Annotated in this window: 110 protein-coding genes, 4 tRNA genes, 1 other RNA gene and 1 pseudogene (1 of these 116 running past the window's edge); 72 read left to right on the top strand and 44 right to left on the bottom strand. The window is 70.2% G+C overall.

The window, feature by feature from the left end:
- Positions 1-32 precede the first annotated feature (32 nt).
- A complete protein-coding gene (locus BH708_RS04175) occupies positions 33-800 on the top strand; it encodes a methyltransferase domain-containing protein (protein ID WP_076806864.1) in 768 nt (255 codons plus the stop codon).
- A gap of 48 nt (positions 801-848) precedes the next feature.
- Here BH708_RS04175 and BH708_RS04170 read toward each other — a convergent pair whose 3' ends face one another.
- Positions 849-1,571: an EcsC family protein gene (locus BH708_RS04170; protein WP_076806863.1), complete on the bottom strand. Its 723-nt coding sequence runs from the start codon at positions 1,569-1,571 to the stop codon at positions 849-851.
- Between the two features lie 270 nt (positions 1,572-1,841).
- On the opposite strand from BH708_RS04170, the gene recO reads away from it, so the two are divergent.
- Together recO and BH708_RS04160 are read left to right on the top strand one after the other, a co-directional pair.
- The gene (gene recO / locus BH708_RS04165) at positions 1,842-2,576 is read left to right on the top strand and encodes a DNA repair protein RecO (protein WP_076806861.1); all 735 of its coding nucleotides are present in this window, start codon (positions 1,842-1,844) and stop codon (positions 2,574-2,576) included.
- Positions 2,577-2,641: 65 nt separating this feature from the next.
- Positions 2,642-3,451: an isoprenyl transferase gene (locus BH708_RS04160; protein WP_076806860.1), complete on the top strand. Its 810-nt coding sequence runs from the start codon at positions 2,642-2,644 to the stop codon at positions 3,449-3,451.
- A gap of 353 nt (positions 3,452-3,804) precedes the next feature.
- Here BH708_RS04160 and BH708_RS04155 read toward each other — a convergent pair whose 3' ends face one another.
- The 5 genes from BH708_RS04155 to BH708_RS04135 all read right to left on the bottom strand — a co-directional run bounded on the left by BH708_RS04155 (position 3,805) and on the right by BH708_RS04135 (position 7,610).
- Positions 3,805-4,380, bottom strand: a complete 576-nt coding sequence (locus tag BH708_RS04155; protein ID WP_083713261.1) for a DedA family protein — start codon at positions 4,378-4,380, stop codon at positions 3,805-3,807.
- Entirely contained in the window at positions 4,377-4,799 is a 423-nt protein-coding gene (locus tag BH708_RS04150) for a Fur family transcriptional regulator (RefSeq protein WP_083713857.1), read from the bottom strand. The genes BH708_RS04155 and BH708_RS04150 overlap by 4 nt, the downstream gene beginning before the upstream one ends.
- Positions 4,800-4,951: 152 nt before the next feature.
- The gene (locus tag BH708_RS04145) at positions 4,952-5,863 is read right to left on the bottom strand and encodes a metal ABC transporter permease (RefSeq protein WP_076806856.1); all 912 of its coding nucleotides are present in this window, start codon (positions 5,861-5,863) and stop codon (positions 4,952-4,954) included.
- On the bottom strand, positions 5,860-6,633 hold the full coding sequence (locus BH708_RS04140; protein WP_076806855.1) for a metal ABC transporter ATP-binding protein: 774 nt from the start codon (positions 6,631-6,633) through the stop codon (positions 5,860-5,862). Before BH708_RS04140 ends, BH708_RS04145 begins: the two co-directional genes overlap by 4 nt.
- Positions 6,630-7,610 carry a metal ABC transporter substrate-binding protein gene (locus BH708_RS04135; protein ID WP_076806853.1) on the bottom strand — a complete coding sequence of 327 codons (981 nt, stop codon included), beginning with the start codon at positions 7,608-7,610 and terminating at the stop codon, positions 6,630-6,632. The genes BH708_RS04140 and BH708_RS04135 overlap by 4 nt, the downstream gene beginning before the upstream one ends.
- A gap of 136 nt (positions 7,611-7,746) precedes the next feature.
- Between BH708_RS04135 and BH708_RS04130 the strand changes: the two genes are divergently transcribed.
- The 4 genes from BH708_RS04130 to BH708_RS04115 all read left to right on the top strand — a co-directional run bounded on the left by BH708_RS04130 (position 7,747) and on the right by BH708_RS04115 (position 11,710).
- Positions 7,747-9,138, top strand: coding sequence for a glycine--tRNA ligase (locus BH708_RS04130; protein WP_076806852.1), 1,392 nt, complete (start codon positions 7,747-7,749; stop codon positions 9,136-9,138).
- Between the two features lie 50 nt (positions 9,139-9,188).
- Entirely contained in the window at positions 9,189-10,307 is a 1,119-nt protein-coding gene (locus BH708_RS04125; RefSeq protein ID WP_076806850.1) for a DUF4037 domain-containing protein, read from the top strand.
- A gap of 81 nt (positions 10,308-10,388) precedes the next feature.
- Positions 10,389-11,111 carry a ClpP family protease gene (locus tag BH708_RS04120; RefSeq protein ID WP_083713260.1) on the top strand — a complete coding sequence of 241 codons (723 nt, stop codon included), beginning with the start codon at positions 10,389-10,391 and terminating at the stop codon, positions 11,109-11,111.
- Complete coding sequence (locus tag BH708_RS04115; protein WP_076806847.1) at positions 11,108-11,710, top strand: ClpP family protease; 603 nt, start codon at positions 11,108-11,110, stop codon at positions 11,708-11,710. Before BH708_RS04120 ends, BH708_RS04115 begins: the two co-directional genes overlap by 4 nt.
- On the opposite strand, the gene BH708_RS19955 is transcribed toward BH708_RS04115, so the two are convergent.
- Complete coding sequence (locus tag BH708_RS19955) at positions 11,688-12,095, bottom strand: helix-turn-helix domain-containing protein (protein ID WP_083713258.1); 408 nt, start codon at positions 12,093-12,095, stop codon at positions 11,688-11,690. The genes BH708_RS04115 and BH708_RS19955 overlap by 23 nt on opposite strands.
- A gap of 80 nt (positions 12,096-12,175) precedes the next feature.
- The gene (locus BH708_RS04105) at positions 12,176-14,242 is read right to left on the bottom strand and encodes a beta-galactosidase (RefSeq protein ID WP_076806845.1); all 2,067 of its coding nucleotides are present in this window, start codon (positions 14,240-14,242) and stop codon (positions 12,176-12,178) included.
- A gap of 170 nt (positions 14,243-14,412) precedes the next feature.
- On the opposite strand from BH708_RS04105, the gene dusB reads away from it, so the two are divergent.
- From dusB to dnaG, 3 genes are read left to right on the top strand one after another with little or no spacing between them, the layout of a single operon-like run.
- Positions 14,413-15,624: a tRNA dihydrouridine synthase DusB gene (gene dusB, locus BH708_RS04100; RefSeq protein WP_076806843.1), complete on the top strand. Its 1,212-nt coding sequence runs from the start codon at positions 14,413-14,415 to the stop codon at positions 15,622-15,624.
- Positions 15,625-15,628: 4 nt separating this feature from the next.
- Positions 15,629-16,981: a deoxyguanosinetriphosphate triphosphohydrolase gene (locus BH708_RS04095; RefSeq protein ID WP_076806841.1), complete on the top strand. Its 1,353-nt coding sequence runs from the start codon at positions 15,629-15,631 to the stop codon at positions 16,979-16,981.
- A 4-nt stretch (positions 16,982-16,985) separates the two neighbouring features.
- Complete coding sequence (dnaG, locus tag BH708_RS04090) at positions 16,986-18,956, top strand: DNA primase (RefSeq protein WP_076806840.1); 1,971 nt, start codon at positions 16,986-16,988, stop codon at positions 18,954-18,956.
- Here dnaG and BH708_RS04085 read toward each other — a convergent pair.
- Positions 18,898-19,554: a DedA family protein gene (locus BH708_RS04085; RefSeq protein WP_076806838.1), complete on the bottom strand. Its 657-nt coding sequence runs from the start codon at positions 19,552-19,554 to the stop codon at positions 18,898-18,900. The two genes, dnaG and BH708_RS04085, sit on opposite strands and share 59 nt — an antisense overlap.
- 201 nt (positions 19,555-19,755) lie before the next feature.
- On the opposite strand from BH708_RS04085, the gene BH708_RS04080 reads away from it, so the two are divergent.
- From BH708_RS04080 to BH708_RS04070, 3 genes are all read left to right on the top strand, one after another.
- Positions 19,756-20,928, top strand: a complete 1,173-nt coding sequence (locus BH708_RS04080; protein WP_076806836.1) for a sensor histidine kinase — start codon at positions 19,756-19,758, stop codon at positions 20,926-20,928.
- A 22-nt stretch (positions 20,929-20,950) separates the two neighbouring features.
- Complete coding sequence (locus BH708_RS04075) at positions 20,951-21,664, top strand: response regulator (RefSeq protein WP_371329961.1); 714 nt, start codon at positions 20,951-20,953, stop codon at positions 21,662-21,664.
- 151 nt (positions 21,665-21,815) lie between these two features.
- Complete coding sequence (locus tag BH708_RS04070; RefSeq protein WP_076806834.1) at positions 21,816-23,705, top strand: glycoside hydrolase family 76 protein; 1,890 nt, start codon at positions 21,816-21,818, stop codon at positions 23,703-23,705.
- A 45-nt stretch (positions 23,706-23,750) separates the two neighbouring features.
- Here BH708_RS04070 and BH708_RS04065 read toward each other — a convergent pair whose 3' ends face one another.
- Positions 23,751-25,010 (bottom strand): phospholipase D-like domain-containing protein, encoded by a 1,260-nt coding sequence (locus BH708_RS04065; protein ID WP_172805786.1) that lies wholly within the window; start codon positions 25,008-25,010, stop codon positions 23,751-23,753.
- A 432-nt stretch (positions 25,011-25,442) separates the two neighbouring features.
- Here BH708_RS04065 and BH708_RS04060 point away from each other — a divergent pair.
- Together BH708_RS04060 and BH708_RS04055 are read left to right on the top strand one after the other, a co-directional pair.
- Positions 25,443-26,066: pseudogene (locus BH708_RS04060) on the top strand (IS1595 family transposase); the annotation flags it as partial.
- Positions 26,063-27,049, top strand: a complete 987-nt coding sequence (locus BH708_RS04055) for an NAD-dependent epimerase/dehydratase family protein (protein ID WP_371330005.1) — start codon at positions 26,063-26,065, stop codon at positions 27,047-27,049. The pseudogene BH708_RS04060 and the gene BH708_RS04055, both read left to right, overlap by 4 nt.
- Before the next feature lie 76 nt (positions 27,050-27,125).
- On the opposite strand, the gene BH708_RS04050 is transcribed toward BH708_RS04055, so the two are convergent.
- The gene (locus tag BH708_RS04050; RefSeq protein ID WP_076806828.1) at positions 27,126-27,914 is read right to left on the bottom strand and encodes a DUF6796 family protein; all 789 of its coding nucleotides are present in this window, start codon (positions 27,912-27,914) and stop codon (positions 27,126-27,128) included.
- Positions 27,915-27,996: 82 nt separating this feature from the next.
- Positions 27,997-28,845, bottom strand: coding sequence for a DMT family transporter (locus BH708_RS04045; RefSeq protein WP_076806826.1), 849 nt, complete (start codon positions 28,843-28,845; stop codon positions 27,997-27,999).
- A 68-nt stretch (positions 28,846-28,913) separates the two neighbouring features.
- Here BH708_RS04045 and BH708_RS20095 point away from each other — a divergent pair, with 68 nt between their 5' ends.
- On the top strand, positions 28,914-29,168 hold the full coding sequence (locus tag BH708_RS20095) for a hypothetical protein (RefSeq protein ID WP_216639499.1): 255 nt from the start codon (positions 28,914-28,916) through the stop codon (positions 29,166-29,168).
- Between the two features lie 9 nt (positions 29,169-29,177).
- On the opposite strand, the gene BH708_RS04035 is transcribed toward BH708_RS20095, so the two are convergent.
- The 3 genes from BH708_RS04035 to BH708_RS04025 all read right to left on the bottom strand — a co-directional run bounded on the left by BH708_RS04035 (position 29,178) and on the right by BH708_RS04025 (position 31,340).
- Positions 29,178-29,495 carry an antibiotic biosynthesis monooxygenase gene (locus tag BH708_RS04035; protein WP_076806823.1) on the bottom strand — a complete coding sequence of 106 codons (318 nt, stop codon included), beginning with the start codon at positions 29,493-29,495 and terminating at the stop codon, positions 29,178-29,180.
- A gap of 273 nt (positions 29,496-29,768) precedes the next feature.
- Complete coding sequence (locus tag BH708_RS04030; RefSeq protein ID WP_216639498.1) at positions 29,769-30,743, bottom strand: NADP-dependent oxidoreductase; 975 nt, start codon at positions 30,741-30,743, stop codon at positions 29,769-29,771.
- A gap of 6 nt (positions 30,744-30,749) precedes the next feature.
- Positions 30,750-31,340 (bottom strand): NADPH-dependent FMN reductase, encoded by a 591-nt coding sequence (locus BH708_RS04025; protein WP_076806822.1) that lies wholly within the window; start codon positions 31,338-31,340, stop codon positions 30,750-30,752.
- A gap of 107 nt (positions 31,341-31,447) precedes the next feature.
- Between BH708_RS04025 and BH708_RS04020 the strand changes: the two genes are divergently transcribed.
- Together BH708_RS04020 and BH708_RS04015 are read left to right on the top strand one after the other, a co-directional pair.
- The gene (locus tag BH708_RS04020) at positions 31,448-31,939 is read left to right on the top strand and encodes a MarR family winged helix-turn-helix transcriptional regulator (protein ID WP_076806820.1); all 492 of its coding nucleotides are present in this window, start codon (positions 31,448-31,450) and stop codon (positions 31,937-31,939) included.
- 697 nt (positions 31,940-32,636) lie between these two features.
- Positions 32,637-33,461: a metalloregulator ArsR/SmtB family transcription factor gene (locus BH708_RS04015; RefSeq protein ID WP_076806818.1), complete on the top strand. Its 825-nt coding sequence runs from the start codon at positions 32,637-32,639 to the stop codon at positions 33,459-33,461.
- 304 nt (positions 33,462-33,765) lie between these two features.
- On the opposite strand, the gene BH708_RS04005 is transcribed toward BH708_RS04015, so the two are convergent.
- The 3 genes from BH708_RS04005 to BH708_RS03995 form a co-directional block, all read right to left on the bottom strand.
- Positions 33,766-34,050, bottom strand: coding sequence for an EthD family reductase (locus BH708_RS04005; protein ID WP_076806815.1), 285 nt, complete (start codon positions 34,048-34,050; stop codon positions 33,766-33,768).
- Positions 34,051-34,487: 437 nt separating this feature from the next.
- Positions 34,488-35,288 carry an SDR family oxidoreductase gene (locus BH708_RS04000; RefSeq protein WP_076806813.1) on the bottom strand — a complete coding sequence of 267 codons (801 nt, stop codon included), beginning with the start codon at positions 35,286-35,288 and terminating at the stop codon, positions 34,488-34,490.
- Entirely contained in the window at positions 35,285-36,883 is a 1,599-nt protein-coding gene (locus BH708_RS03995; protein ID WP_172805735.1) for an NAD(P)/FAD-dependent oxidoreductase, read from the bottom strand. The genes BH708_RS04000 and BH708_RS03995 overlap by 4 nt, the downstream gene beginning before the upstream one ends.
- A gap of 105 nt (positions 36,884-36,988) precedes the next feature.
- Here BH708_RS03995 and BH708_RS19735 point away from each other — a divergent pair, with 105 nt between their 5' ends.
- Together BH708_RS19735 and BH708_RS03985 are read left to right on the top strand one after the other, a co-directional pair.
- Complete coding sequence (locus tag BH708_RS19735; protein ID WP_076806810.1) at positions 36,989-37,564, top strand: TetR/AcrR family transcriptional regulator; 576 nt, start codon at positions 36,989-36,991, stop codon at positions 37,562-37,564.
- A gap of 19 nt (positions 37,565-37,583) precedes the next feature.
- Positions 37,584-38,387 carry an alpha/beta fold hydrolase gene (locus tag BH708_RS03985; protein ID WP_076806808.1) on the top strand — a complete coding sequence of 268 codons (804 nt, stop codon included), beginning with the start codon at positions 37,584-37,586 and terminating at the stop codon, positions 38,385-38,387.
- Between the two features lie 123 nt (positions 38,388-38,510).
- Here the strand turns inward: BH708_RS03985 and BH708_RS03980 are convergent, their stop codons facing one another.
- On the bottom strand, positions 38,511-38,810 hold the full coding sequence (locus tag BH708_RS03980) for an Lsr2 family protein (protein ID WP_076806806.1): 300 nt from the start codon (positions 38,808-38,810) through the stop codon (positions 38,511-38,513).
- Between the two features lie 25 nt (positions 38,811-38,835).
- Positions 38,836-39,483, bottom strand: a complete 648-nt coding sequence (locus tag BH708_RS20245; protein ID WP_076806804.1) for a hypothetical protein — start codon at positions 39,481-39,483, stop codon at positions 38,836-38,838.
- Positions 39,484-39,750: 267 nt separating this feature from the next.
- On the opposite strand from BH708_RS20245, the gene BH708_RS03970 reads away from it, so the two are divergent.
- The 12 genes from BH708_RS03970 to xerC all read left to right on the top strand — a co-directional run bounded on the left by BH708_RS03970 (position 39,751) and on the right by xerC (position 49,323).
- On the top strand, positions 39,751-40,203 hold the full coding sequence (locus BH708_RS03970) for a tyrosine-type recombinase/integrase (protein ID WP_076806803.1): 453 nt from the start codon (positions 39,751-39,753) through the stop codon (positions 40,201-40,203).
- A gap of 437 nt (positions 40,204-40,640) precedes the next feature.
- Positions 40,641-41,045: a hypothetical protein gene (locus tag BH708_RS03965; protein WP_157235730.1), complete on the top strand. Its 405-nt coding sequence runs from the start codon at positions 40,641-40,643 to the stop codon at positions 41,043-41,045.
- A gap of 291 nt (positions 41,046-41,336) precedes the next feature.
- Positions 41,337-41,567, top strand: coding sequence for an AlpA family transcriptional regulator (locus BH708_RS03960; RefSeq protein WP_076806799.1), 231 nt, complete (start codon positions 41,337-41,339; stop codon positions 41,565-41,567).
- Between the two features lie 776 nt (positions 41,568-42,343).
- Positions 42,344-42,646: a hypothetical protein gene (locus tag BH708_RS03950; protein ID WP_076806796.1), complete on the top strand. Its 303-nt coding sequence runs from the start codon at positions 42,344-42,346 to the stop codon at positions 42,644-42,646.
- Complete coding sequence (locus BH708_RS03945; protein WP_076806794.1) at positions 42,643-42,864, top strand: hypothetical protein; 222 nt, start codon at positions 42,643-42,645, stop codon at positions 42,862-42,864. The genes BH708_RS03950 and BH708_RS03945 overlap by 4 nt, the downstream gene beginning before the upstream one ends.
- Positions 42,861-43,241, top strand: coding sequence for a hypothetical protein (locus BH708_RS03940; protein WP_076806793.1), 381 nt, complete (start codon positions 42,861-42,863; stop codon positions 43,239-43,241). The genes BH708_RS03945 and BH708_RS03940 overlap by 4 nt, the downstream gene beginning before the upstream one ends.
- Positions 43,238-43,654, top strand: a complete 417-nt coding sequence (locus tag BH708_RS03935; protein ID WP_076806791.1) for a hypothetical protein — start codon at positions 43,238-43,240, stop codon at positions 43,652-43,654. The genes BH708_RS03940 and BH708_RS03935 overlap by 4 nt, the downstream gene beginning before the upstream one ends.
- A 503-nt stretch (positions 43,655-44,157) precedes the next feature.
- Positions 44,158-44,835 (top strand): hypothetical protein, encoded by a 678-nt coding sequence (locus BH708_RS03930; protein ID WP_076806789.1) that lies wholly within the window; start codon positions 44,158-44,160, stop codon positions 44,833-44,835.
- 3 nt (positions 44,836-44,838) lie between these two features.
- Positions 44,839-45,495, top strand: a complete 657-nt coding sequence (locus BH708_RS03925; RefSeq protein ID WP_076806787.1) for a hypothetical protein — start codon at positions 44,839-44,841, stop codon at positions 45,493-45,495.
- Between the two features lie 528 nt (positions 45,496-46,023).
- A protein-coding gene (locus tag BH708_RS03915; RefSeq protein ID WP_253705390.1) for an IS3 family transposase occupies positions 46,024-47,249 on the top strand; the annotation gives its coding sequence in 2 pieces (ribosomal slippage) (positions 46,024-46,309 and positions 46,309-47,249; 1,227 coding nt in all).
- A 73-nt stretch (positions 47,250-47,322) separates the two neighbouring features.
- On the top strand, positions 47,323-47,607 hold the full coding sequence (locus BH708_RS03910; RefSeq protein ID WP_076806784.1) for a hypothetical protein: 285 nt from the start codon (positions 47,323-47,325) through the stop codon (positions 47,605-47,607).
- 408 nt (positions 47,608-48,015) lie between these two features.
- On the top strand, positions 48,016-49,323 hold the full coding sequence (gene xerC / locus BH708_RS03905; RefSeq protein WP_076806782.1) for a tyrosine recombinase XerC: 1,308 nt from the start codon (positions 48,016-48,018) through the stop codon (positions 49,321-49,323).
- An 87-nt stretch (positions 49,324-49,410) separates the two neighbouring features.
- Here xerC and BH708_RS03900 read toward each other — a convergent pair.
- Both BH708_RS03900 and BH708_RS03895 read right to left on the bottom strand, forming a co-directional pair.
- Positions 49,411-49,487: transfer RNA gene (locus BH708_RS03900), tRNA-Ile, on the bottom strand.
- An 87-nt stretch (positions 49,488-49,574) separates the two neighbouring features.
- On the bottom strand, positions 49,575-50,831 hold the full coding sequence (locus tag BH708_RS03895) for a glycosyl hydrolase (RefSeq protein WP_076806780.1): 1,257 nt from the start codon (positions 50,829-50,831) through the stop codon (positions 49,575-49,577).
- A gap of 170 nt (positions 50,832-51,001) precedes the next feature.
- On the opposite strand from BH708_RS03895, the gene BH708_RS03890 reads away from it, so the two are divergent.
- The 5 genes from BH708_RS03890 (at position 51,002) to BH708_RS03870 (ending at position 53,974) form a co-directional block, all read left to right on the top strand.
- Entirely contained in the window at positions 51,002-52,111 is a 1,110-nt protein-coding gene (locus BH708_RS03890) for a LacI family DNA-binding transcriptional regulator (protein WP_253705466.1), read from the top strand.
- A 116-nt stretch (positions 52,112-52,227) separates the two neighbouring features.
- Positions 52,228-52,302, top strand: a tRNA-Asn gene (locus tag BH708_RS03885).
- Positions 52,303-52,392: 90 nt separating this feature from the next.
- On the top strand, positions 52,393-52,902 hold the full coding sequence (locus BH708_RS03880; RefSeq protein WP_076806779.1) for an OsmC family protein: 510 nt from the start codon (positions 52,393-52,395) through the stop codon (positions 52,900-52,902).
- Positions 52,899-53,387 carry a peptide deformylase gene (locus BH708_RS03875; RefSeq protein ID WP_076806777.1) on the top strand — a complete coding sequence of 163 codons (489 nt, stop codon included), beginning with the start codon at positions 52,899-52,901 and terminating at the stop codon, positions 53,385-53,387. The genes BH708_RS03880 and BH708_RS03875 overlap by 4 nt, the downstream gene beginning before the upstream one ends.
- 95 nt (positions 53,388-53,482) lie before the next feature.
- The gene (locus BH708_RS03870; RefSeq protein ID WP_076806775.1) at positions 53,483-53,974 is read left to right on the top strand and encodes a DUF3145 domain-containing protein; all 492 of its coding nucleotides are present in this window, start codon (positions 53,483-53,485) and stop codon (positions 53,972-53,974) included.
- A gap of 184 nt (positions 53,975-54,158) precedes the next feature.
- On the opposite strand, the gene BH708_RS03865 is transcribed toward BH708_RS03870, so the two are convergent.
- The 5 genes from BH708_RS03865 to aceE form a co-directional block, all read right to left on the bottom strand.
- Complete coding sequence (locus BH708_RS03865; RefSeq protein WP_076806774.1) at positions 54,159-55,400, bottom strand: beta-ketoacyl synthase; 1,242 nt, start codon at positions 55,398-55,400, stop codon at positions 54,159-54,161.
- 74 nt (positions 55,401-55,474) lie between these two features.
- Positions 55,475-55,723: an acyl carrier protein gene (locus BH708_RS03860; protein WP_076806772.1), complete on the bottom strand. Its 249-nt coding sequence runs from the start codon at positions 55,721-55,723 to the stop codon at positions 55,475-55,477.
- Positions 55,724-55,858: 135 nt separating this feature from the next.
- On the bottom strand, positions 55,859-56,866 hold the full coding sequence (locus BH708_RS03855; protein WP_076806770.1) for a beta-ketoacyl-ACP synthase III: 1,008 nt from the start codon (positions 56,864-56,866) through the stop codon (positions 55,859-55,861).
- A gap of 2 nt (positions 56,867-56,868) precedes the next feature.
- Positions 56,869-57,819 carry an ACP S-malonyltransferase gene (locus BH708_RS03850; protein ID WP_076806768.1) on the bottom strand — a complete coding sequence of 317 codons (951 nt, stop codon included), beginning with the start codon at positions 57,817-57,819 and terminating at the stop codon, positions 56,869-56,871.
- A gap of 113 nt (positions 57,820-57,932) precedes the next feature.
- Positions 57,933-60,677, bottom strand: a complete 2,745-nt coding sequence (gene aceE, locus BH708_RS03845; protein WP_076806766.1) for a pyruvate dehydrogenase (acetyl-transferring), homodimeric type — start codon at positions 60,675-60,677, stop codon at positions 57,933-57,935.
- Positions 60,678-61,005: 328 nt separating this feature from the next.
- On the opposite strand from aceE, the gene BH708_RS03840 reads away from it, so the two are divergent.
- From BH708_RS03840 to BH708_RS20090, 3 genes are all read left to right on the top strand, one after another.
- Complete coding sequence (locus tag BH708_RS03840; protein ID WP_076806764.1) at positions 61,006-61,425, top strand: DUF3052 domain-containing protein; 420 nt, start codon at positions 61,006-61,008, stop codon at positions 61,423-61,425.
- A 79-nt stretch (positions 61,426-61,504) separates the two neighbouring features.
- Positions 61,505-61,578: transfer RNA gene (locus BH708_RS03835), tRNA-Val, on the top strand.
- A gap of 70 nt (positions 61,579-61,648) precedes the next feature.
- Positions 61,649-61,753 (top strand): ester cyclase, encoded by a 105-nt coding sequence (locus BH708_RS20090; protein WP_216639497.1) that lies wholly within the window; start codon positions 61,649-61,651, stop codon positions 61,751-61,753.
- A gap of 71 nt (positions 61,754-61,824) precedes the next feature.
- Here BH708_RS20090 and BH708_RS03830 read toward each other — a convergent pair whose 3' ends face one another.
- Complete coding sequence (locus BH708_RS03830; protein ID WP_157235727.1) at positions 61,825-62,118, bottom strand: hypothetical protein; 294 nt, start codon at positions 62,116-62,118, stop codon at positions 61,825-61,827.
- A 158-nt stretch (positions 62,119-62,276) separates the two neighbouring features.
- On the opposite strand from BH708_RS03830, the gene BH708_RS03825 reads away from it, so the two are divergent.
- The 3 genes from BH708_RS03825 to BH708_RS03815 are packed head-to-tail and all read left to right on the top strand — an operon-like array spanning position 62,277 to position 64,860.
- The gene (locus BH708_RS03825; RefSeq protein WP_076806762.1) at positions 62,277-63,554 is read left to right on the top strand and encodes an aminotransferase class V-fold PLP-dependent enzyme; all 1,278 of its coding nucleotides are present in this window, start codon (positions 62,277-62,279) and stop codon (positions 63,552-63,554) included.
- The gene (gene sufU, locus BH708_RS03820) at positions 63,551-64,015 is read left to right on the top strand and encodes a Fe-S cluster assembly sulfur transfer protein SufU (protein WP_076806760.1); all 465 of its coding nucleotides are present in this window, start codon (positions 63,551-63,553) and stop codon (positions 64,013-64,015) included. Before BH708_RS03825 ends, sufU begins: the two co-directional genes overlap by 4 nt.
- Positions 64,012-64,860, top strand: a complete 849-nt coding sequence (locus BH708_RS03815) for a Nif3-like dinuclear metal center hexameric protein (protein WP_076806759.1) — start codon at positions 64,012-64,014, stop codon at positions 64,858-64,860. Before sufU ends, BH708_RS03815 begins: the two co-directional genes overlap by 4 nt.
- A gap of 4 nt (positions 64,861-64,864) precedes the next feature.
- Here BH708_RS03815 and BH708_RS03810 read toward each other — a convergent pair whose 3' ends face one another.
- The gene (locus BH708_RS03810) at positions 64,865-65,641 is read right to left on the bottom strand and encodes a YaaA family protein (RefSeq protein ID WP_076806757.1); all 777 of its coding nucleotides are present in this window, start codon (positions 65,639-65,641) and stop codon (positions 64,865-64,867) included.
- Positions 65,642-65,771: 130 nt separating this feature from the next.
- Here BH708_RS03810 and rnpB point away from each other — a divergent pair.
- Positions 65,772-66,136: RNase P RNA component class A (gene rnpB, locus BH708_RS03805), an RNA gene on the top strand.
- Between the two features lie 75 nt (positions 66,137-66,211).
- Here rnpB and ppgK read toward each other — a convergent pair.
- Both ppgK and map read right to left on the bottom strand, forming a co-directional pair.
- Entirely contained in the window at positions 66,212-67,033 is an 822-nt protein-coding gene (ppgK, locus tag BH708_RS03800; protein WP_076806756.1) for a polyphosphate--glucose phosphotransferase, read from the bottom strand.
- Positions 67,034-67,183: 150 nt separating this feature from the next.
- Positions 67,184-68,071, bottom strand: coding sequence for a type I methionyl aminopeptidase (gene map / locus BH708_RS03795; protein WP_076806754.1), 888 nt, complete (start codon positions 68,069-68,071; stop codon positions 67,184-67,186).
- A gap of 38 nt (positions 68,072-68,109) precedes the next feature.
- Between map and BH708_RS03790 the strand changes: the two genes are divergently transcribed.
- Positions 68,110-68,313 (top strand): hypothetical protein, encoded by a 204-nt coding sequence (locus BH708_RS03790; RefSeq protein ID WP_076806752.1) that lies wholly within the window; start codon positions 68,110-68,112, stop codon positions 68,311-68,313.
- A gap of 140 nt (positions 68,314-68,453) precedes the next feature.
- Here the strand turns inward: BH708_RS03790 and panB are convergent, their stop codons facing one another.
- Positions 68,454-69,266, bottom strand: coding sequence for a 3-methyl-2-oxobutanoate hydroxymethyltransferase (panB, locus tag BH708_RS03785; protein ID WP_083713853.1), 813 nt, complete (start codon positions 69,264-69,266; stop codon positions 68,454-68,456).
- Between the two features lie 299 nt (positions 69,267-69,565).
- On the opposite strand from panB, the gene BH708_RS03780 reads away from it, so the two are divergent.
- The 4 genes from BH708_RS03780 to BH708_RS03765 all read left to right on the top strand — a co-directional run bounded on the left by BH708_RS03780 (position 69,566) and on the right by BH708_RS03765 (position 75,926).
- Entirely contained in the window at positions 69,566-70,201 is a 636-nt protein-coding gene (locus BH708_RS03780) for a hypothetical protein (protein ID WP_076806751.1), read from the top strand.
- Positions 70,202-70,351: 150 nt separating this feature from the next.
- Positions 70,352-71,689 (top strand): glutamine synthetase family protein, encoded by a 1,338-nt coding sequence (locus tag BH708_RS03775; protein WP_076806749.1) that lies wholly within the window; start codon positions 70,352-70,354, stop codon positions 71,687-71,689.
- A 41-nt stretch (positions 71,690-71,730) separates the two neighbouring features.
- On the top strand, positions 71,731-74,850 hold the full coding sequence (locus BH708_RS03770; protein ID WP_076806747.1) for a bifunctional [glutamine synthetase] adenylyltransferase/[glutamine synthetase]-adenylyl-L-tyrosine phosphorylase: 3,120 nt from the start codon (positions 71,731-71,733) through the stop codon (positions 74,848-74,850).
- Between the two features lie 158 nt (positions 74,851-75,008).
- A complete protein-coding gene (locus BH708_RS03765) occupies positions 75,009-75,926 on the top strand; it encodes a PD-(D/E)XK nuclease family protein (protein ID WP_076806746.1) in 918 nt (305 codons plus the stop codon).
- 52 nt (positions 75,927-75,978) lie between these two features.
- Here the strand turns inward: BH708_RS03765 and BH708_RS03760 are convergent, their stop codons facing one another.
- Positions 75,979-76,602: a response regulator transcription factor gene (locus BH708_RS03760; protein WP_076806744.1), complete on the bottom strand. Its 624-nt coding sequence runs from the start codon at positions 76,600-76,602 to the stop codon at positions 75,979-75,981.
- A complete protein-coding gene (locus BH708_RS03755) occupies positions 76,599-77,939 on the bottom strand; it encodes a sensor histidine kinase (RefSeq protein ID WP_076806742.1) in 1,341 nt (446 codons plus the stop codon). Before BH708_RS03755 ends, BH708_RS03760 begins: the two co-directional genes overlap by 4 nt.
- Before the next feature lie 197 nt (positions 77,940-78,136).
- On the opposite strand from BH708_RS03755, the gene BH708_RS03750 reads away from it, so the two are divergent.
- From BH708_RS03750 to BH708_RS03735, 4 genes are all read left to right on the top strand, one after another.
- A complete protein-coding gene (locus BH708_RS03750) occupies positions 78,137-78,799 on the top strand; it encodes a TetR/AcrR family transcriptional regulator (RefSeq protein WP_076806740.1) in 663 nt (220 codons plus the stop codon).
- Positions 78,796-79,785 (top strand): ABC transporter ATP-binding protein, encoded by a 990-nt coding sequence (locus tag BH708_RS03745; protein WP_083713247.1) that lies wholly within the window; start codon positions 78,796-78,798, stop codon positions 79,783-79,785. Before BH708_RS03750 ends, BH708_RS03745 begins: the two co-directional genes overlap by 4 nt.
- Positions 79,782-81,440, top strand: a complete 1,659-nt coding sequence (locus tag BH708_RS03740) for an ABC transporter permease (RefSeq protein ID WP_076806738.1) — start codon at positions 79,782-79,784, stop codon at positions 81,438-81,440. The genes BH708_RS03745 and BH708_RS03740 overlap by 4 nt, the downstream gene beginning before the upstream one ends.
- A 276-nt stretch (positions 81,441-81,716) precedes the next feature.
- Positions 81,717-82,199, top strand: coding sequence for a DUF4383 domain-containing protein (locus BH708_RS03735; RefSeq protein WP_076806737.1), 483 nt, complete (start codon positions 81,717-81,719; stop codon positions 82,197-82,199).
- Between the two features lie 290 nt (positions 82,200-82,489).
- Here the strand turns inward: BH708_RS03735 and glnA are convergent, their stop codons facing one another.
- Positions 82,490-83,920: a type I glutamate--ammonia ligase gene (gene glnA / locus BH708_RS03730; RefSeq protein ID WP_076806735.1), complete on the bottom strand. Its 1,431-nt coding sequence runs from the start codon at positions 83,918-83,920 to the stop codon at positions 82,490-82,492.
- Between the two features lie 179 nt (positions 83,921-84,099).
- Here glnA and BH708_RS03725 point away from each other — a divergent pair, with 179 nt between their 5' ends.
- Positions 84,100-84,534 carry an RDD family protein gene (locus tag BH708_RS03725; protein WP_076806733.1) on the top strand — a complete coding sequence of 145 codons (435 nt, stop codon included), beginning with the start codon at positions 84,100-84,102 and terminating at the stop codon, positions 84,532-84,534.
- A gap of 387 nt (positions 84,535-84,921) precedes the next feature.
- Here the strand turns inward: BH708_RS03725 and BH708_RS03720 are convergent, their stop codons facing one another.
- The 3 genes from BH708_RS03720 to lipB all read right to left on the bottom strand — a co-directional run bounded on the left by BH708_RS03720 (position 84,922) and on the right by lipB (position 87,473).
- On the bottom strand, positions 84,922-85,659 hold the full coding sequence (locus BH708_RS03720) for a DUF4191 domain-containing protein (protein WP_076806731.1): 738 nt from the start codon (positions 85,657-85,659) through the stop codon (positions 84,922-84,924).
- Positions 85,660-85,692: 33 nt separating this feature from the next.
- Positions 85,693-86,715, bottom strand: a complete 1,023-nt coding sequence (lipA, locus tag BH708_RS03715) for a lipoyl synthase (protein WP_076810745.1) — start codon at positions 86,713-86,715, stop codon at positions 85,693-85,695.
- Between the two features lie 62 nt (positions 86,716-86,777).
- Positions 86,778-87,473 carry a lipoyl(octanoyl) transferase LipB gene (lipB, locus tag BH708_RS03710; RefSeq protein WP_076806730.1) on the bottom strand — a complete coding sequence of 232 codons (696 nt, stop codon included), beginning with the start codon at positions 87,471-87,473 and terminating at the stop codon, positions 86,778-86,780.
- 81 nt (positions 87,474-87,554) lie between these two features.
- Here lipB and BH708_RS03705 point away from each other — a divergent pair, with 81 nt between their 5' ends.
- Positions 87,555-89,015, top strand: coding sequence for a hypothetical protein (locus BH708_RS03705; RefSeq protein WP_076806728.1), 1,461 nt, complete (start codon positions 87,555-87,557; stop codon positions 89,013-89,015).
- 108 nt (positions 89,016-89,123) lie between these two features.
- On the opposite strand, the gene sucB is transcribed toward BH708_RS03705, so the two are convergent.
- From sucB to BH708_RS03690, 3 genes are all read right to left on the bottom strand, one after another.
- Positions 89,124-90,935: a 2-oxoglutarate dehydrogenase, E2 component, dihydrolipoamide succinyltransferase gene (sucB, locus tag BH708_RS03700; RefSeq protein WP_076806727.1), complete on the bottom strand. Its 1,812-nt coding sequence runs from the start codon at positions 90,933-90,935 to the stop codon at positions 89,124-89,126.
- 24 nt (positions 90,936-90,959) lie between these two features.
- Entirely contained in the window at positions 90,960-92,363 is a 1,404-nt protein-coding gene (gene lpdA, locus BH708_RS03695) for a dihydrolipoyl dehydrogenase (protein ID WP_076806725.1), read from the bottom strand.
- A 145-nt stretch (positions 92,364-92,508) separates the two neighbouring features.
- Complete coding sequence (locus tag BH708_RS03690) at positions 92,509-93,993, bottom strand: leucyl aminopeptidase (protein ID WP_076806723.1); 1,485 nt, start codon at positions 93,991-93,993, stop codon at positions 92,509-92,511.
- Between the two features lie 79 nt (positions 93,994-94,072).
- Here BH708_RS03690 and BH708_RS03685 point away from each other — a divergent pair, with 79 nt between their 5' ends.
- The 13 genes from BH708_RS03685 (at position 94,073) to BH708_RS03625 (ending at position 105,731) form a co-directional block, all read left to right on the top strand.
- Positions 94,073-94,435: a hypothetical protein gene (locus BH708_RS03685; protein WP_076806722.1), complete on the top strand. Its 363-nt coding sequence runs from the start codon at positions 94,073-94,075 to the stop codon at positions 94,433-94,435.
- Positions 94,432-94,854 (top strand): hypothetical protein, encoded by a 423-nt coding sequence (locus tag BH708_RS03680; protein ID WP_076806720.1) that lies wholly within the window; start codon positions 94,432-94,434, stop codon positions 94,852-94,854. The genes BH708_RS03685 and BH708_RS03680 overlap by 4 nt, the downstream gene beginning before the upstream one ends.
- Before the next feature lie 56 nt (positions 94,855-94,910).
- The gene (locus tag BH708_RS03675) at positions 94,911-95,978 is read left to right on the top strand and encodes a quinone-dependent dihydroorotate dehydrogenase (protein ID WP_076810743.1); all 1,068 of its coding nucleotides are present in this window, start codon (positions 94,911-94,913) and stop codon (positions 95,976-95,978) included.
- 59 nt (positions 95,979-96,037) lie between these two features.
- Complete coding sequence (locus BH708_RS03670) at positions 96,038-97,411, top strand: replication-associated recombination protein A (RefSeq protein WP_076806718.1); 1,374 nt, start codon at positions 96,038-96,040, stop codon at positions 97,409-97,411.
- 144 nt (positions 97,412-97,555) lie between these two features.
- Complete coding sequence (gene rpsD / locus BH708_RS03665; protein ID WP_076806717.1) at positions 97,556-98,182, top strand: 30S ribosomal protein S4; 627 nt, start codon at positions 97,556-97,558, stop codon at positions 98,180-98,182.
- Between the two features lie 131 nt (positions 98,183-98,313).
- On the top strand, positions 98,314-101,022 hold the full coding sequence (alaS, locus tag BH708_RS03660) for an alanine--tRNA ligase (RefSeq protein ID WP_076806715.1): 2,709 nt from the start codon (positions 98,314-98,316) through the stop codon (positions 101,020-101,022).
- Positions 101,019-101,558, top strand: coding sequence for a Holliday junction resolvase RuvX (gene ruvX, locus BH708_RS03655; protein WP_076806713.1), 540 nt, complete (start codon positions 101,019-101,021; stop codon positions 101,556-101,558). The genes alaS and ruvX overlap by 4 nt, the downstream gene beginning before the upstream one ends.
- Positions 101,555-102,721 (top strand): endolytic transglycosylase MltG, encoded by a 1,167-nt coding sequence (gene mltG / locus BH708_RS03650; RefSeq protein WP_076806712.1) that lies wholly within the window; start codon positions 101,555-101,557, stop codon positions 102,719-102,721. Before ruvX ends, mltG begins: the two co-directional genes overlap by 4 nt.
- Positions 102,722-102,723: 2 nt before the next feature.
- Positions 102,724-103,605, top strand: a complete 882-nt coding sequence (locus BH708_RS03645; RefSeq protein ID WP_076806710.1) for a shikimate dehydrogenase — start codon at positions 102,724-102,726, stop codon at positions 103,603-103,605.
- Positions 103,606-103,721: 116 nt separating this feature from the next.
- Entirely contained in the window at positions 103,722-104,132 is a 411-nt protein-coding gene (locus tag BH708_RS03640) for a hypothetical protein (protein WP_076806708.1), read from the top strand.
- 92 nt (positions 104,133-104,224) lie between these two features.
- Positions 104,225-104,310: transfer RNA gene (locus tag BH708_RS03635), tRNA-Leu, on the top strand.
- 102 nt (positions 104,311-104,412) lie between these two features.
- Entirely contained in the window at positions 104,413-104,880 is a 468-nt protein-coding gene (locus tag BH708_RS03630; protein ID WP_083713852.1) for a tRNA (cytidine(34)-2'-O)-methyltransferase, read from the top strand.
- The gene (locus BH708_RS03625; RefSeq protein WP_076806706.1) at positions 104,877-105,731 is read left to right on the top strand and encodes a TrmH family RNA methyltransferase; all 855 of its coding nucleotides are present in this window, start codon (positions 104,877-104,879) and stop codon (positions 105,729-105,731) included. The genes BH708_RS03630 and BH708_RS03625 overlap by 4 nt, the downstream gene beginning before the upstream one ends.
- A 10-nt stretch (positions 105,732-105,741) precedes the next feature.
- On the opposite strand, the gene BH708_RS03620 is transcribed toward BH708_RS03625, so the two are convergent.
- Both BH708_RS03620 and BH708_RS03615 read right to left on the bottom strand, forming a co-directional pair.
- The gene (locus BH708_RS03620) at positions 105,742-106,254 is read right to left on the bottom strand and encodes a hypothetical protein (RefSeq protein WP_253705464.1); all 513 of its coding nucleotides are present in this window, start codon (positions 106,252-106,254) and stop codon (positions 105,742-105,744) included.
- 123 nt (positions 106,255-106,377) lie between these two features.
- Positions 106,378-106,674 (bottom strand): DUF5703 family protein, encoded by a 297-nt coding sequence (locus tag BH708_RS03615; protein ID WP_076806703.1) that lies wholly within the window; start codon positions 106,672-106,674, stop codon positions 106,378-106,380.
- Between the two features lie 98 nt (positions 106,675-106,772).
- Between BH708_RS03615 and BH708_RS03610 the strand changes: the two genes are divergently transcribed.
- The 3 genes from BH708_RS03610 (at position 106,773) to mshC (ending at position 109,418) form a co-directional block, all read left to right on the top strand.
- The gene (locus BH708_RS03610) at positions 106,773-107,096 is read left to right on the top strand and encodes a DNA primase (RefSeq protein ID WP_076806701.1); all 324 of its coding nucleotides are present in this window, start codon (positions 106,773-106,775) and stop codon (positions 107,094-107,096) included.
- A gap of 140 nt (positions 107,097-107,236) precedes the next feature.
- The gene (locus BH708_RS03605) at positions 107,237-108,109 is read left to right on the top strand and encodes an undecaprenyl-diphosphate phosphatase (RefSeq protein ID WP_076806699.1); all 873 of its coding nucleotides are present in this window, start codon (positions 107,237-107,239) and stop codon (positions 108,107-108,109) included.
- A gap of 52 nt (positions 108,110-108,161) precedes the next feature.
- Positions 108,162-109,418, top strand: coding sequence for a cysteine--1-D-myo-inosityl 2-amino-2-deoxy-alpha-D-glucopyranoside ligase (gene mshC / locus BH708_RS03600; RefSeq protein ID WP_076806697.1), 1,257 nt, complete (start codon positions 108,162-108,164; stop codon positions 109,416-109,418).
- A 7-nt stretch (positions 109,419-109,425) separates the two neighbouring features.
- On the opposite strand, the gene BH708_RS03595 is transcribed toward mshC, so the two are convergent.
- The gene (locus BH708_RS03595; protein ID WP_076806696.1) at positions 109,426-110,235 is read right to left on the bottom strand and encodes a PAC2 family protein; all 810 of its coding nucleotides are present in this window, start codon (positions 110,233-110,235) and stop codon (positions 109,426-109,428) included.
- A gap of 106 nt (positions 110,236-110,341) precedes the next feature.
- Between BH708_RS03595 and BH708_RS03590 the strand changes: the two genes are divergently transcribed.
- Positions 110,342-111,001, top strand: the 5' portion of a protein-coding gene (locus tag BH708_RS03590) for a site-2 protease family protein (protein ID WP_076806694.1). 456 nt of this gene lie beyond the right edge of the window; the window shows 660 of its 1,116 coding nt (coding positions 1-660); it begins with the start codon at positions 110,342-110,344; the stop codon falls past the right edge of the window.

Below are 111,001 nucleotides of genomic sequence, written 5' to 3'. Positions count from 1 at the left end.
AGATAAACGGAGCTCGACCGAGAGGAGCGCCCATGGCGCACGCCTGGAGCCCGGAGCAGTACCTGCGCTTCGGCGACGAGCGCGGCAGGCCCTTCATCGACCTGCTCGCCCGTGTCGACGCCGCCTCGCCCGAGCTGGTGGTCGATCTCGGTGCCGGACCCGGCACCCTGACCGCGCTGCTGGCCGCCCGGTGGCCCGGGGCCCGGGTCCACGCGGTGGACTCGAGCCCGCAGATGGTCGAACGGGCCTCGTCGGTCGACGGGATCTGCGCCGAGCTCGGCGATCTGCGCACCTGGCGGCCGCCCGCGCCGGTCGACGTCCTGATCACCAACGCAGCCCTGCAATGGGTCCCGGACCACCTCCACCTGCTGCCCCGGCTGGCCGCCCAGCTCGCGCCGGGGGGCTGGCTGGCGCTGCAGGTGCCCGGCAACTTCGCCGAGCCCAGCCACACGATCCGCCGGGACCTCGCCGCCGAGGAGCCCTACGCCGAGCATGTCGCCGGCGTCGAGCACCCCGCCTCGTACGAGGCGAGCACCTATCTGCGCGCGCTGCAGGACCTCGGTCTGGAGGCCGAGGCCTGGGAGACCACCTATCTGCACGTGCTGCACGGTCCCGACCCGGTCTACGAGTGGGTCTCCGGCACCGGGGCCCGGCCCACCCTGCAGGCCCTGCCCCGGCGGCTGCGCGGCGCCTTCGAGACCGAGTTCCGGCACCGATTGCGCGCGGCCTACCCGGACCACGGCCACGGGGTGGTGCTGCCGTTCCGCCGCCGGTTCGCCGTGGCCCGTCGACCGGACTGAGCATGCGCCCCCGGACCCCGGATCAGCGCAGCGAGTCAGGTCACCAGGTCATCGCACCGCCGGGAAGCCGGCCTTCGCAGCCTTCGCGATCCTCGCCAGCTGGCGGCGGTCCGAGATCGCCCCGAGCACACCGCCCAGGCCCGGGATCGCCTTGCCGAACAGTCGCACCGAGCGCAGTCCGAACCTCCGCAGCATCCGCCCGCCGATCGCACTGGCGACCGCCGACTCGGTGCTCGCGGGCAGGCGCCGGGCCACGGTGCGCGTCGCGACGCCCGCCACCGGTCCGAGACCGATGTTCTTCAGCACGTCCCCGGACTCCTCGCCGAGCAGGGCGGCCAGCACCCGCACCCGGATCTCCTCGTCGTCCAGGTCGTAGCCCCGCACCACGGCGATCGCGCCGACCATCCGGGTGGACTGCACGTAGAACTCGACCACGTTCGTGGGCAGCAGCATCGGCAGTGTGACGAAGCCGCCGAGGCCGGTGAGGAAACCCGCCACCGTCACGCCGCGACGATGTCTGCCCACCAGGCGACGGATCGCCTTCTCGGGCCGTTTGCGGGCCCGCCCCCGCCGGGCCCGCCGCGCGACCTCCTCGGCCGAGGAATAGGTCAGCTTCCCGTCGAGACCGAGGTCGCGGAAGGTCTCGACCAGGCGCTGCAGGGCTCCGCCGTCGGGCGTCCCGGAGCCCTTCGTGCGGCGGATCTCCTCCAGCGCCTCGCGGGCGGAGTTCGTGGACGTCTCCTCGCGGCGCAGCATCCCGAGGATCCCCATGGCGCCTCCCTCCGGATCGGTAGCCGTCGACCGCGACGGCCGACGGGTGATGACCCCATCATGCACGGGACGGGCCCTGCCGCCCCCGATGCCGACCATTCGGTGCGGCGCCGATCGGGGACCCCCGGCCCGATGCGACGGCCGACGGCCCGGGGGAGGCGGGGAACGATGAGGTCGAGGAGCTCGTCCCGTCGGCGTGAGGGACCTCGCGGCCGACACCGCCCCCGCGTCCGTCGGCGGGAGCGGGTACGGCCGTAGGCTCGAGGGACCATGATGCAGAAGCTCTACCGGGACGATGCGGTCGTCCTGCGCACCCACCCGCTGGGCGAGGCCGACCGCATCATCACGCTGCTGACCCGCCGCCACGGCAAGGTCCGAGCGGTGGCCAAGGGTGTGCGGCGCACCGGCAGCCGCTACGGCGCCCGCCTGGAACCCTTCGGCCTGGTCGACGTCCAGCTCCATGCCGGCCGTAACCTGCACACCATCACGCAGGTCGTCGCCATCGAGGCCTTCGCCGTCGGCATCTGCGCCGACTACGGCCGCTACACCGCCGCCAGCGCGATGCTCGAGACCACCGACCGGCTCACCGACGAGGTCGTCGACCCCCATCAGGGCGGATTCCTCATGCTGGTGGGTGCCCTGCGCGCCATGGCCGAGGGCCGCATCGCCCCGCCCCTGGTGCTGGACTCCTTCCTGCTGCGCACCCTCGCCGTCTCTGGCTGGGCCCCCGAGCTGCAGGTCTGCGCCACCTGTGGCGCGCCCGGACCCCACCACGCCCTGGACATCCGCGCCGGCGGGCTGGTGTGCACCTCCTGCCGACGCCCCGGCGCGACCGCCGTGCGCCAGGGGACGATCGAGCACATGATCTTCCTGCTGGCCGGGGACTGGGAGAATGTGGTCGATGCCGACGAGACCGTCATGCAGGAGGCGGGTCGTCTCATCGCCGATACCGTGACCTGGCACCTCGAGCGCTCCGTGCGCTCGCTGAGCTACGTCGAACGCTGAGCTACGTCGAACGCTGAGCCACGTCGACCCCGAGAGCGCCTCGCGCCCGACCCAGGAGGACACGCATGAGCGGAGGATCCGCGCACGGCTACGAGGAGCCCTTCGACCACCCCAGCGGTGCCCGGCCGCCGACGCTGCCCGCCCCCACGATCCCCGGCCATGTCGCCGTGGTGATGGACGGCAACGGCCGCTGGGCGAACCGCCGCGGGCTGCCCCGCACCGCCGGTCATGAGGCAGGGGAGGCCGCGCTGCTGGACGTCGTCGCCGGCGCGCTGCAGATCGGCGTCACCCACCTGTCCGCCTACGCCTTCTCCACCGAGAACTGGAAGCGCTCCCCGGAGGAGGTGCGGTTCCTGATGGGCTTCTCCCGGCGTGTGCTGCGCCGCCAGCGCGACACCCTGAACGCCTGGGGGGTGCGGATCGTGTGGATCGGCCGCGAGCAGCGCCTGTGGAGCTCGGTGATCAAGGAGCTGAAGGAGGCCGAGCAGCTCACACGGACCAACACGGCCATGACCCTGTACATGTGCGTGAACCACGGCGGTCGGGCCGAGATCGTCGATGCGGTCCGCGAGATCGCGGAGGAGGCCCGAACGGGTCGGCTCAGCGGCCGCGGCATCACCGAGAAGAGCCTCGCGAAGCATCTGAGCGACCCCGACATGCCGGATGTCGACCTTTTCCTGCGCACCAGCGGTGAGCAGCGCACCTCGAACTTCCTGCTGTGGCACGCGGCCTACGCGGAGCTGGTGTTCGTGCCCGAGCTGTGGCCGGACGTGGACCGCGTGGTGCTCTGGCGGGCCGTCACGGAGTATGCGCGCCGCGATCGTCGGTACGGGGGCGCGATCGATGCCCCGGACCAGGACGGACGCACCAGCTGACGGGAGTCGTCCCCAGGATCCTGGTCCGGTGGGGTGGGCACGGTTTCGGTCGGGCGATGGTCGAGCAGTGGCGGCACAGCGTGCGCGCTGCCTATATCGCCATCGCACACGCTATTGCGCCGGTACCCGACGAGGGGCCGCTGCCTCGGTAGCGCACCGCCGCCGGACGGCATGATGAGGGGGATGCCGCAGGGGCCCCGGGAGGCTGCGCCGGGAGGCTGCGCCGGGAGGCTGCGCCGTGAGAATGCGCCGTGAGAATGCGCCGTGAGAACGCGCCGTGAGGATGCGCGGCTCACTCCTGCGTCTCGTGCAGGTCGACGTCGGTCGGGGAGGGCGACCCGTCGCGCCCCGCTTCACCGTCGGTCATCGCGCGGGACCCCTTGCCCGTCCCTTCTCCGCCGGCCCTCGCCGCGCCGGGGGGCCGCCTCCTCGTCCTCCTCGTCCTCGTCCCGCGCGGCCAGCACTCCGCCGCCGCGGCGCCTGTGACGCAGCAGCACGGCGATCAGCACCACGACCAGGGCGAGCACGGCGACGGCGGCCCAGGGGGAGCGCAGGAAGAGCTCGAACCAGGCGGCGACGGCGACCAGCCCGATCGTCGCGTAGATGACGGCCCAGGCCAGTCCGCCGAGCGCGAGGGCGGGGAGGTACCGCTTCAGCGGCATCCCGGTGAGGCCGGCCGCGGCGTTGGCGGCGGTCTGGAACCCGACGGTCAGGAAGCTGAGGGCCACCACGGGCGCGCCCCAGCGATGGACGATCTCCGTCGCCCGCTGGACGCGCGGGGATTCCAGGAACGCCGCGACCCGGCCGCGCCGGGCGGCCCGGCGGGCCGCGCGCCCGACCGCGTAGGTGGCGCCGGCGCGCATCCAGATCACCACGTACAGGAAACCGACGGCCGGCAGCAGCGGCAGCGACCGCACCCACTCCATCATCGCGACGCGGAGCCCTCCTCGGCGTCAGGGTTCGCGGTCCCGGAGTGCTCGCGGCACAGGCCGAAGACCTCGAGCGTGTGGTCGACGTCGGTGAAACCGTGCTCCTGTGCGATCGAGGTCATGGCGCTCTCGAGCCCGGGGGCGAGGAACTCGACCGTGCGGCCGCACTCGCGGCACACCAGGTGGTGATGATGGCCCGTGTCCTCGCACTGGCGGTACAGGGATTCGCCGTCGCCGGCGACCAGCACGTCCAGTCGCCCCGAGGTGCTCAGCGCCTGGAGGTTGCGATACACCGTGGCCAGGCCGACGGTCTCGCCATCGGCCTTCATCTGCTCGTGGATCTGCTGGGCGCTGCGGAAGTCGTCCTGCCGCGCCAGCGTCTCGAGGATCGCGGCGCGCTGGCGGGTGTTCCGTTGCATGAGGCCATTGTCCTGCATGGCGGCCGGGACCTCCATCCCTCGTGAGCTGATCGACGCGGGGTGCGAGGGAGCGTGCTCAGCAGCTTCCGCGTCCCGCTCGGCAGAGCCCCGCCTCCCGCTCAGCGGATGCGTCCCGCCTCCCGCTCAGCGGATCAGCGGATGCGCGCCGCCTCCCGTTCCGCGACGGGACCGGGCCCGCCCTCGCCCGCCGGGTCCGAGCCGCGGCTCGACAGCACCGCTCGGGCCAGCAGCGCCAGGACGTACACGGCGATCGACAGCAGCACGATCACGCCACCGGGAGGCAGGTCCACGTAGACGGTGACCAGCAGTCCGCCGAGCGCGCAGACCACGGCGATCGCCATCGCCGTGCGCATGGTGCGGATGAAACCGACCACGAGCTGCTGGGCGGCGGCGACCGGCACGATCATCAGCGCCGAGACCATGAGCGCGCCCACGATCCGCATCGAGAGGGTCACCGTCAGCGCCGCCATCACGGCGATCAGCACATTGACCGTGCGGACGGGCAGACCCGAGGCGCGAGCGAACTCCTCGTCCCCGGTGACGGCGGCCAGCAGGCTGCTCAGACCGATCCCGATCCCGAGCACCACCACCGCCAGGACCAGGGCGATCACCAGATCGGGGGCGGTCACCGTGGAGAGCGAGCCGAAGAGATAGCCCATGAGGTTCTGGGAGGTGCCACCGGCGAGCTGGATGATCACCACGCCGCCGGCGATGCCGCCGTAGAACATGATCGCGAGCGCCACGTCGCGGCTGGTGTGGCTGACCTCGCGCACGTACTCGATCGCGACCGCGCCGATGACGGAGGCTGCCAGAGCGCCCGGGATCGCGAGCAGGTCGGCCGGGGTGGCGGCGGTCCAGGCACCGACCAGCCAGCCCACCGCGACGCCCGTGAGGGCCACGTGGCCGAGGCCGTCGCCGAGCAGCGAGAGACGCTTCTGGACCAGGTAGGTGCCGACCACGGGGGCGGTCAGTCCGATCAGCACCGCGATGATCAGCGGGTACCGCATCAGGTCGGAGGTGAGGATGTCGAAGGGGGAGATCATGCCGGGTGGATCTCCTGTCCGAGGCATTCGTCCAACGGCGCCGCGTCCTCGAGATGGTCGTGGCCGGGGTCGAGGTGAGGACGGTCGGTCTCCGCGCCGTCGTGGACGACGCGACCGCGGTCCAGGACCACGACCCGATGGATGTCGGCGGCCAGCGGCCCGGTCTCGTGCAGCACCACCACGATGGTGGTGCCGCGGGCGGAGAGCTCGCGGAACAGCTCGGCGATGAGGCGCTGGGTGGGCAGGTCGACGCCGGAGAAGGGTTCGTCCAGCACCAGGAACTCCGGCTCGCGCACCAGGGCGCGGGCGATCATCACACGGCGACGCTGCCCGCCGGACATGCGGGTGACGGGGCGCCCGGCGAGATCCTCGAGGCCGACGTCGGACAGCGCCCGCAGCACGCGCCGATCACGGGTGCGCGGGAACCAGGACCGGGAGCCGAGGAGTCCGGTGGCGACGGTCTCACGGGCGGTGGCGGGGATCGAGCCGGCCTCCATCGAGTCCTGGGGGACGTAGCCGAGGCGGTCATGGGCGCGGGAGCGGTGCACCGGCAGGCCGAACAGTCGAGCGGTCCCCGACTCGATGGGCAGCACGCCGACGACGGCGCGCAGCAGGGTGGACTTGCCGGAGCCGTTGGCCCCGAGCAGGGCGACCAGCTCGCCGCGCTCGATCCGCAGGTCGACGTCGTGCAGCACTCGGGTGCCGCCCCGGGTCACGGCGAGGGAGGAGACCTCGAGGACGGGGGCGGCGGGGGTGACGGGGGCGCTCATGCCCAACTCTCCAGCAGCTTCCGGCAGTTGTTCCGCATCACGGCAGGGTAGTCGGCGTCCTCGTCCAGCTGGGTCTCGAGGTTGTCCAGCTCCGCGCTGTCGACGCCGACGTTCTCCGCGAGGGTCTGGGCGACCTTCGGGGATGCGGTGGTCTCGAAGAAGATCGTGGTGACCCCCTCCTCGTCGATGACCTCCTCGAGCTCGAGCAGACGCTGCGGGGACGGCTCCGTCTCGGGATCCACCCCGGCGATGCCGACCTGGTGGAGGTCGTAGCGGGCGGCGAGATACGCGTAGGCGGCGTGGCTGGTGATGAAGGTGCGCTCGCCGTCGACGGTCCCGAACTGTTCGCCGAGCTCGGCATCGAGCCCTTCGAGCTCGGACCGGACGTCGGCTGCCGCGGCGGCGAACGCCTCGGCGCCCTCGGGATCGATCTCCCCGAGGCGGGCGGCGAGCGCATCGGCCACCTCGGCCAGGCGCAGCGGGTCGTGCCAGAAGTGCGGGTCGGTGGGGCCGTGGTCGTGTTCGGCGTGCTCCTCGCCCCCGCCGTCCGAGGTGTGCATCTCGTGGTCGTGCTCCTCGTGGCCGTCCCCGTCGCTCGGGAGCATCTCGACGACCGAGGAGACATCCAGCACGTTGTCGGCCGGACCCGAGGAGATCGCATCGTCCAGCGCTGTCTGGTAACCGGGGATCTGCAGCACCAGGCCCGCCTCCTGGACCGCCATCACCTGCTTCACCGAGAGCTCGAGCCCGTGGGCGTCCGCCCCCGGGGTGGCGAGGTCGGTGATCTCCACCCGGTCACCGCCGACGCGGCCGACGACATAGCTCAGCGGATAGTTCGAGGTCACGACGGAGAGTGCGCCCTGGGACCCGGCTCCACCGCCGCCTCCGTCGCCACAGGCGGCGAGCACGACGGCACCTGCTCCGAGACCGGCGAGGGAGAGCAGGGAGCGGCGGGAGGGGGGCGACATGAAGGTCATGACAACCATTCTCATCAGCGCCCGGGGTGCACGCAAGTCGACGGACCCCGTGGGGCCGGTGCGCGTGGGCACCGTCACAGCGACGCCGTCGCTATGCTGGACGGGTTCTGACCACCCCGTCACCAGGAGTCTCCCCGTGGCCAAGGCCCCCGCCAGCACGCTGGACAACGTCATCGCTCTGACCAAGAAGCGCGGCTTCGTGTTCCCGGCCGGTGAGATCTACGGCGGCACCCGCTCCGCCTGGGACTACGGGCCGCTCGGCGTGGAGCTCAAGGAGAACATCAAGCGCCAGTGGTGGCGCACCTTCGTCACCTCCCGCGCCGACATGGTGGGCCTGGACTCCTCGATCATCCTGCCCAAGCGGGTCTGGGAGGCCTCCGGCCACGTCGCGACCTTCACCGATCCGCTGGTGGAGTGCCGCAGCTGCCACAACCGCTTCCGCGAGGACCATCTGATCGAGGCGTTCCAGGCGAAGAAGGGGCGCGACCCCGAGGGCGGCCTGGCCGAGGTGCCGTGCCCCAACTGCGGCACGCGCGGCGAGTTCACCGATCCCCAGCAGTTCTCCGGCCTGATCAAGACGTTCCTCGGTCCGGTGGACACCGAGGCTGGTCTGACGTACCTGCGCCCCGAGACCGCGCAGGGGATCTTCGTGAACTTCCTCAACGTCGTCACCGCCACGCGCCAGAAGCCCCCGTTCGGCATCGGGCAGGTCGGCAAGGCGTTCCGCAACGAGATCACCCCCGGCAACTTCATCTTCCGCACCCGCGAGTTCGAGCAGATGGAGATCGAGTTCTTCACCCCGCCGGCGGACGCGGACGAGCACTTCTCGAACTGGGTCGAGGCCTGCTGGAACTGGTTCATCGACCTGGGCATGAAGGAGGAGAACCTGCGCCGCTTCGACGTCCCCGAGGACGAGCGCGCGCACTACAGCACGGGCACCATCGACTTCGAGTACCGCTTCGGTTTCACCGGCAGCGATTGGGGCGAGCTGATGGGCATCGCCAATCGCACGGACTTCGACCTGGGCAGCCACACGGAGGCGTCCGGGACGAAGATGCAGTACTTCGACCAGGCGTCCGGCGAGCGGTACACCCCGTACGTGATCGAGCCGAGCTTCGGCCTGACCCGGTCGATGATGGCGTTCCTGGTCGACGCGTACACCGAGGACGAGGCCCCGAACACCAAGGGCGGCGTCGACAAGCGCACGGTGCTCAAGCTCGATCCGCGCCTGGCTCCCGTGAAGGCCGCCGTGCTGCCGCTGTCCAAGAGCGAGGACCTGGTGCCCCGAGCCACCCAGCTCGCCGATCAGCTGCGCCGGAACTGGAACGTCGAGATGGACGCCACGCAGGCGATCGGCCGGCGCTACCGCCGCCAGGACGAGATCGGGACCCCGTTCTGCATCACGGTCGACTTCGACACCGCGGAGGACCAGGCCGTGACGATCCGCGCGCGGGACTCCATGACCCAGGAGCGCGTGGCCCTCGACCAGGTCGAGTCCTACCTCGCCGCACGCCTCCTCGGCGCCTGAGGCCGACGGGGCGGCCCGGCGGGGAGCAGGCGGGGTGGCACAGTGAGCCCATGCCCATCGACCTTCCTCCCGGACTCGAGCTCTCCCGTGCCTATGACGAGCAGGTGGTCCGCCCGCTGCTCGAGCGCCACGCCGCGGGGCTCGCGCACGCCGCCGGGCGGCTCGGCTCCGGCTCCGACGTGCTGGGTTTCGACGACGAGCAGTCCCGCGACCACGACTGGGGGCTGCGCCTGACGCTGCTGGTCGAGGGCGGACGCGCCGGGCAGATCGATGCCCTGCTGGACCGCGAGCTCCCGAGGACCTGGCACGGCCTGCCGACCCGCTTCGCCACCACCTGGGACCCCGTCGTGCGCCAGCGGGTCGAGGTCGCCTCGGCCGCCGATCTCGCGGCGTCACGGCTCGGGATCGACGCGGCGCGCCTCGAGGCCGCCGCGATCGACGGGGCCGACGACCTGTCGGTGCCGTCCGAGGCACCCGCGTCCCCCGGCGGGCGCACCCCGCCCGACGCCCTCACCCTGACCGACTGGCTGCAGCTGACCGGGCAAGCGGTCCTCGAGGTGACCGCGGGGCCGGTGTTCCGCGACGGCCCGGGCGTGATCACGGCGCTGCGCGGGAACCTGGCCTGGTACCCCCGGGATGTCTGGATGTACGCGCTGGCGGCGGATTGGTCCCGCCTCGGACAGGAGTTCCCCGACGTCGGGCGGGCCGGCCTGCGCGGGGACGAGGACGGATCAGCCGTGATCGCCGCCCGGCACGTGCGCACCTTGCTCCACCTCGCCCACCTCCTGCATCGTCGCTGGCCGCCCTATGGCAAGTGGCTCGCCCGCTCGGCCGCGCGGCTGCCGGACGGGCAGAGGCTGCGGGGCGTGGTCGGCGAGGTGCTGGCGGCCCGCGACTGGCGGGCACGACAGGCTGCCCTGGCGGCCGCCGCCGAACTGCTCGCCACGATCCAGGGAGAGCAGGGCCTGCCGACGCTGTCCCCGGCGACCGAGCCCTTCTTCGAGCGTCCCCACATCGGAGTGCGGGGGCTGCCCGAGCTGCTCCTGGCGCAGATCCGGGACCCGGCGGTGCGCGCGCTGCCGCCCGGCGTCGGCACGGCCGAGCAGATCAGCGACAACGCCACGGTGCTCGTGGACCCCGCCGCCCGCCGACGTCTCGTCGGCCCCTGACCCCGGCCCGCTCTGCTCAGCGCTGATCAGCGCCGGACGGAGAACACCCCGCTCGGTGCGGGAGAGGCGGAAGGTGGGGACATGGCACCGACGAGGACTCCCACCACGCCCCCCGCATCGACCGCTCGCTTCGAGGACTCGCCCGACGCCACGGCCCCCGACGGGCTCACGGCGCTCACCGCCACCCGACTGCTCCATCACCGGATCCTGCTGCTGGACCGGGAGCTCGATCAGGACAACGGGGCACGTCTCAGCGCCCAGCTGCTGATGCTGGCGGCCGAGGATCCCCAGCGCGACATCACCGTGCTCATCAACTCCCCGGGCGGCCTGGTGCCGGCCATGCTCGCCATCGGGGACCTGATGGACCTGGTGCCCTGCGACGTGCGGACCGTGGCGCTCGGCATGGCCTACAGCGCCGGACAGTTCCTGCTCACCCACGGCACGCCCGGCAAGCGCCTGATCCTCCCGCACGGGCGGGTGCTCATGCACCAGGGATCGGCCGGGTTCGGGGGCAGCGCCGCCGACATCGAGCTGCAGGCCGAGGACCTGCGTCACAATCGCGACCTGCTGATCCGCCTGACCGCCGAGCGCACCGGGCAGAGCGAGGAGACCATCGCCCGCGACTCCGACCGCGACCGCATGTGGGACGCCGCCGGGGCCGTGGAGTACGGATTCTGCGACCGCCTGGTCACCTCGCTGGACGAGGTCCTGCCCTACGGGGCCGCTCCCCGTGGGGTGCCCTCGCTCGGACTGACCAGCGCCCCGCCCACCCGCGACGAGAACCCCTCCGGAGATCCCCGATGACCAGCTACCCGATCCCCAGCGTCATCGAGCGCACCCACACCGGTCTGGAGCGCAGCGCCGACGTGTACTCGCGGCTGCTCTCGGACCGCATCGTCTACCTCGGCACCCCCATCGACGACGGGGTCGCCAACACCGTGATCGCCCAGATCCTGCACCTGGAGAACGAATCGGCCGACCTCCCCATCCAGCTCTACCTCAACTCCAGCGGCGGCGACGCCCAGGCCGTCCTCGCCATCTACGACACACTCGCCTACGTGCGCAGCACCGTCGCCGTCACCTGCGTCGGCCAAGCCGTCGCGGCGCCCGTCGTGCTCCTCGCCGCCGGCACCCCGGGGATGCGCGCGGTGCTGCCGCACACCCGCGTGGTGCTGCACCCGCTGGAGGCCCAGGGCCGCGGCGCGGTGCCGGACCTGATCCTGGCCACCGAGGAGGTGCAGCGGATCCGTCGGGCCCTCGAGGCGCTGATCGCCCAGCACTCCGGCCGCTCCCTGGACCAGGTGCGGCGCGATCTCGAGCGCGAGCAGGTCCTGGACGCCGAGCAGGCCGTGGCCTACGGGTTGGCGGACGAGGTGCTGGTCAGGCGGCCGACAGCAGGGTGAGCCCGGGTCGGTCGGTGCCCGCCAGATCCCGGGCGGCCAGCGATACCTCGTCGCCGGAGGGCCGCCGGCCGCCGCGGGCACCGCCGACGGACGTCAGCTCGAGGACCGCCGGGCGCTCCGCCGCCCCCGCCGCCTCCGTCGGCGACGGAGCATCATCGGCGGCACGGAGCAGGAGCTGGGGGACGGTGACGCCGAGGGCGCCGGTGATCGCGGCGAGCAGTTCGGAGGAGGGATCCTTCCGTCCGCGCTCGACATCGGAGAGATGCTGCATGCTGATGCCCGCCGCCTGAGCGACCCGGGCCAGCGTGCGGCCCTGCCGTCGGCGCTCGTCGCGGAGCACCGCGCCCACCAGCTCGCGCAGCAACGGCTCCAGATGCCCAGTCATGGCCCGAGGCTACGCCGCGGACCGCTGCCGGGCGCGGTGCTCCGCTGTGAGCGGAAGACTGTTCCCGACCGCCGTGCCCGTCAGCGCGCGGTGAGCTCGACCCCGCCCCCGCGCGGCACCCGCACCACGGCGACATCGTCCGCGGCGAGGTGCAGTCCGCCGCGTCGATCCGTCCCGCCCGCGAGGTCGGTTCGACCGGGGAGCTGCGTCCCGGTCACGAGATCGACTCCGGTGCCGTGCACCGTGACGTCCTCTCGGCCGTGGTGCAGGAGGAACAGGTGGTCCGCCTCGGCGCCGCGGCGGCGCACCGCCTCCACACCGAGGGCGGCCGCGCCGGGAACGACGGGGGAGACGCCCGCGGCCTGCGCCCGGGCGAGGAGGAAGGCGTCGCGGGAGTCCTGGTCCAGGTGCGCGGAGAGGTAGACCGCGCGTCCGGCGCCGAGACGGTTCTGCGTGATGGCCGGCGAGCCGGTGACCGGACCGTCCGCGTAGGCGGCCAGCACCTCCGCGCCGCGGGTCCGCATCCGTTCCGCCCACTGCGTCGCGACGGCCCCGTCGGACAGAGCCACCTGCTGGCCGTCCTCGAGCGGAAGGTGCTGGGTGACCGTGACCCCCAGCAGATCGCGGAGGACGGCCGGATACCCGCCGAGGCCCACCCGCTGATGCTCGTCGGTCAGGCCCGAGAGATAGGTGACCACCAGGTGCCCGCCTGCTTCGACGTACTCCCGCAGCCACGCCGCGACCTCGTCGGAGACGACGATCAGCGCCGGCACCACCAGCAGTCGGTACCGCCCCGCATCGGCTCCGGGGCGCACGACGTCCGTCGCGATCCCGGCCCGCCAGAAGGAGCGATGGGCGGAGCGCACCTCCTCGCGATAGGTCAGGGAGTCGTGCGGCATGGACGGGGTCTCCAGGGTCCACCAGGAGTCCGCGTGCCAGAGGATCCCGACCTCGGCCGGGTTCAGCACCCCGTCGGCCGGCGGACTGGTGACCTCGCTGATCGCCTCGAGGATGCACCCCAGCTCGACCACGGGCTCGAACTGCTCGTCCTCGCCGCCGGCGTGGGGGACGAGGGCACCGTGCCACTGCTCGGCACCGCCGGCCGAGGCGCGCCACTGGAAGAACAGCGCGGACTGCGAGCCGCGGGCGATGTATCCCAGCGCGTTGCGGATCATGCGACCCGGAGTCTTCGCGTGGGTCCGGTCGGCCATGATGATGCCGCGCGCGTTCTGCTCCATCAGCACCCAGGGACCGCCTGCCCAGGACCGGGTGAGGTCCGAGCAGTAGGCGACATGCGCCTCACCGTCGGGCCCCGGGGTGTCGAGATAGTGGTCGATCGAGACCACGTCGAGCTCTTCGGCCCAGGACCACTGCTCGAGATGGTTCCAGGTGGGCAGCATGAAGTTGGTGGTGATCGGGGCCGACGACCCGGCGCCGCGGATCTGGTCACGCTGCTCGCACATCGCCGCGAGCATCTCGTCGGAGCAGAAACGGCGGAAGTCCACGGCCTGGGCGGGATTGTCCAGGTACTGGGTCGTCCTGGGCGGGAGGATCTGCTCGAAGGAGCCGTAGCGCTGGGACCAGAACCCCGTCGTCCACGCCTCGTTCAGCGCCTCGAGGGTGCCGTAGCGCTCGCGCAGCCAGCGCCGGAAGGCGACAGCGGCGTGCGGGCCGTGGTCGAGGGTGCCGTACTCGTTGTGCACGTGCCAGCCGCGCAGTCCGGGATGATCCCCGTAGTGCTCGGCGAGGACCCGGGCGATCCGCCGGGACGCCTCGCGGTAGGCGGGGGCGCTGATCGCGTAGGTGTCCCGCGAGCCATGGCTGAGCACCGTGCCGTCGGGCCGCACGGGCATCGCGTCGGGGTGGGCGAGCGTGAACCACGGCGGCGGCGAGGCGGTGGGGGTGGACAGGAAGAACCCGATCCCGGCTCTCGTGAGCAGCTCGATCGCCTCGTCCAGCCAGTCCAGCTCGTAGACGCCTTCGGAGGGTTCGAGGCGGGACCAGGAGAACACCCCGAGCGTGACGGTGTTGACGCGGGCGCGCCGCATCAGCTCGATGTCCTCGCGCCAGGTCTCGCGGGGCCACTGCTCGGGGTTGTAGTCGCCGCCGAACAGCAGCTGGGAGGGGACGTAGGGCACGGATGGCATCGCAGCTCCGAGACGGGTCGGCAGGGGCGGCTCCTCGCAGCCTTGCTGGCTCGGGACCGAGTTCGTTCAACTGCGCAACAAAGTAGCAGACCGTCCTCCCCAGCCCCCTCGATGCACATCACCCCCGATCGCCCTCCCGGATGACGGGACCAGGTGGGACAATCGAGCCGATGACCACCCTCGACGCCGCACCCGCCCCCGTCGCCGTCCCCGACGGCGTCAGACGACGCCCCCTGACGATCGGCCGCCACACGGTCGACACCCCGGTGGTGCTCGCACCGATGGCAGGGATCACCAACATGGCGTTCCGCCTGCTCTGCCGCGAGTTCGGTGCCCTGCACAGCCAGGACGACGGCGGGCTGTACGTCTCCGAGATGGTCACCACCCGGGCGCTGGTCGAGGACCACCGGGAATCCTGGCGGATGGTCACCATGGGGGAGCGGGAGACGCCCCGGTCCGTCCAGTTGTACGGGGTGGACCCCGCCACGGTCCGCCGCGCGGTGGAGATGCTGCGCGAGCGGGACGTCGTCGATCACATCGACCTCAACTTCGGCTGTCCGGTCCCCAAGGTCACCCGTCGCGGCGGCGGCGGGGTGCTGCCGTGGAAGACGGAGCTGTTCACACGGATCGTGCGCGCCGCGGTCGAGGCGGCCGGGGACGAGGTGCCCGTGACGGTCAAGACCCGCATCGGCATCGACGAGGACCATCGCACCTACCGCGACGCCGGGCTCATCGCCCAGGAGGTCGGCGCGAGCGCGATCGCGCTGCACGGCCGCACCGTCGTCCAGCACTACTCCGGCCAGGCCCGCTGGTCGGCCATCACGGACCTCAAGGAGCTCGTCACCGGCATCCCCGTGCTCGGCAACGGCGACATCTGGTCCGCCGAGGACGCCTTGTCGATGATGGAGCAGACCGGCTGCGACGGCGTCGTCGTCGGTCGCGGCTGCCAGGGGCGGCCCTGGTTGTTCGCCGACCTCGCCGCCGGCTTCGCCGGGAAGCCGGACCGGGTCCGGCCCTCCATGGGCGAGATCGCCAGGATCCTGCGCCGCCACGCCGAGCTCCTGGTGGAGTTCTACGAGGACGAAGGGCGCGCCCTGCGCGACCTGCGCAAGCACGTCTCCTGGTACTTCAAGGGCTACCCCGTCGGCGGGGACCTGCGTCATCGCCTGGCCACGATGGAGTCCCTCGCGGATCTCGACGCCAAGCTCGCCGAGCTCGACCTGTCCAGCCCCTACCCGGGTGCAGCGGTCGAGGGGGCCCGCGGCCGCGCCGGCACCCCCAAGCGCGCCGTGGTGCCCGAGGGTTGGATGGAGACCCGTGAGCTCAGCACCGATCACGCCGCCCGCCTCCACGAGGCCGAACTCGACACCTCGGGGGGCTGAGACGATGCGCCCGACCGACAGCACCGCCCCGGCCGGCCCTGCCCTCGTCGACCACGTCGCCGCTCCGCCGGCCGGCTACACCCCCGTGGACCTGGAGCGGTGGGCCGCCGAGCCACCGAAGTCCCAGGCCCGCACCCCTTTCCAGCGGGATCGGGCCCGGGTGCTGCACTCCTCGGCGCTGCGCCGGCTGGGGGCCAAGACGCAGGTGCTCGGCGCCGGCGCGAACGACTTCGTCCGCACCCGGCTCACGCACTCCCTCGAGGTCGCCCAGGTGGGCCGCGACATCGGCCTCGAACTCGGCTGCGACCCCGACGTCGTCGACGCCGCCTGCCTCTCCCACGACCTCGGCCACCCGCCTTTCGGCCACAACGGCGAGAAGGTGCTCGATGCCCTGGCCTCCGACATCGGCGGCTTCGAGGGCAACGCCCAGACCCTGCGTCTGCTGACCCGACTCGAACCGAAGGTGCTCGGCGACCAGCGGCCCTACGGGCTGAACCTCTCCCGGGCGAGCGTCGACGCGGCGATCAAGTACCCGTGGACCCGAGGCGAGGGCCCGGATCCGAGCTCGACCAAGTTCGGCGCCTACGCCGACGATCTCGACGTCTACCGCTGGGCGCGCGAGGGGGCGGTGCCCGGGCGCCAGTGCTTCGAGGCGCAGGTGATGGACCTGGCCGACGACATCGCCTACTCCGTCCACGACATCGAGGACGCGATCACCGGGCTCACCCTGGACCTCGGCAGGCTGCAGGACCCCATGGAGCGCGCTGCGGCGCTGTACGTGGTCCAGGACTGGTACATGCCCGGCGAATCGATCGACGAGCTCGACGCCGCACTGCAGCGCCTCGAGGCGGATCCCAGCTGGCTGTGCTCCTTCACCGGGTCGATGCGCTCCGCCGCAGCGCTGAAGAACATGGCCAGCCAGCTGATCGGGCGCTTCACCCGCTCCGCGATCACCGCGACCCGCGCCGCCCACGGCGAGGGGCCGATCTCCCGCTACGGCGGCGACATGGTGGTGCCCGAGCAGACCCACCTCGAGATCGCCGTGCTCAAGGGCCTGGCCGCCGCCTACGTCATGTCCTCCGCCTCCCAGCAGCCGGTCTACGAGGCGCAGGAGGAGATCATCCAGGACCTGTTCTCCCGGCTGTGGAACACCGGCACCCAGTACCTCAGCCCGCTGTTCGCCGAGCTGTGGGAGGCGGCCGACGACGACGACGCCCGGAGGCGGGTGATCGTCGACCAGATCGCCTCCTACACCGACGTCACCGCGCGCCGGCTGCACGAGGTGCTGTTCGACCGCGAGATCACCCACCTCACCGCCGCGGACACCCCGCTGCCCGGCCTCGGATCGGAGCTGTGAGCAGATGGCCCCGGGACTGATCCGCCGCAGCGACGTCGACCTCGTGCGGGAGCGTTCGCGCCTGGACGAGGTCGTCTCCGAGCACGTCACCCTGCGCACGGCCGGCATCGGCTCGATGAAGGGGCTGTGCCCCTTCCACGACGAGAAGACCCCCTCGTTCAACATCCGCCCCCAGCTGGGCCACTGGCACTGCTTCGGCTGCGGCGAGGGCGGGGACGTCATCTCCTTCGTCCAGAAGATCAACCACCTCAGCTTCGTCGAGGCGGTCGAGCTGCTGGCCGGCCGCTACGGTGTCCAGCTGACCTACGAGGACTCCGGGGGCGGCAGGGGGGAGCGCCCCGACTTCGGCACCCGGCGTCGCCTGCTGGACGCGCACGCGATCGCGGAGGAGTACTACCGCGAGCAGCTGGACACCCCGGGCGCCGAGATCGGCCGCCGCTTCCTCGCCGAGCGCGGCTTCGACCGGGCCGCCGCCGAGCGCTTCGGCGTGGGCTTCGCCCCCGAGGGCTGGGACTCGATGACGACCGTGCTGCGGGGGCGGGGCTTCACCGAGGAGGAGCTGACCGCCAGCGGGATCGTCTCGCAGGGCCAGCGCGGGGTCTACGACCGCTTCCGCGGCCGGCTGATCTGGCCCATCCGCGACATCACCGGCAACACGATCGGCTTCGGGGCCCGGCGCCTGCTGGAGTCGGACAAGGGCCCCAAGTACCTCAACACGCCCGAGACCGCGATCTACCACAAGTCCACCGTGCTGTACGGCCTGGACCTGGCACGCAAGGACATCGCGGCCGAGCGACGCGTGGTCGTCGTCGAGGGATACACCGACGTGATGGCCGCGCATCTGGCCGGGGTCCCCACCGCGGTGGCCTCCTGCGGCACCGCCTTCGGCTCCGAGCACGTCAAGATCGTCCGGCGCGTGATGGGGGACTCGAACCCCAATGCCGGGCTGCGGCTGAACACCGACGGACGCGGCCTGGGCGGCGAGGTCGTGTTCACCTTCGACGGCGACGAGGCCGGGCAGAAAGCCGCCCTGCGCGCCTTCGAGGAGGACCAGCGGTTCGTCGCCCAGACCTACGTGGCCGTGGAAGGGAGCGGCATGGACCCCTGCGACCTCCGGATCAGCCAGGGCGACCAGGCGGTCGTCGATCTCATCGACTCCCGCAAACCGCTGTTCGAGTTCGCGATCCGCTCCGCCATCGCCCAGGTGGACCTCGACACCGTCGAAGGCCAGGTCGCCGGGTTGCGGATGGCCGCGCCCGTGGTGGCCCGGATCCGCGACCGCGCGATGCGCCCCGAGTACGCGAGGCGACTGTCGGGTTGGCTGGGGATGGACGAGCGCACCGTGCTGCGCGCCGTGCACGACGCCGCCCGCAGCTCCGGCCGCGCCGGCCCGGGGTCCGAAGAACGGCCGTCCACGCAGCTCCCCGGCGCGGCGGACGAGTCTCCGGAGGAGCCTGGCCTCATCGCCCCGGCCCGTCTGGCGGACGTGGTCAGCCCCCGCGACCCCGTCGGGCAGGTCGAGACCCAGTCGCTGGCGGTGATGATGCAGGCTCCGCACCTGCTTCGGAACGACCAGGTCGCCGCGTTGCCGGACGACGCCTTCCATGTGCCGGCCCTGCAGGGGGTCTGGGACGTGATGTTGGCCGCCGGGACCCTGCTCGATGCCGTGATCGGCACGCTGCATCCGGCTCGGTACCTCGAGCAGGTCCTCGAGATCGCCGGGGAGACGGTGCGCCCGCTGATCGTCGAGATCGCGAACCTCGATCTTCCCGCCCGGGACGAGGCCGGGCTGCAGCGCCTCGCCGGCTCCCTGCTGGACCGGCTCACCGAGCTGTCCATCACCCGGGAGTACTCCGTGCTCAAGCAGCGCCTGCAGCGCACCGACCCGTCGGACCCGGAGCGGTACCAGGAGATCCTCACGCGCCTCGCACAGGTGCAGGACAAGCGGCGCGCTCTGCGGGCCGCGGACGACTGATCCTCTCGCGGCGGCGCCGTCGCAGTGTCCGCACCGCCTCGATGGAGCCGCCGACAGCCAGCGCCATGCCGATCCCGAGGCCCACTCCCCACAGCGGCTGATCGCGGAAGGCGAGACCGCCGAGCATCCCGATGCCGACGTAGTAGACGGACCACAGCGCGGCGGCGAGCGCCGCGAACGCGGCGAAACGCCGGCGCGGGTAGCCGACCACTCCGGAGGCCACATTGGTGGCGGTGCGTCCGCCGGGAACGAACCGCGCCGAGACGATCAGCATCCCGCCCCGTGCCATCAGCTCCCTCTCGGCCCTCCCCAGCAACGAGCCGATCCATCGGCGTCGCCGGGCCCAGCGTGCCAGCGGGCCGGCACCGCGGCCGAGATGATGCGCGGCCACGTCCCCGGCCACTGCGCCGGTCCAGGCAGCGAGGACGAGCAGCAGGACATCGGGCTGCCCGCTGACGGCGTAGGCCGCTGCGGTGAGCACCACGGTCTCGGCGGGGACCACGGGCAGCAGACCGTCGAACGTGGTCAGGACGATCACGAGCAGGTAGAGCCAGGGGGAGGCCAGCAGGGTCTCGGCCAGCTGCAGCACGGCGTCCATGAGGAGATCTCCAAAGATGGGTGACGAGTCGCTCGAGACGCTACGGAGCCCACGGGCGGGGCAGAACCTGGCGGACCGGCAGAATGATTACGGGAAACCTCATCCGCCCGTGCAGGACGCCAGCTGCCCGGGAGCACACCGTCGTTGGTAGCTTGCACAGCGACGCCGCTCGGCGTCGTCCCCTCCTGCCCCGGAGCCTCCATGCGCCTGCCCGACCTCTCCGGCATCCAGCTGCCCCGCGAGCCCACGCGGCTCGCGCGACGCTCGCTGCGCCATGTCGCCGGGGCACTGCTGGGCCTGCTGCTGGGACCGCTGCTGGTCCTGACCGCCGTGGCGCAGCTGGTGCGCTGGCGCGGCCCGTTCCGCCGCGTGCGCCGCTGGGAGCTGGCTCGTCTGGGCTGGGCCTACCGCCTGCAGCTGGAGGACTCGACCGGCGCTTTCCTCGGCGGCCGACGGTCGCTCTTGCACGGCACCCTCGCCGGCGTGCTGGGATACGTGATGGCGGATCTGCTGATACTGGTCGCCGCCGTGGTGCTGGGCAGCCTCGCCCAATCCCTCTACGGCAGTCCGGTGATCATCGAGTTCGATCTGTGGGCGATCAGCCGCCCCGCCCCGGCCGTGCTGCTGATCTTCGGCACCTCGAGCCTGCTCGCCGCGGCGCTGTACGCCGAGTTCGTCGTCTGGCTGCAGACCATGCTCCTGCGGCGGTGGACCTCGGTGCTGCGCACCGACGCGATGGACAGCCGCATCAGCCGACTGCTGACCACCCGACGCGGGGTGGTGGTCGCGATCGACGACGAGCGCCGCCGCATCGAACGCGACCTGCACGACGGCGTCCAGCAGAACGTCGTCTCCCTCTCGGTCACCCTCGCCCGCGCCCGCCGCGCCGGTGACCCGGAGCGCTCCGCGGCACTGCTCGACCAGGCCCACACGCAGTCCCAGGCCCTCATCGAGGAGGTGCGGCAGGTGGCCTGGCGGATCTACCCCACCGCGCTGGACGAGCACGGTCTCGCCTCCGCGCTCGACGGCGTCGCAGAGACCAGTCCCGTGCCGGTGCATCTCGACCTCCACCTGGACGACGAGCTTCCGCAGGCTGTCGAATCGGCCGCGTACTTCGTGGCCCGCGAGGCGGTGACCAACGTCGTCAAGCACGCCGGCGCCTCCCGGGTGGACATCACCCTGGCCACGATCCAGGGAGCCGGCCGCCACGTGCTCCGGCTGACGGTCACCGACGACGGCATCGGCGGCGCGGATCCCGAGGGCGGGGGACTGCAGGGCCTTGCCCGCCGGGTGGCGGCGCTGGACGGTAGCGTGAGCGTGGACAGCCCGCTCGGCGGACCGACCACGATCACGGCGGAGTTCCCCCGTGATTGAACCGTGCCGACGTGCGCCCGACATGAGGGAGAAGGACCTGAGTGAGCCGGACATGATCCTTCCCGACGGCCCCGGTGGCAGCGCGCCGCTGCGCGTCGTCCTCGCCGACGACGCCGTGCTGCTGCGCGAGGGCGTGCGCAGCCTCCTGGTCGACGAGGGCATCGAGGTGCTCGCCTCCGTGGGGGACGGGGACACCCTGCTGGAGGAGGTCGCGCACCACCGGCCGCAGCTGGCCATCGTCGACGTGCGCATGCCGCCCAGCCACACCAACGAGGGACTGCTCGCGGCGCTGCGGATCAAGCGGGAGCACCCGGACGTCGGCGTGCTGATGCTCTCCCAGTACGTGGCCCGCGAATACGCCAGCGACCTGCTCGGCGCCGACACTCCCGGCATCGGATACCTGCTCAAGGACCGCATCACCGAGATCGACAGCTTCCTGGCTGCCGTCCACACCGTCGCCTCCGGCGGCACCGTCATCGACCCGGCCGTGGTGCGGGCCCTGCTGCGCAGCCCCGAGCAGCGTCGGGTGATCAGCCGGCTCACGCCGCGCGAGGTCGAGGTGCTCGAGGCCATGGCCGAAGGGCTGTCCAACCGCGGGATCGCCGAGCGGTTGTTCCTCTCCCTGTCCACGGTCGAGAAGGCGATCAGCGCGATCTTCGACAAGTTCGAGCTCAGCGGCGACGAACAGACCAGCCGTCGGGTGCGGGCGGTGCTGCGGTACCTCGACGAGCAGTAGCGGCCGGTCCTCCCGTCGGCCTCCGGCAGGGCGAGGAGGTTCGGGGACGATTGACGCCGGGTGTGACCGGTGTCATGCTCGACGGCGACCGTGAACGCTCACGGTATACGCCGCGCTCAAGGACCGAGCGCCACGATCGGGAGCCCCGTCCATGACCATGTCCCGCCGCACCCTCGTCACCCTGACCGCCGCCGCTCTCCCCGCGCTCGGAGCGGCCTCCGCAGCGCACGCCGCGCCCCCTGGGCCCCCGCGGGCCCACGGGCCGCAGGCTCTTGCGCGGGCGCGGGTCGCCGCCGACGTCCTGATGGGGGACTACGACCAGGACAAGGCCTGGTTCCCCTCGAGCTGGTGGAACTCCGCGGTCGCCCTGCAGACCGTCGGCGACTACATGCTGCGCAGCGGCGACCGCCGCTACGTCGCCCAGCTCGACCACACCTTCGAGCGGAACAAGGGGCCCTTCCCCGCCGGGGAGCTGTCGGGGGACGAGATCTACGGCAATTTCACCAGTCGGGCCATCGACGACTCCGGCTGGTGGGCGCTGACCTGGATCACCACATACGACCTCACCGGGGACCAGAAGTACCTGGACATGGCCGTCACCATCGGCGAGTTCATGAAGGACTTCTGGGATCCGAGCACCTGCGGCGGCGGCATCTGGTGGAACGAGGAGCGCACCTACAAGAACGCCGTCACCAACGGGCAGTGGATCCGGCTGACGGCGGAGCTCCACAACCGCATCCCCGGCGACACGGCGTGGCTCGAGAGCTCCCAGGTCGCGTGGGACTGGTATCTCGCCAGCGGGATGATCAACGAGGAGGGCCTGCTCAACGACGGGCTGACGGACGCCTGCGAGAACAACGGCGACCACGTCTACACCTACAACCAGGGCCTGGCGATCGGCGCGGCCCTCGAGCTGTGGCGCGCGACCGAGGACCCGGACCTGCTGGAGAAGGCGCGGTACTTCGCGGACTCGGCCCTGGCCGAGGGCGCGCTGTTCAGCGATGGGATCCTCACCGAGTGGACCGACGTGCTGGGGGAGACCACGAATGACAACCACAAGCAGTTCAAAGGCATCTTCCTGCGCTATCTGATGGATCTCGCCGACACCACCGACGACGTCCGGTACCGGGACGTCGTCGCGACCCAGGCGGCGACGATCTGGGAGCAGGACCGCACCATCGACGACCGGCTCGGGGTGCGCTGGGCGGGAGCGAGCACCGAGGCGTCGCCGAACGTGTTCGATTGGCGCACCCAGGCGAGCGCTCTCAGCGCGCTGATCGCCGATCTTCCGCAGGACGGGGTCGCGCGCTCGCTGTCGGCCTCCCTCGCGCAGGTGCCGGTGGTCATGCCGGACGGCGAACCCCGACAGCTGGCGGTGGATCTGCAGGTGGCGGTGACGTGGCCGCACGCCCGTCGGGTCCCCGTGCACCTGGAGGCGGAGGCGCCGGACGGCTGGACGGTCGAGAGCGACGCTCACGTGCGTCTACAGGTGGCGGAGACCGACGGTCGACCCGTGACCGCCGTCGTCCCCGTGCAGGTGACCATCCCTCCCGACGCCGCCGACGGGAGCCATCCGATCTCGGTGACCGCTTCCGCACCGGGCGGGCTGACGTTCCGCGCCCGGGCCGAGGTGGTGGTGGCCCGCACGGTCGACTTCGACGGAGGCAGCGAGGACGCGCCGTGGCTGGTCGACGCCGGCGGCTCCGGGGTCACCGACGAACCCGGCCGGTTCGCCGATGGCGACAGTTCTTTCGTCTACCGCTTCCCGTTCCCGGCGAGCACGACGTCCGCCGAGCTCACGGTGACGATCAGCAATCAGTACCTGGTGGACCTGGGGCCCGACGGACGGACCTGGACCCGCGTGCTGGCGGAGGACGAGCCGATCCGGGACGCCTCCAACCGCGCGGACCACACCGTCGACCTGACGCCGTACCTCGAGGGGGAGGACAAGGGCGTGTACATGAAGGTGTCCGACGCCTTCCCCGAGGACGGCTGGGGTGGGCAGGTCCACCACGTGAGCGCGACGTACGGCGCGTCCTGAGCGGTCACTGCTGCGGGTTCCGCGGGTGCCGGTGAGGTGGCGTGTTCACAGCAGCGGCCCGAGCGGGGCGAGGATCGCTTCCGCGACGCGCGCCATCGGATGGCGATCCCGCCAGCGGGGGGAGGTGAGCTCCTCGCAGTGCTCCGAGTCGGCCACGAAGATCTTCTCGATCTCGGTCGCGAAACCCTGGTCCGAGATCGCGACGTTCGTCTCGTAGTTGAACGACAGCGAGAGGCGGTCGAGGTTCGCCGTCCCCACGGTCGACCAGTAGCCGTCGACCGTGGCGGTCTTCGCGTGGATCATCGCCGCGCTGTAGAGCAGGATCGTGATCCCGGCGTCCAGCATCTGTCCGTAGAAGCCTCGCGAGACCCAGTCGGCCACGACGTGATTGGAGTCCTTGGGCAGCATCACCCGCACGTCGACCCCGCGCTGGGCGGCCTTCATCAGCGCGGTGAGGATCTGGTGGTCGGGGATGAAGTACGGGGTGGTGATGTACACGTGGTCCTGGGCACGCTCGATCGCCTCCAGATAGAGGCCTCGGATCGGGTACACCAGCTGGATGGGGAGGTTCGCGGCCACACGCATCTCCGGTTCCCAGGAGTGCGGTGGGATCCACGGGATGTGCTCGCCGGCGTCCCGGCCCTCGTTCCACACCTGGGCGATGGCGTCGCGCAGTCCCCAGACGGCCGGCCCGCTCGTGCGCAGGTGGGTGTCGCGCCACTGGCGGGCGTAGAGAGATCCGATGTTGTACCCGCCGACGAAGGCGACGTCGTCGTCGACCACCATGACCTTGGAGTGGTTGACGCCGGTGTGGCGGATCAGCCCCTTCCAGAACGTCCGGCGCAGGACCGGTACCCGCCAGAGGTGGACGCGCTCGGAGACCTGTCCGTAGAACGAGGCCGGGACCACGAGGTTGGCGAATCCGTCGTAGATCACGTGCGCCGTGACGCCGCGCTCCGCGGCGCGGTTCAGGGCGTCCAGGAAGCGCTGGCCCACGTCGTCGCCCTTCCAGATGAACGTCTCCAGCTGGATCGAGGAGCGGGCGGAGTCGATCGCCTCGATCATGTCGTCGTAGAGGGTGTCGCCCGAGGTGTAGAGGCGAAAGGGCGTCCCCTCCACCTGGGTGTCGAAGGTGCCCGGTCGCGGCGCATCGCGCACCTTGCGGCCCCGCTCCTTGATCCAGTCGACGGTCGCCAGGCTCCCGATCACCAGCGCTTGAGCTCCGAACAGGGCTCCGGCGCCCACGGCGACGGTCCTGACCAGGACCCGGCCTGCGCGGGCCGGTATAGAGAGATGCGAGGTCATCATGGCGACAGCCTAGGAGGTCGTCGCCGTGCGGGGCCGTCGGACCGTCCGCGAGCGCCCGCGGACGTTCCCGCGGGAACGTCCGGGAGGAGAGCTGGCCGGAACACTCTCCGAGTAGCCCAGGCGGGGCTTGAACCTGCGACCGACGGATCAACGGAGTCTTCCTACGATGGCCTGCGACGATGATCCGTGAACAGGCACGTCACCGCGGGGCGAGGCGCATCGGTTGTCATCATCGATCATGTCCTCAGACCCTATGAGTGTGGCGGTGCCGGTCGGGTGGCTCGCGCTCCAGCGGACACTGCAGATCGGCTCGTATCAGACGGCATGGGCGATGCTGCACCGGTTGCGCTCGGTGCTGATCCGGCCCGGACGCGAGTCGCTGTCCGGACGGGTGGAAGTTGACGAAATGTACATCGGCGGCGAGGAACCCGGGCTGCCCGGAGGGCGAGCCAGGGGCAAGAAGGCGCTGGTGGCGGTGGCCGTCGAGACCACGGAGCCATGGGATATGGCCGGTGCCGCATGCGCATCATCCCCGACGCCCGGGCCGCAACACTGCGCGGATTCATCACCGACAACGTCGAGCTCGATACCACCACCGTGATCACCGACGGATGGACGGGCTACCTGGGCATCGACAAGGCTGGATACACCCATGACAGGCGCAGCCAGCGTGCCGCCAGGGCCCGCGGGAAGGACATCGATAACCTGCTGCCCGGAGTACATAGGGTGGCCTCCCTGGCCAAGCGCTGGCTACTGGGCACGCACCAGGGCCCCGTCAACATCGAGCACCTGGTCGGCTACCTGGACGAGTTCTGCTTCCGGTTCAACCGACGCACGTCTCGAAATCGCGGCCTGGTCTTCCTACGCGTCATGCAGCTAGCCGTCGGTCATGACCCAGTGCGCTACCGGGACCTCGTCGCGCATTCCACCCCGAAGACGATTCCGCCGACGCCGCCTGGCCGCCGGGGCCAACCGCCCAGCCTGGACCGCCCCCACGCCGCCCGAGCCTGGCGCCATGAACCGATCGACAATCAAGTCGGCTCAGATGGATAGCCCTGAAGAAGGTAAGGAGAATTTCCAAGCGAGTCCTCATCGCCGGTGCCACCGGCGTCATCGGCCGGCAGATGACCACGTCTCTGACCGAGCATGGCCACACCGTCGCCGCCCTGTCCCGCGCCCCGAAGAACGCTGCCACACCGGAAGACAGCATCCTGACCGTGCGCGCCGATGCCCTCAACGCGGCGGAACTGTCGACGGCGGTCGCTGAGGCCGCGCCGGAAGCGGTCGTGAACCTACTGACGGCCATCCCCCAACAGGTCGACTCACGGCGGGTGGACCGGGAGTTCACGCTGACGAACCGGCTGCGCACCCTCGGGACCCGCAATCTGATCGAGGCCTCGCGGGCCGCCGACGTGCGCCACCACGTGGCCGCGAGCCTCGCCTACGGATACCGCCCGGGATCAGCCGGGGAACTGAAGACCGAGGAGTCGCCGTGGTGGACCGACGGGCCGGCCTGGTTCCGCCCCGTGGTCGAGGCACTGCGGGAGCTCGAGGAACGCACCCTCACCGAAGATGGCACCGTGCTGCGCTTCGGTCACCTCTACGGGCACGGCTCCGCCTTCGCAGCGGACGGCAACTTCGCCACGCAAGTCCGCAAGCGAATGCTCCCCGTCGTCGGCGGCGGCAACGCCGTGTTCTCCTTCATCCATGCCGGGGACGCCGCAGCCGCCGTGGTTGCCGCACTCGAAGGCCCTCGCGGCACGGTAGGCGGCAGACCGTACAACATCGTCGACGACGACCCGACGCCGGTGTCATTCTGGCTGCCCGAGTACGCCCGGATGCTCGGCGCGAAGCCTCCACGGCGCGTGCCCGCCTGGGCCCTGCGCCCGGTGATCGGCCGCTACGGCGTGGCCTTCATGAACGAACTCGCAGGCGCAGACAATTCCCTCGTCCGAGAGCAGCTGAGCTGGAGCCCCCAGCACTCCAGCTGGCGCGACGGTTTCGCCGCAGAGCTCACCACCGGCTTCTCCGGTTGACGGCCCCTCCAGCGACAGGACGGCACGACGCGAGAGCGCATGCCGCGTCCGCTGGCGACAATGCCGCGTCCCGACATCACCGACGTGCCATGGCTACCTCACCGCGGCCAAGCCGGCCGCCGTTCCACAGCAGGATGGTCGTGATCGTGTAGATCACGAGGAGGCCGAGGTTGAACGCGGCCCCGTTGAGCCAGGTCCCGACCGGCTCGGGCGCTATCCAGGCGATTGAAGTCCCGATGGCCAGCAGGGAGAGCGGGTTCGCCAGCAGCGCGAACCAGCGCGGCCACGCCGTCCCGCCCAGGGCAATCCTCACAGCCAGGCCGACCAGGGCGAGCCCGAGCGTGACGATGGCCAGGTACCACGCGATCTGTAGAACCTGGTGGAATTGGCCGGCGAGGTCGAGGATCGCCTGATGCGACTCGTCAGGCGCGGCCAAGAGGGTCTTGTAGGTCATGCCGAGGTAGTAGTAGCCGGCGTGGCCGAGCGGTGCCCAGGCGTTGCCGCACAAGAAGAGGACGAAGACCGTTCGGGCCCACCAGCGCCCAGCGGGCAGCAGGGCCCGGAACAGGTGCCAGCTGCCGGCGAGGTAGAACACGATGCCGATGTTGGCGACGAGGGCACCGGCAGCGAGCCGGGTCTCGTCCGCCGAGATCATCTGGGCGGCCTTGACTGTGTCGATCCGGTCCGCGTGGGTGTCGAAGATGAGGGGGTAGTCGGCAGAGGGCGCGTTCGATCCGATGAGGAGGATGTCGCCGAGGGTCCAGAGTACCGCGCCGAGGACGCCGGCGAGCCCGGACAGTCTCAGCCATCGCGTGCGGGTGCCGCGGCCCTGCCGTTCGGCGTCGGGGCGTGTCGTGCCGGTCATGTGTTTTCGCCTTCCTGGGGGAGGGGCCCTTTGTGTGATGCGTTGGTGTTGACGGGTTCTTGAGCCATGCGCCGGGGAGTGGTCACGCTCCTGTTGAGGAGACCGCGGCGACGCCGGTGACTGCGATTGCGACCCCGATCCATTGTTTGGTGCTGACGTGCTCGTCGAGGACGAAGCGCGTCAGGGCGACGGTGACGATCGGGTAGAGGGAGCTGAGCACCGCGACCACGCCGAGGACGCCGTACGTGGTAGCCACGGCGTACAGGCCGTCGCCGAGAACGATGAGGACGCCGAGCCCGGCCAGCAGCGGCCATGGCCGGCCTGACAGTGGTCCCGGCCCGCCCGTGGTCAGGATCGCCGGGGTGAGGATGGCGACCGAGGTGATCCTGGCACCCAGAAGGGCCCAGGCCACGCCCCCTGCGCTGGCGAGGTCCATGGCGAGGAAGAACGCGCCGTGGCCCAGCGCGCCGATGACGCCGTAGAGCAGACTGGGGCCTACCGGCCCGGTGGAGGTATCGGGGGCGGGCGTGGCCATGGAGACCAGCGTGATGCCGAGCAGCACCACGGCGATCCCCAAGAACTGCTCGGAGGTGGGGACCTCGCCGAGCGCCGCCCCGGCACCCACGGCGACCACCGGTGCCAACGATCCGAGCGGGGCGACGACCGCGGCGCGACCTGTGGCCAGGCCGCGGTAGACGCCGGCCATGGCGACCACCTCGCCGAGACCGGCCAGCGCCGCGAACCCGAGGAAGCCCAGCTCGGGGCGGGGATCCCCAGCACCGAGCACCACGAGAGCCAGCAGCACGAGAGCGCCCAGGTGGGAGACCCAGAGCACGGTCAGGGTGCGGACATGGCGTGCGGCGAGCCCGCCGAGGAAGTCGGAGGTGCCGTAGACCAGGCTGGAGCCGACGGCGAGCAGACTACCGATCATCAGAAGTCGTCCATCACGACGCCGGAGGTCGCGGAAGCAAGAAGCGGAGCCCGGACGCTCACCCGCAGATGTCCCTGGTCGGGCCGGTCGGCGAGCAGCTGCTGCGCGGAGCGCTGTGCGCTGATGCCGACGTCCTCATCGATGCCGCAGCGAACCACCCGCCCTCTCTGCGCCTCAAGGGTCTGCGCGGTCAGTGCCCCGACGCTCTTATCGGCACCAGTGACAACGTAGGTGCGGTTCTCGTGGAGCAACACGACGTCTACCTTTCGGTGGTTTCTGCTTCGATGCAGCAGCAACGCCGAACACGCGACGAGATCGTGTGATCGTTCGCGCTACGGCTGCGCTGCGATGTAGTTGCCGAGATCCGCCTCGATGCCAGCGCTCCGGAAGAACTCAGCTGGCTGAAAGGCGGCTGCGTGGTGGGCCTTCTCGACTGCCGTCCCGGCTGCCGTCAGATCGTCAGTCGAGGACCATCGCACGATCGTGACGATGTTGAAGCGGCCCGGACCGGACTGTTTCTCCAGGAGAACGTCATCGAGGAAGCCGGGCTGGCTGCGCAATACTGAGTGCGTCCACCGGACGTTGGTCCAGAACTGGTCACGAGCCTGTTCAGGAACGACGAACTTGTCGACGCGATAGATGACCGTCATTGGATCTCTCCTTTGTGGGTGGGGTTTCCAGGTGCACCACCGGATCGACTGGCGCGGCGTTTCTGAGCGACCACCTCGCCGAGCTCAGCGTGGCGAGAGCGAGGAAGCGCAGGCCGGGCCGGGACGGTCCGCCGGCGAGCACTACGACCGCCAGCAGCACGAGGATGCTGAGGCGTGAGACCCAGAGCACCGTGAGGTGGCGCGCGAGGACTCCGCCGAGGAAGTCGGATGTGCCGAAGACCAGGCTGGAGCCCGCGACGTGGAGGCCGCCCATCATGAGGGGCGGACCGTCACGCCGCCGGAGGATACTGACGCAGGAGGTGGTGTCCCGATGTCGAGGACGACCTTGCCGTGGCCGTGTCCGGTCTCGACGTCTCGGTGCGCCTCGGCGATCTTCTCGAGCGGGTACCGCGCCCGAACACTGACCCGCAGACGTTCCTGCACGGCCAGGTCGGCGAGCACTTGCAGTTGCTGTGTCGAGCGCTGCGCGCGGATGCCGCGCACGCCGAGCTCGGCGGCCTGGCGGTGATCGACGAGTGTTCCGATCCGGTTCCGGTCGGCGATCAGATCGGTCAGATCCTGGAGGGTCGGACCGCCCACCGCGTCCAGGGCGGCGTCGATGCCGCCGGGCGCGGCCGCGTCGACCCGGGACGTCCAATCCTGTCCGTAGTCGATCGGTGTGGCTCCGAGCAGACGGAGGGAGGCGTGACGCGGCGGGCTCGCGGTGCCAATCACGTGGGCACCGCTCAGGCGGGCAAGCTGGATGAGCATGGATCCGGCTCCGCCGGCCGCACCGGCGACCAGCAGCGTCTCACCTCGGGTGATTTCGAGCTCGCGCAGGGCACTCAGCGCAGTCTGGCCCGAGGCCCCGAGCGCCCCGGCCTCAGTCCAAGCGATCCCGGAGGGCTTGGCGACGACGGCGTTCGTGCTCGTGACGACGTATTCGGCGTGCGTGGCCATGTGAGCCCAGCCGATCACCTCATCCCCACGGCCGAAGCTCATCACGGCGTCCCCGACGTGGTCGACGACCCCGGCGAACTCATTGCCGATTCCGGCCGGCAGTTCAGTGCTCATGCCCGGCGCCCCGGAGCGGACGAGGCTGTCGAACGGCTGCACCCCGGCCGCGACCACCCGGACCCGGACCTGGCCCGGTGCCGGTACGGGGACGGGTGCGGCGCTGATCCGCAGCACCTCGGGCGGGCCGTGCCGGTCGAACCCGGCGGCCCTCATCATGGTGACGTCTCCCATCAGTGATCACCCGGCCGCTGCGTCCGCCGCGCGGCCGGCTTCCCGCAGCCCGGCCAGGGCCGGGGCGTGCCCGGCGAGCTCGGCGAGCATGCCTTCGGCCGCCGAGCCCATCCAGTCTTTGGGGTGCAGGGCTCCCTGCTCGTCGACCAGGTCCCGCAGCGGGATGGCTACTGTCGGGGTAACCGGCGTCATTCGCAGCGGGGTCAGCACCTGGCGCAGCATCGCCACCGCATGCTGACCGGCCGAGGCCATCCCGTAGCTGACGAAGCCGACGGGTTTGTGTGCCCACTCCCAGTACAGGTAGTCCACCGCGTTCTTCAGCGCGGCGGGGATCCCGTAGTTGTACTCCGGTGTCACCAGTACAAACGCGTCCGAGGCGTCCACGATCGCCGACCAACGACGTGTGTGTTCGTGCCGGTAGCGGCGTTGGATCGGATGCTCGGGCTCGTCCAGCAGCGGCAGCCCGATCTCGGCCAGGTCCACCAGCTGCGCCTCGAAGTCCGGGTGTCCCCGGGCCTGATCCAGGAACCAGTCCGCGATCACCGGGCCGGTGCGCCCGGGTCGGGTGCTGGCAAGCACGACGGTCAGACGGTGCATGCCTTTCCTCCTTCTCCGTGTCGGCTCAGGAGAGTCGACTTGACGTGTCAACACTACGCTACGCGTTGGAGTTGACATGTCAATACGCGATTGCGGAGAATGTGGCCATGACAGACGACGACTGGCTGTCCGAGCGCGAGGGCCAAGCCTGGCGCGGCTTCCTCGCGCTGCGCGCCGTCCTGGATCTGCAGATCGGCCGGGACCTGGCCACTGACAGCGGGCTGTCCGAGGCTGACTATCACGTGTTGGCGACCCTTTCGGTTGCCGCGCAGGGGCGGCTTCGGCTGACGGAGCTCGGTGAGGGCATGCTCTGGTCGACCAGTCGCACGGCGCACCAAGTCTCCCGCATGCAGCGCCGCGGACTGGTGCGCAAGACGAACCTGCCCGACAACGCCCGGGCAGCCGTCATCACGCTTACCGACGTCGGGACGACCGTGATCCAGGCTGCGGCGCCCCACCACGTCGCCTCGGTGCGCCGTCACTTGATTGATCACCTCAGCGGCGACCAGCTCGATGCCCTGGCGGAGGCGGGAAAGGCCGTGGCGGCGAACAATCGCTCAGCTCCGGTCCAGGGTCGAGACCGAGCGCCCAAGGGCTGATCTTCGGAGGAGGGCCACGCCTTCGCCGCCTGGGGTGGCGAAGGCACCGGACCCGCTGCAGCACCGGCGTCGACAAGCGCACTCGACGCAGGTAATCACTGCGTGCTACCGTCAAACTCATGGCGACACGATCGTACCAACAAAGTCGCTCGGCGGAATCAGTCGGCGATGTCTCATTAGAGCAGGGTCATGACGAACGCCCGACCCGACGGCTGCGTGGACGGCCTGCGAGGGGGAGCGTAGCTACTCGGGATTGTGCTGCATGCCCTCCTGCCGTTCCAGGTCGACACCCAGTGGGCGGTGGCCGATGCCGAGTCCAGCCTGCTCGCTAACCCGGTCACAGCGGTCATCCACCTGTTCCGGACGACGTTGTTCATGGCGCTGGCCGGCTACTTGGTGCGATGGTTCTGCGCAAGGACGGTTCGCGTTCGTACCTGCGGGACCGGACCAAGCGGATCCTGCTTCCAGCGATTGCGTTTTATCCGGCCGTGGTCGTGTTGCGCGGTGGCTTCGCCGGTTTCGTCCGACATCAAGCGGTGTCAACTCTGGCCGACACCCTCCCAAGCCATAGCCCGGGTGGTGCTGGCTCTGGGCGACAAACGGTGTCGGATGAGACCGCCGTAGCCATGCGCGGGCTGTTTAGGCGAGTTTTGCCGAAGGCTTGAAAGATGTAGGCATATGCCTGCATGATGAGGTCATGGAAGCGGACATGGTGTTCAAGGCACTCGCCGATACCGGTCGGCGTCGGCTCCTCGACATGCTGCACGAGCGGTCGGGCCTGACGTTGGGCGATCTCTGTGAGGGTATGGACATGCGCCGTCAGTCGGTCAGCCAGCATCTGGACCTGTTGGAAGCAGCGGGGCTTGTGACATCGGTGCGTGAGGGGCGGCGAAAGCTGCACTACCTGAACCCCGTGCCCATCCATGAGATCCAGCATCGTTGGATCTGGAAGTTCGAGGAGTCGCAACTCGCGGCCCTCTCTGCCATCAAGCAACGTGCCGAGGAGTACGCGATGACTGCATCAACGACGGAGACAGTGCCCGACTACATCTATACCACCTACATCCGAGCTACGCCTGAACAGGTCTGGCACGCACTTACCGATCGTGATCTGTCCGGCCGATTCTGGGGACACTCGCAGGTCTCCGACTGGCAGATCGGAAGCAGGGTCGATCACGTCCGCGTCGACGGCTCAGGGATCGCTGACGCCTCCGGGCGGGTTATCGAGTTCGATCGTCCCCGCCGCCTCGTCTTCGGTTTCGATGACCCTCAGCGCTTCGACGACTCGACGCTTGAGCCGAGCGTGGTCGCATTCGAGATAGAGCCGGGCAGCGACATCATCAAACTCACCGTCACCCATACCTCGCTGACGAGCATGGACGAGCTCCATGGCGTCGGGCAGGGGTGGCCCGCAGTGCTGGCCAACCTCAAGACGCTGATGGAAACGGGCGATGTGCTACCGCAAGAACCATGGGAGTTTCATGCAGAGGACCGTGCCTCGCACATGGCGAAGAACGGGTAAAGTGCTGTTGGTCGAGGGACTCGTAGTCCGCCTTCTCCGAGTCCATCAACTCGAACCGTTCCGCCCGGGTGGCTTCGACGCGAAGAAGGCTGCTGCTTTTCCCAGGAACTCGTTGTCCCGCTCCAGGTCATGGACCCGCCGACGCAGCTGCTTGAGCTCTTCCCGCTCCTGTCCGGTCAAGGGCGTATCCGGGGCCGGTGCTGGATCACGACGCTCGCGTTCTTGCTGGACCCAGCGACCCAGCAGTTGCGCCCCCACGCCGATCTCCTCCACTGGCCGCGATCTCAACCCTCGTGCTCTAAATTTATCTGACAACATCTCCCACGACCACGTCGGGGCGCACGTTCGAGTAGTTGGCGACGTCTGCACTGATGTCGCCGTTCTCGGTTGCTGCGTCGAACGCTTCGGTGCTCGACACGAGCGCCCATCCAATGGCCTCGTACGGGCCGCGGGTGATCTTGTCAGCGCCCCAACTCCGACAGTCGTCGCCGAGCGCGGCGGCGAGCATCGGCATGTGCGTCGACGTGTAGTAGTCCATGTCAAACGTCGACTCGTCGGTCTTCGAATAGAGGAACGTCACCCGGATCATGTGCACAGTGTAGCAAACTGATCAAGATGGCCAATTGACCAGACCGCCATTCCGGCTTAAAAGGTGTTATAAACGATCTTCGTCAACAATGGTGTAAGTAGGCGAGATTCGAAAGAAGCTGAGTCGGATTCCCTCATAGAGGTGCAAGCCTGCCTTTCTCAAGCGAGAACCTGGCGACATTCTACGGTATCACCTCCCTCGAACTACCTGGATCGGCCAACACATCACTGCGCACAAAGTCATCCAGACGTGCCGACCCAACACCACTGATGACGGGTCCTGCCCTTTGATTGTGGACACCCTGATTCAAACATCTGCCAGTGGAAGCGAAAACATGAACCATGGCTCGGAAAACCTACTCGGAGGAGCGCCGCCGCCGGTGCCTTCTCGGTGGCCGGCGGTGTTGTGCGGGTGCTGGTGGCGACTGTGGTCGCTGTTCAGGGCAACAGCTGGTTGAGCCGCTTGGCGACGAGGCGAGTGGTGAGCTTCGGAGCAATGCGGCTGGCGAAATTCAGGAGGCCGGCGTCGCGGCCGACAAGCACGTGCATGCGACGGGCTTCGATGCCATCGAGTGCGATTCGGGCGGCCGCTTCAGCGGTGGTCGCCGAGGAACGCCTGCTGTCGGACTCGAAGCGCGAGCCCATGTCCACCCCCGAGTTGGATGCTATGTCTGTCGCTACGGAACCCGGGATCACGACCGACACGCTCACGCCGGTCTCCGAGAGCTCGGCCCGAAGCCCTTCGGTGAACAGTTTGACGGCAGCTTTCGTAGCGCCGTAGATGCCCTGTCCGGTGAGCGGGAGGAACGACGCCGCACTGGAGACGACGGCGAAGCGGGCCTCGGGCCTCGTCATGAGGTGGGGCAGGAACGCCTTGGCCACGTGGACCGTCCCGTACATGTTGACGGCTACGACCTTGTCGATCGCCTCGTAGTCGAGGTCGACGAAACGCGCAAACGGCTGGATGATGCCGGCGTTATGGATGACTCCGTCGATCGATCCGTGCCGGGCGAGCACTTGTTCCGCCACGCCCTGCACCCCGGCTCTGTCACTCACGTCGACGGCATGGGTCGACAGACGGCCACCGGCCGCGGCCAGGTTGGTGATCTCCTCGAGACCGTCCTGGCGGATGTCCAGGGCAGCGACCTGCGCGCCGCAACCCAGCAGGTCGAGGACCATTGCACGACCGATCCCACCCCCTCCTCCTGTGACGACGACTACTTGGTCTCGAAATGTCATCGTGCTCTTCCTTGCTGTCCGACCGGTTCGATGATTGCGCTCGGGTGCGTACCTAGAGCCATCTGGACGATCTCGTCAAGGTCGTCGTGGTCCTGCCCGACCCATGCGATGTGGAGGTCGGGGCGCACGAGGATGTATCCCTCTTGACCTCCTGTGATCCGCCGCAGGAGTCCGGCAGGCTCGTCATACCCGTCGACGCCGACTCGGATCACCTCCAGCGGCGTGTCAACTGCCTCGCGTCTCCGGTCGGCGACGTGGATCAGGAACGGCTCGTCCGACGCTATGTCGTAGAGCCGGGCCCGACTGCCGTCGGCGCGTGCGATCAGGGGGTTGGGCAGGCGTGCGCCGACTGCAGAGCAGCCCGGCCGCAGGAGAGGAGACTTGTCGTAGGCAAGCGCGATCATGGTCATGCGTCGAAGCAGCGCCCTGCGGATCGGCGCGACGGCGAGCATCCGTCGCACCGCCCAGAACAGGGGCATGCGCAGTGCCGCCGGGGTCTGCAGGAAGCCCCGAGTCATGAGGTCGGCCTGGCGCGTCACGTCCTTGGCTGTGACAGAGCGGCGCTCGACGTCGTACGAGGCAAGTAGCCTCTCCGCGTCGCCGCCGTGCAACGCTGTGACCAGCTTCCAGCAGAGGTTGTGCGCATCCTGGATGCCGGCGTTCATCCCGAGGCCACCCGCAGGGCTGTGGACGTGCGCGGCGTCCCCGGCCAGCAGGGCGCGTCCGACTCTGTATGTCGGTGCCGCCCGCTGGTGGAGCCGGAACTGGCTCGCCCACTCGACCTCAAACGCGCCGGCGCCGAGCGTCCGCCTCATGTGCTGCTCGACCTCCGGCTTGCCGACCTCCTCGTCGTGGTCGGGCCGTCCTCTTTCCATGTGCATGAGACGCCACGCGCCGTCGGGGAGGTGTGCCGCCACGGTCAGCCCACCGGACCCGTTCCAGATGCGGGGCCAGGGGAGCGCGTCGCGGTCGTCGTCGACGCGGAGATCCACGAGCATCGCCCGGATCGAATAGGTGGAGCCCTCGAACGGCAGGCAAAGCGCTCTGCGCGTGAAGCTTTTCGCGCCGTCGCAGCCGACGACGAAGTCGGCCTCGACCGTTCGGAGGGACTCGCCGTCGCGGCAGGTGAGCACCGCACGCTCGGCGTCCTGTTCGAGCTCGACCGCCTCGGTGGCGAACCGGACCTCGCACAGTCCGCTGGCTCGCACCGCGTCAAGCAACACTTGCTCGGTCTGCGCCTGCTCGAGGAACAGCACCCCCGGACGATCGGCCTCCGAGTCCAGGATCGAGTAGTCGATCGACACCAAGGACCGCCCGGACCGCGTATGGAGCTCGACGCTCTCGCGCAAGGTCCCCTCCGCCAGGAGTCTCTCCTCGACGCCCCATCGGCGGAGGATCTCGCGCGTGCGCAGATGAATTCCCGGCGCCCGGGAGCGCGCGTCCGTCCGTACCTTCTTCTCGACCAGGACCGACCGCACACCGTGATGCGCGAGGCCGAGCGCCAGCGAGAGCCCGACGGGGCCGCCGCCGACGATGGCGACGGGGACCCTGTCGCGCCGGTCGGTTCCTCGGTGGCCACCGATGAGTTCGGACACGATGCACGCCTCCTCCAGTAAATGAAACACGTTGCTCCGTTTGCAAATGGAGTGTAGTGTTCCAGGTGTCGATCGGCAAGCACCGCAGAGTTGGAAGGCAGGAACATGAGGGCAGACGCCAGGGCCAATCGCGACAGCATCATCGAGGCGGCGCTCGAGATGTACCGGGCGCGGGGCGGCTTCGACGTCTCGCTCCGCGCCATCGCTCAGCGCGCGGAGGTGGGGGTGGCGACGATGCACCGCCACTTCCCGGATCGCGAGAAGCTCATCATGACCGTGGTCGGGCGGCTCCACAAGAGCACGATGGCCATCGTCGAGGAGTCCCTCGCCCGGTGGGACGGCGATCCGGAAGCGGCCTGGAGGGACGCCACCCATCGCCTCGCCGCGATGGGCATTGCCCCGCTGGCGTCGAGCGGATCGGACTTCGCCGCCGCCGAGGGCCGCGCGGAAGACTTCCTGCAGGGGATGCGAGAGAGAGACCTGAGACCGATCGAGCGGCTCCTCGAAAAGGCCGCCGCGGAGGGCTTCGCGCCCGCCGACCTCGAGCCCCATCGATTCGTGGCCGGCATCATCGCCCTGTCCCGACCCTTGCCCGATCTGACCGCGAAGCTGCTGCCCGACCAGACCGACTGGATGATCGATGTCCATATCGCCGGGCTGCGATTGATGGCCGACCGGTGACCAGCGTAGGAGCACTAGAATGACAGAACTCTCCTGGACGATCAACACAGACAATCGCGGAGCTCTATCAATAGGAACGGGGCCGCCGCTGATGCTTGCCCATGGGGCAGGTGGAGGAGTTAAAGGGAACTTCGCCGCCTTAGCAACCCACTTGGCGAGTTCCCGCCATCTCCTCGGTCTGGACTATCCAGGTTCTGGGAACCGTCCGCTGTCCGACCGCCGGCTGATCCTAGAATCGCTCGCCGACGAACTGGTGGCCGTCGGAAGTTCCGCAGGATTCTCCAGCTTTCCGATAGTGGGGCTAAGCCTCGGTGCTGCTGTCGCAGTGACAGCTGCGTCGCGCCACCCCGAGCGAGTTTCCGCATTGGTGCTCACCGCCGGATTTTCCCGAGCTGACGCTCAATTGTTGGACAACATCGCGCTGTTCGAGGCTCTTGGATCATCGCCGGACCCGACAGCCCGCGCCAGACTTATTTTCCAGTCATGCTTCGCACCAGACATGATGAACGACCTCTCCCGGCACAAGCATGAACAGATAGTCGATGCTATGGCGGGAACGATCCCTTCCGGCGCGAGTGCCCAATATCGACTTTCAATGGATCTCGACATCTCGACGGTTGTCGAATCTTTGAGGATTCCTGTGCTTGTGATTGTTGCGGGACAAGACCGCATGGTTCTGCCGTCGACGTCCCGCCATTTAGCTGACCTGATCGAGGGAGCTGAGCTACGTGATTATGAAAACGCTGGTCACGCGTTCGCTGGGACCGAGGTTGAGGAATGGGCTAGAGACATAGGCGGATTTCTTGCAAGGCATCGACTGTGAACGCGGGCACACGGTCGAGATGGCCAGCGCGAAATCGAGTTCTTTGCCATTCGTGGATAGGGTTCCGTCGGCTGCGTGTATATAGAAGCTCAAGATCGCGTCCGACGAATACGCCTGGCCTGGTTAGATAGCCTTCTCGTATGCCTCCCGAACCGTGGCGGGGGTAAGTCCGCGATCGGAGACATCGTATCCATTATGCACCGCCCAGTCGCGGATCAGCTTCGTCTCGTTCCTCTTGCCCGTTCCGCGCTTAGCGCGGCCCCCGACGCGCCGAGCGGGTGACGTCCACTTCGAGAATTTCGAGCGCAGCTCGGATGCGTTCTCGTCGTTCAAGTCGATCTCGTAACGGACACCGTCCAGTGCGATAGTGACCGTACTGGTCCGACGTCGACGGGGCGGGGTGTGAAGGGGAAACCGGTCCACACCGGGAGGTCTGCGTTCTCGCGGATCAGTCCGTGGGAGATGAAGGCGTCCAGCACCGCCAGCAGCCTCTCGCCTCGAGCCCGCTCGTCCAGGAGATAGCCGAGAGTGACGCGCCCATGGTGGTGTGCGCCTCCGTGGTGCCCAGGACATGGACGACCTGCGCCGTGATATCCCGGGCCCTCGCCTGGCCGATGCCGGGGCCGGCGGTGACCAGCTGATCGAGGGTCAGGCGCAGCGGCGCCTTCTCGCCCGCCGTGGCGGCGGCGACCGGCCCCTCCCAGGGAGTGAGGATCCCGTCCGCGATCAGCTGCAGCAGTTCACCGCGGGCGGTGTGGGCGCGGCGACCGTGCTCGATGAGCTGGCGGATGTCGGGGTGTTCGGGAATGGGGTACGCATCGCGGACCTCGAAGACGTCTCGGAGGGCGGTCCATTCGATGGCCGCGGCGGCCGTGAGCGCGCGGATCGCCCGAGTGGTGGAGATGCGATCGCGGGAGTGGACCAGGTTGTATCGGTCGATAATCGACTCCAGTGACGCGCCGGCGGGCAGCGCGCGGGCGACGCGGCGGATACGGGGCGCGACCTGCGGATCGCCGATCGCCACGCGCACCTTGTCGGCCAGATCCCGGCGAATCTGGGTGGTGAGGTAGCGGATGAAGTCGACCTTGCGGGTCATGGCCGGATCCAGGCAGCGCTCCAGGCTGCGCAGGATGCGACTGTCTTCCCCGGAGGTCCCCTAGATCACACCGGTGACCACGACCTCGAGCTGCTGCGCATCCAGCGAAGCCGGCGCCACGTGGACTTCGTCGACGTGGCGACCTCCCGGAAGATCGGGAGGCCAAGAAGAACCGCTCGCGGGTGTCCAATGACCGGGATACCCGTCCCCTGCTGAACCGAATCGACGAGAACTCGTACGCGACCAGCTCGGGGGCACGCGACGTCATTGCTCTTGCGGTCGAGAACGGGACGCCGCATCAACGAACTCAACTCGATCCGATGGGCGGATGTGGATCTCGACTCCGATCCCGCGAGCGTCACCATCTCCGGCCTGGTGATGCGACGCAAGGGCGAGGGACTGAAATGGGAACCCATGCTCGAGAACGCTCTGTCGTATCGGACTCTGCCGATGACGCCTGCCGCGGTGGAGGTCCTCAAGAGGAGACGGGCGCTCCGCAAGGAGCTCGTCCGCCTGAGGTCGGCGACCGACAGTGCGTGCGAGTTCGTCTCCCCGACTCCGCGCAGACTCGGGATGCCGGATCATGACGCGATGAAGAAGTCCTTGCGACGTACGTTCGATGCGGCCGGGTTCCCGGACATGACGTTGCACTCGATCAGGCAAGTAGTGAAGCGCCGGCTCGAGGAGGCAGGCTTGTCGCGGGCCAAGGGCTCGCATTGAAAGGTGCAACAAAGGTGCAACTTGGCCGGTTCGACATCCCGAGTACCTGATCGGGATCGACTATGACCAGCTACAACGTAGCCCAGGCGGGGCTTGAACCCGCGACCGACGGATTCATGGGCAGGTAGTTTGGCGATGATCGACGGTGACTCGAGGTGCCTACGTGACCAGGTCTGGAGAGTGCCTAGCCTTCATCTTGGATCACCTGAAGGCAGGGGAGTGCCCGAACAAAACACAGAGTAGACACGCAAAGCACAGAGTAGAAACGGACCCGTGCATCCCCTGCTACATCTCCTTGCCGCCAACCGTGACCTACCCGTGACCGAGCACCAGGACCAGGACGCCATGGTGTACCCCATCGCCCTGAAGCTTGATCCCCTGGCGCAGTCGCTCACCCGCCGCCGAGGGCCGACATTTCGGGCCGTAGCGTCCTCGGCATGAACACACTGAACAGCCGTACCGAGGTCATCTTGGCCACCCATCACGCCGCCCTTGTCGACGTCGCCGAGGGAGTGGGCGTAGGCCTGCACTGCGCACCGGAGGACTTGACCCTCGAGGCGATCGAGGACTGGTGGAGATCACGGCACCTACTGGACGTCGAGCTGAGGATCCTCGGACTCGCCGTGGTCGAGCTGCTGGACGGTGGTCGCTACGTGATCGGCCGAGCGCCGTGGGGACCGGAGGACTGGGAGGACGACGTGCCGCTGGACGGTGGTCCTGCCGTGCCGCTCTGGGAGGAGCACGAGAGGCCGGCGTACGGCGTCGGCCTTCTCGAGGTCGACGGGCATCCGGCACTGCCGAGACTGTGGGAGGAGCTGGACGGAGTGCTCGAGCTCGCCTGAGGGAGCCTTCACAGAACCGTCACGTCGCCGATGGGGTCACGGATGCCCTCGTGATCGTCCCTCTCTAGTGAGAGGGGATCACAGCCGATCCTCACCTCAGCCTGGACGCGCTGGCATCTCTGCCGTGACCTGGGGAGGCGTCCTGTTTGGCGCGTCCGACTTACGGTCCACGTAGCCTACGTGGACAGCAAGAAAGCCGGAGTACGCAACCGCGGCCCCGGTCAACCCTGGATCAACCTTACGCCTGGAAGCACCGGCTGATCCGATCCGTCACCTGGAAGGTACACCACCATGACCGTCACATTCAACTCCGGCACCGTTGCCGATTCCCCCGCCGTCTACCTGAAGCCGAAGCGGGTCGAGGCCGAGTACGGCATCCCCGTTGGCACCCTGGCCAACCTTCGATGGAAGGGCACCGGTCCCCGTTATGTGACGGCAGGGCGATCAATCCTCTACGCCCGTGCGGACATCGAGGCGTGGCTGGAGGCTCAGGCCGTCGAGCCCGTGGCGGCCGGACGATGAGCGAGGACGCAAGCGCGGAGCGCGTGGCGTCCGGTAGTCCACTGCGGAGCCGTGGACACGCGATCTCGCACGAGGAGGAAACGAACAGCTACGTCGTCACCCTCGCCGGGACGGAGGTCGGCAGGTTCCCGACTCGCCTTCAGGCGCTCCGTGCGCTGGAGAACGGGACCGGGCACGTGCTGGGAGATCCTGGCCCTGTCGCCGTCGGAGAGCGGATCGACACCACGGGCCAGGAGGAGCCTGCCGAGGGCCGCAATGTCGAGCCGTCCCAGCGCCTGACCCCATACCAGCGGACGCTGGCCCATCTCCGTGCGGAGTGCGACGAATGCGCCGACGGGACGAGTAGGCCGGAGCACGTCGGACAGCTCTCCTGGCACGAGTGGGGACACCGTCTCGAGGCTGCTCCCGACACGGCTCACCCTCACTGCACCTGCGGGACCGAGCTGAAGAACGGGACGCGGTTCTGGCACTGCGGAGCCTGCCACGAGACGTTCAGCGGAGAGAAGCCGTTCATGCGTCACCGTCGCGGCCCTGGCGATGCTCGAGAGTGCCTGGACCTCCGGAACGGTGGCCCGTCTCGATACTGGAGCGACGCACGGGGCGTATGGCACTACGGACCCCGGCGTGACTCCCACCGGGCCGCTATGTCGAGCGGGGACAGCGTTCCCGATGCCGGAGCCCTCCAGCCCGCCTGACTTCCTGGAGAGCACGTCGCTCTCGATGACTTCCTACACGAACCGACCGGGCTACCCCCTGCCCGGACGAAGGAGACCGCCATGCATGACCGCGATCCGCTGGACGGCTACGTCGAGCACCTGAGGATCGAGAACACCTATCGACCGCACCTGGTCCACGTCGCCGTAATCGTCAACGGCGGGCAGACCGAGACCGACTATTCGTGGTGCCCACCGAGCAAGGCGGCACTGCAGCGGATGCTCACCCGGCCACGGGATGAGTACCCCTGCACCGAGTGGGAGCTGGAGGCCGCCATCAGTCAGGCCGTGGCCCAGGGACTCCTGGACTCCTCGAGCACTCCGGCCCACCTGATCCTCGGAGGCTACGGAGGCGGTGGCCGATGAATGCGGAAGCTCCATGGACCACGCCGAGGCCGGCCACCGTCGACGTAACCCTGCTGAGGGACGAGGCCCTATGGCTGTTGCGGGGCCGAGAATCTCTCCATCCCGACGCAGCCGTCCTCATCGCGGCCCTGCTGTTCGTCGACGACGAGGGCATCGCCGAGCTACGAAGCATGTTCTGCCGACGGCAGGACGACAACACCGAGGAGGGGAACGAATGATGGCAAGTCGAGCAAGCATCGCGGATCACGTCGAACAGCTCCAGAAGAGCGGCGCCAGCCTTGCCATGGTGCTACTCGTGCTCACGCTCCAGAATGCCGACGAGTTCGGCGTCTGGGACGTCACGGACCGACCGGGGTACCTCCGAGCCCTGACCGGGGAGGCCGAGGAGAAGGCCGCGAGCGAGGTGCCCGAGATCCGTAAGGCCGTCGAGCACCTGAAGGCGGCGGGCGCGTTCGCCGAACACGCAACCGTCTATCGGCCAATCGTCGTGATGCCCCGGCACGTGCTCGCACGCGGGGTTGGGGAGGGTCTGGAGGATCGCCGTGCAGGTGGTCATCTGCCCCGCGTCGAGGTCATCGAGGAGGGCGCGGCATGAGCGATATCGAGATCACCGAACCGGAAGGGGGCGAGGCGTTGCAGATTTGGTTGGACGGACGTACCCGCTTCGCCAAGCTGTTCGCGCATCAGGCACGTAAATTCGCCGCGACCGAGGGAATGCCCCGAGAGGTGGCAATCTGGTTCGCCGCGACGGATCGGGCCGACTCTGTGGGCCACGCGATCTTCGAGCCCGGAGAGCTGGAGTCGATCGTCGGAGGTGGCGACCGGGGAGTCCAGAGAGCCATCGTCAAGGGCAGGTCCCTGGGTCTGCTCGATGACCCAACCAACTCCCGGCACGTATGGATCAACGGTGCGGAGGACGGCTCCCAGTACGGCCAGAACCTCGCCGCGAAGCGATGGGTCCACGGGATCGGCTATCCGGGGCCGGGGAGGAACCACGGTACGCCCTGAGATCCGGTCACAATCTGACGGTTTTCTGAGCATCGTTGCTGGTCAAGGACATATCCCTTATCTATAGGGGACAGCATCTTGACCCATCCTCCAGCATCGCGCCCCGGCATCCGGCATCCGGCACGCGCCCGCACCACACAGGGCGCGTCTCCGGCACCCGGACCCGCATCGCGCACCTGGACCATGGCGGCGAAGAGCAAGTGTCAGCGAAGAACAGAAGACCAGCTAGCCCAGCGACGAGGGCGGCGAGGAGAAGAAGAAGACCTTCAGGTCCTTCTAGGCCAGGAAGGACAGGAGTCCTTCAGTCCTTCGCTGAAGCGGCGCGAAGCGCCGCCCATCCTCTTGAGCTAGCGGGGCCGAAGGCCCCACAGCTTCTAGCCCTTCAGCCCTTCGCCGCTGAAGAAGCAAGAACACGAGGACGACGAGGGCGACGAGGGAGCGAAGCGACCGAGGCGTCCAAGGCGTCCGAGTAGAAGAACACCAACAACAGGAAGTAGATCATCATGACCGCCAAGACCAAGACCACCAAGTCCCAGTCCATCCTCGCCGCCGAGAAGAGCGTGAAGGACGTCCAGGAGGCCATCGCCTCCACTCGCCGAGACCTGGAGAAGCTGGAGCAGGAGCAGACCGACCTTCAGACGCAGATCGCCAACGGCAGCTTGGTCGTCGACACCGATCGTCTGGCAGACCTGACCGAGCGGGACATCCCTCGCAAGGCCAACCGCCTGGAAGACCTCGAGCATCGCATCCTCGCCGCCGCCAAGTCTGCCCTTGATCAGGCCGAGCTCGATGCACTCGCCGACGATCAGGCCGACGGGCTGAAGGCTCACCACGACACCTACGCCGATGCCACCGAGGCAGCACGAATCAAGATCGCCGAGGGCATCGCCGAGCTGAAGGCCGCGACTGAGACGTGGGAGTCCTACTCCCTGCCCATCGTTCGCCGAGCAGACCGTGCAGGACTCACCGAGGACCAGGGAGACCCGCTGTCCCGCGTCCTCGTCGCCGGGGACAGCCGGAGCAGGCACCTCGTCGTCGACGGGGAGGACTACATCTCCCCTGGCGTCCATCTGGCCGTTGCCGAGGCCGTCAGTGCCGCTGACGAACACCTCGCCGGGACCGTGGCCCGTGGCCGCGAAGCCCGTCGCTGGGGACTGTCCGTCTCGCAGATCGGAGCCTGACCGATGCCCGTCAAGAACCGTTCGTCGTCCTCCACCACCGAGCAGGAGAAGCCCATGCACCATCTGTCCAACGTCCTCGCAGTCGCCGAGGATCTCGAGATCCCCGAGTCCCACCGTGAGGCCGTCCTCGCCGCCGTCGAAGAGTTCACCCGTGGCGGAGACGAGACCGGCACCGTCAAGGCCTACGTTGCCGGGGAGCACTCCAGCCCCGTTGTCCTGCCCTCGCCGCTGACGGTCATCCGCTGCGTCGAGGTCTCCGAGTCCGAGATTGACGGCTACCTCGTCACGGTGGCCGGAGCCCACTACAGCAACGGCCATGCCGTCGAGCATGATCTGGTCGACCTGTTCCGCAAGGGAGCCATCAAGGGCGGCGAGGGACTGAAGGTCCTTCCCCACTGGGAGGACGTGCGCATCGGCAAGGCCCATGTCGTCGGTCTGCGACAGGAGTCCGTCAAGACCCGCACCCTGCCGTCCGGCATCACGGGAACACCGATCAGCACGACGCTCCGAGTCCTCGTCGGCCGGGAGTCCGAGGCCTACGTCCCCGCTCGCCGCCGGCCGCCTGAGACCCGCGTCCTGCACACCTTCGAGCAGGTGCAGACCGGAGCGCAGGCCGTCACGCGAGGTGGCCGTGTGCGTCATCGTCCCGTGGTCGACTGATCTCCACCTGCACCACCTACGCGCCCCGTCTCTGGCATCCGCTGGAGGCGGGGCGTTCCTTTGCGTTCAGGGGGAGCCGTCAGCACCGGCGTAGAACGGCGGCATGAAGGCCCAGGGGTACCCGAGGCCCACCGAGCCCCCATACCGCTGTAGATCGCCGTCAATGGCGACGGGAACGGAGCCTGTAGCAGGACCAGGAACACCCGGAATCGACCTCACCCCTACGCGGACACCGCCGAGGGCTCGCGCGGGTACAGATCGCCCAGGAGTAGGGCGCAGAACGGACGTCAGGGAGACGAAGGCGGCGAAGCCGCTTCGCTCCCGGCAGACCTGAAGGCGGAGCCTTCACGTCCTCATGGCGACGAGGACGATGGACAGAGTCCAGCACGAGACCCAACATCGCCGGAACTACGGGAGGGTTCGCCGTAGAGGCCCCTGGGAGGGCGTAGTGGCACTGGGGAGACCCTCAGCCGTTCCCAGTGAAGCGCCCTGGGTTCCGTTCCGAGTCTCAGCAAGGAGAATCGGAGTATGCCCAAGAAGTTCAGTCCGGAGCTGCGTGACCGTGCCGTGCGCATGGTCTACGACCGCCAGGCACTCGAAGGTGGCCCACGATCGGAGTCGATCCGTGCTGTCGCGCCCCAACTCGGCGTTGGCATGGAGACGCTGAGGATCTGGTGCAACCGCTACGGGCCAGCCGAGCCCTCGGCCGGCCCCGCGGAGTCTCTCGAGGAGGAGAACCGCAGACTGCGTCGAGAGCTCGCCGAGTCCCGGCGGGCCAACGAGATCCTCAAGGCCGCCTCCGTGTTTTTCGCCAGGGAACTCGACCACCCCACGACGAAATGATCGCCTTCATCGATAGGCATCGCGATCACTTCGGGGTCGAGGCCATCTGCCGCGTCCTGGGCGCGACGGAACGTGGGTTCCTCACCTCTCGCGGATACCGTGCCGCGAAGCAGCGCCCGGCATCGGCCAGAGCGGTCCGTGACGAGGTGCTCGTCGAAGAGATCCGTCGGATTCATGCCGAGAACTACGGCGTCTACGGGTATCGGAAGATGCATCACGCGATGCGCCGTGCCGGATGGGAAGTCGGCCGCGACCAGACCGCTCGGCTGATGAAAGCTGCTGGTCTGTGCGGGATACGCCGTGGTCGAAAGGTGTTCACGACGAGCCCTGCTGGTGGCCTGGACCGTCGTCCTGATCTGGTCGAGCGGAACTTCACGGCTGCCGGACCGAATCAGCTCTGGGTCGCTGACATCACCTACGTCCGGATCCCGTCCGGGTTCTGCTACACCGCGTTCATCACGGACGTTTTCACGCGAAGGATCGTCGGCTGGGCAGTGGCCACCAGCCTCCGCACTGAGGCACTGCCACTGCAGGCTCTCGAGCAGGCCCTCCAGACCTCCCCGGCAGAAGCGTCTCGGACTGGGCTGATCCATCACAGCGATAGGGGCAGCAACTACGTCTCGCTGGCCTACTCCGATGCGCTGATCACCGCCGGAGTCCAGGCCTCGGTCGGATCCGTCGGAGACAGCTACGACAACGCCCTGGCTGAGACCGTCAACGGCCTCTACAAAGCCGAGCTCATCCACCGACGCCGCACCTGGCCCTCAGCGACCCCCGTCGAGATCGCCACTCTGGACTGGGTCACCTGGTGGAACACGAAGCGCCTGCACGAAGCACTCGACTATCGCACCCCGGCCGAAGTCGAAGCGTCCTACACTCACCCCACGACGACCGCGCCCGCGACCGTCTAACCACGGAACGGAACCCAGGGCGCTTCACAGGCCGTTCTAGGGCCAGTGGGGACACCGTGGCAAGCTTGCCAACATGCGCCACGTCTACCGGATCACCTACCCGAACGGGAAGATCTACGTCGGGATGGACCTCACCGGGACCAGCCTCTATTTCGGCTCACCGAGGAAGGCCTACATCGCCGCCGATCTGGGACCGGAAGCCTGCCGAGACCTGACCATCCGGAAGGAGATCCTCTGGGAGTCGGAGGATGCCACCGAGGCCGAGGTGCGAGCGCTGGAGCGCCACTTCATCGAGACCACGAGAGCGAATGACCCCGCCATCGGCTACAACACCTGGCCCAAGTACACGGAAGGCTGACCTCGCCGAGTCCTTCCCTACTTGCACCATGTCAACACCGCCCTTGACCCACCTTCGAAGGTAAAATCTTCCACTGGTAGGCAACTAGTCCACCCGCCAGCCATGCTCGAGAGGACCTCAAGGGCTGTTCGTGCAGGTGGTCCACACATTCCAGGCCCTCCAGGCCCTCCCGTCCGTTCGCAAGAGTGTTCGAGGATCGGGGCCAATGGGACCTGTACAGGATCTCAGGCTCTATGACGATCCGGGGGGAGTCGAACGTGCGTTCAGGGGTCCCTCCCCACCCCCCCCTCCGGCAGTGCTGACGATGAGCACATGGCCTGCATCAACAACGCCTAGAACCTTGACAACGACTCTGTGTTTTGCGTAGTCTCCTCGTCATCAACGGCACGCACGAGGAGGACGGCAGACATGGCACGTAGGGCGCTGGCGCGAGGAGAGTTCGGAGACGTCAAGCTCTCCGGCCTGATAGATGGCCGATGGGTCAAGGAGGAGACGGTCAAGGCGGAGAAGCTGAAGCCGTCGAAGTGGAAGGCTGTCGTGCTGTACCAGGACGGCAAGTCCAAGCGTCCGCGTCCGATCACTGCGGAGGACACCTCGAAGGAGCGCGCTCGCACGAGGATCACGAAGCGCATGGAGCAGGAGGAATCGAAGTCGGCCGCGCCGGAGCTGGGCAAGCGGACGCTCGAGGAGGGCGTCAAGGCCTATCTCGCCAACCTCGAGGCCGGAAAGCCGAAGCGCTCGCCGTCGACCGTGCGCACCTATCGTCAGGTCATCAATGCGTACGTGCTGCGTCCCACCTCACTCGTCAAGGGCATGCAGGTCGCCGACATCACGCCGCTGGATCTGATGCAGGAAGCGCAGGGACTTGCCGAGGAGGGCATGGTCTCTCACGTCCACCACTGCAAGGCCATCTGGTCGGCAGTGTTCCGCGAAGCCGTCATGTCCGGTGCCGTCAGCGTGAACCCCGTTCGTCTCATGGAGCCGCTGGAGCTGGAGAAGCCGGAAGTGCGGACGCACGGCAACGGGGCGCGGCATGAGAAGGATCGGGTGCTCTCGCCGGAGGAGTCCTCCGTCATCTTCCGCAAGGTCTACGAGGACGAGGACGCCGTGCGGAAGGGCATCGCCGATCTGATCCTGCTGGGGATGAGTCAAGGTCTGCGCATCGCTGAAGCCGTCTCGATCCGCTGGGAGGACCTCGATCTCGATTCCGAGAAGCCGACGCTCACCGTCGCCGGGACCCTCCAGCCCGTCAAGGGTCGAGGGATCCTCTGGCACGACTCCCCGAAGTCCGACGCCTCACGGCGGACCATTCCCCTGATGGGCCAGGAGGTGCTGGACATGCTGCGCCGTCGCCGGGAGGAGCGGACCGCGATGCCGAAGCACCACGACTCGAAGGTGCAGGAGATCCGGGACACTCACGTCTTCCTTTCGCCCAAGGGCCGCGTGCCGAACGTCGACAACATCAACAAGGACGTGCGGACGGCGCTGGACGGCGCAGGCTTCCCGTGGCTGACGTACCACGGCTTCCGGCACACCGTCTCTGTGCGGATGAAGGCGGCGGGCGTGCCGCCCATCGTCGCCGGGCGCTTCCTGGGTCACACCGAAGCCGTCAGCATGAAGTCCTACTCCGACCGGAACAGTGAGCCCATGGCCGTCCTGGGTGTCGCCGATCAGCTCGCCCTACCGGGTGCCGTTCCTGCGCCCGTTCCGGCCTGATCCCAGGACAGAACACAGAGTAAACACATAGTGGCCTGCATCGGCTCTCCAGTGGTCGGAGAGAAGATGCAGGCCACTAGCTATTTCTGGTAGCCCAGGCGGGGCTTGAACCCGCGACCGACGGATTATGAGTCCGCTGCTCTGACCGGCTGAGCTACTGGGCCGAGGCCCGCGGCGGGGCCCGGACGAACTTACCACGACAGCCCCTTGTGACCTGGCCGGATGTCGGATCCTATGCGGCTACCTCGGGCTCACACCCGTGTCGCCGCCGCGCCGCCCGTGCGGGTGTCCCCGGCCACGACCTCGGCGCGATCCCGCACCACCTGCACCGTCGGGCGCTCTCCGGCGCGGGAGGCATCCATCCAGGCCTCGAACACTGATCCGCCCGGCGCCGCGGCGCTGCGATCCAGGAGTGCGTCCGCGCCCACCGGGAACTCGATCGCCCGACCACGGAGCGCCGGGGGAGCGGTCTCGCGGGCTGCGGCGACCGCGTCGCGGAAGGCCTCGCCGGCGTTCTTGATCCTGCCGTGCTCGTCGAACAGCCCCAGGGTGTGTTCCAGCGGCGGGAAGTCGGCCAAGGAGCGGGAGACGTCGTGGGAGCACCACCAGGTCACGCCCCACAGCTCGGGGCACGACAGCGAGTTCTCGATCGTGCTGCGCACGAACCAGGGCACCTCGTCCTCGGCGAGGAGGCTGCGGGGCGCGCCGACCTCCTGCAGCCACAGCGGCCGCTGCGGGGTGGGGGAGAAGGCGCGGGCGAGCTCCAGGTAGTACTCGGTGCGGTGGGCGACCTCGTAGGAGCGGGCCCCGTAGCGCTGGCCGGTGCCGTCGAAGATCCAGGAGTGGACCACGGTGGCATCGCCGAGCCGTGCGGACTGGTCCGGGGTGAAGGCGTGATCGTCCATGAACCATGCGGCGTCGTAGTTGGCGACGGTGTGCATGCCCGCCGGCGCTCCCTCCCGTGCGGCCTCCAGCAGGGTGCTCGTCCAGCTCGCGGCCTCGGTGACCGAGGTGACGTCCGGGTCTGGGTGATTGGAGGCCGAGAACTGGTTGACCTCGTTGCCCAGGGTGAGCCCCAGGAGGTTCGGGGCGTCCGCGACGCCGGCGGCCAGGGATCGCACCATCTCGGCGGTCGCGGTTACCACCTCGGGGTCGGTGAACATGTTGCGACGGTGCCAGGTGGCCAGCCAGCTGGGGATGAAGTCGAAGCTCGAGAGGTGGCCCTGGATCGCGTCGACCACGACGTCGAGCCCGACTGCGGCGGCAACGTCCACCACGGTGCGCACGTCCGCGATCCCTCGGGGCCGGATCAGCGTGCGATTGGGCTGCAGCAGCGGCCACAGCGGGAAGATCCGCACGTGGTCCGCTCCGAGGGAGGCGATCGCCTGGAGGTCCTCGCCGACCGCATCCGCATCGAGGTCGAGCCAGGAGTGGAACCATCCGGCGCGAGGCGTGTAGTTCACGCCGAAGCGCGGGGCCGAGGAGAAAGCGGAGGCGGGGGAAGACATCGTCGTCCTTCGGTCGGTCGGAGCCGGGTCGGTGTCGAGGCGGAGCGGGACTGCGAGTGGTTCGGACAGGGGGCAGCGACAGGCCAGGGATCTGCCGTGGCCCAGTGCTACTATAGCGGTCAAGTAGGGGTACCGTGCGGTGGAGCGCCGAGGCCATGAGGGAGGGACTGATGATGACGACCAGGAAGAGCACCGCATCGCGCGGGAGCGGCCGCGGACAGCGCGTCACGATCGCCGACATCGCACGCCGAGCCGGCGTGACCTCCGCCGCCGTCTCGCTGGCGGTCAACGGCCGGCCCGGCGTCTCGGACGCGACCCGCACCCGGATCATGGAGATCGCACGGGAACTGGACTGGGAGCCGTCCCCGGCGGCCCGCGCCCTGGCCGGCGCCCCGGTGCTGACGGTCGGCATGGTGCTGGCCCGGCCCGCGGAGGTCCTCGGCAACGAGGCGTTCTTCGGCGCCTTCGTCGCGGGCCTGCAGGAGGTGCTCAGCGCCCAGGACTACTCGCTGCAGATGAAGATCGTGGACGGCCCCGAGGCGGAGATCGACACGTACCGCCGTTGGTTCGCCCAGCGCCGGGTCGACGGCGTCGTCGTGGTGGATCTGCGTGCGGACGATGCGCGGATCCCGGCCCTCGAGGAGCTCGGACAGCCGGCGCTCGTCGTCGGCGGACCCGGTCATCACGGCTCGCTGCCGGCGGTCTACGTCGACGACGCCCAGGCCACGCACCTGCTGGTGGACCACCTCGCCGAGCGCGGGCATCGGCGCATCGCCCGCGTCGCCGGCACCGCCGCGTTCCTCCACACCTCCCAGCGCGACCAGGCCTTCCTGGACCGCTGCACAGAGCTCGGCATCGACGGCGTGCTGCAGGACGCGGGCTTCGGCGCCCAGGACGCGGCCGTCGCGACCGCTGAGCTGCTGACCGTCGAAGCTCCGCCCACCGCGATCGTCTTCGACAGCGACGAGATGGCTCTGGCGGGCTCCCATGTGCTCGCCGAGAGCGACGTCGAGGTCCCGGGCGACATCGCGGTGGCCAGTTACGAGGACTCTCCGCTGGCGCGCACGCACCGCCCGGGGATCACCGCCATCGGGCGGTCCGCCGTCGAGTACGGGCGGGTCGCCGCCACCCGGCTGCTCGAGGTCATCGCCGCCGCGCGTCGGCGCGACGGCGAGCCCGACGGGATGGAGCCGGAGGTGCGCGCCCTCGAGCCGGAGCTGGTGGTCCGCGCCTCCACCGACCCTGCGGCGCAGGCTGTCGCGGACGCCGCCGCCGGGTGAGCGCAGAGCGCCCGCCGAGCGCCCGCCGGGGGAGGTTAGATAGGTCATAGTGGCCGGTGGCGGCCGTGATCGAGGGTGCAGGCTCGGTGCGGTCCTGCTAAAGTTGTCGAGGTCGATCCCGCATAGCTCAACGGCAGAGCATTCGACTGTTAATCGAAGGGTTGTTGGTTCGAATCCAACTGCGGGAGCCACACCAGGCGCAGCCCCGGGGACACCCCCCGGGGCTGCGTTGTTTCTGCCCTCTGGCCTGCCCGCATGCGCTGCTGCGAAGGAGTTGGACGATGCCCTCCGTCCCCGATGATCGCTTCCCCGTTCCCGAGGAGGCCACCCCCGAGAGCGTGTGGGCCGACCGCACCGGCCATCGCACTCTCGTCGGCCGCAACCAGCGCGGCGTCGAGATCCCCATCGGCAAGGGGGAGGGGGAGATCAGCCCCGGGGAACTGCTGAAGCTCGCCCTCATCGGCTGCGCCGGCATGACCTCCGACATCAACCTCGCCCGCCGGCTGGGGGAGGACTTCGAGATGCGCCTGTGGGCGCACGGGACGTCCGACGAGGACAACCGCTACCCGGAGATCACCGAGCAGGTCCAGCTGCCGCTCGAGGGGCTCACCGCGGCCGAGATCTCCTCGGTCGTGAAGGTGTTCGGCCGTGCCGTCGCCGCCGGCTGCACCGTCGAGCGCACCGTCGTGCCCGGGGTCGAGGTCTCCCACCAGGTCCTGGGCGCCGAGGAGACGTCGGTATCGAGCGCGGAGGCGGAGCGCTCCGAGCAGCCCGGACAGGAATCGCGATGAGCATCCGCCCGATCCGCATCGTCGGTGATCCGGTGCTGCGCACCCCCTGCGATCCGATCCGGACCGTCACCGACGGCACCCGCCACCTGATCCGCGATCTCGAGGACACCGTGGACGACGAGGGGCGCGCCGGCGTCGCCGCGAACCAGATCGGCATCGGTCAGCGCGCCTTCTCCTGGAACCTCGAGGATCGCGGGATCGGGCACATCATCAACCCCGTCATCGTCGAGCTCTCCGAGGAGCTCCAGCACGACGACGAGGGCTGCCTGTCCGTGCCGGGGCTGTTCTTCCCCCGGACCCGTTCCGCCTATGCCCGCTGCATCGGCACCGACGTGGACGGCCAGGAGATCGAGCTGGCCGGCGAGGGCATCGTCGCACGACTCATCCAGCACGAGGTCGCCCATCTCGACGGGGAGCTCTACATCGACGGCCTCGAACGCTCCGTGAAGAAGAAGGCGTTGCGCCAGATCAGGGAGACCCTCTAAGCTCTGCGGTAGATACAGGGGCCCTCCGGCACCTCGCACCATCCGGACAGCACCGATTCGTTGGGGAAGACGCATCGGACACCGGAAGGAACGAGATGACTCAGGGCGTTCTGTATGTTCACTCCGCGCCGCGAGCCCTCGCACCGCACATCGAATGGGCCGCGAGCGGAGTTCTCGGCACGCCCTCCCGCATCCGCTGGGAGGAGCAGCACGTCGGCCACGGCCTGCTGCGCGCGGAGATGACCTGGCGCGGACGGGACGACACCGGAGCCCGCCTGGTCAGCGCGCTGCGCGGCATGCACGAAGTGCGCTTCGAGGTGACCCAGGAGGCCACGGCCGCCGGCGACGGTGCCCGCTGGAGCTGCACCCCCGACCTCGGCATACACCACGCGGCCACCGACCACGCCGGCAACATCGTGTTGACCGAGGACCACGTGCGCGGCTGCATGGAGCGGGCGGGGGCGGATCCCCACGCGCTGCGCCGCGAGCTCGGCATCGCGCTCGGGGAGCCCTGGGACGAGGACCTCGAGATCTTCCGCCACGCCGGCGAGGGTGTGCCGATGCGCTGGCTGCACCGCGTCGGCTGACGATCGGGCGGCTGACGGCTCGACGGCCCGTCACGGGCGGACCTCGGCCACGCATGCCGGCAGAGCGGGATCTCGACGAGAGCGAGGGCGACCTCGGGAACCTCGTCCTCGACAAGAGGGGTTCCCGAGGTCGCCCTCGCTGGGGGCCGGTCGGCGGGCCCGACGCACCGCCCCGCCGTGCTGCTCAGGCGCTGGTGAAGATCGCCGCGATGTCGTGGCCGCCGAAGCCGAAGGCATTGTTCAGCACCGCGATGTCGCCGGAGGGGAGGTCCACCGGGGCGTTCTGCGCGATCCGCACCGGGACCTCGGGGTCGAGGTTCTCGATGTTGATCGTGGGCGGGGAGACGCGGTGATGCGCGGCGAGGGTCGAGAAGACCGACTCCAGCGCCCCGGCGCCGCCCATGAGGTGGCCGGTCATCGATTTGGTCGAGGTCACCACGAGCTGATCGGTCACCCCGCCGAGGGCGTCCGAGAGGGCAGTGAGCTCGCCGATGTCCCCCAGCGGCGTCGAGGTGCCGTGGGCATTGACGTGCACCACGTCCTTCGCGGCCACGTCGGCGTCCTCGACGGCCTCGCGGACCGCGCGCGCCTGTCCCTCCGCGGACGGGGCGGAGATGTGATGGGCGTCCGAGGCCATGCCGCGCCCGGCGGCGTAGGCGTACACGCGGGCGCCGCGAGCAGCGGCGTGTTCCTCGCTCTCCAGCACCAGGATCGCCGCGCCCTCGCCGAGCACGAAGCCGTCACGGTCCAGGTCGTAGGGACGCGATGCGTGCTCGGGGTCATCGACCCGGCCCGAGAGCGCGCGGATGTTCGCGAAGGCGGCGAGCGTCATCGGGTGGATGCACGCCTCGGTGCCGCCCACGACGACCACGTCGGCGCGGTCGTCGCGGATCATGCTCATGCCGAGCGCGACGGCTTCCGCGCCGGAGGCGCAGGCCGAGACCGGGGTGTGCGCCCCGGCCTGGGCTCCCAGCTCCATCGAGATCTGGGCGCTGGAGGAGTTGGCCATGAGCATCGGGACGGTGAAGGGGTTGACGCGGCGGGCGCCGCGCTCGCGCACGACGTCCCACTGGTCCAGCGTGGTCCAGATCCCCCCGATGCCGGTGCCGACCACGACGCCGAGGCGCTCGGGAGCGACCTCCGGCGCGCCGGCGTCGGCCCATGCCTCGCGGGAGGCGACCATCGAGTACTGGCCCGAGGGGTCCAGCTTCTTGGCCTGCGGGCGGGAGAGGTTCTCGAGCGCGCCGGGGAGGAGCCGGCAGGCGAAGTCCACGGACAGGCCGTACTGCTCTTTCCAGTCGTTGTCCAGCGTGCGCGCGGTGGACGTGCCGGCCAGGGCCGCCTGCCAGGTGGAGGCGACGTCACCGCCGAGCGGGTTGACGGTGCCGAGACCGGTGACGGCGACACGGGAGCGGGAAGCGGACATACGGACCTCCGGGTCGGATGGGCGGACGATCGGCGACGCCCGGGACGCGAGCGGCCCCGGGCGTCAGGCGGGGGTCAGGACTGGGCGCCCGTGATGAACTTGACGGCGTCGCCGACGGTGGCGAGGTTCTTGACCTCTTCGTCGGGGATGCGGACGTCGAACTTCTCCTCGGCGTTGACCACGATGGTCATCATGGAGATGGAGTCGATGTCGAGGTCATCGGTGAAGGACTTGTCGAGCTGCACGTCCTCCGTGGCGACACCGGTCTCCTCGTTGACGATCTCGGCGAGGCCCTCGAGGATCTCGTTATCGGTGTGTGCCATGGGTTCTCCTTAGGTGAACGGGATGTCGGGTGGCGATGACAGACTACCTGCGCCGGGGGCGCGGTTCGGGCAGCGGGGAAGATGTGGCCGCTGTGGCGTGACAGGGACGACAGCGCGGCCGGGACCGCCGCGCGCTCAGGGCAGGATCAGCACCTGTCCGGCGTAGGCCAGCCCGGCACCGAAACCGAACTGCACCAGGACGTCGCCGCTCTTCGCGGCGCCCTCCTCGATGAGCCGGTGCGTCGCCAGCGGGATCGAGGCGGCCGAGGTGTTGCCGGTCTCGGCGATGTCCCGGCCGATCACCACGTCCTCGCCGAGCCCCAGCTGCTTGGCCAGCTCGTCGACGATGCGCATGTTGGCCTGGTGCGGGACGAACACGTCGATGTCCTCGACGGTGAGCCCGGACGCCGAGAGCATCTCGCGGATCTTCTCCGCGGTGTGCCACACGGCCCAGCGGAACACGGTGCGACCGTCCTGCTCGAGCGTGGGCCACGGGCCCTCGCCGTCGCGGAACTGGACCAGCGAGCCGGTCATGCGGATGGTGTCCCAGTGGTCGCCGTCGCTGCCCCAGACCGTCGGGCCGATCATCGGCGATTCGCTCGCGCCGACGATCGCGGCCCCTGCGCCATCGCCCAGCAGGAAGGAGATCGAACGATCGGTCGGATCGACGACGTCGGAGAGCTTCTCCGCGCCGATCACCAGCACGTTCCGGGCGCTGCCGGTACGGATCAGGGCGTCGGCCTGGCCGATGCCGTAGGCGAATCCCGCGCAGGCGGCGGAGATGTCGTACGCGATGACGTCCGGGCGACCCAGCTGTCCGGCCAGCAGCGTCGCGAGCGACGGGGTCTGGTACGGGAAGGTGATCGTCGAGACGATGATCGCATCCAGCGTGTCCAGCTCGATGCCGGAACGCTCGATGGCCTCCTTGGCGGCGGTCAGGGACAGGTCCTGGACGCCGACCTCCTTGCTCGCGCGCGTGCGGGTGATGATCCCGGTGCGCTGGCGGATCCACTCGTCGGAGGAGTTGATCGGCTCGACCAGGTCGTCGTTGGGGACGACGAGGTCGCCGCGGGCGGCGCCGTAGGCGAGGACCCGGGAACCCGGCACGGTCGGCTGGGGCGGGAGGGTGACGCGTGCGGTCATGGTCAGTTCTCCTGGTCCTCGGTGGGTGCGGTCCCGGCGTGCGCGCGCACGAGCTCCCGGGCGGACTCGAGGTCGTCGGGGGTGTTCAGGGACGCGGTGGCGATGCCCTTGAGGTCGCGCTTGGCCAGGCCGACGAGCGTGCCGGCGGGGGCGAGCTCGAGCATCGCGGTCACGCCGAGCTCGCGCAAGGTCGCCATGCAGGCCTCCCAGTCGACGGGGGAGGCGACCTGGGTGACGATCTGGTCGAGGTAGCGAGAACCGTCGGTGACCACGGCGCCGCCGGCGTTGGAGATCAGCGGTGCGGTCGGATCGCTCGCGGTCAGCGAGGGGAGGAAGTCGGCGAGCTCCTCACGCGCTCCGGCCATGTACGGGGTGTGGAAGGCCCCGGCGACCTGCAGCGGGATCACCCGGGCCTTCGCCGGGCCGTCCTCGCCGAGGGCCGCGATCGCCGCGACGGAGCCGGCCGCCACCACCTGCTGGGCGGAATTGATGTTCGCGGCGTGCAGGCCGTTGCGCTCGATCGCGGCGAGCACGTCCTCGCGGCTGCCGCCGACCACGGCCGCCATCGAGGTGGGCTCGGCCGCGGCGGCCTGCGCCATCGCCGTGGAGCGGACGGCGACCAGCCGCATCGCGTCCTCATCGGTGAGCACCCCGGACAGGGCGGAGGCGGTCAGCTCGCCGACGCTGTGCCCGGCGATCGCGTCGGCGGGCGCCAGGTCCCCCTCGGCGCGCAGCTGCGCCGAGGCGACGATCCCGGCGGCGACCAGGAGCGGCTGGGCGACGGCCGTGTCACGGATGGTGTCGGCATCGGACTGCGTTCCATGGCGGAGCAGGTCGATTCCGGCGGCGTCCGAGAGCGCGGCGAGCGCCTGGTCCACGCCGGGCAGCTCACGCCATGGGCTCAGGAAGCCGGGCTTCTGGGCCCCTTGGCCGGGGCAGACGATCGCGAGCACGGGAACCTCCAGGGGAGAGGGAGAGGGGACGGCCCCGCCCGGACGGGGCGAGGCCGGGTGGCGGAGACGGCTTCGGGGTGCCCGCGAGGATCACGGGCACCCCGACGCAGAGATCAGGACTCGCCGCCGAACGAGCCGGACTGGCCCGCGTTGACATTGCTCAGGTCGTACTTGTCCAGGGCCTGACGCACCACCGAGGGGTCGACCTTGCCCTCGCGGGCGAGCAGCTGCAAGGTCTTGACGACCATGGAGTGCGCGTCGATCTTCAGGTGACGACGGGCGGCGGGGCGGGTGTCCGAGAAGCCCCAGCCGTCGGCCCCGAGCACGCCGTACGCGCCGGGGACCCACTCGCGGATCAGGTCCGGGACCAGGTAGTCGTAGTCGGAGGTCGCCACGAACGGGCCGTCCACGCCGTCAAGGCGCTGGGTGATCCACGGGGTGCGCTGGTCCTCGGGGTGCAGGAGGTTGTGCTCCTCCGTCTCCAGGGCCTCCTTGCGCATCTCGGACCAGGAGGTCACCGACCACACGGTGGAGCGCACGCCCCAGTCCTCGGCCAGCAGCTCGCGGGCGTGGCGCGCCCACGGCACGCCGACGCCCGAGGCGAGCAGCTGGGCCTCGGGACCCTCGCCCTCGGCGGCGGGATCGAGGACGTACATGCCCTTGAGCAGACCGTCCACGTCCAGGTCCTCCGGCTCCGCGGGCTGCACGAGGGGCTCGTTGTAGACCGTGATGTAGTAGAAGACCTCCTGGAGACGGTCGTCCTCGCCGTACATGCGCTGCAGGCCGTCACGGATGATGTGCCCGAGCTCGTACCCGTAGGCGGGGTCGTAGATGACCGTGCCGGGGTTGGTGTAGGCCAGGATCGGGGAGTGGCCGTCCATGTGCTGGAGGCCCTCGCCGGCCAGGGTCGTCTTGCCGGCGGTCGCGCCGATCACGAAGCCCTTGGCCATCTGGTCGCCGGCTGCCCAGAAGAAGTCGCCGGTGCGCTGGAACCCGAACATCGAGTAGAAGATGTAGAACGGGATCATCGGGAAGTCATGCGTGGCGTACGAGGTGCCGGCCGCCGTGAAGGCCGCGGTGGAGCTGATCTCGTTGATGCCCATGTGCTTGATCTGGCCGGAGGTGGACTCCTTGTAGGCCAGCAGCAGGTCACGGTCCACCGACATGTAGTTCTGGCCGTCGGGGTTGTAGATCTTCGCGGTCGGGAACAGCGAGTCCATCCCGAAGGTGCGGGCCTCGTCGGGGACGATCGGGACCCAGCGCTTGCCGGTCTGCTTGTCCCGCATGAGGTCCTTGAGCAGACGCACCAGCGCCATCGTGGTGGCGATCTCCTGCTTGCCGGAGCCGCGCCGGGTGACCTCGTAGGCCTTGTCGCCGGGCAGCTCGAGCGGCGTGTGCTCGGTGCGGCGCGAGGGGATCGGCCCACCCAGCTCCGAGCGACGGGACGAGAGGTACTTCATGACCGGGGCGTCGGCCTCGGGCTTGTACAGCGGGGCGTCGTAGACGCTGCCCGATTCCAGCTGTTCATCGCTGACCGGGATGTGCAGGGTGTCCCGCAGGGCCTTGAGGTCCTCGAGGGTGAACTTCTTCATCTGGTGGGTCGCGTTGCGGCCCGCGAAGTTCGTGCCCAGGCGGTAGCCCTTGATCGTGTGGGCGAGGATGACGGTGGGCTTGCCCTTGTGGTCCATCGCGGCCTGGAAGGCGGCGTGGATCTTCCTGGCGTCGTGGCCGCCGCGTCCCAGCTTCCACCAGATGTCCTCGTCGGAGAGGTCTTCGACCAGCGCCTTCGTGCGCGGGTCCCGGCCGAAGAAGTTGTCGCGGATGAAGGCGCCGTTCTCGGCCCGGTAGGTCTGGTAGTCGCCGTCGGGGGTGACGTTCATCAGGTCGATGAGGGCACCGTCGGTGGACTGCTCCAGCAGCGGGTCCCACCCGGAGCCCCAGATCACCTTGATGACGTTCCAGCCGGCACCGCGGAACTGGCTCTCCAGCTCCTGGATGATCTTGCCGTTGCCGCGCACGGGACCGTCCAGGCGCTGCAGGTTGCAGTTGATGACGAAGGTGAGGTTGTCCAGGTGCTCCTTGGCGGCGATGTGCAGCGCGCCGCGGGACTCGACCTCGTCCATCTCCCCGTCACCGAGGAAGGCCCAGGTGTGCTGCTGGCTGGTGTCCTTCAGGCCCCGGTTCGCGAGATACCGGTCGAAGGAGGCCTGCTCGATCGCGGCGACCGGGCCGATGCCCATCGAGACCGTGGGGAACTCCCAGAAGTCCTGCATCGCCCGCGGGTGCGGGTAGGAGGGCATGCCGTGCTCGCTGGAGAACTCCTGACGGAACCCGTCGAGGTCCTCCTGGCCGAGGCGCCCCATCAGATACGCGCGGGCGTAGATGCCGGGGGAGGCGTGGCCCTGGAAGAAGATGTGGTCCCCGCCGCCTTCGTGGTCGCGACCGCGGAAGAAGTGGTTGAAACCGACTTCGTACATGGTGGCGATGGAGGCGTAGCTGGAGAGGTGACCGCCGACGGAGACGCCGGGGCGCTGGGCGCGATGGACGAGCATCGCCGCATTCCAGCGGTTGATGTTGCGCAGTTCCTTCTCGAGGTCCGCGTCACCGGGGTACTCCCCCTGGTGATCCGCCGGAATCGTGTTCACGTAGTCGGTGGTCAGCGAGTCCGGCAGGTGCAGATCCTGGTCGCGGGCGTGCTGGATGAGGCTCTGGACCACCTCGGAGGCGCGCTCCGTGCCGCGGTGCTCGACGAGGCCGTCGAACGAGTCCAGCCATTCCCGCGTCTCCTCCGGGTCCGGATCCTGCGCATGACTGGGCAGGTTGATGCCGATGGGACGAGGGGTCTCGTGCGAACTCACACTGTCCTTCTCTCTACGGGAGGCGATGGACCGGCGTCAGGAGCAGTGGGCGCCGGTGGGCACCGCTCCGTCGACCTGGGTTCCGTTCAGCCTACCGTCGCACTGCCTGCTGGACTCCTTCACGAGACCTCCTCACGTGTGAGACGGCGAACATCCGGGACGGATCGGGAAGCGCCCCGGGGCGAACGTCCCGCGCCGCGGAGTGCGTGAGGGTGGCGGGTGACATAGACTCATGCGCGCACAACTCGTCCCGGCCCCTCGGGAGCCGTCCGAGCTGGCACATCCAGCATGTCCCTCAGCATGTCCCTTTCCTGTAAGGAGCTCTTTCTTGTCACCGTCGGCCGACGCCACTTCGTCCAGCTCTCCTGCCGAAGTGCTGACCTTCACCCCGGGCCAGATCGTGCAGGAGTTCGGCTACGACGACGATGTCGATCACGACCTGCGCGATGCCATCGAGGACCTCCTCGGCGAGGACCTCGAGGACGAGGACAGCCAAGAGATCGTCGACGGAGTCATCATGTGGTGGCGAGAGGGGGACGGTGACCTGACCGATGCCATGGTCGACACCCTCACCACCCTCGCCCCCGGAGCACCCGTGTGGGTGCTGACTCCGAAGGCTGGGCGCGATGGTCATGTCGCCCCGGGCGACGTCCAGGAGAGCGCCGGGATCGCCGGGCTGCGGGTCATGAGCTCCATGAGCCTGGCCCCGGACTGGACCGGCACCCGCCTGGCCAGCCGCACCTCCTGATCATCACGGTGATCACCGCTCCGGGTCCGGGGCGGACGGGGCTCCCCGTCGGGGAGCACCGGGGGCCATGCCCCTGCCCGGGTCGTTAGCTCAGCTGGTCAGAGCGTCTGGTTTACACCCAGAAGGTCGGGGGTTCGAGCCCCTCACGACCCACCTGATACAAGAACCCCGTCCCGCCAGCCACGAGGCGGGAGCGGGAGAGGTGTGCAGAGCCCTCGAGGTGATGAGCGACGAGCACTATCGCCTGGACGACGGAATGATCGTCGAAGAGTGGATCGTCACCGACACCGCATCACTGTTCGCACAGATCTCCGACCACACGACCTGACCCGGCTGACGTACTGGGTGCCCGACAGGGCGTCGGCGGAGGCGGGACCGTGTTCCCGCGCGCCGGATGCCTCAGCGGGTGAAGAAGTAGGCGAGGGCCAGCACAGCGGGAACCGCCAGGGCCGCGCAGCCCCAGATCATCGCGGTCTGCTTGTCGCGACCCTTCTGCTCCTCGGTGCGCGGACGCTCCCCGGAGGGAAAGCCGTCGGCCCGCGCCCTCTCCTTCTCCCGACGCTGGTGCGTGATCATCCGGATCACCGCGACCGTCAGGAAGGCCAGGGCGGTCACGCCGAACAGGAGCAGGATCAGGGTGTCGATGAGGACTCCTCCACCACGTGTCACGAGCAAGGACGACCAGGATCTCACGTCCCGGCTCCGCACTCTGGATGGTTCCTATACTGGCAGGGGCGCTCGCGCCGGCCGGACCACAGGGCCGCCCCATGGCCCGACGGGCGGATCCGACGGATCCTGCCCACCAGGCCGAGCAGCCGCGACCGGCACCGAACCGAGGAGGAACCGCGCAGGTGAGTGCACCGAGCAGAGAGTTCGACGTCGAGGCGATCCGCAGGGACTTCCCGATCTTGGACCGCATGCTGGATCCGGACACGCCGATGGTCTACCTCGACGGCGGCGCCACCTCGCAGCGCCCCCGGCAGGTCATCGACGCCGAGGTCGACTACCTCACCCGCGACCACGCGGCCGTCAAGCGCGGGGCCCACCGGATGGCGGCCGCGGCGACCGACGCCTACGAAGGGGCCCGCGAACGGGTCGCCGCCTTCCTCGGCGCTCCCTCCCCGGACGAGGTCGTGTTCACCAAGAACGCCACCGAGGCCCTCAACCTGGTCGCCCACTCCCTGGGCGACGGGGACAGCTCCACCCCCGATCACCTGCGGGTGCGCGAGGGCGACGAGATCCTCGTGACCGAGATGGAGCACCACGCGAACCTCGTGCCCTGGCAGCAGCTCGCCCGCCGCAGCGGGGCGACCCTGCGGTGGATCCCGATGGCCGAGGACTTCACCCTGGACCTGACGGACCTGGACTTGCTGCTCACCGAGCGCACCAAGGTCGTCGCCCTGACCCACCAGTCCAACGTGCTGGGCACCATCAACCCGCTGCCCCGTCTGCTCGAGGCGGCCCGCGCGATCGGCGCCCTGACCGTCGTCGACGCCGCGCAGTCCGCGCCCCACATGCCCTTCGACCTCGCCGAGATCGGGGCGGACTTCGTCGCGCTGTCCGGCCACAAGATGCTCGGCCCCACCGGCATCGGGGTGCTCTGGGGTCGCTACGAGCACCTCGCCGCGCTGCCCCCGTTCCTCACCGGCGGCTCCATGATCGAGATGGTCCACCTGGATCACTCCACCTTCGCCGAGCCCCCGGCCCGCTTCGAGGCCGGCACCCCGCCGATCAGCCAGGCCGTCGGCCTCGCCGCCGCGACGGACTACCTCTCCGCGCTGGGCATGGCGCAGGTCGCCGATCACGAACGCGCCCTGACCCAGCGAGCGCTGCGGGGGCTCGCCGCCCTCGACGACGTGCGGATCATCGGCCCTGCCCTGGCCCCCGAGCGCACCGGCGCGGTCTCCTTCGACCTCGCCGGCCGCCACCCCCACGACGTCGGCCAGGTGCTCGACTCGCTCGGCATCGAGGTGCGGGTCGGCCACCACTGCGCCTGGCCCCTCCATCGCCGCTACGGTCTGCACGGCACCACCCGCGCCAGCTTCTCCGTCCACACCACCGCCGCCGAGGTCGACGCCCTCGTCGACGGCGTCGCCCGCACCTCCGACTTCTTCAGGTCCCTGTCATGAACGCAGCACTGAACTCCCTGTACACCGAGCTGGTCATCGAGCACGACAAGCGTCCCCTGCACGCCGGTCTGCGGGAACCCTTCGACGCCGAGGTCCATCACGTCAACCCCACCTGCGGCGACGAGATCACCCTGCGTCTGCAGCTGTCCCGCGTCGGCGAGGACGAGCGGATCGAGGACGTCTCCTACGACGCGATCGGCTGCGCCATGAGCCGGGCGGCCGCCTCGATCATGGCCGACCTCCTGATCGGCCGCACGGTCGCCGAGGTCGAACCGGTCCGCGAGCACGTCGAGGAGGTCATGCGCTCCCGCGGCACCGTCGAAGGGGACGAGGACCTGATCGGCGACGGCGTCGCGCTGGTCGGCGCCGCCAAGTTCCCCGCTCGCGTGAAGTGCGTGCTGATGCCCTGGAAGGCCTACCGCGCCGCTCTGGTCGAGGCCCGCGAGGTGGCGGGACGATGAGCGCGAGGGCGAGCGTCGGCTCCGTCACCGGGGTCCTCGAGGACACGTACCCGCTCTCCTGGGCGGAGGACTGGGACCGGGTCGGTCTGGTGCTGGGGGAGCGCGGGGCCGCCGTCCACCGCGTGCTGCTCGCCGTGGACCCCACCCTCGACGTGGCGCGCGAGGCCGTGGACCGCGGCGCCGAGCTGCTGGTCACCCACCATCCGCTGCTGCTGCGCGGCGCCAGCTTCCTGCCTGCCGACGACGGCAAGGGCGCGGTCGTCACGCACCTGCTGCGTGCCGGGGTCTCCCTGTGGTGCGGGCACACCAACGTCGACCGCTCCACCCGCGGCACCGTCGGTGCCTGGACCCGCGCGCTGGATCTGCGCGGTGCCCGGCCCCTGGCCCCCGCGCGGGAGGCCGAGGACGGGGCCCACGGCTCGACGCTGTTCGGCCTCGGCGCGATCGGCGAGCTCCCGGAGCCGACCACCGTCGGCGCGCTCACCGGCGCCGTCGCCGACCTCGTCCCGGTCACCGCCCGCGGGATCCTGCACACCGGGCCCGGTGACCGCGAGGTCCGTCGGGTGGCCGTGTGCCCGGGGGCCGGGGACTCCTTTCTCGAGCAGGCCGCCGCCGCGGGAGTGGACGCCTACATCACCTCGGACCTGCGCCACCATCCCGCCCTCGAGCATGTCGAGGCGAGCGCGGACCCTGCCGCGGTCCCGGCCCTGATCGACGTGCCGCATGCGGCGAGCGAGGCGCTCTGGCTGCCGCTGGCCCGTGACCTGCTCACCGAGTCCGTGCCCGGCCTCGAGGTGCTGCTCAGCGAGCACACCAGCGACCCCTGGGGCGGTCGCTCCGGCTGAGAGCTCAGCCCACCTGGTCCACGACGACGAGACGGTCCCCTTCGAGTTCGACGTGCAGCGTGGGGAGGGCCGCACGGACGATGTCGACGACCTCGTCGGCCGAGGCCGGCGTCCTCCCGGCCTCCAGCAGCGCGCGGGTGACCAGTCCGCGGTACCGCTTGGCGTCGTGCGAGATGACCTTGCGCGTCCCGGAGCGCTCCTGGACCGGGGACACGTCGAGCACCCGCACGCCGTCGCCGCTGCGCACCACCATCATGGAGCGGTAGGAGCCGGAGCGGCAATCGACGATCACGGGGGCACCGGTCTCGGCCTGTGCGCGGCGCAGCTGCGCCGCCACCGGCTTCAGGCGCGACGCCCACCAGGAGCCGGCTTTCCCGAGCCGGGAGAGGGTGGAGCCGGCGGAGAGCCGGTACGCCGGGATGCGGTCGCTGCCGGCGTCGATGAGCCCGAGAAGAGCGCTCTGGACCAGCACACGGCGATCGGCGGGGAGCGATCGGGCCGGGTCGAGCTGGTCGTACAGCACTCCGGAGTAGACGGACAGCGCGACGGCGGTCGGTTCGGAGTCGATCTGCGCCATGCGCTCGACGAGCTCGGGGGAGGACACCGGCACACCGAGCTTCGCGGCGCCGTCCTTCCCGGCGGCCGTGCGCCGGGCGGCCCGGACGACGGCGCTCCGCGCCTCGGTCAGCTGCGGCAGACCCAGCGCCTCCAGCTCCAGGGGTCCGGCCCCGGCATCGGTGGGGCGGGTCTTGGTCTCCGAGGGCGGCAGCAGGATCAGCACCTGACCATTCTGGGCCGTGCCCTCGCGGCGGGCCGGGAGCAGGCGGCGAGATCTTCCGCACGTCGCAGCGCTCCGGAGCCCGGGGACGTGCCCGGTCAGCCGGTCCGGTCGGCGTAGACTCGTCGGTGGACCAGTCGGCCGGGCAGTCGCGACCTCGGGGCTCACGCCCCGGTGTCGAGGAAAGTCCGGGCTCCATCCGGCACGGTGGTGGGTAACACCCACCCGGAGCGATCCGCGGGACAGTGCCACAGAGAGCAGACCGCCGCCGACGCCCTGCGGGGCACCGGCGGTAAGGGTGAAAGGGTGGTGTAAGAGACCACCGCGGCCTCGGCGACGAGGTCGGCACGGTAAACCCCACCGGGAGCAAGGTCAGACAGGGAACGTTCGAGGGCGCCGGCCCGAGTTCCCGGGTGGACCGCTGGAGGTCGTCGGCAACGGCGATCCGAGAGGGATGGCTGCCGATCACAGAACCCGGCTTACAGGCCGGCTGGTCCGCCCCCGGGGTCTACCGGGGAGCGCCGACTCATCGAGCGCGGTCCCGCGGCGACGTCTCGTCGTCCCCGCCCGGGACTATGCCTTCGCGTCCTTCTTCTCGGCCTTCTCGGCGAGCTTCTTCGCCTTCTTCGCCAGTGCCTTCTGCTCCTGACGGGCCAGGGACGCGGCCCCGATGATCCCGGCCTCGTTGCGGAGCTTCGCCGGCACGATCCTGGTCTTCAGGTCCAGCAGCGGCAGGAACTCCTTGTGCTTCTTCGAGACCCCGCCGCCGACGATGATGCGGTCGGGGCTGAACAGGAACTCGATGTGGGAGAAGTACTCCTGCAGCCGGCCCGCCCAGGTCTCCCAGTCCAGGTCCTCGCGCTCCCGGATCGAGCTGGCCATGTACTTCTCGGCGGAGTCGCCGTGCAGCAGCACATGTCCCAGCTCGGCGTTGGGCACCAGCGTGCCGTCGACGAACATCGCGCTGCCCACCCCGGTGCCCAGCGTGATCACCAGGACCGCGCCCTTCTTCTTGCGACCCGCCCCGAAATCCATCTCGGCGATGCCGGCGGCATCGGCGTCGTTGACCACGAAGACGTCGTGTCCGGTGCGCTCGGTCAGCAGGGCGTCCACGTCGGTGCCGATCCAGGAGTCGTCGACGTTCGCGGCGGTCTGGGCGACGCCGTGCTGGATGACGGCGGGGAAGGTGACCCCCACCGGCATCCCGTCCTCGAGGTCGAAGGAGGAGATCAGCTCGGCGACGGTGTCCGCGACGGCATCCGGGAGCGACGGCTGCGGGGTGGGGATCCGTACCCGGTCCGCGGTCAGCTCACCGGTGGACAGGTCCACCGGGGCACCCTTGATGCCGCTGCCGCCGATGTCGATCCCGAACGCCCTGCGGTGCTTCTTCGCCATCGCCCCTCCTGAATCCGGTGCGCCGGGCGCGATCTCGCCCGGCGGGTCGCCGCGCCGCCGGGGCGCTCACGGTGGACACGATACCCGCAGCGCACACGCCGCGGTCCCGCGTTCAGGTCCGTGCTCGGTGTCCGCAGCCGGTCCCGACCCTCACACGACGGTGAGCAGTTCGGGGCCCTGGCCGGTGATCAGCATCGTGTGCTCGAACTGGGCGGTGTAGGAACGGTCCTTGGTCACCACGGTCCAGCCGTCGTCCCACTGCTCCCAGGCCTGGGAGCCGATCGTGACCATCGGTTCGACGGTGAAGGTCATGCCCTCCTCGATCACGTCATCGAACAGGGGCGCGGAGTCGTAGTGCGGGATGACCAGGCCGTTGTGGAATCCCTCGGCGACGCCGTGGCCGGTGTAGTCCCGAACCGACTCGTAGCCGTGGCGGGCCACGAACTTCTCGATCACGCGTCCGATCACATTGACCTGGCGGCCGGGCCTGGCCGCCTTGATGCCGCGCATCATCGCCTCGTGGGAGCGTTCGACGAGGTCGTGCGCGGCAGGATGGACCTCGCCGACCTCGAAGGTGGCGTTGGTGTCGCCGTGGACGCCGTGGAGGAAGGCGGTGACGTCGACGTTGAGGATGTCGCCGGCCTGCATCACCGTCGAGTCCGGGATGCCGTGGCAGATCACCTCGTTCAGGCTGGTGCAGCAGGACTTCTCGAAGCCGAGGTAGCCGAGGGTCGAGGGGTAGGCGCCGTGCTCGATCAGCACGTCGTGGACGACCCCGTCGATGTGATCGGTGGTCACGCCGGGGACGGCGGCCTCCCCGGCAGCGTCCAGGGCGAGGGCGGCGACCCGGCTGGCCTCACGCACCCGCTGGATCACGTCGGCGCTCTGCACCTTCGGACCGGAGTCGGAGACCGCCTCGTCCTTGCCCACGTACTCGGGGCGCTCGATGCGCGCGGGCACCGCACGGCGCGGACCCGGCGTGCCGGGTACCAGCAGCTCGCGGCCTTCAGGACGGATCCACACCTGCTCTACAGTCATACCCATCAGTCTCTCACCGACAGGGGAAGGAAGCCGACATGAACCAGGCCACGGAGTTCTACTACAACCTCACCACCCGGACGGTGGAGGAGGGCCGCCAGTCCCCGGCGACCGAGCTGATGGGTCCCTACGCCTCCCGTGAGGCGGCGCAGCACGCGCTGAGCATCGCGGAGGGCCGCAACGATCAATGGGACGAGGCCGACGCCGACTGGAACGGCACGGCCGGCGGCGAGCAGGTCTGAGCGCGGACACCGTGGTCGGATCCAGACCGGCATGGGCCACGGTCGGATCGGCATCGTCATGGTGCGCGGGTCAGGCGGGTCCGAGGCGCCCGTCATGACGCTGTCGATGTCAGCGCCGTCCCTTGCTCGGGCGCGGTTCCTCACTCGAAGGAGTGCTCCTCGCCGGGGTAGGAGCGCTCTCCGACCTCGATCCGGTACTGCTCGGCCGCACGGGCGAGGTCACGGCGCAGATCCGCGAAGGTCTTGACGAACTTGCCGTGGAAGCCGGAGAGGCCCGCCATGTCCTGCCACACCAGCACCTGACCGTCGCAGGCGGGGCCGGCGCCGATGCCGATGGTCGGGATCTGCACCACCTCGGTGATGCGGGCGGCGACCGAGGCCGGCACCAGCTCGAGCACGAGCGCGGAGGCGCCGGCCTCCTGGATCGCGAGCGCGTCCTCGGCGAGCTGATCGGCGCCCTGGGCGTCGCGTCCCTGGACCCGATGGCCGGAGAGGGCATTGACCGACTGCGGCGTGAAACCGAGGTGGCCCATCACGGGGATGCCGGCCTCGACCAGCGCTCGGACCTGCGGCGCGATCGCGTGACCGCCTTCGAGCTTGACCATCTCCGCGCCGGCACGGATCAGCTCGACGCCGTGCCGGACGGCGTCGAGCGGCCCGGTCTCGTAGGTGCCGAAGGCGAGGTCGGCGACCACCAGCGGACGGTGCACGCTGCGGGCGACCGCCCCGGTGAAGGTGAGCATGTCCTGATGTGTGGTGGCGGTGGTCGATGAGTGCCCCAGCACGGTGGTGCCCACCGAGTCCCCGACCAGCAGCACGTCGATGCCGGCCTCCTCGAAGGCCTGGGCGGAGAACTGGTCGTAGGCGGTGAGCATCGAGAACGGCCGCCCGCGGTCCTTGGCGTCGTGCAGATGACGGATGCGGACCTTGGCGGGGCCGGACGGAGTGTTCACGATGATGCTCCTGGACGGATCGAGGGAGACGGTGGCCGAGGGGACCGCCGGTCCTGCGCGGGCCGGGCGGCCGACGTGACCGGTGAGCACCCAGCCTATCCGCGCCCATCCGCGTGCGGCGCCCCGGTGAGCTGCGCGCGTCGCCGCGACGGCTGCGGCCCGGCCGGGCCACCCGCCGGGGATGTCCCGCAGGCCGGGCGGGGAGTTCTCCCCATACCCACACCTCCGAACTCATGGCACTCTGTTCACGAGTCGGGACGGACGCCGACGCCACGTGGGTGATGAGGGAGGAACAGGACATGACGACGATCATGCGTAGGACGCTTCGGGGTGCGGCGACAGGCCTGGGGGCCCTCGCCATCGTGGCGGGAGCGTCCTCCTGCGGCAGCCTCCTCGGGGGCGGCGACGACGGCTCGGAGGACCCGGCGGGCGAGGAGCAGCCTGCCGGGGAGGGCGAGGACGGCGCCGGCGCCGAGGACGAGGGGGCGGACGCCGCCGCCGGAGAAGGGGATGGTGCCGCGTCCGACGGGGACGACGCCGCCACCGATCAGGGCGGTGAGGATGCCGCGACGGACGGCGGCGGGGATGACGCCGCGTCCGGCACAGAGGTGACCGAGGAAGATCTCGGCGCCGCCAAGCAGCAGGTGCTCACGTTCTTCGAGGCCCTCGGTGACCATGACGCCGAAGCGGCGTGCAGCGTCATGCTGGATCCCAGCACCGGTGAGCCGGCCAGCGGCGACGGCCTCGCCGCATGCGTCGAGGAACTGGATGCCAGCGGACAGATGGAGCAGTTCTCGCCGGAGGTCGTCGACATGATCACCGAGGACGTCCTCGAGGCGGAGGGCAACGACGACGGGTCGATCACCATCTCGGCGGCCGGCACCGAGCTCGGGATGGAGAAGGCCGACGACGGCACGTGGTACATCGCGGGCTGATCCGTCGGCCGATGGCCGAGATCGGCCGATGCGATACGGACGGGCGGTTTCTCGGTCGTCCGGGGGCCGCCCATCCGTCATGCCGCGATCCGTGGTGCCGCCTGCTTCCGGCGGGGGCGACGAGCGTCGTCCCTGAGGCACACTGGCCCCATGGAACATTTCCACGACGACGTCATCCGGAAGGTCTCCGACAGCGACGTGCGCTTCGTCCGCCTGTGGTTCTGCGACATCGCCGGGACGCTGAAATCCATCGCGATCTCCCCGTCGGACCTCGAGACCGCCTTCACCGAGGGCATCGGGATCGACGGTTCCACGATCGAGGGGCTCACCCGCAGCTACGAGTCGGACATGATCCTGCGCCCCGATTCGTCCACCTTCGAGCTGCTGTCCTGGCGCGGAGAGGTCAACGCCACCGGCCGGATGATGTGCGACGTGCTCACTCCGGACGGGGAGCCCGCCGCCTCCGATCCCCGCCGCGTGCTGCGCGAGGCGCTGTCCCGGGCGGAGGAGAAGGGCCTGGAGTTCTTCGCCCACCCCGAGATCGAGTTCTACCTGTTCGATGAGCCGTACCGGCGGGGGGAGCGGCTGCGTCCGATCGACAACGCCGGCTACTTCGACCACGTCCACCGCGGTCAGGGACAGGACTTCCGGCGCACCGCCATCCAGCACCTGGAGGCGATGAACATCCAGGTCGAGTTCTCCCACCACGAGAACGGGCCCGGGCAGAACGAGATCGACCTGCGCTACGCGGACGCGATGACCACCGCGGACAACATCATCACCCTGCGCACCGTGGTCAAGGAGGTCGCCCTGTCGATGGGGCAGGTGGCGACGTTCATGCCCAAGCCGATGATCGACCAGCCCGGCTCCGGCATGCACACCCATCTGTCGATGTTCCAGGGCGGCAGGAACGCCTTCCACGAGCCCGGCGCGGAGTACGGGCTCTCCCGGATGGGCCGCCAGTTCATCGCCGGGCTGCTGCGCCACGCCCCCGAGTACAGTGCGGTGACCAACCAGTGGGTGAACTCCTACAAGCGGCTGTGGGGCGCGCAGGAGGCCCCGAGCTACGTCTGCTGGGGCCACAACAACCGCTCTGCCCTGGTGCGGGTGCCGTTCCACAAGCCCACCAAGGGCACCAGCTCCCGCGTCGAGTTCCGCGGACTGGACTCCTCTGCGAACCCCTACCTCGCCCTCGCGGTGCTGCTGAACGCGGGCATGGCTGGCATCGAGGGGGAGTACGAGCTGCCCGAGGGCGCCGAGGACGCGGTCTGGGACCTCACCGAGCGGGAGCGGCGCGCGATGGGCATCGAACCGCTGCCCACCGACCTGTTCCGGGCGCTGGAGACCTTCGAGAGCTCCGAGCTGATGGCCTCCACCCTCGGCGAGCAGGTCTTCGAGTTCTTCCTGCGCGACAAGCAGCAGGAGTGGCAGCGCTACCGCGAGCAGGTGACCGCCTACGAGCTCGCCTCGACCTTCAGCAGGGTCTGAGCACCCCGCGGGCAGGAGTCAGGAGCAGGGAGGAGGCAGAGATGGCGACCGAACCACCCACCACCACCGGTGCCCTCGCGCGCCTGGGGTTCAGCCGCACCGACCGGGTCCAGAGGTTCCTGGACGATCCGGTCCTGGCCGCTCTCGGGAAGGGAGCGGTCCAGCGCCTCGGCGCGACGGCTGACGGGGACGATGCCGTGCTCGGCCTGCTGCGCCTTGCCGAGTCCGCCCAGGAATCGGGCCAGCGCGCCCTGATGGACGACTTCCTGGGCTCCGTCGGGACCAGCGGGGGCCACGGCGAGAGACTGATCCGTCTGCTGGGCACCTCGGTCGCTCTCGGCGACTTCCTCGCCCGCCACCCCGAGAGCCTCGAGACGCTGCGCGAGGGGGACGACCAGCTGGCCGTCGGCGCCGCCGACGTGCGCGATGCGCTGCTGCGCGCCGTGGGCGCGGACCCGTCGGCGCCCGTCCCCGTCGCGGACGACGGCGCGCGCGAGATGCGCGATGCGCTGCGGGTCGCCTACCACGAGCGCCTGGTGCAGATCGCGGCGGCCGACGTCCTCGCCCCCGATCCCACGGCGCTGCAGCCTCAGGTCTCGGCGGCGCTGAGCGACCTCGCCGATGCGGCTCTCGATGCCGCCGGGGCGATCGCCCGCGCCGCGGTGACCGGGCACGAGAAGATCCGCTGGGCCGTGATCGCGCTCGGCAAGACCGGTGCGCGGGAGCTGAACTTCCTCTCCGACGTCGACGTCATGCACGTCATCGCCCCGGCCCAGGAGAATGCCGGCGACGACCACGGCGAGGCGGACGAGGAGGAACTGGTCGCCCTCGGCTCCGCGCTGGCCCGGGAATTGGCCCGCGCCGCCTCGGACCGGACCGGCGAGGGGTCCCTCTGGCAGGTCGATGCGAACCTCAGGCCCGAGGGCAAGGACGGTCCGCTGGTGCGCACGCTGGACTCCTACCGCCGCTATTACGACCAGTGGGCGCACTCCTGGGAGTTCCAGGCCCTGCTCAAGGCTCGCGCCGCCGCCGGGGACGCCCCCCTGGGCTGTGCCTTCGAGGAGATGGTCGAGCCGTGGGTGTGGCAGGCCTCCACCCGCGACAGCTTCGTCGAGGACACCCGGGCGATGCGCCGTCGTGTCGTCGCCCACATCCCGCGCGGCGAAGTGGACCGCAACATCAAGCTCGGCCCCGGCGGGCTGCGCGACGTCGAGTTCACCGTGCAGCTGCTGCAGATGGTCCACGGCCGCACCGACCCCCGCCTGCAGAGCCGCTCCACCCTGGAGTCCCTGGCGCGGCTGGGGGAGGGCGGGTTCATCTCCCGCGACCACGTCGCCGAGATGGACGAGGCCTACCGGTTCCTGCGCTGCATCGAGCACCGGCTGCAGCTGCATCGGATGCGGCGCACGCAGGTGCTGCCCACCTCGGGCGCCGACCTGCGGCGACTGGCCCGCACCCTCGGGCTGACCCAGGACCAGTTCCACCAGCGCTACAACCGCACCCGGCGCCGGGTGCGCCAGCTGCACGAGGAGATCTTCTACCGACCGCTGCTGGTGACCGCCTCGCAGCTGTCCGACGGCCAGATCTCCCTGACCCCGGAATCGGCCACCGCCCGCCTGGCCGCGATCGGGTACCGCGACGGCACCCGCGCGCTCAACCACATCTCGGCGCTGACCGAGGGCATCTCGCGGCGCGCGAAGATCCAGCGCCAGCTGCTGCCGGCCATGCTCGAGTGGTTCGCCGACGGGATCGACCCCGACCTCGGGCTGCTCTCCTTCCGTCGCCTCTCGGACACGATCGGCTCCGCCCACTGGTACCTGGGGCTGCTGCGCGACTCCGGCCTCGCCGCCAAGCGACTGACCCGGGTCCTGGCGGCCAGCCGCTTCGTGGGCGAGCAGCTCGAGCAGATCCCGGAGGCGGTGCGCTGGCTGGCCCGCGACGAGCTGCTGCGGCCGCTGGCCCGCGACGTGCTGGGCCGCGAGTTCCTGGCCGTCATCTCCCGGGTGGACTCCGTGGAGGTCGCACGGGACGTGCTGCGCCGCTCCCGCAGCCGGGAGCTGCTGCGCATCGCCCTGGCGCACCTCACGGGCGTGGCCACGCCCGCGCAGGTCTCGCGCGCGCTGACGGATCTGGCCGAGGCCGTGCTCGAGGCCGGGTTGCTCGTCGCCTTCCACGTCGTGGCGCGGGAACGGGAGGTGGTCGATGACGACGCGGAGACCCTCGACGAGGTCGACGAGGTCGACATCGACACCGCCGAGCGGCTGCGGGAGCGACGCTCGGACCCGGCCCGCGCGCTCGGCATCGAGATGGCGATCCTCGCCCAGGGCAGCTTCGGGGCACGAGAGATGGGATATGCCTCCGACGCCGACGTGCAGTTCCTGGTGATCGACCGGGGCGCGGGCAGCAGCGCCGGGGAGATCGCGATCGCCGTGGCCACTCAGACGCAGCGGATCCTCAACGCCCCCGCCGCCGGGACGGACATGAAGGTCAGCGCCGATCTGCGCCCGGAGGGGAAGGTCGGGCCGCTGGCCCGCAGCCTCGAGGCGTGGACCGAGTACTACCGGCGCGACGCCCAGACCTGGGAGAAGCAGGCGCTGCTGCGGGCCCGCCCCGTCGTGGCCTCGGCCGCGGTCGCCGAGGAGCTGATCGAGGAGATGGACCGCCACCGGTATCCCGCCGGCGGGCTGGACGAGTCCTCGCGCCGGGAGATCGTGCGCATGAAGGCGCGGGTCGAGTCGGAGCGCCTGCCGCGCAATGCGGACCCCTCCCGGCATCTGAAGCTGGGCCGCGGCGGCATGACCGATGTCGAATGGTGCGCGCAGATCCTCGCCCTGGAGCACGGGCACGAGGTCGAGGGTCTGCGCACCACTCACACCCTGACCCAGCTCGAGGCCGCTGCCGAGGCGGAGCTGCTCACGAGGCGCGAGACGGAGGAGCTCACCGAGGCCTGGGCCCTGGCCTGGCAGGTGCGCCGCTGCCTGTTCCTGTGGAAGCGGCGCGAGGGCGATGTGCTGCCCTCGGACCGCACCGAGCTGCTCGCCCTGGCCTGGCTGATCGACGGCGATGACACCTCCGCCTCCGATCTCGAGGAGCGGTACCTGCGCCTGACCCGTCGGGCTCGGCTGATCGCCGAACGTCTCATCTTCGACAGCGAGGAATGACGAGGCGGCCGGTTCCCGTCGGGAGGCTGTGACCCGCGCGCACCCTCCGGCGCGTCCGGGCCCAGCAGCATCCGCGGACCGCGGTCGCGTCGTACCGTGGTCCCTGTCGTCCCCGTCCCCGCCGTCCACCGCGCCCGCCGGCGCGCTCCCGAGGAGCCATGACCACCCCCACGCTCAGCGCCGACACCCCGCGCGGCCGCATGTACCGACTCGAGCCCGAGGGCCCGTTGCTGTACCCGTCGATCACCACGGTCTCGGGGATGCGCGCGAAGGACTTCCTGCAGGGCTGGTACGCGACCATGGCCTCGAAGCGCGCCCTGGAGATGTATGCCTGGCTGGACCGCAACCCGGACCGCGCCGCTGCGGAGATCTCCCGCGTCTCCCGGGACAAGTGGGGCTCCCAGAAGCGCATCGCCGCCGCCGCTCCGGAGTACACCCGCAGCGCCGCGGACTTCGGGACCCTGGTCCATGCCGCCTGCGAGCTGTGGGGGATCAGCGGCTCCCGCCCGTCGGCCGACGAGGTCAGCGCCATCGCCGAGACCATGCGCTCCGAGCAGGGAGCGTTCACGGCGGAGAAGGATCCCCGGGCGCTGATCGCCCGGGCGGATGTGCGACTGGACGGCTACGCGCGCTTCCTGGAGGCCTTCCAGCCCGAGTTCGTCGAGGTCGAGCAGACCGTCGTCAACCACACCGTCGGCTACGCCGGGACCACCGACGCGATCGTGCGGATCGGTAACACGCTGCTCAGCGCCGACATCAAGACCTCCAAGAAGGTCCGGGGTGACTACGCGCTGCAGGGGGTGGCGGTCTGCCGCGCCGAACAGCTGCTGGACGATGACGGCGCCGTGCGGGAGATGCCCGAGCTGACCGGGGCGTTCATCATCCACCTTCCGGAGGCGGGCGGGTACCAGGCGGTGCCTCTGCGCACCGGTGACGCCGAGTTCGAGGTGTTCCGCTCCCTGCGCAGCGCCTGGTCCTTCGAGCCGGACGAGTGCGCACTCGGGGCCGCCTCCGGGCCCAAGGACCTGCTGCTGTCCCTGCTGCGCGCCAAGGGCGGCATCGACGCGCTCGACTGACCCCCGATGCGCGGGGCCGACGATCGACGCCGGCTCCGGGCGCGTCGGCCCGTCATTCCGGTCGCAGGATCCCCCGGGACCGGGCTCGGGCCACCGCCTCGGTGCGGCTCGTGACGGCGAGCTTGTCGAAGACGTGCACGAGATGCGTCTTCACGGTCGCCTGGGACAGGAAGAGGTCGCTCGCGATCTGCGCGTTGGTGCGCCCGGCCGCGACCCGGGTGAGCACCTCCAGCTCCCGCGCGCTGAGCGCGGTGTCCGCCGGGCGCTCCTGGAGCCGCCGGGAGATCCGTGGGTCCACGGTGCCGGCCCCGCTGCGGGCGCGCTGCACGGCGGCCACCAGTTCCTCGGCGGGGGAGTCCTTCAGCAGGTACCCGGCGGCCCCGGCGTCCATCGCCGCGGTGACGTCCTGGTCGTTGTCGTAGGTGGTCAGCACCAGCACCGCGGGTCGTGACGGGGCCCGTCGGAGATCGGGGATCACGTCGGTGCCGCGCTGCTGCCCCACCCCGAACCGGAGATCCAGCACCACCACGTCCGGCGCCCTCGAGCGGGCCAGCAGCACGGCCTCCTGCGGGGTCGCGGCCTCGCCGACGACCTCCAGCTCGCTGTCCGCGCCGAGCACGGCGACGAGGCCTCGGCGCACGATCGCGTGGTCGTCGGCCAGCAGCACTCGGATCATGGGGTCTCCTCGCGGTCGGTGGGGACGGAGGGGTCGGGGGGAGCCGGGGGCTCCTGGGACAGCGGCAGCACCACCTGGACGGCGGCGCCGCTGCCAGGGGCGGACTCGATGAGCATCCTGCCGCCGACGGAGGCGGCGCGCGCCCGCGCCGAGCGCAGTCCGAACCCGGCCACCAGGTCCGGGTCGAAGCCGCGCCCGTCGTCGACGACGTCCAGCAGCAGCTCCTCCTCGTGGATCCCGAGGGTGACCATGGTGCGCGAGGCGTCGGCGTGCTGGATGACGTTGGCCAGCAGGGATTCGACCAGGCGCAGCAGGGCGCGGGCGGTGCTGCGCGGCAGGGCCTCCAGCTCCTCGTCGTCGATCTCCTCGCGCAGGTCGATCCGGGTGCGTCCGGCCGTGGCGGCATCGGCCACGAGGCGCTGCAGCTCGTGGCGCAGCGCGGCACCGGAGGGGACCTCCACCTCGGCGGCGTCGACGAAGCGACGGGTCTGCATGCCGGTGCGGGCGGCTGCCGCCCGGGCCTCCTGCACCAGGGCGCCGGCCTCGCCCGGCTCCTCGCGCTCGAGGGCGGCGGTGGCCGCGTCCAGCAGCAGGTGGATCGAGAGGTTGGACTGGGCGACCGTGTCGTGGAGCTCGCTCGCGATGCGGTCACGTTCAGCGGCGGTGGTCGCCGCACGGGTCTGCTCGGCGATGGTGTCGCGGGCGGCGGCGAGCTGCCGCGCGAGGCGGGTGCGCCGGTCCACCTCCCGCTGCAGAGCTCGGACCGTCACGACGACGGCGAGGGCGACCAGCGCCCCGATCATGGGGCCGGCCACCTCGCCGGGCACGGGGTCGGAGGACCACCCGCCGTACCCGAGCACACCGATCACGGTGACGACGACGAGGGCGATCAGCCCACCGATCAGCGGCAGCGCGTAGAGCACGGCGAAGTCGAGGCCGAAGGCCACCCACACGGCGTCGGGTCCGACGGCGAAGGTGCAGGACCAGATCGCGATGCTGGGCAGCAGGTAGGTCAGGGCGCTCCAGGACCCCTGGGGCCCGGCCCGGTGTCGCAGGGCGCGGCGGGCGCCGAGGGAGTACACGGCGGTGAACAGAGCCAGCAGCGCGACGGTGATCCAGCCGTCGGCCGAGGGAGGCGGTGCCAGGGCGAGACCGGTCGCGAGCATGACCATGAGGTAGACGAGGACATGGACGGCCCAGCGCAGCGCGGCGGCGAAGGGCGTCGGAGTGAGGTCCGTCCCCAGGGCGTCCGCGTTCTCCGGGGCACCGGGGACATCCGGGGCATCCGGGGTTCTCCGTGCGGGGAGACCCTGGCCCCTCGCCTGCTGCTCGCTCATGTCGACGACCCTAGCCGTGAGAGCCGGGGCCCTTGCCAGCGCTCCACCCTTGTGCCGGATTGAACACACGTATAGCCTGGTGGGCGTCTGGTCAGCCAGATTCGTCCGGTGCACTGCCGGTGCACTGCCGGTGCCCGGCCGGTGCACCGTCGGCCCCCTTCCTCGTCGCGGACGGGGAGTACCTGCGAAGGAGAGCCATGGCAGAGTCGGCCCCCGCCGAGGAACGAATCCTGCAGGCCGCGCTGCACCGCTTCGCGGCCGACGGACTCGGCGCACCGCTGCGCCGGGTGGCCGAGGACGCCGGGGTCAGTGCAGGCCTGATCATCCACCATTACGGTTCCCGTGCGACGCTGCTGGAGGCCTGTGACGCCCGGGCGCTGGAGGTCACGCGGCGGGAGAAGTCCCGTCTGGTGCAGAGCGGCTCCGGGGAGCTGCTCACCCAGCTCGCCCAGACCGAGCAGTACGCCCCGGTGGTCGGGTACGTGCTGCGCCGTCTGCAGGCCGGCGGTCCTCTGGCGATCCAGCTGGTCGACGACTTCGCCGCCGCCACGGTCGCGTATTTCGCCGAGGGCGAACGCTCCGGCACCATCACACCCAGCCGCGATCCGCAGGGCCGGGCGCAGGTGCTCACCGAGATGGCCCTCGGCGCGCTGCTGCTCCAGCTGCCCGCCCAGCGCGACCGGATGGACCTCGAGGAGCTGCCGGGCTGGCTGCGGGGGTACACGGAGCGGATCCTCGGCCCGCTGCTCGAGATCTACACCGTCCCGTTGCTGAGGGACCGTTCGATGCTCGACGCGTACCTGGCCACGACGGCCACAGACGCCACGACCACGCCACCGACGGACGTGGAGAGATCATGACCAGCACCGAACCCACGGAGCCCACGGGCGCCACCGCCCGGACCGCATCGAGCGCCGACGCCGCCGTCGTCATCCGCGACCTGACCAAGACCTTCGGCGCCACCCGCGCGCTGGACGGCTTCTCCCTGACCGTGCCCACCGGTCAGGTCACCGGGTTCCTGGGTCCCAACGGCGCCGGGAAGTCCACCACCATTCGCGTCCTGCTCGGCCTGCTGAAGGCCACCTCGGGCACGGCCAGGGTGCTGGGGATGGATCCGTGGTCCCACACCGTGCAGATCCACCACCGCCTCGCCTACGTCCCCGGAGACACCAACCTGTGGCCGAACCTGACCGGGGGAGAGGCCATCGACGTGCTCACCTCCTCCGAGAAGGGAGCCGCGCACCGACGCCGCCGCGACGAGCTCATCGAGCGCTTCGAGCTGGACCCCACCAAGCGCTGCCGCACCTACTCCAAGGGCAACCGGCAGAAAGTGGCCCTGGTCGCCGCCCTCTCCCGCGACGTCGACCTCTACGTCATGGACGAACCCACCTCCGGGCTGGATCCCCTGATGGAGGCCATCTTCACCGATGAGGTCAGCAGCCTGCGCGAGGCCGGACGCACCGTCCTGCTGTCCAGCCACATCCTGGCGGAGGTCGAGAAGCTCTGCGACACCGTCACCATCATCCGCGCCGGCCGCGACGTCGAGAGCGGGACGCTCGCCCAGCTGCGCCACCTCACCCGTTCCACCGTCGCCGCGACCACCGCGGCCGACGCCGGCGCGCTGGAGAGGACCGCCGGGGTGCACGACCTCGTCAGCGACGGCGGCCGGGTCCGCTTCGATGTCGACGACGCCGCGGTCCACGACGTCCTGCCCGTCCTGGCCCGGATGGAGGCCACCGGCCTCACGATCTCCCCACCCTCCCTCGAGGACCTCTTCCTGCGCCATTACGGCGACGAGCTGGATCCGGGAGCCGACGCCCGCGCCGCCGAGGAGCGGCCACGATGACCGCCACGGCCCGCACGACCCCGACCCGCCACACCCACCTGCTCGACGTGCGTCCCGCCTCCCCGCTGACCGGGATCGGCGCTCTCGTGCGGCTGTTCGGCCGCATCTCCCGCCGCCAGATCATCATCTGGGTCCTGGCCATGGTCGTCTCCGTCGCCGCCTCGGTGGTGGCGCTGAAGGAGGCCTATCCCGACCAGGAGGCGCTCGACGCCCGCGCCGCGCTTCTGGGCAACCCCTCGGCCGTGCTGATGACCGGACCGGCCTTCGCTCGCGATCACTACACGCTGTGGGCGGCGGTCGCCAACGAGCTGTTCCTCTACGTGCTGCTGGCCGGAGCGATCATGAGCATCCTGCTGACCGTCCGGCACACCCGCATCGAGGAGGAGGCCGAACGGCTGGAGATGCTGCGCTCCCTGCCCACCGGACGCCTGGCCCCGGCCGCGGCAGCGCTCGTCGTCGTGGCGATCGCGAACCTCGTCCTCGGCGCTGCCGTGAGCATCGCAGTGCTGGTCACCGGTGCAGTCGTGCTCGACAGCATCGTGCTCGGGATGGCGACCGCCCTGACCGGGCTCGTGTTCGCCGGGATCGCCGCGGTGGCCGCGCAGCTGACCGAGCACGGCGGGACCGCGTCCGGCCTCGCCCTCGGATCTCTCGCCGTCGCCTTCCTGGTGCGCGGGGTGGGCGATGTGATCGAGGAGGAAGGGTCCTGGCTGTCCTGGTTCTCCCCCCTGGCCTGGGCGCAGCAGTCCAGGGTGTTCGTCGAGGTGCGCTGGTGGCCGCTGGCGCTCTCCCTCGCCGCGACCATCGTGCTCGTCGGCCTCGCAGCCGTCCTGTCCCGTCGCCGGGACCTGGGCTCCGGACTGCGACCGGACGCACCGGGTCCCGACGCGGCCTCCGCGGCGCTGCGGGCCCCCGGTGGCCTGGCCCGGCGTCTGGTGACGCCCATGATGGTCACCTGGGCGATCGGGCTGTTCCTGTTCGCGATCGCCTTCGGGTCGCTGGCCTCCTCCCTCGAGGACATGGTCGATCAGATCCCGACGATCGGGGAGTTCGCCCCGATCGACGTCGACGACCTCACGACCTCGTTCACGGCGTACATCGTGCTGATGCTCACCCTGGGGCCCGTGGGACTGATGGTCTCGGGAGTCCTGCGGCTGAGGTCCGAGGAGCTGGAGGGCCGTCTGGCCGGGACGCTCCTGGCCGGCACCGGGCGGATCACCGTCGCCCTGCGCTGGGTGGCCGTGGTGACCCTGGAGGTGTTCGCCCTGCAGGTGCTCCTCGGGCTCGGCACCGGTATCGGCGTGTGGCAGGCGACGGGGGAGACCTCCTGGATCGGGGAGTCGACCCTCGCGTCCCTGGCCTACCTTCCCGCCATCGCCGTCACCGGCGCGCTGACCCTGGGGCTGTACGGACTGCGGGTGCGCCTGGCCGGCATCGCCTGGCTGGTGGCGATCTGGGCGGCGCTGGACACCTTCCTCGGTGACCTGCTGCAGCTGCCGGAGTGGGCGCGGAGCCTCTCCGTGCTCCGCCACGTGCCCTTCGTCCCCGACGCGGACATGGAGGCGACCCCGCTGGTGGTGATGGGCGTGCTCACCGTGGTGCTGGCGGTGGTGGGACTGCTCGCGCTGCGGCGGAGGGACCTGGTGGCGGGGTAGCTGGTGACGGGGTGGTCGGCGGGGCAGTCAGCGGGGTGCTCAGAGGGCACCGGCGTGCCCGGCATCGATCCTTCACCCCCTGAACGACGCGTCCAGGGGGCGGAGGCTGCAACCCGATCGGTCGGACCCCTTGAAGGCTTCCGGCGAGGACGTAGCCTACGACTCAGGACACGGAGCGGACCGTTTCGATCGGTTGCGGTTCGAGTCGGTGCGAGCGCCGTGCCGGCGGCACCGCCTCACGGTGCCTGAGCGAGACTCCTGATCGGAGGATCATCGATGAACATCCCAGTTCCCAGCGGCCCCACCCATCGTCGAGGGACCAAGGACGTCGGGCGATCTCCGGTGCGGTTCGCCGCGTTGATGTACGGGTTCGTGTTCCTCGCCGTCGGCGTCGCCGGGTTCGTCCCCGGCGTGACGTCGAACTTCGATTCGATAGGGATCGCCGGACGCTCCGAGGCGATGCTGCTGGGCATCTTCCAGGTGTCCGCGCTGCACAACGTCGTCCACCTGCTCTACGGCGTCGCCGGTCTCATCCTGTCACGGCTCTCGGGCTCGGCGCGGCTCTACCTGCTGGTCGGCGGCGTCGTCTACGCCGTGCTGTGGATCTACGGCATCGTCATCGACAAGGGCTCGACGGCGAACTTCGTGCCGCTGAACACCGCCGATGACTGGTTGCACTTCGTCCTGGCGCTCACCATGATCGGCCTTTCGGTTCTTCCGCGGCATGCCGCGCCCACCGCGGCGGAGGCCGACCGTTGACCCTGAGTCGTCCTTCCCGTGCGGTGCGACGACGACTCGCCTCGTGGGCGAGGGCCGGGCGGGCGGCGCGTTCGCGGACCTCAGGGTGATCGAACGGACCCTCCGGCCCGCGGCGAGAGAGATCGAAGCACTGCCGGAGGGCTCGGCGATGACCACCATGGACGTGTACGCGCACATGGGGCCGGGGACGGCGGAGTCCTCACGATCCGCCCTCGAGATGATGCAGGCAGATCGTGAGGACTCGGCGCGGACAACGGGACTGGCCCTACCCGCTGACCTGGACGGGAACCTCAGATGTCGTAGTAGAGCTCGAACTCGTGGGGGTGCGGGCGGTAGCGGAACGGGTCGATCTCCGTGGTGCGCTTGAGCTCGATCCAGGTCTCGATGAGGTCCTCCGGGAACACGTCGCCCTCGGTGAGGAAGTCGTGATCGGCCTCGAGGGCGTCCAGCGCGGCGCCGAGGGACTCCGGCAGCTGCTTGATCTGCTTGTGCTCCTCCGGCGGCAGCTCGTAGAGGTCCTTGTCGATGGGCTCCGGCGGCTCGATCCGGTTGCGGATGCCGTCCAGGCCGGCCATCAGCTGTGCGGCGAAGGCCAGGTACGGGTTCGCCGACGGGTCCGGGGCGCGGAATTCGACGCGCTTGGCTTTCGCGGAGGCACCGGTGACGGGGATGCGGATCGCGGCGGAGCGGTTGCGGGCCGAGTAGACCATGTTCACAGGGGCTTCGAAGCCCGGCACCAGGCGCTTGAAGGAGTTCACCGTGGGGTTGGTGAAGGCCGTCAGCGACGGGGAGTGCTCGATGATGCCGCCGATGTACCAGCGTGCGATGTCCGAGAGGCCGCCGTAGCCGCGCTCGTCGAAGAACAGCGGCTCGCCGTCCTTCCACAGCGACTGGTGGGTATGCATGCCGGACCCGTTGTCGCCGAACAGCGGCTTGGGCATGAAGGTCGCGGTGCGCCCCGCGTCCCACACGGTGTTCTTCACGACGTACTTGAACTTCATGACGTCGTCCGCTGCCTGCAGCAGCGTGTTGAAGCGGTAGTTGATCTCCTGCTGGCCGGCCGTGCCGACCTCGTGGTGGGCGCGCTCGACCTCGAGGCCCGTGGCGTCCAGCACGGCGCAGATCTCATCGCGCAGGTCCGCCATCTGATCGTTCGGCGGCACCGGGAAGTAGCCGCCCTTCAGGCGCGTCTTGTACCCCTGGTTGCCGCCGACCTCGGATTCGTCGCGATCGGTGTTCCACACCGCCTCGTCGGAGTCGATGCTGTAGAAGCCGGAGTTCACACCGGTCTTGAAACGCACGTCGTCGAAGATGTAGAACTCGGCCTCGGCCGCGAAGATCGCGGTATCGGCGATGCCGGTGGACTTCAGGTACTCCTCGGCCTTCGACGCGACGGTGCGCGGATCGCGGGAGTACGGCTCGTCCGTGAACGGGTCCACGATCGAGAAGTTGATGATGAGCGTCTTGCGCTCCCGGAACGGGTCGAGGTATGCCGTCTCCAGGTCCGGGACGAGCTTCATGTCCGACTCGTGGATCGCCTGGAACCCGCGGATCGAGGAGCCGTCGAAGAGCTGGCCGGTCGCGACGGCCTCCTCGTCGAAGGTGCTCGCCGGGATGTTGAAGTGCTGCATGACGCCGGGCAGGTCGCAGAAGCGGATGTCGATGAATTCGACACCCTCCTCCTCGATGTACTTCACGACCTCGCTGGGATTGTTGAACACGTCTCCTCCATCCGCACCATGGGGCGCGCCTATCTGGTTGTCCCCGAGGGGCGATCACCGTCGCGAGCGCCGGGCGGTCCGTGCCGGTCCCGTGCTCGGTTGTGATCAAGTTTAGGTGCAGCGCCGCAGCCCCCGGAGCATCGCTGACGACTCCCAGATCCTCTCGGTAAGGTCTGGGGGTGATCGATCGCCAGGACCTGGGCTCGTGGATGGACGGCGCCCCGAGCTCGCCGGACTACGTCAGGGGCTCCTCGCTGGGGCTGCCCGCGAGCGGCCCCGGGTCGGTCGCGCCCTTCTGGCGACGGCCCCTGTCGCTGCTGGTGGACTGGGGACTGTGCATGGCCGTCTCGGCCCTGGTGTTCCAGGGCGACGCGCTGGCCAACCTGCTCCTGTTCGCGACGCTGAACCTGCTGTTCCTGAGCCTTTTCGGAGTAACCCCCGGCCAGTTCGCGCTGCGGGTGCGCGTGCTGCCGATCCGCGGCCGCACGCCGATGGTGCTGCGCGCCCTGGTCCGCACGGGAGCGATGCTCCTGCTGCTGCCGGCGCTGGTGTGGAGCAAGGATGCCCAGCCCCTGCACGACGTCGTCGCCGGCACCGCCGCCGTGCGGGCCTGACCCCCTCGGAACTCCGCGGACGGCGCGGCTCCCCGTGCCCGCGGGCTGCCGTGAGCCCGATGCCGGATGAGCGGGCCCACCCTGTCCATCGTGCGCTGACCTGCACTGATCTCAAATGTCACGATAAGGTCACGGATGTCACGGAACGGTAACGGTCTCTCTGGCCGCTCGGGCATCGACGTCCGACGTCCGACACGCCCGTCCGTTCCACCGATGCACTCCGCCACCGTGCCGGATCAGTGGAACCAACGCACCGCACCGCGTGTCGCCGAGCGCCACCCGAGCACCAGCCTCACCCCACGCAGGACGAAAGAAGCCCCCACCCGGACCTGGCGGTCGGATGGGGGCTTGTCCGTGGCACGTGGCGGCTCGCCACGTCGCGGCCACTCAGCGGCCGCGCATCGCCTTGCGGTTCGGGCGGGCCCTCATCGGGTCCACGCCCTTGGGCACGGACTGCCGGATCGAACGGTGCAGCGCGACCAGTCGTTTGCTGACCTGTGCGGACTCGTCCTTGGTGAGGGTCTTCTTCATGCGGGTCAGATGACTGGGCAACTTGTGCAACGGGATCTCCCCGTCGCCGTCGCCGACGACGATCTGGTGGACCGGGACGTTGTCGTGCTGGAGGACGCGGCGGATGTTGCGACGCTCCTTCTCCAGCAGCTTCATGGAGATCGAGGAGGAATCCTCGGCGACGACCGCGATGCCGGCACGACCGGAGGCGCGGAAGAGCATCTTCTGGCTGCGGGGATCGATCTGGACCGGCTCCTCGGCCACGTCCCAGCCGCGGCGGATCGACTGCATCGCGGCCAGGGCCGCGCCGGACTGTCCCTTGATCCGGCTGAAGGCGGCGCGCTCGGCCTTGCGGGCCAGGATCAGCATCGCGATGAGCACACCGACGGCCAGACCCATGAAGATGCCGTACCAGGGGCTGTTCAGCACCAGCCAGCTCACCAGGATGCCGACGGCGATCGCGGCGAGCAGCGCACCGATCATCCACGGCAGCGTGGTGCGATCGACCTCCTGGGTGTACTTGAAGACGTCGATCATCTGCTTGAAGCGTCCCGGCTTCTTCGTGCCGTCCTTCGCAGCGCCCTTGGTGGGCTTGCTCTCGCTCTTGCGGGCCATATGGGGTGGGGTCCTCTCGGGGGCGTGCAGGCGTCAGCTCGCGACGGCCTGATTCGCGCGGGCGACGACGCTCGCGGCTTCCTGACGGGCGGGCTGGTCCTGATCCAGATGGCGGAGGTTCTCGGGGATCTCGCGGTCGAGCTTCTTCATCACCTGTGCCCAGAGCTTGCCGGCGCGGTAGGAGGAGCGGACCATCGGCCCCGCCATCGTCGCGAGGAAGCCCATCTCCTCCGCAGCCCGGGAGAGATCGACGAACTCCTCGGGCTTGACCCAGCGATCGATCGGGTGGTGCCGCTTCGAGGGGCGCATGTACTGCGTGATGGTGATGATGTCGCAGCCGGCGTCCCGCAGCCGCTGCAACGACTCGAGGATCTCGTCGGTGGTCTCACCCATGCCCAGGATCAGGTTGGACTTGGTGATCATCCCGGCGTCCTTGCCCATCGAGATCACGTCCAGCGAGCGCTCGTAGCGGAACGCGGGACGGATCTGCTTGAAGATCCGCGGGACGGTCTCGAGATTGTGGGCGAATACTTCGGGCCGGGCCTCGAACACCTGCTGGAGGTGCTCGCCCTTGCCCTTGATGTCGTCGATCAGCAGCTCGACGCCGGTGCCGGGGTTCGTGGCGTGGATCTGCTCGCAGGTGCGGGCGAACAGGCCGGCCGCACCGTCGGGCAGATCATCGCGCGCCACCCCCGTGATCGTGGAGTAGCGCAGTCCCATCTCCTTCACGGACTGGGCCACCTTGAACGGCTCCATGGGGTCCAGCGCCATCGGCTTGCCGGTGGCGATGGCGCAGAAGTCGCAGCGCCGGGTGCAGGTGTCACCGCCGATGAGGAAGGTCGCCTCGCGGTCCTCCCAGCACTCGAAGATGTTCGGGCAGCCGGCTTCCTCGCAGACGGTGTGGAGACCTTGACTGTGCACGCGCTTCTTCATCGCGCTGTACTCGGGCCCCATCACGGCGCGGGTCTTGATCCATTCCGGCTTGCGCTCGATCGGCACCTCGGCGTTGCGTGCCTCGACGCGCAGCATGCGCCGGCCTTCGGGAGCGATGGTCACCCTCATGCCTCCTACGTTCGACGTTCCGGGCAGTCTATCGAGCTGGGGCGGATCCGGGCCTCTCAGGACGCCGCAGAGGTGCGGTGCGACACCAGCTCGGACATCGCCGCGGCGGCGACATCGATCACATCGGCCACGGCGATGCGCCGACCCGCCTCCTGGGTGAGGCTGGTCACGCCGGCGTCGTCGATCCCGCAGGGGATCACGTTCAGCGCCCAGGAGAGGTCGTTCGCGCAGTTCAGGGCGAAGCCGTGCATGGTGGCGCGCTTCGAGACGCGCATCCCGATCGCGCACAGCTTGCGGGCCTCCTCGCCCTCCGGCGCCACCCACACGCCGCTGCGCCCCTCGACCGGAACGGTCGCCACGCCCATCGCGGCGCACACGTCGATCAGGGTGAGCTCGAGGCCGCGGACGAAGCCGACGACGTCGATGGGGGCGGGGAGCTTGACGATCGGGTAGCCGACGAGCTGCTGGGGTCCGTGCCAGGTGATCTTGCCGCCGCGGTCGATGTCGACCACCTCGGCGCCGTCGCGCGGACGTTCGTGATCGGCGGTGAGCTTGCCGGCGGTGTAGACCGCACGGTGCTCCAGCAGCAGCAGCGAGTCGGGGCGGGTCCCCGCCACCACCTCGGCGTGGATCTCCCGCTGCAGCGCCCAGGCGGCGCGGTAGTCGACCGGTCCCGGAGGCAGGCCGAACTCCTCGTGCCGGTCACCACCGGGTACCGGTTCGCTGAAGCCGAGACGGATCACATCGAGCATCCGCTCAGGCTACTCCCGCTCTCACCTGCGCGTTGTGGATGACCACCAGGGAGCGGGACGGTGGTGCGGTTCACTGCTGCCATGGAGGACTTCGACGAGACGCGATCCGTGCGGGAATTCCTGCCCGTGAGCGACGGGCCCTCGTCGCTCGGCGGTCCGCGTAATCCCCGGGGGCAGGAGGAGCGCCGGGGTGAGGAGCTGGTCGGGCAGGGAGCGGAACGCGAGGTCCGGGTGCGCGCTCGGACCGCCGACGGGCAGGCGGCGGTGCGCGCCGAGATGCAGCTGCTGGCCGCTCTCGAGGTCGCCGGTCTCGCGGCGGCGCCGGCCGTGCTGAGGATCGAGGACGAGGGGTACGTGCGCGAGTCCGCACAGCCGCTCGCGTCCCGCAGCGGCAGGCGCGCCGCCGGGACGGGATCGCCGGCGACGGCCGAGCGGGCGGCCCTGGGACGCGCCCGCGACGAGCTCGACGCTCTGGTGGATGCGCTGCACGAGCGCTGCTGGCTGCTCGGGGCACACCCCGGCGGTGGTCTGGGGATGCGCCAGGACGGCAGCGTGATCCTGCTCGATCTCGAGGGATTGCGCCCCGGGGAGGGGCTCGCGGAGCGCCGGGCGGACCGGCGCTGGGTGGACTCCGTGCTCTGCGACGAGCAGCGCACCCTGCGCCGCCGCGTGCACGACACCGCTGTCGAGGTCGCAGGGCCGGTGCCCGTTCCTTCCGCTGCAGGATCACCGGGCGAGGACGGCGAGGACGGCGAGGCGGGTGATCGCCCGATGCCCGGGGCGATCGCTGCTGCCCCGACCACCCCCGTGCCGGCTCCGCGTCCGGCCCGGGCCCGCGCCCGCGCTCACGGGGAACACCGGGCACCGATCCGCGGTCGCGCCGAGCATCCGGCCGGTGACGAGCACGCCGGCGGCGGGCATCAGGACGGTCGACGCGCCGCCGCCCGCGACGTCCTGCGCACGATCCGGGAGGTGATCTCCCAACGGGGCCTGCGCCGCACGTCGGCCCTGACGGCCGCGGCCGTGGTGGCCGTCGGCACGCTGCTGGGCACGAGCAGCTGGCTGCTGCTGGCGCCCGCGGGCGAGGTCGAGCCGATCCCGCGGGCCGCCGCATCCTCGACGGGCGCTTCGTCCACGGCAGCACCGGCTCCGGAGATCACCGATCCCTGGGTGCTGGCCGCCGAGCTCGCCGGCGCCCGCCACGCCTACGTCACCGGGCTCACGGCCCACCCGGCTGCGGCGCCGAGGAGCCGCGCGCTGGCGGACGACCAGCAGGTGCGGCAGGCCTACCAGGGGCTGAGCGTCACGGGCGGGGGCGCGGTGATCCACGAAGCCCGCGTGCTCGAAGGGCCGGGCGCGGACGGACGCGCGGTCCTGGAGGTGACCTCCTCGACCGAGGAGTACGAGGTCGAGCAGTCCGACGGCAGCGTGCGCACGGTGGCGGCGAGCGAGCCGGTGGATCTCGTGCTCACGCTGCGCTGGGACGGGGCGCAGTGGCTCGTCGTCACCGCGCGCGCCGTGGGCCCCGCGACCGCTCCCTGATCCGTCCCGGGACGCCGGAAGGGCCGGCACCGATCCGTTCGGTGCCGGCCCTTCGGGGTCAGGTCAGCGGTGAGAGGTCACGGCCGGACGACCCTGGCGCCCACGGGCTCACAGGCCGAGTTCCGCCTCGAAGGCGCCGTCCTCGAGCCGCTTCTTCATGAAGGTGAGGAAGCGGGCCGCGTCGCCGCCGTCGACGAGACGGTGGTCGTAGGAGAGGAACAGGTACATCATCGAGCGGACCGCGATGGAGTCATCGCCCTCGGCGTTCTGCACGACCGCGGGCCGCTTCACGATGGTGCCGCAGCCGAGGATGCCGACCTGGGGGTTCGGCACGATCGGGGTGTCCCAGAGGGCACCGCCGGATCCGGTGTTGGTGATCGTGAAGGTCGCGCCCTGGAGATCGTCCGGGGTGAGCTTGTTGTTCTTCGCCCGAGCCCCGAGATCGCCGATCTGGCGGGCCAGACCCGCCAGGTTCAGGTCGCCCGAGTTCTTGATCACCGGCACGACCAGGCCTCGATCGGTGTCCGCGGCCATACCGATGTTCTCGGAGGCGGCGTACTTGATCATGTCCTCGTCGATCGAGGCGTTGACCTTCGGATAGGTCTTCAGAGCCTCGACCGCGGCCTGCATGATGAACGGCAGGAACGTGAGCTTGGCGCCCTCGCGCTGGGCGAAGGCATCCTTCGCCTTCCCGCGCAGCTTCGCGACCCGGGTCATGTCGACCTCGACCGCGGTGGTCAGCTGCGCCTGCCCGTGCAGCGACTCCATCATCCGCTTGGCCGTGACCTTGCGGACGCGGCTCATCTTCTCCTCGGTGCCGCGCAGCGGGGAGACCTCGACCTGCGCCGGGGCTGCGGCTGCCGGAGCGGCGGAGGCGGCAGGAGCGGAGGCCGAGGACTTCTGTGCGTCGATCGCCTGCTGCACGTCCTGCTTGCGGATGCGTCCGCCCAGGCCGGTGCCGGAGACCGTGGCCAGGTCGACGCCGGCCTCGGCCGCCATCTTGCGCACCAGCGGAGTGACGTATCCGGAGGACTCGGCGCCGCTGACGGAGTCCGCGGCCTTGGGAGCCGGAGCGGCGGCCGGAGCGGCGGCGGGAGCGGAGGGCTCCTGCGACTTCTGCTCGGGGGCCTTCGGAGCCGTGGGCTTGTCCTCGGCCTTCGGGGCCTCCTTCTCGGCGGGCTTCTCCTCGGCCTTCGGGGCCGGGGCGGCGGGCTTCTCCTCCGCGGCCGGGGCCCCGGAGGAATCCCCGACGACGGCCAGCACGGAGCCGACCTCGGCGTCCTCGTCCTCCTCGACCCGGATCTCCAGCACGGTGCCGGCGACGGGGGAGGGGATCTCGGTGTCGACCTTGTCGGTGGAGACCTCGAGCAGCGGCTCGTCGACCTCGACCGACTCGCCGACGGCCTTCAGCCAGCGGGTGACGGTGCCCTCGGTGACGGACTCACCGAGAGCAGGCATGGTGACCTCTTCGCCGGAGGCCGCGCCGGACCCGGATGCCGCCGCGGAGCCGGCGTCGTCGGAGGACTCGTCGGCCTTCGGGGACTCGGCGGACTCCGCGGGCGCCTCGGTGGACGGTGCGGTGGTCTCGTCGGACGCGAGGTCCTCGCCCTCCGAGGCGGAGTCCTCGGAGCTCTCGGACGCCTCGGCCCCCGAGTCGTCGGACCCGGCGCTCTCGGAGCCGGAGCCGTCGCCGATGACGACGAGATCGGCGCCGACCTCGGCGTCCTCGTCCTCTTCGACCAGGATCTTCTCGATGGTGCCCGCGACGGGCGAGGGGATCTCGGTGTCGACCTTGTCGGTGGAGACCTCGAGCAGCGGCTCGTCGACCTCGACCGACTCGCCGACGGCCTTCAGCCAGCGGGTGACGGTGCCCTCGGTGACGGACTCACCGAGAGCAGGCATCTTCACGGATTCAGACATGGGGTTCTCTCCTCCTGGAGGGGCTCAGGCGTGGGCGTGCAGCGGCTTGCCGGCGAGGGCGAGAGCAGCCTCGCCCACCGCCTCGTGCTGCGAGGGGTGTCCATGGATGAGGGAGGCGACGTCCTCGGGATGGGCCTCCCAGTTGACGATGAGCTGGGCCTCACCCATGAGCTCGGAGATCCGCGAGCCGATCATGTGCACGCCGACGATGGCGCCGCCCTTCTCGCGGACCAGCTTGATGAAGCCGGTGGTGCCGAGGATCTGGGACTTCCCGTTGCCGCCGAGGTTGTACTCGTAGGACTCCACGGCGTCCTCGCCCAGCTGCTCCTTGGCCTGCTTCTCCGAGAGGCCCACCGACCCGACCTGTGGCTCGCAGTAGGTGATGCGCGGGATCCCGGACTCGACGATCGGCGCGGGATTCTGGCCCCCGATGCGCTCGGCCACGAAGATGCCCTGCTGGAATCCTCGGTGGGCGAGCTGCAGGCCGGGGACGATGTCGCCGACGGCGTAGATGCCGGGGACGTTGGTCTCCAGGGTCTCCTTGTTCGCCAGGACGAAGCCGCGATCCATCTCGATCCCCTGCTCCTCGTAGCCGAGATCGGCGGTGATCGGGCCACGCCCCACCGCGACCAGCAGGTAGTCGCCCTCGAAGACGGTGCCATCGGTGAGGGTGACCGTGACCCCGTTCTCGTCCTGCTCGGCCTTCTCGGTGAAGGTGCCGAGCGAGAAGGTGATGCCGCGCTTCTTGTAGGCGCGCTCGAGCGCCTTGGCGATCGACTCGTCCTCGTTGGCCACCAGGTGGGGAAGGCCCTCGACGATGGTCACCGACTCGGCCCCGAGGGACTTCCACACGGAGGCGAACTCGACGCCGATGACGCCGCCGCCCAGGATGATCGGGTTCTTCGGCACCTCGGGCAGCTGCAGCGCGGCCTCGGAGTCCAGGAATCGGCCGCCCAGGTCGATGCCCGGGAGGGTCTTCGAGAAGGACCCTGTGGCGAGGATGATGCTCTCGGCGGTCAGCTCGCGCGTGCCGCCTTCGCCTTCGACGCTGACGGTCTTGGGACCGGTGAGCCGGCCGAAGCCCTCGACGTACTCGACCTTGCGCGATTTCACCAGGCCCTGCAGGCCCTTGTGCAGGCGGCCGACGATCTTGTCCTTGAAGCCCAGCATCTTGTCGACGTCGACGGAGTTGAGCGTGAGATCGAGGCCGACCTCGGAGGCCTCGGCGGGGGCGTCGGCGAGCTCGCCGACGTGCAGCAGGGCCTTCGTCGGGACGCAGCCGCGGTGCAGGCAGGTGCCACCGAGCTTGTCCTTCTCCACGAGGGCGATCTTCTGGCCGAGCTGGGCACCGCGCAGCGCGGCCGCATAGCCGCCGCTGCCACCGCCCAGGATCACGACGTCGAACTGGTCAGTGGTTGTATCCGCCACCTGTGTGCTCCTCGGTGTGTACGTGTCTGTGCGGCACGAGCCGGCTCGGATGCCGACGGCGCCGCCTGCGTGTCCCATGCTAGGCCACCAGGCGGCGCCATCACGCCCGTACAGCGGGTCGATCAGCGATGATCAGCGGCGAGGATCACGTGTCGGTCGCCGCACCGCGGCCCGCAGCGCGATCGGCGAGCACCTCCAGCACGGTGCGAACGCTCATGCCGGTCGCTCCCTTGCCCATGTATCCCAGCGGCGCGGACGCGAAGCCGGGACCGGCGATGTCCAGGTGGGCCCACTCCGTGTCGCCGACGAACTCCTGCAGGAAGATGCCGGCCGAGAGCGCCCCGCCGGGGCGCTCGCCGATGTTGCTCAGATCGGCCACCCGACCTGTCAGATCGGCGCGCAGCTCGGCGGGGAACGGCAGCGGCCAGAACGGCTCGCCCGAGCGCTCCGAAGCCTCCATGACCGTGTCCCGCCCCTGCTGCGTGCCCAGGACCCCCGCGGTGCGCTTGCCGAGGGCGACCACGGCGGCACCGGTCAGGGTGGCCACATCCATCACCAGGTCGGGCCCGTCGGCGACGGCGTCGACCAGGGCGTCGGCCATCACCATGCGGCCCTCGGCGTCGGTGTTGAGCACCTCGACCGTCCTCCCGTTGCGCATGGTGACGACGTCACCGGGACGCTGGGCACCGCCGCCGGGCATGTTCTCGGCCAGCGCCAGATAGGTGGTGACCTTCACGTCCAGGCCCAGCTTCGCGGCACCGACCGTCGCCCCGAGCACGGTGGCGGCACCGGTCATGTCCGAGGTCATGTCGTCCATGCCGGGGGCCGGCTTGAGCGAGATGCCGCCGGTGTCGAAGGTGATGCCCTTGCCCACCAGCGCCACGGAGCTGCGGGCGACGGCGGGGGAGTACTCGATGCGCACGAGGCGCGGCGGGCGGGTGGACCCCTGGCCGACGCCGATGATGCCTCCGTAGCCGCCCTCGGCGAGCTGCTTCTCGTCCAGGACGGTCACGGTCAGCGGCAGGCCCGCCACGATCTCTTCCACCCGGCGGGCGAACTCGGCCGGGTACAGCAGATTCGGCGGGGTGTTGACCAGGTCGCGGGTGATGTCGACGATCTCGGAGAGCACGCCGGCGCGCTCGGCCGCCGCGGTGTCCGCGGATTCCGCGCCGAGCAGCGTCAGGGAGCTCAGCGCGGGCTTCGGGGCGGAGCCGCCGGTGGCCGTCTTGTGGGCGATGAACGCGTAGGCGCCCAGGGCGGCGCCCTCGAGGGCCGCGGCGCGCTGCTCGGCCGTCCCCCCGGGTACGCCGATCACGGCGGAACCGACCCCGGCCAGCGACCGGGTGGCGGCGCCGAAGGCGAGACGGAGATCCTCGGCACCCGCGGCGGAGAGATCCTCCTCACCGATGCCGACCAGCAGCACGGACTTCGCGGCGGTCAGGCCGAAGGAGGGGATGCGATGGAGGTCGCCGCGGGCGGCGGAAGCCTCCAGATGCGTGATGGCCTCGGAGATCTCCGGGGCGCCGGGCACCGTGGAGGGGGCGTCATCACCGCCGACCAGAAGGGGGAGGATCAGGACGTCGGCGTCGACGTCGCGCAGAGCGGTATCAGCTACAGAAACAATGGGCATGGTTCTATCGTAGGGGCGGTCCCGACGCCCCGCGTCGCCGCGCCGTCCCCACGGATCCCCGCACAGAACAGGTAGGTCGATGCTGGCTCTGAGCATCCTGGTCGCCATCGTGTGCCTGGTGACCGCCCTGCTGGGGATCTACTACACGGCCCGGGACCTCAGCGCGGATCTCGTCCTGCTCGGCGCCTGCGCGCTGGCCGCTCTGACGTGGGTGGTCCTCGGGGTCGCCCTGGGCCTGCGGGACCTCGGCGGCGGGCATCCCCCCGACCCGATCACCCTGTACGGCTACCTGCTCACCGGAGTGCTGATGACCGTCGGCGGCGGCTGGGTCGGCGTCTGGGAGCGCAGCCGCTTCGGGAGCCTGGTGATCGCGGTGGTCGCGCTCGTGTCCATGGTGCTGCTGTTGCGCCTGACCCAGATCTGGCCGGGAGGCTTCGCATGACCGCGACCGCGCAGCGCACACGGGGCTTCGAGGCGGTGCTGATCATCGTCTACGGGATCTTCGCGCTGTCGGCGACCGCCCGCAGCCTGGTGCAGATCCTGCGGGACTTCACAGCCGCTCCCGTGGCGTACGTGTTCTCCCTGTTGGCGGCGCTGACCTACATCGCGGTGACGGTCGTGCTGGTGCGTCGCGGGCGCCGCTCGCCGTGGGCCCTCGCGCTGTGCGCGATCGAGCTGCTCGGCGTGCTGGCGGTGGGGCTGCTCAGCGTGTTCGATGCCGCCCTGTTCGCCGATGACTCCGTGTGGTCCGGATTCGGGCAGGGCTACGGCTACGTGCCACTGCTGCTGCCGATCGTGGCCCTCGTCTACATCCTCGTCGGGCGACGCCAGGGCCCAAGGGCCCCGGAACAGCCCCGCTGACCGCGTACGGTGATGACGTGACCACGAACGACACCGCTCGACGCGGCCCCTACGCCATGCTGTTCCGGCACGTCCTCAGCCGGCTCGACGCGGAGCAGGCGCACCGGCTGACCGTCGGCTGCCTGCGCTGCGCGCGGGCGCTGCCCGGGGGCTCGCGCCTGCTGCGCGCCGTCTTCGCCACCCCGGACCCGATGCACGATCGGCGTCCCGCGCGCGAGGTGCTCGGCGGCGAGCACCACAGCCCCCTGGGCCTGGCGGCCGGCTTCGACAAGGACGGCGAGGTGCCCCTGGCCCTGCTCGACCTCGGCTTCGGCCACGTCGAGGTGGGCACCGTGACCGCCAAGCCGCAGCCCGGCAATCCCCGGCCGCGCTCCTTCCGGCTGATCCCGGACCGGTCGCTGATCAATCGCATGGGCTTCAACAACCACGGTGCTCAGGCCTTGGCCAAGTCCCTCGCCGCGGCCCGGCGCACGGAGCGCGGCCAGCGCGCCGTGATCGGGGTGAACATCGGCAAGTCCAAGGTGACCGCTCTCGAGGACGCCGCCGAGGACTACCGCTTCTCCGCCCGCCTGCTCGCGCCGTACGCCACCTATCTCGCCCTGAACGTCTCCAGCCCCAACACCCCGGGCCTGCGGGACCTGCAGAGCGTCGACATGCTCCGTCCGGTCCTGGAGGCAGTCCTGGACGAAGTGGGCCAGGCCCGTCGGCGGCTGCGCCGCGAGCTGCCGGTGCTGGTCAAGATCGCCCCCGACCTCCACGACGACGACATCCGCGCCGTCGCCGCCCTGGTCGCCGAGGTGGGGCTGACCGGGGTGATCGCCACCAACACCACCATCGCGCGGCCCGACTCCCTGACGACTCCGCGCTCCCGCCTGGAGACCATCGGCGCCGGCGGCCTGTCGGGCCCGGTGCTCGCCGAGCGCTCGCTGGAGGTTCTCCAGCTGCTGCGCCGCGAGCTGCCGAGCGAGGCCGCGATCATCAGCTGCGGCGGGGTCACCACCGCGGACGACGTGCGCGAGAGGCTCGCGGCCGGGGCGGATCTCGTCCAGGGGTACACCGCGATGATCTTCGAGGGCCCGTCGTGGCCGGGGCGGCTCGCCCGTGAGGTGGGCTCCTTCCGGTGAGGACTCTTGCCGTGGGGGCTGCGCTCCGGTCCGTCCCCGCTCCGGCTTAGGCTGAGGGGATGGAGGAGGACCTGTTCTCGCTCGGCGGTGACGCGCCCGTCCCGCGCACCCTGTCCGACCGCAACATCGATCACCGGGCGCCGCTGGCGGTGCGGATGCGACCGCGCAGCCTCGAGGAGATCGTCGGCCAGCAGGCGGCCCTCGAGCCCGGCAGCCCGCTGCGTCGCCTGGTGGCCGCCGACGATTCCCGCACGGCGCCCAGCTCGGTGATCCTGTGGGGTCCTCCCGGCACCGGCAAGACGACCCTCGCCTATGTGGTGGCGCAGTCCGGCGACCGCGAGTTCGTGGAGGTCTCCGCGGTGCTCGCCGGGGTCAAGGACATCCGCGAGGTCGTCGACCAGGCCCGCGCCCGGCTGCGCACCGTCGGCCGCGAGACCGTGCTGTTCGTCGACGAGGTCCACCGCTTCTCCAAGTCCCAGCAGGACGCCCTGCTGCCCAGCGTCGAGAACCGCTGGGTGACCCTGGTCGCCGCGACCACCGAGAACCCGTACTTCTCGGTGATCTCCCCGCTGCTGTCGCGCTCGATCGTGCTGACCCTCGAGCCCCTGGAGCGCGCCGACCTCGACGCCCTGGTGGACCGGGCGCTGACCGATCCGCGCGGACTGGACGAGTCCGTCACCCTCACCGACGACGCGCGCGAGGCGCTGCTGCGCCTCGGCGGGGGAGACGCCCGCAAGATCCTCACCTCGCTCGAGGCCGCGGCGGCGGCCGCGCTGCTCAAGGACGAGCCGGAGATCGACGCCGCCACGCTCGCGCAGGCCGTGAACCGCGCCGCCCTGCGCTACGACCGGGGCGGCGACCAGCACTACGACGTCACCAGCGCCTTCATCAAGTCGATGCGGGGCAGCGACGTCGACGCCTCCCTGCACTACCTCGCCCGCATGATCGAATCGGGCGAGGATCCTCGCTTCATCGCCCGACGCGTCGTGATCGCGGCGGGCGAGGAGGTCGGCATGGCGGACCCCAGCGCGCTGCAGGTCGCCGTCGCCGCGATGCAGGCGGTCCAGATGCTCGGCCTGCCCGAGGGCCGCATCCCGCTGGCGCAAGCAGTGGTCCACATCGCCTCCGCGCCGAAGTCCAACGCGTCCTACCGGGCGCTGGACGCGGCGATCGCCGACGTCCGCGACGGGAAGGCCGGTCCGGTGCCCGCCCACCTGCGCGACGCCCACTACGCCGGGGCGAAGACGCTCGGCCACGGCACCGAGTACCGGTACGCCCATGACGCCCCGCACGCCGTGGTCGCGCAGCAGTACGCCCCCGACGAGCTCGTCGGGGTGGACTACTACCGGCCCACCGGCCACGGCAACGAGGCCCAGATCAGCCGGCGCCTCGAGGCGCTGCGCAGGATCCTGCGTTCCGAGGGCGATGCCTGAGATCGGATGTGGGGGACTCCACAGGAACATCGGGCCGACCAGCACCGAAGAGCGTTGAGCGGAGACGGCCCCTGCGGTAGGGTGGGTCGCTGAATCCGCGGCTGCACGACTGGATTCACCACATGCGAACAAGAGGTATACCTCGTGACCAACGTCACCCGTGCGCGCCGCCAGGCGCGACTGTCCCGAGCCCTCGGGCTCCCGCTGACCCCGAAGTCGGTCAAGTACTTCGAGAAGCGCCCGTACCCCCCGGGTGAGCACGGCCGCGCCCGCCGTCGGACCGAGTCCGACTATGCGGTGCGCCTGAAGGAGAAGCAGCGTCTTCGCGCTCAGTACGGTCTGCGCGAGAAGCAGATGCACGGCGCCTACCTGGACGCCAAGAAGGAGCCGGGCCTGACCGGCGAGAGCATGGTCGAGCTGCTCGAGATGCGCTTGGACGCCCTCGTCCTGCGCTCCGGCTTCGCCCGCACCACCCTGCAGGCCCGCCAGGCCGTGGGGCATCGCCACGTGCTGGTCGACGGCAAGGTCGTGGATCGTCCGTCCTACCGCGTGACGCCGGGCCAGACGATCCAGATCAAGCCCAAGAGCCAGGCCATGGAGCCCTTCCAGATCGCCGCCGAGGGAGGCAACTCGGACGTCTTCGCCTCGACCCCGTCGTACCTGTCGGTCGAGCTGGAGGAGCTCAAGGCCCAGCTCGTCGCGCGTCCCAAGCGCGCCGAGGTCCCCGTGACCTGCGACGTCCAGATGGTCGTCGAGTACTACGCGCGCTGACCTCTTCTGACCGCGGCGAAGGCCCCGGCGGGTGTACTCCGGTACCCTGACCGGGGCCTTCGTGTCCGCACTGCCCCTGCGGCGCCGCCGAGCGCCCGCCTCCGGTGTCCCAGGAAGGACCTCCTCAGACCATGCGCACCTCAGAGATCCATCGTCGCTGGCTCGAATTCTTCGCGAAGAAGCAGCATGAGGTCGTCCCCAGCGCCTCGCTGGTGTCGAACGATCCGTCGATCCTCTTCACGATCGCCGGCATGGTCCCCTTCATCCCGTACATCGTGGGCGCCGAGAAGGCTCCGTATGCGCGCGCGGTCAGCGTGCAGAAGTGCATCCGCACCAACGACATCGAGAACGTCGGGCGCACCACGCGCCACGGCACCTTCTTCCAGATGGCCGGGAACTTCTCCTTCGGCGACTACTTCAAGCAGGGCGCGATCGATCTTTCCTGGGAGCTGCTGACCACGGCGCAGGACGAGGGCGGGTTCGGCTTCGACCCCGAGCGCCTCTGGTTCACCCTGTGGGAGCAGGACGAGGAGTCCTATCAGCACGTCACCGAGGTGATCGGCCTGGACCCCGCCCGGGTCGTGCAGCTGCCGTGGGAGGAGAGCTGCTGGGACACCGGCCAGCCCGGCCCCGCCGGCTCCACGGGGGAGTGGCACTACGACCGCGGCCCGGAGTACGGGCCGGACGCCCCGAGCGGCCGCGTGCCCGAGTGGCCCGGCAGCCCGGATGCCGAGGACCGCTACATCGAGATCTGGAATCTCGTGTTCGACCAGTTCCTGCGCGGCGAGGGGAAGGGCAAGGACTACCCGCTGCTGGGGGAGCTGGACCAGAAGTCGATCGACACCGGCCTCGGGGTGGAGCGCGTGGCGTACCTGCTCCAGGGCAAGGCGAACATGTACGAGATCGACCAGGTCTTCCCGGTGATCGAGAGGGCCCAGGAGCTCTCGGGCCGCGTCTACGGCGCCGACGAGGAGGACGAGGTGCGCCTGCGCATCGTCGGCGACCACGTGCGCAGCGCACTGATGCTGGTGGCCGACGGGGTGCGCCCCGGCAACGAGGGCCGTGGCTACGTGCTGCGCCGTCTGATCCGTCGGGCGGTGCGCTCCATGCGACTGCTCGGCGTCACGGAGCCGTCGATGCCGGCGCTGCTGCCCGTCTCGAGGTCGGCGATGGTCGAGTCCTACCCTGAGCTGGAGGCGGACTTCCCGCGCATCAGCGAGATCGTGACCTCCGAGGAGGAGGCGTTCCGCCGCACGCTCGCCTCCGGCACCGCCATCTTCGACCAGCTGGTGGGCGATGTCCGCGCCGGAGGCGGCCGCTCGCTGCCGGGCGATGACGCCTTCCGCCTGCACGACACCTACGGCTTTCCGATCGACCTCACCGTCGAGATGGCCGCCGAGGCGGGCCTCTCGGTCGACGAGGACGCCTTCCGCAGCGCGATGTCCGAGCAGCGCGAGCGCGCCCGCGCCGACGCGGCCGCGAAGAAGACCGGTCACACCGACACCGCGATCTACAACCGCCTGCTCAGCCAGCGCGGGGAGGACGTCCCCTTCCTCGGGTACACCGAGTCGAGCGTCGCCACCACGGTCGAGTCCATGATGGTCGACGGCGCACTGGTGAACTCGGCGGACGCCCCGGCCGATGTCGAGCTCGTGCTGGCGGCGACCCCGTTCTACGCCGAGGCCGGCGGTCAGCTCGCCGACCAGGGCCGCATCGCCGTGGCGGGCGGCGGCATCGTCGAGATCGACGACGTCCAGAAGCCCGTGCGCGGGCTGATCGTGCACCGCGGTCGCCTGGTCGAGGGATCCGTGGCCCAGGGCGCCGAAGCCGTCGCCACCATCGACCAGGCCCGGCGCGGGGCGATCGCCCGGGCCCACACCGCGACCCACATGGTCCATCAGTCCCTGCGTGAGGAGCTCGGCGAGAGCGCGACCCAGGCCGGGTCCGAGAACTCCCCGGGACGCATGCGCTTCGACTTCCGCTATGGGCAGGGCGTCCCGCACAGCGCGCTCGAGCAGATCGAGGGCCGGGTGAACACCCTGCTCCAGGACGAGCTGGCCGTCACCGACCAGCAGATGCCCCTCGACGAGGCCCGCGCGCTCGGCGCCCAGGCGCTGTTCGGCGAGAAGTACGGCAACATCGTCCGGGTGGTCTCGATCGGCGGCGACTGGTCCCGCGAGCTGTGCGGCGGCACCCACGTCGACAGCACCGGTGCCATCGGGAGCGTCCAGCTGATGGGGGAGTCCTCCATCGGCAGCGGAGTGCGGCGCGTCGACGCCCTGGTGGGGCTGTCCGCCTACCGCTTCCAGGCCAAGGAGCACGCGCTGGTCTCCCAGCTGTCCGAGATGCTGAAGGTCGGCTCCAGCGAGGACCTTCCGGAGCGGGTCGCCTCGATGACGCAGCGCATGAAGGACATGGAGAAGCAGCTGGCCGCACTGCGCGGCCAGCAGCTTCAGGCCGAGGCGGGCAAGCTCGCCGAGCAGACGGTCGACGTCTCCGGCATCCGCCTGCTCGCCCACGACGCGGGGGAGGGGATCGCCGCCGGTGATCTGCGCACCCTCGCCCTGGACCTGCGCGCCCGACTGGGGGAGGACGTCCCCGTCGTCCTCGCTCTGACCGGGCACGAGGACGGCCGGGCCGCTCTCGTCGTGGCCACCAACGCCGGTGCCCGCGACCAGGGCCTGGTGGCCGGGACGCTGCTGCGCACCGGCGCCGAGGCGATGGGCGGGCGCGGCGGCGGCAAGCCGGACCTGGCGCAGGGGGGGGGCGGCGACCCCGCGCGCATCCCCGAGGCCCTCGCGGCGGTGCGCGGCGCGCTCGACGAGGCCGCCCGCGCATGACCGGAGCCGACGGCATCCAGGACGCCGCCGGCCTGCCGCGCGGGGTCCGGCTCGGCGTCGACGTCGGGGACGTCCGCGTGGGGCTCGCCCGCAGCGATCTCGACGGGCTGGTCGCCACCCCGGTCGAGACCCTCGAGCGGGAGCACGCGACGCGCCGCGTCCTCGCCGAGGCGCTCGAGGCGGAGGCGCGTGCCATCATGGTGGGGCTCCCCCGCTCCCTGAACGGGTCCGAGGGCCCGGCGGCCGCCAAGGCGCGGGACTTCTCCGCCGAGCTCGCCGCGATGCTGGCGCAGGCCGGCGAGGACATCGAGGTCCGACTGCTCGACGAGCGGCTGACCACGGTGTCCGCGCACCGCGCCCTGCATTCCTCGGGCCGCAAGGGACGCAAGCACCGGCAGGTCGTCGACCAGGTCGCCGCCGTGATGATTCTCCAGCAGGCACTGGACATCGAGCGGTCGACCAGTGCGCGCGCCGGGGAGCCGGTCGATCCCGTCCCCGGGCCGACCGACGCGAATGACGAGGAGAGCGCCGGATGAGCGACGAGGATGATCTGTCCTTCGAGGATCTCGCGGAGAACCAGGCCGCGGATGCGTCGAAGCACCGGGGTCGTCGTCGAGCGCCCCGCAGGCGCAACCGCTTCCTGCGCACCGTGCTCCCCGTCGTGCTGGTCGTCGCCGTGGTCCTCGGGCTCGGCTACGGCGGGTTCCAGGGGTACCGCTGGTTGACCTCCAACGTCAGCGTGGAGCAGGAGGCCACGGATTACCCGGGGCCGGGCACGGGCGAGGCCACCGTGGAGGTCGCCTCGGGCGACACCGGGGCCGACATCGCATCGACCCTGGTCGACGAGGGGGTCATCAAGTCCACCGGGCCGTTCGTCACCGTCTTCGCCAGCACGCCGGACGCCTCCGGCATCGAGCCGGGCGTGTACCGGCTCCAGAAGAAGATGGCGTCCGCCGACGCGCTCAGCGCCCTCATGGACCCCTCGAACCTCGCCGGTCACCGGGTGATCATCCCCGAAGGACTGCGCCTGACCCAGATCTGGCCGCTGCTGTCCGAGGCCAGCGGGATCCCCGTCGAGGACTTCGAGGAGGCGGCGAAGGACTACACCTCCTACGGCATCCCGGAGAACTCCGCGGAGAGCCTCGAGGGCTACCTCTGGCCCGGCCGCTACGACACCCCCGAGGGGGCCACCGCCGAGGAGGTCATCCAGATGATGTGGGACCGGATGGAGAAGCAGCTGACCGACCGGGGCATCCCCGAGGACCAGTGGCACCAGAGCCTCACCATCGCGTCGCTGGCCGAGCTGGAGGTCCGCGAGAGCGAGGACTACGGCAAGGTGGTCCGCACCATCCACAACCGGCTCGAGGGGGCCGGGGAGGCCGCCGGCACCCCGATGCCGCTGCAGTTCGACTCGACGATCCACTACATCACCGGCAAGGAGGCCGGCGTCGGGACCACCGACGAGGAGCGGCACACGAAGAGCCCGTACAACACGTACCTCAACACGGGACTGCCGCCGGGCCCGATCGCCTCCCCGGGCGGCGCCACCCTGGACGCCACCCTCGATCCGCCGAAGGGGGACTGGCTCTACTTCGTCACCGTCAACACCGATACCGGCGAGACGAAGTTCGCCGCCACCTGGGCGCAGCACGAGCAGAACGTCGCGGAGTGGCAGGCGTGGGCGCAGGAGAAGGACTGAACATGCCCGCGACCGGGATCGATGCTCCCGCCACGACCCTGAGACGCTTCGCGGTCGTCGGCTCTCCGGTGGTCCACTCGCTCTCCCCCGTGCTGCACCGCACGGCCTACGCCGAGCTCGGCATCGAGCGCGCGAGCTACGACCGCTACGACGTGCCCGCCGGCGAGCTGGCCGCCTTCCTGGAGACCTGTCCGGGACGCGAGCTGGCGGGGCTCAGCGTGACCATGCCCGGCAAACCGGAGGCCTTCGCCCTGGCCGCCGAGACGGACGCGACCTCCCGGGAACTCGGGATCGCCAACACGCTGATCCGTCGGCCCGACGAGGACGGCTGGCGCGCCGAGAACCACGACGTCCACGGGATCGTGGCCGCGCTGGGCGACCACGGCACACGCACCGCCACCACCGGCGCCGTCCTCGGCTCCGGCGCGACGGCCACCAGCGCCGTCGCCGCCCTGGTCGAGCTCGGGACCGAGCGGATCCTGCTGTCGGCCCGCAGCCCCCACAAGCTGGCGGCGCCGGAGGAGGTCGCGACCCGTGCCGGGGTGAGCACCTCCCGGGTGCCCTGGGACTCCAGCCAGGAGCTTCTGGCTGCCGACGTCCTGATCAGCGCGCTGGCCGCGGACGGCGCCCGAGCGGTCGCCGACGCCTGGGAGCGGACAGCGGACCGAACGGTCCCGACCCTGTTCCTGGACGTCCTCTACGATCCCTGGCCCGCCCCGCTGGCCGCCGTCATCGCCGCCCGCGGCGGCGACGTCGCCGACGGCCTCGAGATGCTCGCCCACCAGGCCGGCCAGCAGGTCCGATCCATGCTGTCCGTCCCCTCGGCCCCGGTGCCGCGGATGCTCGCCGCCGCCCGGGACGAGCTCGCCCGCCGCGCCGGATGATCCGGGATCGTCCCACCGCTCGGTTCCCTTGTCCGGCTCGGTAAAGGGGTAGTAAAGTGACGCGCAGTCGGCGGGTCGCCGTCGACGCCGGACGACCGAGCACGAGGAAGTGACTCATGGACCTGGATCGAGGGCCCCTGGAGGGCACCGACGATCGGCCATCCGTGGACCCCGAGGCTCCAGCGCAACCGTCCCCGACCGCGCCGATCCTCGACCCCGCCGACACCACCGCACTGCTGCGCCGCTGCACGGCTCTGGCCGCCCGGGCGCGCGTCGACCTGCTGACGGCGGGGCGGCGCTCCGCCGCCGAGGAGCTCGAGGAGGTCCTGGCCGTGCTCGGGTCCTGGGAGGGGACGGAGATCGTCGATCCCGACCCGACGATGGTCGTGCTCGCCGCGGCGGCGCTGCAGGATCTCCTCGAGCGCCTGCCCGCATCTCCCCGCCCGGAGCTCGGGGACCGGGCGGAAGCCGCCCTGCAGGTGCTGCACGCCGTGATGGCGTCCGGCCGCATCGACGCGATGGCGTGATTGTCTTCACGTCCGTGCTGGCAGAGGCCTTTTCGGTTCTCGGCGCACCCGCCGTGCGTGCTATATTTCTTCCGTTGCTGAGGCGACCACCTGTCCGGGTGGCGGAATTGGTAGACGCGCTAGCTTGAGGTGCTAGTGCCCGCTTTAGGGCGTGGGGGTTCAAGTCCCCCCTCGGACACTCACCGCACCCCTCCTGATCGATGAGACATCGGCAGGAGGGGTTCTGCGTCCCCGGTCCGGAGCGGGGATCCCCTCGAGACCGCGTGGGAGAATGACGATCATGGTCCACGTCTTCCTCCATGAGCCCGCGATCGCCGGCAACACGGGCAACGCGATCCGGCTGGCGGCCGTCACGGGCGCCCGTCTCCACCTCGTGGAGCCGCTCGGCTTCGATCTCGAGGACGCGAAGCTGCGCCGGGCGGGCCTGGACTACCACGACCTCGCCGATGTCAGGATCCATCCCGATCTCGAGCAGGCCCTCGCAACGGTTCCCGCCGCCCGGGTCCTCGCTTTCACCGCGCACACCGACGTGCGCTTCGACCAGGTCGAATACTCCCCGCAGGACGTGCTGCTGTTCGGCACCGAGCCCACCGGACTGCCCGAGCAGGTGCTCGCCCATCCGCGGATCAGCTCGCGGGTGCGGATCCCCATGCTCCCGGCGCGCCGATCCCTGAACCTCTCCAATGCCGTCTCGATCGCGGTCTACGAGGCCTGGCGCCAGCAGGGATACGACGGAGCAGGAGCATGACAGGCCCCCGACCGCCGGCGCGCCCCGCCCTGCCGCGCCGCCTCGAGCGCCGCAATGCTCTCTTCCAGCAATGGCAGGCGCTGCTGACCAACCGCACCAAGCGCACCCGCAGCGCAGAGATGCTCATCCAGGGGGTGCGCCCCATCACCCAGGCCATCACGCACGGCGTCGAGCTCCACGCGCTGCTCACCGACGGGCGCGAGCGCCCCTCCCGGTGGGCGCGCGAGCTGCTCGCCGCCCCGCCGGCACCGGTGGTCGAGCTCGCGCCCGAGCTGATGGCGGAGCTGGGGGAGCGGGCGGACGGCGCCCCGGAGCTGCTCGCCCTGGCCGCCGTCCCCGCCGACGACCTCTCCCGGCTGTCCCCGTCGTCCTCCGGGATCGTGGTGGTCTTCGATCGGCCCGCGGGCCCGGGCAACATCGGTTCCCTGGCCCGGACCGTCGACGCCCTCGGCGGGGAGGGCCTCGTGGTCACCGGGCACGGTGCCGACCCCTGGGACCCTGCGGCGATCCGGGCGAGCACCGGTTCCGTCTTCGCCGTCCCCGTGCTGCGCTCCCCGTCCCACCAGGAGGTCATGGACTGGATCGCCCGGCGACGCGAAGCAGGGGAGCCGTGGAGCGTGCTCGGCCTGGACGAGGCGGGCGGCGTCGAGCTGGCCGATGCGGACCTCACCGGTCCCGTGCTGCTCGTGGTCGGCAACGAGACCGCCGGGATGAGCTCCCGGTGGCGGGAGGCCTGCGACCGCGTCGCGGAGATCCCGATGGGCGGCAGCGCCTCCTCGCTGAACGCCTCGGTGGCCGGCTCGATCGCTCTGTACGAGGCACGACGCCAGCGGGGCCGCACCCGCGGCTGAGCCGGGGCGCTCAGGCGGTGCCGAGGGCGGCCCGCACCACCGGCGCGCCGAGCAGTCCCAGGAACGGGCCCGCCAGCAGCACGGGCCCGACGGCGAAGCGCACCCCGGGCCGACGGGTCACGACCATCACGGCCGCGCCGGCCACCCCGCTGACCACGGCGATCCCGAGCAGCGCGGCGATCAGCACCTCCCCGCCGAGCGCCGCGCTCATGAGCACCACCACCGGAAGGGTCTTCGCGTCCCCCATGCCCAGCAGCGGGGGAGCGATCAGAGCCAGCAGGACAGCGCCCAGACCCAGTACGAGGGCCAGCACGGCGGCCACCCGCAGCTCCTCCCGCAGGCCGGGCACGGCGAGGCCGCCGAGGGCGAGGGCGACGGCCACCGCGAGGGTCAGACCGCCCACCCACCGGTTGGGCAGGCGGTGCTCGCGCCCGTCGACCCACGCCAGCACCAGCGCGGGAGGGAGATAGACGAGCGCCAGCACCGCCAGCGGCAGCAGCGTCCGCACCGAGACAGGATCCACATCTCTCATTGGAACAGACCCGAGGATCCGGCGCGCGCGGATCGGCTCGCCGGTGGACGGCGGCTCCGCGGCGGGCAGCGGTTCCGCGGCGAGCGGCGGTCGCGTCGGCCGGCCCGGAGAATCTCAGATCGTCGGCGGCTGCCCGAGGGTGGACCGGACGCGGATGATCCGTCGGCGGAGCCACACCTTCCGGCCGCCGCCGAGGTAACGGCGGGTGCGGGCGTGCTCCCAGCGGCCGTACTCGGCCTCGTCGGTCAGAGCGGCGCGGACCTGGCCCACCGAGCTGCTGCGCGGGACCGTGATGATCTGGAACTCGTAGTCCTCGGCGGCGCGACCCGCCTCGAGAGGGAGGTCCCGGACCCGACGTGGATCCCGCACGTGCTCGACCTGGGCGAGAAGGGGTTCATGGGTTCCCGGCAAGGTCTTCCTCCTGTGCGCGTGAGGAGCCGGGACGCCTCCGTGGGCGTTCCGGCCGTATCCGCTGTCCATTCTGCCGCCGGACGCGGTACCGTCCAACCATGAACACGGATCCTCGCTCCGCTCTCGCTGCGCTGATCGCTGCCCTCGAACGTCACTACGAGGCGGCCTCCGCCTCCCGCGGTGACGACGACCCCGCCCTGGACGCCGCCACCGAGCAGCTCACCACGGCCTTCGACACCTACGACGACGCGCTCTTCGACGCGTACGAGATCGCCACGCCGCTCATCGTCTTCGACGGTGAGGACGACGACGTTGACGATGACGACGATTTCGACGACCTCGATGACTTCGAGGACGACGAGGACGATGACTCGGACGACTACGACGACGATGAGTACGAGGAGGGCGACGACGGGCGCTGAGCCCGTCCGCTGATCCTGCACGTCATCTTCACCACTGGTCCCTGCGCGGCACCGGGCACGCCGCCCGGTGCCGCGTACTCTGTGCGAGGCCGACGATCACGTCGGCCCTGCGCGACCGTCGCCGTCTTCCAGGAGTGTCCATGTCGTTCTTCGAGGCGGTCGTCCTCGGCCTCGTCCAGGCCCTGACCGAGTTCCTCCCGGTCTCCTCGAGCGCGCACGTGCGCGTGGTCGGCGAGCTGATGAACCCCGGGCAGGACCCGGGCGCCGCCTTCACCGCCATCATCCAGCTCGGCACCGAGACGGCGGTGCTGATCTACTTCTGGAAGGACATCACCCGGATCATCGGCAAGTGGTTCAAGGCCCTGGCCGGGAAGATCCCCCACTCCGATCCCGACGTGCGGATGGGCTGGCTGGTGATCATCGGCTCGATCCCGATCGGGGTTCTCGGGCTGCTGTTCGAGGAGCAGATCGACCACGGCCTGCGCAACCTCTACATCACCGCCACGACGCTCATCGTCTTCGGCCTCCTGCTGGGTCTGGCCGACCGGATCGCGCCGCAGCGCAAGGAGCTCACCGAGCTCACCGTGCGCGACGGCATCCTGTTCGGCCTCGCCCAGGCCCTCGCCCTGATCCCGGGCGTCTCCCGCTCCGGCGGCACCATCACCGCAGGCCTGCTCATGGGCTACTCGCGCAAGGCCGCGGCGCGCTACGCCTTCCTGCTGGCCGTGCCCGCCGTGTTCGCCTCCGGGCTGTACAAGGCGGCCCAGGAGGTCCCGGCCCTGCTGAGCGCCGACGGGCGCGCCGCCGCGGCGGCGGCCGGCGAACCCTCGCTGCTGGCGATCATCGTCGCGACCGTCGTGGCCTTCGGCGTCGGCTTCGCGGTGATCGTGTGGTTCATGCGGATCATCGAGAACTACTCCTACCTGATGTTCGTGGTGTACCGCGTGGTCGCCGGACTGGTGCTGCTGGGCCTGCTCTGGTTCGGCGTCGTCGACCCGCTCGCAGGGTCCTGAGGGAGGTCTCACAGCGGCGCCCGGCCCTGGTCGGGGCCCGTATGATCGGGGGGTGCATTCCTGGACCTCCCCGTCGATCTCACCCCTTCCCGCCTCGGGCGTGCCGCTGCGGCTGCACGACACCCGGACCGGTCGCACGGCGCCGCTGATCCCGCTGCTGCCCGGGCGGGCACGGCTGTACGTCTGCGGCATCACCCCGTACGACGCGACGCATCTCGGGCACGCCGCCACCTACCACGCCACGGACCTCATGCGCCGCGCCCTGCTCGACACGGGACTCGAGGTGGAGGTCGCCCAGAACGTCACCGACGTCGACGACCCGCTGTTCGAGCGCGCCGCCCGCGACGGCGTCGACTGGCGCGAGCTCGCCGCCTCGCAGACGGCCCTGTTCGCCGAGGACATGGAGCAGCTGCGGATCATCGCCCCGGAGACCTACCGGACGGTGTCCGAGGCGATGGACGACATCATCGCCACCGTGACCACCCTGCGCGAGCGGTGCCGCGCGTATCCCGTCACGGCGCCCGATGCCGCGGCGGACGGGGGCGTGGACTGGTACCTGGACCTGTCGATCGACGGAGCCCTCGGGGACGTCTCCGGCTGGGACGAGCAGCAGATGCTCGAGGTGTTCGCCGAGCGCGGCGGGGACCCCGAGCGCGAGGGCAAGCGCGGCACCTTCGACCCCCTGCTGTGGCGGGCCGAGCGCGCGGGCGAGCCGGCCTGGGACGCCGGCGAGCTGGGCCGGGGCAGGCCCGGCTGGCACGTGGAGTGCGTCTCCATCGCCGAGGACGCCCTGGGCCTGCCCTTCGACGTGCAGGCCGGGGGCAGCGACCTCGTCTTCCCCCACCACGACCTGGGCGCCGCGCACGCGATCGGGACGGGACGCGGCTTCGCCGCCGTGTACACCCACAGCGGCATGGTGGGCTACGAGGGCGAGAAGATGAGCAAGTCGCTGGGCAACCTCGTCTTCGTCCATCGCCTGGTGCGAGACGGCGTCGACCCGATGGCGATCCGCCTGGTGCTCATGGCCCATCACTACCGCTCCGACTGGGCCTGGACGGACCAGGAGCTGGAGCGCGCCGCGGCCCGCCTGGCGTCCTACCGCGCCGCCGCGGAGCGCGGCGGGCACCACCCCGGGACGGTCGAGGCGCTGCGCGGTGCGCTGCGCGAGGACCTCGACACCCCCTCGGCGCTCAGGGCCCTCGACGCCTGGGCGGCCGGTTCCGCTCCGCGGCCGGGCACCGATGATGACGGACCCGGCGACGTCGTCGCCGCGAGCGATGCCCTGTTCGGACTGACGCTGCGCGACTGATCCGGCCTCACTCCGATTCGCGCCGCCGCCGCAGGAACTGCTCGAACTCCTCGGCGATCGCGTCGCCGCTGGCCTCCGGCAGCTCCGCCGCGTCCTGGGCCCGCTCGAGGCGCCGCACGTACTCGGCGACGTCCTCGTCGGTGCGGGCCAGTTCGTCGACCCCGCGCTCCCAGGCCTCGGCGTCCTCGACCAGCTCGGACAGCGGAATCTGGGCGCTGACCAGCGACTGAACCTCCCGCAACAGGCCCAGAACGGCCTTCGGGGACGCGTTCTGGGACACGTAATGGGGGACCTGCACCCATGTGCTGGTCGTACGCATCCCGGCGCTCGCGGTCCGGCGGGCGAGGATCGTCGGCACCCCGATCGGTCCCGAGTACAGCTCGCTGCCGTCCACCTGCTCGGCCCGGCCGGGCTCGACCGCGGCGGAGACCGGCAGCGGACGGGTGTGCGGGGAATCCGCCAGCAGCGCCCCCAGGGAGATGACCGAGCTCACGTCCAGCCCCTGCAGCTGCTCGAGCACCTCGTCGCAGAAGCGCTTCCAGTGCAGCGACGGCTCCGGTCCCAGCACGGTGACGATCTCGGGTCCGCGCGGCGGCTGGACGATCCGCAGCTCGGTGTCCGGCCAGTCGATGACCCGCAGACCCTCCTCGGAGGTGCGGATCTCGGGGCGGTTGACCTGGAAATCGATGAAATCCTCGGCATCGACCGCTCCGACGGGCCGGGACGGCCACACGTGCAGCAGATGCTCGATCACCCCGCTGGCGGCCTCTCCCGCGTCGTTCCACCCGCTGAAAGCCGTGATGGCGATTCGACTCATCACTCCATCATAGGCTTCGGCGGCCGACCGGAGCCTGTGCGCAGGAGCACCGGATATCCTCGCCCTGGCCCGGACCGCGACCGCTCGGGCACGGAGGAGACGCACCATGAAGAGTCCCACGCTGCGCCTGGGCGCGCTGCCGCCCATCAAGGTCAGCCCCGGCACCCTGGTGACCGTCCTGGTGCTCGCCGTGATCCTCTACCCCGGCCTGGGCGGCTCCGGCGCCTCGGCGACGACCGGCGCGCTGCTGGCGCTCGGCATCGCCCTGTTCATGATCGTCTCGGTCCTGGCCCACGAGGCCTCGCACGCCGCGAGCGCCCATGCCTTCGGCGCGCGGGTCGACCACATCGCCCTGACCCTCTGGGGCGGGCACACCCAGTACCGCGGCGAGTCACTGGGCACCGTGGCCTCGATCGTGATCTCGCTGTCCGGCCCGCTGGCCAACGGCCTGCTCGCCGCGCTCACGACGGGTCTGGGTGCCCTGAGCGTCCCGGGCACACCCGCCGACGTGTTCTGGATCTACTGCAGCTTCCTGAACATCGCTCTGGCCCTGTTCAACCTGCTGCCCGGCCTGCCGATGGACGGCGGCCGCGCCCTGGAGGCCCTGCTGGGCGGGGTCCTCGGGAACGTCCTCCTCGGCACGCGCGTGACCGCCTGGATCGGGCGCATCATCGCCGTGGCCGTGGTGGCGGTGCCGCTGTGGCGGATCGTGGCGGCCCGGGGCACCGGCTCCCTCGGCCTGCTGACGCTGCTGTGGGCGCTGCTG

The organism is Brachybacterium sp. P6-10-X1 (genome assembly GCF_001969445.1).
Lineage (GTDB): Bacteria > Actinomycetota > Actinomycetes > Actinomycetales > Dermabacteraceae > Brachybacterium.
Note: the sequence above shows the minus strand (reverse complement) of the source record. Positions and strands in the feature narration are given on the sequence as shown.

Excerpts from the sequence above, each read along its gene's own strand:
- BH708_RS04140 (WP_076806855.1), bottom strand. The coding sequence starts at position 6,633 with ATGAGCGCCCCCGTCACCCCCGCCGCCCCCGTCCTCGAGGTCTCCTCC.
- BH708_RS03645 (WP_076806710.1), top strand. The coding sequence starts at position 102,724 with ATGCCCGCGACCGGGATCGATGCTCCCGCCACGACCCTGAGACGCTTC.
- BH708_RS04065 (WP_172805786.1), bottom strand. The coding sequence starts at position 25,010 with ATGACCTCGCATCTCTCTATACCGGCCCGCGCAGGCCGGGTCCTGGTC.
- BH708_RS03950 (WP_076806796.1), top strand. The coding sequence starts at position 42,344 with ATGCATGACCGCGATCCGCTGGACGGCTACGTCGAGCACCTGAGGATC.
- BH708_RS03675 (WP_076810743.1), top strand. The coding sequence starts at position 94,911 with ATGCTGTTCCGGCACGTCCTCAGCCGGCTCGACGCGGAGCAGGCGCAC.
- BH708_RS03860 (WP_076806772.1), bottom strand. The coding sequence starts at position 55,723 with ATGGCACACACCGATAACGAGATCCTCGAGGGCCTCGCCGAGATCGTC.
- BH708_RS03605 (WP_076806699.1), top strand. The coding sequence starts at position 107,237 with ATGTCGTTCTTCGAGGCGGTCGTCCTCGGCCTCGTCCAGGCCCTGACC.
- BH708_RS03765 (WP_076806746.1), top strand. The coding sequence starts at position 75,009 with ATGACCACCCCCACGCTCAGCGCCGACACCCCGCGCGGCCGCATGTAC.
- BH708_RS03720 (WP_076806731.1), bottom strand. The coding sequence starts at position 85,659 with ATGGCCCGCAAGAGCGAGAGCAAGCCCACCAAGGGCGCTGCGAAGGAC.
- BH708_RS03770 (WP_076806747.1), top strand. The coding sequence starts at position 71,731 with ATGGCGACCGAACCACCCACCACCACCGGTGCCCTCGCGCGCCTGGGG.
- BH708_RS03595 (WP_076806696.1), bottom strand. The coding sequence starts at position 110,235 with ATGAGTCGAATCGCCATCACGGCTTTCAGCGGGTGGAACGACGCGGGA.
- sufU (WP_076806760.1), top strand. The coding sequence starts at position 63,551 with ATGAACGCAGCACTGAACTCCCTGTACACCGAGCTGGTCATCGAGCAC.
- BH708_RS04150 (WP_083713857.1), bottom strand. The coding sequence starts at position 4,799 with ATGCAACGGAACACCCGCCAGCGCGCCGCGATCCTCGAGACGCTGGCG.
- BH708_RS03685 (WP_076806722.1), top strand. The coding sequence starts at position 94,073 with ATGCTGGCTCTGAGCATCCTGGTCGCCATCGTGTGCCTGGTGACCGCC.
- dnaG (WP_076806840.1), top strand. The coding sequence starts at position 16,986 with ATGGCCCCGGGACTGATCCGCCGCAGCGACGTCGACCTCGTGCGGGAG.
- BH708_RS04160 (WP_076806860.1), top strand. The coding sequence starts at position 2,642 with ATGAGCGGAGGATCCGCGCACGGCTACGAGGAGCCCTTCGACCACCCC.
- mltG (WP_076806712.1), top strand. The coding sequence starts at position 101,555 with ATGAGCGACGAGGATGATCTGTCCTTCGAGGATCTCGCGGAGAACCAG.
- BH708_RS03985 (WP_076806808.1), top strand. The coding sequence starts at position 37,584 with ATGACAGAACTCTCCTGGACGATCAACACAGACAATCGCGGAGCTCTA.
- BH708_RS04115 (WP_076806847.1), top strand. The coding sequence starts at position 11,108 with ATGACCAGCTACCCGATCCCCAGCGTCATCGAGCGCACCCACACCGGT.
- BH708_RS04075 (WP_371329961.1), top strand. The coding sequence starts at position 20,951 with ATGAGGGAGAAGGACCTGAGTGAGCCGGACATGATCCTTCCCGACGGC.
- BH708_RS03775 (WP_076806749.1), top strand. The coding sequence starts at position 70,352 with ATGGAACATTTCCACGACGACGTCATCCGGAAGGTCTCCGACAGCGAC.
- xerC (WP_076806782.1), top strand. The coding sequence starts at position 48,016 with ATGGCACGTAGGGCGCTGGCGCGAGGAGAGTTCGGAGACGTCAAGCTC.
- BH708_RS03910 (WP_076806784.1), top strand. The coding sequence starts at position 47,323 with ATGCGCCACGTCTACCGGATCACCTACCCGAACGGGAAGATCTACGTC.
- ruvX (WP_076806713.1), top strand. The coding sequence starts at position 101,019 with ATGACCGGAGCCGACGGCATCCAGGACGCCGCCGGCCTGCCGCGCGGG.
- BH708_RS03680 (WP_076806720.1), top strand. The coding sequence starts at position 94,432 with ATGACCGCGACCGCGCAGCGCACACGGGGCTTCGAGGCGGTGCTGATC.
- BH708_RS04030 (WP_216639498.1), bottom strand. The coding sequence starts at position 30,743 with ATGGGAGACGTCACCATGATGAGGGCCGCCGGGTTCGACCGGCACGGC.
- BH708_RS03750 (WP_076806740.1), top strand. The coding sequence starts at position 78,137 with ATGGCAGAGTCGGCCCCCGCCGAGGAACGAATCCTGCAGGCCGCGCTG.
- BH708_RS03895 (WP_076806780.1), bottom strand. The coding sequence starts at position 50,831 with ATGTCTTCCCCCGCCTCCGCTTTCTCCTCGGCCCCGCGCTTCGGCGTG.
- BH708_RS03930 (WP_076806789.1), top strand. The coding sequence starts at position 44,158 with ATGACCGCCAAGACCAAGACCACCAAGTCCCAGTCCATCCTCGCCGCC.
- BH708_RS04125 (WP_076806850.1), top strand. The coding sequence starts at position 9,189 with ATGCCCATCGACCTTCCTCCCGGACTCGAGCTCTCCCGTGCCTATGAC.
- BH708_RS03740 (WP_076806738.1), top strand. The coding sequence starts at position 79,782 with ATGACCGCCACGGCCCGCACGACCCCGACCCGCCACACCCACCTGCTC.
- BH708_RS04085 (WP_076806838.1), bottom strand. The coding sequence starts at position 19,554 with ATGGACGCCGTGCTGCAGCTGGCCGAGACCCTGCTGGCCTCCCCCTGG.
- BH708_RS03960 (WP_076806799.1), top strand. The coding sequence starts at position 41,337 with ATGACCGTCACATTCAACTCCGGCACCGTTGCCGATTCCCCCGCCGTC.
- lipB (WP_076806730.1), bottom strand. The coding sequence starts at position 87,473 with ATGCTCGATGTGATCCGTCTCGGCTTCAGCGAACCGGTACCCGGTGGT.
- BH708_RS03670 (WP_076806718.1), top strand. The coding sequence starts at position 96,038 with ATGGAGGAGGACCTGTTCTCGCTCGGCGGTGACGCGCCCGTCCCGCGC.
- BH708_RS04095 (WP_076806841.1), top strand. The coding sequence starts at position 15,629 with ATGCGCCCGACCGACAGCACCGCCCCGGCCGGCCCTGCCCTCGTCGAC.
- BH708_RS04120 (WP_083713260.1), top strand. The coding sequence starts at position 10,389 with ATGGCACCGACGAGGACTCCCACCACGCCCCCCGCATCGACCGCTCGC.
- BH708_RS04045 (WP_076806826.1), bottom strand. The coding sequence starts at position 28,845 with ATGATCGGTAGTCTGCTCGCCGTCGGCTCCAGCCTGGTCTACGGCACC.
- BH708_RS04155 (WP_083713261.1), bottom strand. The coding sequence starts at position 4,380 with ATGATGGAGTGGGTGCGGTCGCTGCCGCTGCTGCCGGCCGTCGGTTTC.
- BH708_RS04135 (WP_076806853.1), bottom strand. The coding sequence starts at position 7,610 with ATGACCTTCATGTCGCCCCCCTCCCGCCGCTCCCTGCTCTCCCTCGCC.
- BH708_RS04020 (WP_076806820.1), top strand. The coding sequence starts at position 31,448 with ATGACAGACGACGACTGGCTGTCCGAGCGCGAGGGCCAAGCCTGGCGC.
- BH708_RS04170 (WP_076806863.1), bottom strand. The coding sequence starts at position 1,571 with ATGGGGATCCTCGGGATGCTGCGCCGCGAGGAGACGTCCACGAACTCC.
- BH708_RS04000 (WP_076806813.1), bottom strand. The coding sequence starts at position 35,288 with ATGACATTTCGAGACCAAGTAGTCGTCGTCACAGGAGGAGGGGGTGGG.
- alaS (WP_076806715.1), top strand. The coding sequence starts at position 98,314 with ATGCGCACCTCAGAGATCCATCGTCGCTGGCTCGAATTCTTCGCGAAG.
- BH708_RS04070 (WP_076806834.1), top strand. The coding sequence starts at position 21,816 with ATGACCATGTCCCGCCGCACCCTCGTCACCCTGACCGCCGCCGCTCTC.
- BH708_RS03745 (WP_083713247.1), top strand. The coding sequence starts at position 78,796 with ATGACCAGCACCGAACCCACGGAGCCCACGGGCGCCACCGCCCGGACC.
- BH708_RS03760 (WP_076806744.1), bottom strand. The coding sequence starts at position 76,602 with ATGATCCGAGTGCTGCTGGCCGACGACCACGCGATCGTGCGCCGAGGC.
- dusB (WP_076806843.1), top strand. The coding sequence starts at position 14,413 with ATGACCACCCTCGACGCCGCACCCGCCCCCGTCGCCGTCCCCGACGGC.
- BH708_RS04175 (WP_076806864.1), top strand. The coding sequence starts at position 33 with ATGGCGCACGCCTGGAGCCCGGAGCAGTACCTGCGCTTCGGCGACGAG.
- BH708_RS04105 (WP_076806845.1), bottom strand. The coding sequence starts at position 14,242 with ATGCCATCCGTGCCCTACGTCCCCTCCCAGCTGCTGTTCGGCGGCGAC.
- BH708_RS03610 (WP_076806701.1), top strand. The coding sequence starts at position 106,773 with ATGAACACGGATCCTCGCTCCGCTCTCGCTGCGCTGATCGCTGCCCTC.
- BH708_RS03690 (WP_076806723.1), bottom strand. The coding sequence starts at position 93,993 with ATGCCCATTGTTTCTGTAGCTGATACCGCTCTGCGCGACGTCGACGCC.
- map (WP_076806754.1), bottom strand. The coding sequence starts at position 68,071 with ATGACTGTAGAGCAGGTGTGGATCCGTCCTGAAGGCCGCGAGCTGCTG.
- BH708_RS19735 (WP_076806810.1), top strand. The coding sequence starts at position 36,989 with ATGAGGGCAGACGCCAGGGCCAATCGCGACAGCATCATCGAGGCGGCG.
- sucB (WP_076806727.1), bottom strand. The coding sequence starts at position 90,935 with ATGTCTGAATCCGTGAAGATGCCTGCTCTCGGTGAGTCCGTCACCGAG.
- BH708_RS03735 (WP_076806737.1), top strand. The coding sequence starts at position 81,717 with ATGAACATCCCAGTTCCCAGCGGCCCCACCCATCGTCGAGGGACCAAG.
- BH708_RS20245 (WP_076806804.1), bottom strand. The coding sequence starts at position 39,483 with ATGACCCGCAAGGTCGACTTCATCCGCTACCTCACCACCCAGATTCGC.
- BH708_RS03935 (WP_076806791.1), top strand. The coding sequence starts at position 43,238 with ATGAGCGATATCGAGATCACCGAACCGGAAGGGGGCGAGGCGTTGCAG.
- BH708_RS04015 (WP_076806818.1), top strand. The coding sequence starts at position 32,637 with ATGGAAGCGGACATGGTGTTCAAGGCACTCGCCGATACCGGTCGGCGT.
- BH708_RS03630 (WP_083713852.1), top strand. The coding sequence starts at position 104,413 with ATGGTCCACGTCTTCCTCCATGAGCCCGCGATCGCCGGCAACACGGGC.
- BH708_RS04035 (WP_076806823.1), bottom strand. The coding sequence starts at position 29,495 with ATGACGGTCATCTATCGCGTCGACAAGTTCGTCGTTCCTGAACAGGCT.
- BH708_RS03640 (WP_076806708.1), top strand. The coding sequence starts at position 103,722 with ATGGACCTGGATCGAGGGCCCCTGGAGGGCACCGACGATCGGCCATCC.
- BH708_RS03890 (WP_253705466.1), top strand. The coding sequence starts at position 51,002 with ATGATGACGACCAGGAAGAGCACCGCATCGCGCGGGAGCGGCCGCGGA.
- BH708_RS03705 (WP_076806728.1), top strand. The coding sequence starts at position 87,555 with ATGGAGGACTTCGACGAGACGCGATCCGTGCGGGAATTCCTGCCCGTG.
- recO (WP_076806861.1), top strand. The coding sequence starts at position 1,842 with ATGATGCAGAAGCTCTACCGGGACGATGCGGTCGTCCTGCGCACCCAC.
- BH708_RS03870 (WP_076806775.1), top strand. The coding sequence starts at position 53,483 with ATGACTCAGGGCGTTCTGTATGTTCACTCCGCGCCGCGAGCCCTCGCA.
- BH708_RS19955 (WP_083713258.1), bottom strand. The coding sequence starts at position 12,095 with ATGACTGGGCATCTGGAGCCGTTGCTGCGCGAGCTGGTGGGCGCGGTG.
- BH708_RS03880 (WP_076806779.1), top strand. The coding sequence starts at position 52,393 with ATGCCCTCCGTCCCCGATGATCGCTTCCCCGTTCCCGAGGAGGCCACC.
- ppgK (WP_076806756.1), bottom strand. The coding sequence starts at position 67,033 with ATGGCGAAGAAGCACCGCAGGGCGTTCGGGATCGACATCGGCGGCAGC.
- BH708_RS03965 (WP_157235730.1), top strand. The coding sequence starts at position 40,641 with ATGAACACACTGAACAGCCGTACCGAGGTCATCTTGGCCACCCATCAC.
- BH708_RS03865 (WP_076806774.1), bottom strand. The coding sequence starts at position 55,400 with ATGTCCGCTTCCCGCTCCCGTGTCGCCGTCACCGGTCTCGGCACCGTC.
- BH708_RS03945 (WP_076806794.1), top strand. The coding sequence starts at position 42,643 with ATGAATGCGGAAGCTCCATGGACCACGCCGAGGCCGGCCACCGTCGAC.
- BH708_RS04145 (WP_076806856.1), bottom strand. The coding sequence starts at position 5,863 with ATGATCTCCCCCTTCGACATCCTCACCTCCGACCTGATGCGGTACCCG.
- BH708_RS03875 (WP_076806777.1), top strand. The coding sequence starts at position 52,899 with ATGAGCATCCGCCCGATCCGCATCGTCGGTGATCCGGTGCTGCGCACC.
- BH708_RS20095 (WP_216639499.1), top strand. The coding sequence starts at position 28,914 with ATGTCCCTGGTCGGGCCGGTCGGCGAGCAGCTGCTGCGCGGAGCGCTG.
- BH708_RS20090 (WP_216639497.1), top strand. The coding sequence starts at position 61,649 with ATGAGCGACGAGCACTATCGCCTGGACGACGGAATGATCGTCGAAGAG.
- BH708_RS03940 (WP_076806793.1), top strand. The coding sequence starts at position 42,861 with ATGATGGCAAGTCGAGCAAGCATCGCGGATCACGTCGAACAGCTCCAG.
- BH708_RS03625 (WP_076806706.1), top strand. The coding sequence starts at position 104,877 with ATGACAGGCCCCCGACCGCCGGCGCGCCCCGCCCTGCCGCGCCGCCTC.
- BH708_RS03780 (WP_076806751.1), top strand. The coding sequence starts at position 69,566 with ATGACGACGATCATGCGTAGGACGCTTCGGGGTGCGGCGACAGGCCTG.
- BH708_RS04025 (WP_076806822.1), bottom strand. The coding sequence starts at position 31,340 with ATGCACCGTCTGACCGTCGTGCTTGCCAGCACCCGACCCGGGCGCACC.
- BH708_RS03755 (WP_076806742.1), bottom strand. The coding sequence starts at position 77,939 with ATGAGCGAGCAGCAGGCGAGGGGCCAGGGTCTCCCCGCACGGAGAACC.
- BH708_RS03815 (WP_076806759.1), top strand. The coding sequence starts at position 64,012 with ATGAGCGCGAGGGCGAGCGTCGGCTCCGTCACCGGGGTCCTCGAGGAC.
- BH708_RS03925 (WP_076806787.1), top strand. The coding sequence starts at position 44,839 with ATGCCCGTCAAGAACCGTTCGTCGTCCTCCACCACCGAGCAGGAGAAG.
- BH708_RS03855 (WP_076806770.1), bottom strand. The coding sequence starts at position 56,866 with ATGACCGCACGCGTCACCCTCCCGCCCCAGCCGACCGTGCCGGGTTCC.
- BH708_RS04080 (WP_076806836.1), top strand. The coding sequence starts at position 19,756 with ATGCGCCTGCCCGACCTCTCCGGCATCCAGCTGCCCCGCGAGCCCACG.
- BH708_RS04005 (WP_076806815.1), bottom strand. The coding sequence starts at position 34,050 with ATGATCCGGGTGACGTTCCTCTATTCGAAGACCGACGAGTCGACGTTT.
- BH708_RS04050 (WP_076806828.1), bottom strand. The coding sequence starts at position 27,914 with ATGACCGGCACGACACGCCCCGACGCCGAACGGCAGGGCCGCGGCACC.
- BH708_RS03790 (WP_076806752.1), top strand. The coding sequence starts at position 68,110 with ATGAACCAGGCCACGGAGTTCTACTACAACCTCACCACCCGGACGGTG.